At 73.5% G+C, this 115,343-nt stretch carries 104 protein-coding genes (2 of these 104 running past the window's edge); 47 read left to right on the top strand and 57 right to left on the bottom strand.

The window, feature by feature from the left end:
- The 5 genes from AB0K25_RS05770 to AB0K25_RS05750 all read right to left on the bottom strand — a co-directional run.
- Positions 1–873, bottom strand: the 5' portion of a protein-coding gene (locus AB0K25_RS05770) for an RICIN domain-containing protein (protein WP_363818685.1). The gene continues 2,037 nt to the left of window position 1, outside the view; the window shows 873 of its 2,910 coding nt (coding positions 1–873); it begins with the start codon at positions 871–873; its stop codon lies beyond the left edge, outside the window.
- Between the two features lie 547 nt (positions 874–1,420).
- Complete coding sequence (locus AB0K25_RS05765; RefSeq protein ID WP_363818682.1) at positions 1,421–2,026, bottom strand: hypothetical protein; 606 nt, start codon at positions 2,024–2,026, stop codon at positions 1,421–1,423.
- Positions 2,027–3,349: 1,323 nt separating this feature from the next.
- Positions 3,350–3,838: a roadblock/LC7 domain-containing protein gene (locus AB0K25_RS05760; RefSeq protein ID WP_363669295.1), complete on the bottom strand. Its 489-nt coding sequence runs from the start codon at positions 3,836–3,838 to the stop codon at positions 3,350–3,352.
- Positions 3,835–4,206 carry a hypothetical protein gene (locus AB0K25_RS05755; RefSeq protein ID WP_091238899.1) on the bottom strand — a complete coding sequence of 124 codons (372 nt, stop codon included), beginning with the start codon at positions 4,204–4,206 and terminating at the stop codon, positions 3,835–3,837. The genes AB0K25_RS05760 and AB0K25_RS05755 overlap by 4 nt, the downstream gene beginning before the upstream one ends.
- Positions 4,207–4,525: 319 nt before the next feature.
- Complete coding sequence (locus tag AB0K25_RS05750; protein ID WP_363818679.1) at positions 4,526–5,788, bottom strand: M48 family metalloprotease; 1,263 nt, start codon at positions 5,786–5,788, stop codon at positions 4,526–4,528.
- A 214-nt stretch (positions 5,789–6,002) separates the two neighbouring features.
- Here AB0K25_RS05750 and AB0K25_RS05745 point away from each other — a divergent pair, with 214 nt between their 5' ends.
- The 4 genes from AB0K25_RS05745 to npdG all read left to right on the top strand — a co-directional run bounded on the left by AB0K25_RS05745 (position 6,003) and on the right by npdG (position 9,686).
- Positions 6,003–6,275, top strand: a complete 273-nt coding sequence (locus AB0K25_RS05745; RefSeq protein ID WP_363792551.1) for a hypothetical protein — start codon at positions 6,003–6,005, stop codon at positions 6,273–6,275.
- Between the two features lie 82 nt (positions 6,276–6,357).
- Positions 6,358–7,338 (top strand): histone, encoded by a 981-nt coding sequence (locus AB0K25_RS05740; protein WP_363818676.1) that lies wholly within the window; start codon positions 6,358–6,360, stop codon positions 7,336–7,338.
- 65 nt (positions 7,339–7,403) lie between these two features.
- A complete protein-coding gene (locus tag AB0K25_RS05735; RefSeq protein WP_363818673.1) occupies positions 7,404–8,882 on the top strand; it encodes an RNB domain-containing ribonuclease in 1,479 nt (492 codons plus the stop codon).
- Positions 8,883–8,987: 105 nt separating this feature from the next.
- Positions 8,988–9,686, top strand: coding sequence for an NADPH-dependent F420 reductase (gene npdG, locus AB0K25_RS05730; RefSeq protein ID WP_219464080.1), 699 nt, complete (start codon positions 8,988–8,990; stop codon positions 9,684–9,686).
- A gap of 204 nt (positions 9,687–9,890) precedes the next feature.
- Here npdG and AB0K25_RS05725 read toward each other — a convergent pair whose 3' ends face one another.
- The 3 genes from AB0K25_RS05725 to AB0K25_RS05715 form a co-directional block, all read right to left on the bottom strand.
- A complete protein-coding gene (locus tag AB0K25_RS05725; protein WP_363818670.1) occupies positions 9,891–10,406 on the bottom strand; it encodes a hypothetical protein in 516 nt (171 codons plus the stop codon).
- 66 nt (positions 10,407–10,472) lie between these two features.
- Complete coding sequence (panB, locus tag AB0K25_RS05720) at positions 10,473–11,318, bottom strand: 3-methyl-2-oxobutanoate hydroxymethyltransferase (protein ID WP_357535437.1); 846 nt, start codon at positions 11,316–11,318, stop codon at positions 10,473–10,475.
- 308 nt (positions 11,319–11,626) lie between these two features.
- Positions 11,627–13,387, bottom strand: a complete 1,761-nt coding sequence (locus AB0K25_RS05715) for an NAD+ synthase (protein ID WP_363818667.1) — start codon at positions 13,385–13,387, stop codon at positions 11,627–11,629.
- Between the two features lie 245 nt (positions 13,388–13,632).
- On the opposite strand from AB0K25_RS05715, the gene glnA (AB0K25_RS05710) reads away from it, so the two are divergent.
- The 4 genes from glnA (AB0K25_RS05710) (at position 13,633) to AB0K25_RS05695 (ending at position 17,075) form a co-directional block, all read left to right on the top strand.
- A complete protein-coding gene (gene glnA / locus AB0K25_RS05710) occupies positions 13,633–14,982 on the top strand; it encodes a type I glutamate--ammonia ligase (RefSeq protein WP_208568774.1) in 1,350 nt (449 codons plus the stop codon).
- A 276-nt stretch (positions 14,983–15,258) separates the two neighbouring features.
- Positions 15,259–15,684 carry a DUF350 domain-containing protein gene (locus AB0K25_RS05705; protein WP_219464077.1) on the top strand — a complete coding sequence of 142 codons (426 nt, stop codon included), beginning with the start codon at positions 15,259–15,261 and terminating at the stop codon, positions 15,682–15,684.
- 103 nt (positions 15,685–15,787) lie between these two features.
- Complete coding sequence (locus tag AB0K25_RS05700) at positions 15,788–16,480, top strand: WYL domain-containing protein (protein ID WP_363818663.1); 693 nt, start codon at positions 15,788–15,790, stop codon at positions 16,478–16,480.
- Between the two features lie 220 nt (positions 16,481–16,700).
- The gene (locus tag AB0K25_RS05695; protein WP_208568771.1) at positions 16,701–17,075 is read left to right on the top strand and encodes a VOC family protein; all 375 of its coding nucleotides are present in this window, start codon (positions 16,701–16,703) and stop codon (positions 17,073–17,075) included.
- 145 nt (positions 17,076–17,220) lie between these two features.
- On the opposite strand, the gene AB0K25_RS05690 is transcribed toward AB0K25_RS05695, so the two are convergent.
- Positions 17,221–17,697, bottom strand: coding sequence for a hypothetical protein (locus tag AB0K25_RS05690; protein ID WP_219464075.1), 477 nt, complete (start codon positions 17,695–17,697; stop codon positions 17,221–17,223).
- 226 nt (positions 17,698–17,923) lie between these two features.
- Positions 17,924–18,859 (bottom strand): LD-carboxypeptidase, encoded by a 936-nt coding sequence (locus AB0K25_RS05685; protein ID WP_219464073.1) that lies wholly within the window; start codon positions 18,857–18,859, stop codon positions 17,924–17,926.
- Positions 18,860–18,938: 79 nt separating this feature from the next.
- Between AB0K25_RS05685 and AB0K25_RS05680 the strand changes: the two genes are divergently transcribed.
- Entirely contained in the window at positions 18,939–19,703 is a 765-nt protein-coding gene (locus AB0K25_RS05680; RefSeq protein WP_219464071.1) for a type 1 glutamine amidotransferase, read from the top strand.
- A 1-nt stretch (position 19,704) separates the two neighbouring features.
- Positions 19,705–22,719: a bifunctional [glutamine synthetase] adenylyltransferase/[glutamine synthetase]-adenylyl-L-tyrosine phosphorylase gene (locus tag AB0K25_RS05675; protein WP_219464070.1), complete on the top strand. Its 3,015-nt coding sequence runs from the start codon at positions 19,705–19,707 to the stop codon at positions 22,717–22,719.
- A gap of 188 nt (positions 22,720–22,907) precedes the next feature.
- Here AB0K25_RS05675 and AB0K25_RS05670 read toward each other — a convergent pair whose 3' ends face one another.
- Together AB0K25_RS05670 and AB0K25_RS05665 are read right to left on the bottom strand one after the other, a co-directional pair.
- Positions 22,908–23,642, bottom strand: a complete 735-nt coding sequence (locus AB0K25_RS05670) for a class I SAM-dependent methyltransferase (protein WP_357535429.1) — start codon at positions 23,640–23,642, stop codon at positions 22,908–22,910.
- Positions 23,635–24,702 (bottom strand): NAD(P)/FAD-dependent oxidoreductase, encoded by a 1,068-nt coding sequence (locus tag AB0K25_RS05665; RefSeq protein ID WP_363818657.1) that lies wholly within the window; start codon positions 24,700–24,702, stop codon positions 23,635–23,637. Before AB0K25_RS05665 ends, AB0K25_RS05670 begins: the two co-directional genes overlap by 8 nt.
- 101 nt (positions 24,703–24,803) lie before the next feature.
- On the opposite strand from AB0K25_RS05665, the gene AB0K25_RS05660 reads away from it, so the two are divergent.
- The 4 genes from AB0K25_RS05660 to mptB (AB0K25_RS05645) all read left to right on the top strand — a co-directional run bounded on the left by AB0K25_RS05660 (position 24,804) and on the right by mptB (AB0K25_RS05645) (position 30,308).
- Positions 24,804–25,418, top strand: coding sequence for an XRE family transcriptional regulator (locus AB0K25_RS05660; protein WP_308290865.1), 615 nt, complete (start codon positions 24,804–24,806; stop codon positions 25,416–25,418).
- Between the two features lie 144 nt (positions 25,419–25,562).
- A complete protein-coding gene (locus AB0K25_RS05655) occupies positions 25,563–27,176 on the top strand; it encodes a hypothetical protein (protein ID WP_363818654.1) in 1,614 nt (537 codons plus the stop codon).
- Between the two features lie 167 nt (positions 27,177–27,343).
- The gene (gene mptB, locus AB0K25_RS05650; protein WP_363818651.1) at positions 27,344–28,759 is read left to right on the top strand and encodes a polyprenol phosphomannose-dependent alpha 1,6 mannosyltransferase MptB; all 1,416 of its coding nucleotides are present in this window, start codon (positions 27,344–27,346) and stop codon (positions 28,757–28,759) included.
- 13 nt (positions 28,760–28,772) lie between these two features.
- A complete protein-coding gene (mptB, locus tag AB0K25_RS05645; RefSeq protein ID WP_363818648.1) occupies positions 28,773–30,308 on the top strand; it encodes a polyprenol phosphomannose-dependent alpha 1,6 mannosyltransferase MptB in 1,536 nt (511 codons plus the stop codon).
- A 15-nt stretch (positions 30,309–30,323) separates the two neighbouring features.
- On the opposite strand, the gene glnA (AB0K25_RS05640) is transcribed toward mptB (AB0K25_RS05645), so the two are convergent.
- The gene (glnA, locus tag AB0K25_RS05640) at positions 30,324–31,748 is read right to left on the bottom strand and encodes a type I glutamate--ammonia ligase (protein WP_208568762.1); all 1,425 of its coding nucleotides are present in this window, start codon (positions 31,746–31,748) and stop codon (positions 30,324–30,326) included.
- A gap of 416 nt (positions 31,749–32,164) precedes the next feature.
- Here glnA (AB0K25_RS05640) and AB0K25_RS05635 point away from each other — a divergent pair, with 416 nt between their 5' ends.
- A complete protein-coding gene (locus AB0K25_RS05635) occupies positions 32,165–32,548 on the top strand; it encodes an RDD family protein (RefSeq protein ID WP_363818852.1) in 384 nt (127 codons plus the stop codon).
- Positions 32,549–32,910: 362 nt separating this feature from the next.
- On the opposite strand, the gene AB0K25_RS05630 is transcribed toward AB0K25_RS05635, so the two are convergent.
- The 3 genes from AB0K25_RS05630 to lipA all read right to left on the bottom strand — a co-directional run bounded on the left by AB0K25_RS05630 (position 32,911) and on the right by lipA (position 36,552).
- Entirely contained in the window at positions 32,911–33,600 is a 690-nt protein-coding gene (locus tag AB0K25_RS05630) for a DUF4191 domain-containing protein (RefSeq protein WP_208568760.1), read from the bottom strand.
- Between the two features lie 161 nt (positions 33,601–33,761).
- Complete coding sequence (locus tag AB0K25_RS05625; protein ID WP_357535419.1) at positions 33,762–35,288, bottom strand: NAD(P)/FAD-dependent oxidoreductase; 1,527 nt, start codon at positions 35,286–35,288, stop codon at positions 33,762–33,764.
- A gap of 214 nt (positions 35,289–35,502) precedes the next feature.
- Positions 35,503–36,552 (bottom strand): lipoyl synthase, encoded by a 1,050-nt coding sequence (gene lipA, locus AB0K25_RS05620; protein ID WP_357535417.1) that lies wholly within the window; start codon positions 36,550–36,552, stop codon positions 35,503–35,505.
- 359 nt (positions 36,553–36,911) lie between these two features.
- Here lipA and aspS point away from each other — a divergent pair, with 359 nt between their 5' ends.
- The gene (gene aspS, locus AB0K25_RS05615) at positions 36,912–38,198 is read left to right on the top strand and encodes an aspartate--tRNA(Asn) ligase (RefSeq protein WP_363818849.1); all 1,287 of its coding nucleotides are present in this window, start codon (positions 36,912–36,914) and stop codon (positions 38,196–38,198) included.
- A gap of 534 nt (positions 38,199–38,732) precedes the next feature.
- Here the strand turns inward: aspS and AB0K25_RS05610 are convergent.
- The 8 genes from AB0K25_RS05610 to AB0K25_RS05575 all read right to left on the bottom strand — a co-directional run bounded on the left by AB0K25_RS05610 (position 38,733) and on the right by AB0K25_RS05575 (position 46,695).
- Positions 38,733–39,125 (bottom strand): VOC family protein, encoded by a 393-nt coding sequence (locus AB0K25_RS05610; RefSeq protein ID WP_357535415.1) that lies wholly within the window; start codon positions 39,123–39,125, stop codon positions 38,733–38,735.
- Between the two features lie 4 nt (positions 39,126–39,129).
- A complete protein-coding gene (gene lipB, locus AB0K25_RS05605) occupies positions 39,130–39,768 on the bottom strand; it encodes a lipoyl(octanoyl) transferase LipB (RefSeq protein WP_208568756.1) in 639 nt (212 codons plus the stop codon).
- A 139-nt stretch (positions 39,769–39,907) separates the two neighbouring features.
- Entirely contained in the window at positions 39,908–41,731 is a 1,824-nt protein-coding gene (locus AB0K25_RS05600; RefSeq protein ID WP_363818641.1) for a DUF2079 domain-containing protein, read from the bottom strand.
- Positions 41,732–41,794: 63 nt separating this feature from the next.
- Complete coding sequence (locus tag AB0K25_RS05595; RefSeq protein ID WP_357535410.1) at positions 41,795–42,694, bottom strand: TIGR01777 family oxidoreductase; 900 nt, start codon at positions 42,692–42,694, stop codon at positions 41,795–41,797.
- A 261-nt stretch (positions 42,695–42,955) separates the two neighbouring features.
- Entirely contained in the window at positions 42,956–43,969 is a 1,014-nt protein-coding gene (locus AB0K25_RS05590) for an aldo/keto reductase (RefSeq protein WP_363818636.1), read from the bottom strand.
- Positions 43,970–44,093: 124 nt separating this feature from the next.
- Positions 44,094–45,032: an LLM class flavin-dependent oxidoreductase gene (locus tag AB0K25_RS05585; protein ID WP_363818633.1), complete on the bottom strand. Its 939-nt coding sequence runs from the start codon at positions 45,030–45,032 to the stop codon at positions 44,094–44,096.
- A gap of 252 nt (positions 45,033–45,284) precedes the next feature.
- On the bottom strand, positions 45,285–45,803 hold the full coding sequence (locus tag AB0K25_RS05580) for a hemerythrin domain-containing protein (protein ID WP_219464058.1): 519 nt from the start codon (positions 45,801–45,803) through the stop codon (positions 45,285–45,287).
- Positions 45,804–46,098: 295 nt separating this feature from the next.
- The gene (locus AB0K25_RS05575) at positions 46,099–46,695 is read right to left on the bottom strand and encodes a TetR/AcrR family transcriptional regulator (RefSeq protein WP_307799482.1); all 597 of its coding nucleotides are present in this window, start codon (positions 46,693–46,695) and stop codon (positions 46,099–46,101) included.
- A gap of 298 nt (positions 46,696–46,993) precedes the next feature.
- Between AB0K25_RS05575 and AB0K25_RS05570 the strand changes: the two genes are divergently transcribed.
- Entirely contained in the window at positions 46,994–47,938 is a 945-nt protein-coding gene (locus AB0K25_RS05570) for an SDR family NAD(P)-dependent oxidoreductase (protein ID WP_219464057.1), read from the top strand.
- Positions 47,939–48,161: 223 nt separating this feature from the next.
- On the opposite strand, the gene sucB is transcribed toward AB0K25_RS05570, so the two are convergent.
- Together sucB and lpdA are read right to left on the bottom strand one after the other, a co-directional pair.
- Positions 48,162–49,988, bottom strand: coding sequence for a 2-oxoglutarate dehydrogenase, E2 component, dihydrolipoamide succinyltransferase (gene sucB, locus AB0K25_RS05565; RefSeq protein ID WP_219464056.1), 1,827 nt, complete (start codon positions 49,986–49,988; stop codon positions 48,162–48,164).
- A 71-nt stretch (positions 49,989–50,059) separates the two neighbouring features.
- Entirely contained in the window at positions 50,060–51,487 is a 1,428-nt protein-coding gene (gene lpdA / locus AB0K25_RS05560) for a dihydrolipoyl dehydrogenase (RefSeq protein ID WP_219464055.1), read from the bottom strand.
- A 142-nt stretch (positions 51,488–51,629) separates the two neighbouring features.
- Between lpdA and AB0K25_RS05555 the strand changes: the two genes are divergently transcribed.
- Complete coding sequence (locus tag AB0K25_RS05555) at positions 51,630–51,959, top strand: hypothetical protein (protein ID WP_219464054.1); 330 nt, start codon at positions 51,630–51,632, stop codon at positions 51,957–51,959.
- A 105-nt stretch (positions 51,960–52,064) separates the two neighbouring features.
- Here AB0K25_RS05555 and AB0K25_RS05550 read toward each other — a convergent pair whose 3' ends face one another.
- A complete protein-coding gene (locus tag AB0K25_RS05550; protein ID WP_219464053.1) occupies positions 52,065–53,636 on the bottom strand; it encodes a leucyl aminopeptidase in 1,572 nt (523 codons plus the stop codon).
- 160 nt (positions 53,637–53,796) lie between these two features.
- Between AB0K25_RS05550 and gcvT the strand changes: the two genes are divergently transcribed.
- On the top strand, positions 53,797–54,927 hold the full coding sequence (gcvT, locus tag AB0K25_RS05545; protein ID WP_219464052.1) for a glycine cleavage system aminomethyltransferase GcvT: 1,131 nt from the start codon (positions 53,797–53,799) through the stop codon (positions 54,925–54,927).
- Between the two features lie 383 nt (positions 54,928–55,310).
- On the opposite strand, the gene AB0K25_RS05540 is transcribed toward gcvT, so the two are convergent.
- The 3 genes from AB0K25_RS05540 to AB0K25_RS05530 form a co-directional block, all read right to left on the bottom strand.
- Positions 55,311–56,606, bottom strand: a complete 1,296-nt coding sequence (locus AB0K25_RS05540) for a DUF2314 domain-containing protein (protein ID WP_219464050.1) — start codon at positions 56,604–56,606, stop codon at positions 55,311–55,313.
- Between the two features lie 65 nt (positions 56,607–56,671).
- Positions 56,672–57,445, bottom strand: coding sequence for an adenosylcobinamide-GDP ribazoletransferase (gene cobS, locus AB0K25_RS05535; protein WP_363818627.1), 774 nt, complete (start codon positions 57,443–57,445; stop codon positions 56,672–56,674).
- On the bottom strand, positions 57,435–59,615 hold the full coding sequence (locus tag AB0K25_RS05530) for a bifunctional adenosylcobinamide kinase/adenosylcobinamide-phosphate guanylyltransferase (protein ID WP_363818625.1): 2,181 nt from the start codon (positions 59,613–59,615) through the stop codon (positions 57,435–57,437). Before AB0K25_RS05530 ends, cobS begins: the two co-directional genes overlap by 11 nt.
- A gap of 169 nt (positions 59,616–59,784) precedes the next feature.
- Between AB0K25_RS05530 and AB0K25_RS05525 the strand changes: the two genes are divergently transcribed.
- Both AB0K25_RS05525 and AB0K25_RS05520 read left to right on the top strand, forming a co-directional pair.
- Positions 59,785–59,985: a hypothetical protein gene (locus tag AB0K25_RS05525; protein ID WP_208568741.1), complete on the top strand. Its 201-nt coding sequence runs from the start codon at positions 59,785–59,787 to the stop codon at positions 59,983–59,985.
- Positions 59,985–60,782 (top strand): site-2 protease family protein, encoded by a 798-nt coding sequence (locus AB0K25_RS05520; RefSeq protein WP_208568740.1) that lies wholly within the window; start codon positions 59,985–59,987, stop codon positions 60,780–60,782. Before AB0K25_RS05525 ends, AB0K25_RS05520 begins: the two co-directional genes overlap by 1 nt.
- A 42-nt stretch (positions 60,783–60,824) precedes the next feature.
- On the opposite strand, the gene AB0K25_RS05515 is transcribed toward AB0K25_RS05520, so the two are convergent.
- Together AB0K25_RS05515 and AB0K25_RS05510 are read right to left on the bottom strand one after the other, a co-directional pair.
- Entirely contained in the window at positions 60,825–61,823 is a 999-nt protein-coding gene (locus AB0K25_RS05515) for an aldo/keto reductase family protein (protein WP_219464048.1), read from the bottom strand.
- A gap of 90 nt (positions 61,824–61,913) precedes the next feature.
- Positions 61,914–66,521, bottom strand: coding sequence for a WG repeat-containing protein (locus tag AB0K25_RS05510; RefSeq protein ID WP_363818621.1), 4,608 nt, complete (start codon positions 66,519–66,521; stop codon positions 61,914–61,916).
- A gap of 284 nt (positions 66,522–66,805) precedes the next feature.
- Here AB0K25_RS05510 and AB0K25_RS05505 point away from each other — a divergent pair, with 284 nt between their 5' ends.
- From AB0K25_RS05505 to AB0K25_RS05495, 3 genes are read left to right on the top strand one after another with little or no spacing between them, the layout of a single operon-like run.
- Complete coding sequence (locus tag AB0K25_RS05505; RefSeq protein WP_363818618.1) at positions 66,806–67,531, top strand: ABC-2 family transporter protein; 726 nt, start codon at positions 66,806–66,808, stop codon at positions 67,529–67,531.
- Entirely contained in the window at positions 67,524–68,366 is an 843-nt protein-coding gene (locus AB0K25_RS05500; protein ID WP_308290861.1) for an ABC-2 family transporter protein, read from the top strand. Before AB0K25_RS05505 ends, AB0K25_RS05500 begins: the two co-directional genes overlap by 8 nt.
- A complete protein-coding gene (locus AB0K25_RS05495) occupies positions 68,363–69,343 on the top strand; it encodes an ATP-binding cassette domain-containing protein (protein WP_219464046.1) in 981 nt (326 codons plus the stop codon). Before AB0K25_RS05500 ends, AB0K25_RS05495 begins: the two co-directional genes overlap by 4 nt.
- A 184-nt stretch (positions 69,344–69,527) precedes the next feature.
- On the opposite strand, the gene AB0K25_RS05490 is transcribed toward AB0K25_RS05495, so the two are convergent.
- The 3 genes from AB0K25_RS05490 to nadA form a co-directional block, all read right to left on the bottom strand.
- Entirely contained in the window at positions 69,528–70,172 is a 645-nt protein-coding gene (locus AB0K25_RS05490; protein ID WP_357014233.1) for a DUF3043 domain-containing protein, read from the bottom strand.
- Between the two features lie 89 nt (positions 70,173–70,261).
- The gene (murA, locus tag AB0K25_RS05485; protein WP_208568735.1) at positions 70,262–71,617 is read right to left on the bottom strand and encodes a UDP-N-acetylglucosamine 1-carboxyvinyltransferase; all 1,356 of its coding nucleotides are present in this window, start codon (positions 71,615–71,617) and stop codon (positions 70,262–70,264) included.
- A gap of 239 nt (positions 71,618–71,856) precedes the next feature.
- On the bottom strand, positions 71,857–73,056 hold the full coding sequence (nadA, locus tag AB0K25_RS05480; RefSeq protein ID WP_219464045.1) for a quinolinate synthase NadA: 1,200 nt from the start codon (positions 73,054–73,056) through the stop codon (positions 71,857–71,859).
- Positions 73,057–73,151: 95 nt separating this feature from the next.
- Between nadA and AB0K25_RS05475 the strand changes: the two genes are divergently transcribed.
- The 4 genes from AB0K25_RS05475 to AB0K25_RS05460 all read left to right on the top strand — a co-directional run bounded on the left by AB0K25_RS05475 (position 73,152) and on the right by AB0K25_RS05460 (position 76,630).
- Positions 73,152–74,288, top strand: a complete 1,137-nt coding sequence (locus tag AB0K25_RS05475; RefSeq protein ID WP_219464044.1) for a glycerate kinase — start codon at positions 73,152–73,154, stop codon at positions 74,286–74,288.
- A 243-nt stretch (positions 74,289–74,531) separates the two neighbouring features.
- A complete protein-coding gene (gene erpA / locus AB0K25_RS05470) occupies positions 74,532–74,900 on the top strand; it encodes an iron-sulfur cluster insertion protein ErpA (protein ID WP_091237771.1) in 369 nt (122 codons plus the stop codon).
- 255 nt (positions 74,901–75,155) lie between these two features.
- Positions 75,156–76,133 carry a carbohydrate kinase family protein gene (locus AB0K25_RS05465; RefSeq protein WP_208568732.1) on the top strand — a complete coding sequence of 326 codons (978 nt, stop codon included), beginning with the start codon at positions 75,156–75,158 and terminating at the stop codon, positions 76,131–76,133.
- A complete protein-coding gene (locus tag AB0K25_RS05460; protein ID WP_363818611.1) occupies positions 76,130–76,630 on the top strand; it encodes an ATP-binding protein in 501 nt (166 codons plus the stop codon). The genes AB0K25_RS05465 and AB0K25_RS05460 overlap by 4 nt, the downstream gene beginning before the upstream one ends.
- A gap of 129 nt (positions 76,631–76,759) precedes the next feature.
- Here AB0K25_RS05460 and AB0K25_RS05455 read toward each other — a convergent pair whose 3' ends face one another.
- Entirely contained in the window at positions 76,760–76,969 is a 210-nt protein-coding gene (locus AB0K25_RS05455; protein ID WP_219464041.1) for a DUF397 domain-containing protein, read from the bottom strand.
- 18 nt (positions 76,970–76,987) lie between these two features.
- Positions 76,988–77,836 (bottom strand): helix-turn-helix transcriptional regulator, encoded by an 849-nt coding sequence (locus tag AB0K25_RS05450; protein ID WP_363818608.1) that lies wholly within the window; start codon positions 77,834–77,836, stop codon positions 76,988–76,990.
- A gap of 104 nt (positions 77,837–77,940) precedes the next feature.
- Between AB0K25_RS05450 and AB0K25_RS05445 the strand changes: the two genes are divergently transcribed.
- A complete protein-coding gene (locus tag AB0K25_RS05445) occupies positions 77,941–78,258 on the top strand; it encodes a hypothetical protein (protein ID WP_363818605.1) in 318 nt (105 codons plus the stop codon).
- On the opposite strand, the gene AB0K25_RS05440 is transcribed toward AB0K25_RS05445, so the two are convergent.
- Both AB0K25_RS05440 and AB0K25_RS05435 read right to left on the bottom strand, forming a co-directional pair.
- Positions 78,234–78,443 carry a sulfurtransferase TusA family protein gene (locus AB0K25_RS05440; RefSeq protein WP_219470244.1) on the bottom strand — a complete coding sequence of 70 codons (210 nt, stop codon included), beginning with the start codon at positions 78,441–78,443 and terminating at the stop codon, positions 78,234–78,236. The two genes, AB0K25_RS05445 and AB0K25_RS05440, sit on opposite strands and share 25 nt — an antisense overlap.
- Before the next feature lie 149 nt (positions 78,444–78,592).
- Complete coding sequence (locus AB0K25_RS05435; protein ID WP_363818602.1) at positions 78,593–79,744, bottom strand: aminotransferase class V-fold PLP-dependent enzyme; 1,152 nt, start codon at positions 79,742–79,744, stop codon at positions 78,593–78,595.
- A gap of 171 nt (positions 79,745–79,915) precedes the next feature.
- Here AB0K25_RS05435 and coxB point away from each other — a divergent pair, with 171 nt between their 5' ends.
- Positions 79,916–80,887, top strand: coding sequence for a cytochrome c oxidase subunit II (gene coxB / locus AB0K25_RS05430; RefSeq protein WP_208568726.1), 972 nt, complete (start codon positions 79,916–79,918; stop codon positions 80,885–80,887).
- Positions 80,888–80,897: 10 nt separating this feature from the next.
- Entirely contained in the window at positions 80,898–81,326 is a 429-nt protein-coding gene (locus AB0K25_RS05425) for a cytochrome c oxidase subunit 4 (RefSeq protein ID WP_208568725.1), read from the top strand.
- A 203-nt stretch (positions 81,327–81,529) separates the two neighbouring features.
- Here AB0K25_RS05425 and AB0K25_RS05420 read toward each other — a convergent pair whose 3' ends face one another.
- The 5 genes from AB0K25_RS05420 to AB0K25_RS05400 all read right to left on the bottom strand — a co-directional run bounded on the left by AB0K25_RS05420 (position 81,530) and on the right by AB0K25_RS05400 (position 85,114).
- Positions 81,530–81,943 (bottom strand): VOC family protein, encoded by a 414-nt coding sequence (locus AB0K25_RS05420; RefSeq protein ID WP_363818599.1) that lies wholly within the window; start codon positions 81,941–81,943, stop codon positions 81,530–81,532.
- Between the two features lie 101 nt (positions 81,944–82,044).
- Positions 82,045–82,251: a hypothetical protein gene (locus AB0K25_RS05415; protein WP_357535382.1), complete on the bottom strand. Its 207-nt coding sequence runs from the start codon at positions 82,249–82,251 to the stop codon at positions 82,045–82,047.
- Positions 82,252–82,440: 189 nt separating this feature from the next.
- A complete protein-coding gene (gene trpD / locus AB0K25_RS05410) occupies positions 82,441–83,487 on the bottom strand; it encodes an anthranilate phosphoribosyltransferase (protein ID WP_357535380.1) in 1,047 nt (348 codons plus the stop codon).
- Positions 83,488–83,574: 87 nt separating this feature from the next.
- On the bottom strand, positions 83,575–83,970 hold the full coding sequence (locus AB0K25_RS05405) for a hypothetical protein (protein WP_208568721.1): 396 nt from the start codon (positions 83,968–83,970) through the stop codon (positions 83,575–83,577).
- A gap of 175 nt (positions 83,971–84,145) precedes the next feature.
- Positions 84,146–85,114, bottom strand: a complete 969-nt coding sequence (locus tag AB0K25_RS05400; protein WP_357535746.1) for a cytochrome c oxidase assembly protein — start codon at positions 85,112–85,114, stop codon at positions 84,146–84,148.
- 126 nt (positions 85,115–85,240) lie between these two features.
- On the opposite strand from AB0K25_RS05400, the gene AB0K25_RS05395 reads away from it, so the two are divergent.
- The 5 genes from AB0K25_RS05395 to AB0K25_RS05375 all read left to right on the top strand — a co-directional run bounded on the left by AB0K25_RS05395 (position 85,241) and on the right by AB0K25_RS05375 (position 90,433).
- The gene (locus AB0K25_RS05395) at positions 85,241–85,840 is read left to right on the top strand and encodes a heme-copper oxidase subunit III (RefSeq protein ID WP_067314692.1); all 600 of its coding nucleotides are present in this window, start codon (positions 85,241–85,243) and stop codon (positions 85,838–85,840) included.
- 72 nt (positions 85,841–85,912) lie between these two features.
- Positions 85,913–86,746: a cytochrome c gene (locus tag AB0K25_RS05390; RefSeq protein ID WP_208568719.1), complete on the top strand. Its 834-nt coding sequence runs from the start codon at positions 85,913–85,915 to the stop codon at positions 86,744–86,746.
- A gap of 67 nt (positions 86,747–86,813) precedes the next feature.
- Complete coding sequence (locus AB0K25_RS05385) at positions 86,814–87,899, top strand: Rieske 2Fe-2S domain-containing protein (RefSeq protein WP_208568718.1); 1,086 nt, start codon at positions 86,814–86,816, stop codon at positions 87,897–87,899.
- Positions 87,896–89,527, top strand: a complete 1,632-nt coding sequence (locus AB0K25_RS05380; protein ID WP_363818593.1) for a cytochrome bc complex cytochrome b subunit — start codon at positions 87,896–87,898, stop codon at positions 89,525–89,527. The genes AB0K25_RS05385 and AB0K25_RS05380 overlap by 4 nt, the downstream gene beginning before the upstream one ends.
- 228 nt (positions 89,528–89,755) lie before the next feature.
- Positions 89,756–90,433 carry a DUF4142 domain-containing protein gene (locus tag AB0K25_RS05375; RefSeq protein WP_208568716.1) on the top strand — a complete coding sequence of 226 codons (678 nt, stop codon included), beginning with the start codon at positions 89,756–89,758 and terminating at the stop codon, positions 90,431–90,433.
- Between the two features lie 66 nt (positions 90,434–90,499).
- On the opposite strand, the gene AB0K25_RS05370 is transcribed toward AB0K25_RS05375, so the two are convergent.
- From AB0K25_RS05370 to AB0K25_RS05345, 6 genes are all read right to left on the bottom strand, one after another.
- Positions 90,500–90,787 (bottom strand): Lrp/AsnC ligand binding domain-containing protein, encoded by a 288-nt coding sequence (locus AB0K25_RS05370; protein WP_208568715.1) that lies wholly within the window; start codon positions 90,785–90,787, stop codon positions 90,500–90,502.
- A gap of 111 nt (positions 90,788–90,898) precedes the next feature.
- Positions 90,899–91,501, bottom strand: a complete 603-nt coding sequence (locus tag AB0K25_RS05365; protein WP_363818590.1) for a hypothetical protein — start codon at positions 91,499–91,501, stop codon at positions 90,899–90,901.
- A 35-nt stretch (positions 91,502–91,536) separates the two neighbouring features.
- Complete coding sequence (locus AB0K25_RS05360) at positions 91,537–92,397, bottom strand: sugar phosphate nucleotidyltransferase (RefSeq protein ID WP_363818588.1); 861 nt, start codon at positions 92,395–92,397, stop codon at positions 91,537–91,539.
- Entirely contained in the window at positions 92,394–92,915 is a 522-nt protein-coding gene (locus AB0K25_RS05355) for an NUDIX domain-containing protein (RefSeq protein WP_363818585.1), read from the bottom strand. Before AB0K25_RS05355 ends, AB0K25_RS05360 begins: the two co-directional genes overlap by 4 nt.
- Positions 92,916–92,981: 66 nt before the next feature.
- A complete protein-coding gene (locus AB0K25_RS05350) occupies positions 92,982–94,769 on the bottom strand; it encodes an HD domain-containing protein (protein ID WP_208568810.1) in 1,788 nt (595 codons plus the stop codon).
- Positions 94,770–94,897: 128 nt separating this feature from the next.
- Positions 94,898–96,655: a DEDD exonuclease domain-containing protein gene (locus tag AB0K25_RS05345; RefSeq protein WP_357535372.1), complete on the bottom strand. Its 1,758-nt coding sequence runs from the start codon at positions 96,653–96,655 to the stop codon at positions 94,898–94,900.
- A gap of 127 nt (positions 96,656–96,782) precedes the next feature.
- Between AB0K25_RS05345 and AB0K25_RS05340 the strand changes: the two genes are divergently transcribed.
- Positions 96,783–98,300, top strand: a complete 1,518-nt coding sequence (locus tag AB0K25_RS05340) for an NYN domain-containing protein (protein ID WP_357535370.1) — start codon at positions 96,783–96,785, stop codon at positions 98,298–98,300.
- 43 nt (positions 98,301–98,343) lie between these two features.
- Here AB0K25_RS05340 and AB0K25_RS05335 read toward each other — a convergent pair whose 3' ends face one another.
- Positions 98,344–99,141 carry an FAD-binding oxidoreductase gene (locus AB0K25_RS05335; protein WP_363818581.1) on the bottom strand — a complete coding sequence of 266 codons (798 nt, stop codon included), beginning with the start codon at positions 99,139–99,141 and terminating at the stop codon, positions 98,344–98,346.
- A complete protein-coding gene (locus tag AB0K25_RS05330) occupies positions 99,138–99,491 on the bottom strand; it encodes a hypothetical protein (protein ID WP_363818578.1) in 354 nt (117 codons plus the stop codon). Before AB0K25_RS05330 ends, AB0K25_RS05335 begins: the two co-directional genes overlap by 4 nt.
- Positions 99,492–99,743: 252 nt before the next feature.
- Here AB0K25_RS05330 and AB0K25_RS05325 point away from each other — a divergent pair, with 252 nt between their 5' ends.
- The 5 genes from AB0K25_RS05325 (at position 99,744) to AB0K25_RS05305 (ending at position 104,686) form a co-directional block, all read left to right on the top strand.
- Positions 99,744–100,994, top strand: a complete 1,251-nt coding sequence (locus AB0K25_RS05325; protein ID WP_363818575.1) for a helix-turn-helix domain-containing protein — start codon at positions 99,744–99,746, stop codon at positions 100,992–100,994.
- On the top strand, positions 100,991–101,500 hold the full coding sequence (locus AB0K25_RS05320) for a flavoprotein (protein ID WP_363818572.1): 510 nt from the start codon (positions 100,991–100,993) through the stop codon (positions 101,498–101,500). Before AB0K25_RS05325 ends, AB0K25_RS05320 begins: the two co-directional genes overlap by 4 nt.
- Before the next feature lie 377 nt (positions 101,501–101,877).
- Positions 101,878–102,087, top strand: a complete 210-nt coding sequence (locus AB0K25_RS05315) for a hypothetical protein (RefSeq protein WP_091237684.1) — start codon at positions 101,878–101,880, stop codon at positions 102,085–102,087.
- 203 nt (positions 102,088–102,290) lie between these two features.
- Positions 102,291–103,550 carry a M48 family metallopeptidase gene (locus AB0K25_RS05310; protein ID WP_363818569.1) on the top strand — a complete coding sequence of 420 codons (1,260 nt, stop codon included), beginning with the start codon at positions 102,291–102,293 and terminating at the stop codon, positions 103,548–103,550.
- On the top strand, positions 103,547–104,686 hold the full coding sequence (locus AB0K25_RS05305; protein ID WP_363818566.1) for a glycosyltransferase family 4 protein: 1,140 nt from the start codon (positions 103,547–103,549) through the stop codon (positions 104,684–104,686). The genes AB0K25_RS05310 and AB0K25_RS05305 overlap by 4 nt, the downstream gene beginning before the upstream one ends.
- Positions 104,687–104,767: 81 nt before the next feature.
- Here AB0K25_RS05305 and AB0K25_RS05300 read toward each other — a convergent pair whose 3' ends face one another.
- From AB0K25_RS05300 to AB0K25_RS05280, 5 genes are all read right to left on the bottom strand, one after another.
- Entirely contained in the window at positions 104,768–106,528 is a 1,761-nt protein-coding gene (locus tag AB0K25_RS05300; protein WP_363818563.1) for a bifunctional diguanylate cyclase/phosphodiesterase, read from the bottom strand.
- Complete coding sequence (locus AB0K25_RS05295; RefSeq protein ID WP_357535352.1) at positions 106,521–107,330, bottom strand: SAM-dependent methyltransferase; 810 nt, start codon at positions 107,328–107,330, stop codon at positions 106,521–106,523. The genes AB0K25_RS05300 and AB0K25_RS05295 overlap by 8 nt, the downstream gene beginning before the upstream one ends.
- A 204-nt stretch (positions 107,331–107,534) precedes the next feature.
- Positions 107,535–108,203 (bottom strand): response regulator transcription factor, encoded by a 669-nt coding sequence (locus AB0K25_RS05290; RefSeq protein ID WP_007072219.1) that lies wholly within the window; start codon positions 108,201–108,203, stop codon positions 107,535–107,537.
- A gap of 7 nt (positions 108,204–108,210) precedes the next feature.
- Positions 108,211–109,902, bottom strand: coding sequence for a GAF domain-containing sensor histidine kinase (locus tag AB0K25_RS05285; protein ID WP_357535350.1), 1,692 nt, complete (start codon positions 109,900–109,902; stop codon positions 108,211–108,213).
- Between the two features lie 14 nt (positions 109,903–109,916).
- Positions 109,917–111,716 carry a long-chain fatty acid--CoA ligase gene (locus AB0K25_RS05280; RefSeq protein WP_357535348.1) on the bottom strand — a complete coding sequence of 600 codons (1,800 nt, stop codon included), beginning with the start codon at positions 111,714–111,716 and terminating at the stop codon, positions 109,917–109,919.
- A gap of 235 nt (positions 111,717–111,951) precedes the next feature.
- Between AB0K25_RS05280 and AB0K25_RS05275 the strand changes: the two genes are divergently transcribed.
- From AB0K25_RS05275 to AB0K25_RS05255, 5 genes are all read left to right on the top strand, one after another.
- The gene (locus tag AB0K25_RS05275) at positions 111,952–112,404 is read left to right on the top strand and encodes an SRPBCC family protein (protein WP_208568698.1); all 453 of its coding nucleotides are present in this window, start codon (positions 111,952–111,954) and stop codon (positions 112,402–112,404) included.
- Between the two features lie 37 nt (positions 112,405–112,441).
- Positions 112,442–113,125 carry a hypothetical protein gene (locus AB0K25_RS05270; protein ID WP_357535346.1) on the top strand — a complete coding sequence of 228 codons (684 nt, stop codon included), beginning with the start codon at positions 112,442–112,444 and terminating at the stop codon, positions 113,123–113,125.
- 73 nt (positions 113,126–113,198) lie between these two features.
- Positions 113,199–114,146 carry an ROK family glucokinase gene (locus tag AB0K25_RS05265; RefSeq protein WP_208568696.1) on the top strand — a complete coding sequence of 316 codons (948 nt, stop codon included), beginning with the start codon at positions 113,199–113,201 and terminating at the stop codon, positions 114,144–114,146.
- A 143-nt stretch (positions 114,147–114,289) separates the two neighbouring features.
- The gene (locus AB0K25_RS05260) at positions 114,290–114,976 is read left to right on the top strand and encodes an endonuclease/exonuclease/phosphatase family protein (RefSeq protein ID WP_208568809.1); all 687 of its coding nucleotides are present in this window, start codon (positions 114,290–114,292) and stop codon (positions 114,974–114,976) included.
- A gap of 156 nt (positions 114,977–115,132) precedes the next feature.
- Positions 115,133–115,343: the 5' portion of an NAD(P)-binding domain-containing protein gene (locus tag AB0K25_RS05255; protein ID WP_208568695.1), read on the top strand. 1,196 nt of this gene lie beyond the right edge of the window; 211 of the gene's 1,407 nt are visible here — the first part of the coding sequence; it begins with the start codon at positions 115,133–115,135; the stop codon falls past the right edge of the window.

The following is a 115,343-nucleotide window of genomic DNA, read 5'->3' as shown; positions in this document are numbered from 1 at the left end:
CTCGTACCGGTCGAGCTTCGTCAGCAGCAGGATCCTGGTGGCCCGAGACACCACGAGCGCCGAACCGCTCACCGTGACCGACGCCTGGCCGCCGCTGGCCACGACGCGGGTGACCCCTTCGAACCCGTACGCGCCGCCGGACGGATACGTACCGCGCACGTCCAGGTACCCGGAGCCGGCGGCCACCGTTGCGGAGACCGTGTAGCCCACGTTGCCCGGCGCGCCCGCCAACCCGGTGTTGACGCGCAGGGTCGCGTCCAGCGTCTGTCCGGCCGCCGGCAGCAGCTCGTGGACGACGACCCGGTCGGCGCGCGAGGCGAAGACGCGGCGCAGCCAGGTGCCCGAACCGTCGATCCAGCTGTGGCTGACCTCGCCGGTGCGGAAGTCGGTGATCCGGGCATAGTTGTTGACCGTCGTCATCGCCGGCGTGCTGATCTGCAACTCGTGGCCGGGGTGGTAGGTCTGCGTCCACCGCAGCGCCCAGCCGTTGACGAAGGTGGCCGTCGCCCCGCTGTAGTTTCCGGACATGGCCTGGTCCCGGGCCCGGGAGAGCTGCCCGGAGTTCACCGGCGGCAGCACGCCCCGGGAGCCGTTCGGCAACACGAACCGGTGATGGTTGAAGATCACCTTCTCCAGCGTCGGCGTTCCGTGGAGCACCGCGCCGTACTCACCGTTGCCGGTCAGGAAGCCATCGGTCCACGCGGTCGCCGCCGCCGTGTCGTAGATGCCCCGCTCGGGGAGCGTGACCTGCGCCGGGACGGCCGCCGCCGCCCATCCGGGCGTCAACCCGTCGGCCAACGCGACAGCACCGGCCGACAGCGCCGTGGTCGCGAGCAGCTGCCTGCGCCGGATGGGACGTTCGGAGAGGCTCACGCGCTGAACTCACTGTCTCTCACGAACGCGACCTCCCGTGGTGTCCCTGCGTCGCCGGTACGGCGCACATGGCGCGCCAGCGAATCGATTCGCGGCCATCCTAAAGATGGTCGTTGATAAGTGTCAATGTAAGAGGGGTCGGTGCGGGGTGGGGTCGTACCCCTTCAGCAGCGCGGTCTGGCCGCTCGGCCGCTGGCCACCGCCGCGGCGCGCCCAGTCACCTCCACCGCTTCCATTCCTGCGGCGGCTGCGCCACAGGATGGCTCCTGTTCGTGGTGGCGATCGGCGTCGATTGCCACAAATCCTGGTGGCCGGCTACCCGTCGCGTCCGCCGGCTGGGCCTTGCCGGGGCTGTTTCCTGGCCTGCCGAGGGGCGGCGGCCGGCGGGTTGGGTGGCGTCCGGTGCGGGACGTCCGAGAGGAGGGCTGTGGTCTGTGTGGCGTTAAGTCCGGCTCACCCGCTTCAGGCGCAGCCGGCTGGCGGTCCGGGGTGGTGCGGCGTGGGTCGCTCTGCTGACCTACGCGGCACCACCCCCATCCCGATCAGGTCAGACGGTGCACCCGCGCCCCCCGTCGGCCGTGAGGCTGGTCAGGGAACAGACCTTCGACAACGGGTAGTGCGGCCCCATGACGGTCGCGGCGGTCTCCGCCGTGCTGTCCACCGGCACGTTCTGGGTGGCGTGCGGAAAACCGGCGACCGGCAGCAGGTTGCGCAGCAGGACCATGTGCGGGGCCACCGGGTAGGAGACGGAGAACGGCAGGAAGGTGGCGTTGTCCACCGCCTCGATCGCCGTCCGCTGCTGCTCCCGGCCGAGCACGTAGGTGTAGTAGCCGTGCCGGTCGAGGCGGGTGTCGTCGTCGTAGCGGCAGCCGAGGCTCGGCGGCGCGTCGGTGAACCGGTTGATCACGACGGGCTTGACCTGGCCGCCGAGGTTGGTGCACATCGAGAAGTAGCGCAGGTCGGTGTGCCGGCGCGGCCAGACGCCCGGATGGTTGCCGGAGACCGCGCGGGGCGCCCGGCCCCGGATCACCACGACCTGGTCCGCCGCCGGCGGGGTGATCCAGGTGCCGAGATACGCGTTGTCCGGGTTCGGCGCGAGGTTCTCCACCTCGGACGTCCGGGTGAAGAGCTTCTGCCCGGTCTCCTCCGGCAACCCCGGCCCACCAGGATGCCCAGGCCCACCAGGCCCACCAGGCCCACCAGGCCCACCAGGCCCACCGGGACCACCCGGTCCGCCGGGTCCGCCGGGTCCGCCCGGTCCGCCAGGCCCACCCGGTCCACCCGGCCCACCCGGTCCGCCGGGCCCCGGCCCACCAGGATGCCCCGGCCCACCAGGTCCGCCGGGCCCAGGTCCGCCTGGATGTCCAGGGCCCCCGGGATGTCCGGGCCCGCCCGGCCCGCCAGGGTGATGTCCGGGTACGCCGGATCCGCCCCCGGGATGCCCGGGCCCGCCGGGCCCGCCAGGCCCGCCCGCGCCGGACCTTTCCGTGTCCGCCACTGCTGCGGTGGTGGGGGCGGTGCTTCCCGAGGTGCAGGGCGGCAGGGTCTGCGGCACCCCGTCGAGGGTGAGGGTGATGGTGGGCAGGACCACCGTCGCATCACCACCGGCCGGCAGATAGACCCGGAAGATCACCGACGCCTTCGCGCCGGGCAGGGCGTCCTCCCGGGCCAGGGGCATTCGGTTGGTCTGTCCGAAGGCCACCTCGGGGCTGATGGTGAGGGTGAACCGGCCGCCCGGTGACGCACTGGACTGCCACGGATTCAGGCTGCCCGTGTCCGGCATGATCAGGTAATCGGGCATGCTTGAGCTGACGCCATTACGCGTAAAGTAGGTGGGCTTGTCGTCGTACACGTTGAAAGACGCGTATCTGGCGTCGGGAAAGACCCCGGAGATGGTGATTTCCAGGCCCGGCGTCACCGGATAGACGGTCGACCAGTAGGTGGCGGCGGTGTCCGGCCAGTAGGCGTTCAGGCTTGTCGCCCCGTACTTCGACGACCAGGCGCAGGTCGGCATGGTGACGGCGGCGGCGGCGGAACGTTCCGCCTCGGCAGGGGTGGCTACCAGGGGAATGGTCAGTGCGATCAGCCCGGACAGCAACAGGAATGGCCGACGACGCGTACCCCGCGTCGTTGGTGTGAGTACGGAGAGTGGCATCCGTAGACTTGATCAGAAATATGTGTCGACACAGTTACTTTCGCGGTCAATTATCGTTGCTGTGGCGCGCGTTCCGACCATCTGCGATGACTATTTCCCAGCAGTGGCGACTATTTCGGAAAAGCCAGATCCGGGGTATCTGGTCGGGTGGTGCGGTGGAGTGTGGACAGAGGCCGGGATTCGCCCGTTAAAGAGTGTCTCCGACCTGGGTGGGCCGGCGCGGCCGGGTGGTCCGGGCCGGCCGGGGGACGGCGTGATCCGCCGCCGCCCCCGCCGTCCGGATCAGGCCCCCGCCGTCCGGATCAGGCCCCGCCGTCCGGATCAGGCATCCGTCGGTACGCGGGTCAGCAGCGCCGCGAGGCGGCCGGCCACTCCCGGGGCGTGCAGGTGCAGCCGGGCGACGTTGACGGCGTCCGTGCCGACCACGGCGAGCAGAGCCTGGTCGCTGACCGCGTAGACGCTCAGGTAACCGCTCTGGTTGCGTACGGTGGACTGCTGGAAGTCCCCCTGACCGAGCCGCATGCCGACCTGCCGGCCGAGGCCGAAGGTGGTCGCGGCGAGCGCGGCCAGGTCGTTCGGGTCCACCTCGGTCTGCAGGTTATGGGTGATGAGCAGGCCGTCGACGCCGCCCAGCACGCAGCCGTGCACCCCGGGGATCTGGTGCCGCAGCTCCGCCAGCTCGCGACCGATCGCCGGGTACGGCAACGAGCGGTCCCCGGCGAGCGACGGCGGGAGCAGCCGGGCGGCCGGCAGCTTGGTGGCGCGCGCGGAGCGGCGGGGCAGGGTCTTCTCGGTCTTGTCTGCGCTCACAGTTCCAGGCTCTCCTCGATGGTGCGCAGCTGGTGTCGGGCCATGGCCAGGTTGGCCCGGCTCTTGCTCACCATCAGATAAAGGAACAGGCCCTTGCCGGTGCGGCCGGTCAGCGGTCGGATCAGGTGGTACTGACCGCCGAGTGTGATCAGGATGTCCTCGATCTCGTCCTCGATCTTGAGCATTTCCAGGGTGCGCATCTTGGCGCGGACGACATCGGTGTTGCCGGCGGCGGCGACGGTCAGATCGATCTCGCCGGTGCCGCCGGCCACGCCGAGGGTCATCCCGCTGTTGTAGTCGACGAGTGCCACCCCGATCGCTCCATCGATGCTCATCGCGTTCTTCAGGGCGACGTCCAGGCTAGCCACGGTGGTGTTCTCCCGGTTCGACAGGGCGGCGCCGTTGACATCGTCGTCGTCCCGCCCAGTTGACGGGCGGTGGCAGCGCCGCAAGAGGTCTGACGACACTCGCACACACCTCGACCCGGTCGCACTCGGGGCTGCCGCATCGGGACTGTCCGGTCGACCCGGGCCGGCCGGACAGTCCCGTCAGGAGGACCACGCCGAAGGATGGTTCATCCCGGGGCGAGCTGCTACCAGGTACCTGCTCCGGATGGAAGGGGCGGAAGTCCCTGATCCGCTGGTTGCCGTGTCCCGCGTTCGGACCCCGAGCACCATGGACGAGGGCTCAGCCGGACCAGGCGACGATCCGGGCCGCCCGGTCGAAGTGCCGGCCCAACTCCGCGTCGAGGCGCGCCATCCGACTCTCGTCCAGCGTCACCGTCGGCTCGTGCGGGGCGCGGGCGGTGAGCATCCGGTGGCGCAGTCCGGCCGGCGGGTGCGAGGCGAAGAGCGACGCGTGTTCCCGGACCGACAACTGACGGACCAGCGGCATTCGCCCGGCCGCCGCCGTCCGGGCCCGCGCCACCTCGGACCGCCACTGTCGTGGTCCCTGCCCGCCCCGGGACGCCTGCCGCACCACCAGGGTGACCGAGTCCCCGCTGAGCAGGACGTCGAGCAGGTCGCGCGCGCCGGTGCTGCCCGCCGCCCGGGCGGCCAACTCGTCGGCCAGGTACTCGGCCCGCTGGCTGTCCCGCAACGCCGTCCAGACCAGCAGCAGGTGAACGCCGAAGAGCAGCCGGGACAGCATCCACGAGACCGCCCGGCCCAACGCCGCGCCGACCATCTCCAGCAACCCGCCGGGCCGGCCGGTGGGAGACGGCCGGAACAGGTCGGCGGCGTTGCCGAGCATCGTCAGCGCGGGCTGGGTGACCAGCAGCCGGCGGACGTCGCCGTTGACGAAGTGCGCCAACTCGTGGCCGATCAACGCGACCCGCTGCGCCCCGTCGAGGGCACCCCACAGTGGCAGTCCGAGACAGAGCACCCGCTGCCGCCGCAACCCCACCGAGGTCGAGTACGCGTTGAAGCTGCCGTCCACCCCGATCACCTGCGGCACGGGCGCGCCGACCGCTGCCGCCACCTCCGCGACCAGCGCGTGCAACTCCGGAGCCCGTCGAGGGTCGAGCACCTCCAGATCGGCATCGAGCCGCCCGACACGAGGTCGCAGCACCACCGCCAGCCCGACCAGCGCCACCCCGAAGACCACCGCGGCATTCGGGAACGGGTACGCGAAGAGCAGCGAGCAGCCGAGCCCGGCCAGCGCCAGCACCCCGACCACCAGCAGTAGCGCGGCGGTCGCCGTCACCATCCCGGCCAGCCCCGGTCCGGCCGGCTCCAACGGACGGCCGACGAGGATGGCGTACTGCCGACGGTTCAGCCGGGTCGCGATCCGGTGGGTGCGCCGATCGACCCACGCCCAGCCGAACTCGGGCGCCCGACGCCCGGGATCGTAGCCGTCCAGGTTCCACTCGCAGTCCGCGCACCAGGGCATCGCCGCCCGTATCGACACCGTCGCCGTGCCGCAGCGCGGACAGGTCCCCGTCGTGATCACGACGCCCGATTCTGCCGGTGCCCCGGGAGTCGTACCACCAGCTTTCCGGCTCACCCGATCCCGCGCGGAGCCGGCGGCCCGGGGGCGTGCCCGAGCCGTGTCTGCCCCCGAACCGGGTCTCCGGCGCGGTGTCGCCGGGCCGGTTTCGGGTGCTCCCGGGCAGGTCGGGGCCGATTTCGCGGTTTCGCCTCCGGGGCGTCCGAGCACGTCTACTGTGGATGTGGTCGCGACCAATTGCGGCGATCCGGTGGCGGTCGGGCTGCGCCCGGTGCACAGTGATCTCATGAACGACAGCGGAAGTGGTGGGCACTACTACTGGTGCACCCGACACCACCGGGTCGAGACCGATGCCGACGTGTGCCCTGCCAAGCACGTTCTCGGACCGTATCCCTCGGCTGCCGACGCGGAGAACGCCCTGCAGAAGGTGCAGGAGCGTAACGAGGCGTGGGAGGCCGAAGATGCCCGCTGGGCCGGGGAGGGCAACTGAACGGCGCGGGACGGCCCGCGTCGAGGACTCCGTGCCTCCGTGAGGAGGCACGCGGGAGCATGTCCCCAAGGAGGGAACCGAGATGGCCGAAGCAACAAAGGCCACCACCCGCCCGGCCGCGACGAAGACCGCCGCGGCGGCGCGGACCGCAGGCGCGACCCGAAGCACTGCGGCCCGCCGCTCCACCACCACCACCACCACGGCTGCGGCCCGCAAGACGTCGGCCGGCCGGGCGACGGCGAACGCGGCGGGTGCCGGCTCGGGCCGGACCCCGGCTGCCGGCACGGCCACGGCCCGGAAGACGGCGGCCGGCATGACCGGCACGGCGAAGAAGGCCCCGGCCGCCAGGAGCACCGCCAAGACGGCTCCCGCATCGAAGTCGACGGCGAAGAAGGCCCCGGCGGCCAGGAGCACCGCGTCGAAGTCGACCGCGCGGAAGGCCCCGGCGAAGAAGGCCGCCAGCAAGACCACCGCCGCCGCCCGGAAGACCGTCGGCGCAGCGAAGAAGACCACGGCCACCGCTCGGGCCACGGCGGCGAAGAAGACCACGGCGGCGAAGCGGACGACCGCGGCGGCGGCGGCGAAGACCACCGCGACCGCCCGGACCGCCGCCAGGAAGACCACTGCGGCGAAGAAGACGACGCCCGCGAAGAAGACAGCCGCCACGAAGTCCACGGCCGCGAAGAAAACGACGCCCGCGAAGAGCACGGCCGCCCGGAAGACCACGGCGACGAAGGCGACGATGCCCGCGAAGAGCACGGCGGTCCGCAAGAGCGCGGCGGCGAAGACGACGATGCCCGCCAAGAAGGCCGCCGCAGCCAAGAAGGCGCCGGCCAGGAAGTCGACCGCGAAGACGGCACCCGCGTCGAAGTCGACCGCGAAGAAGGCCCCGGCCCGGAAGGCGAGCGCGACGGCCACCCGTACGGCGGCGGCGAAGAAGGCGACCGCCACGAAGACGCCCGCCAAGAAGGTCACCGCCCGCAAGGCCCCCGGCCGTACGGCGCCGGCGCGCGCCACCGCGCCGGCCAGCGCCCGCTCCCGCGCCCGGAAGGCCACCGGCTGACCGTACGGAGACCGTCGCCCGCCTGCCGGAGAGCGGATCGCGCGGCACGCTGCCAGGATTGACCCGTGGTCATCCGACGTGTGCTCGCGCCCCGCATCGACTTCGGCGCGCTGCGCCGCGAGCTGGGACTGCCCGACAGCTTCCCGGCCGCAGCGCAGCGCGAGGCGGACGAGGCGGCCGACGCCCCGCCGCCCGCCGTGGCCGACGCCCCGCCGCCCGCCGTGGCCGACGCCCCGCCGCCCGCCGTGGCCGACCGTACCGACATCCCGTTCGTCACGGTCGACCCGGCCGCCTCCCGCGACCTGGACCAGGCGATGCACCTCAGCGCCCGCCCCGGCGGCTACCGGGTGCGGTACGCCATCGCCGACGTCGCTGCCCACGTGCGCCCCGGCGGGCCGTTGGAGGAGGAGACCTGGCGGCGCGGGCAGACCGTCTACCTGCCCGACGGCAACGTGCCGTTGCACCCGCACACCCTCAGCGAAGGGGCGGCCAGCCTGCTGCCCGACGTCGACCGGGCGGCGGTGCTCTGGACCATCGACCTCGACACCGACGGGGCCACCGTCGCCGTCGGGCTGGAGCGCGCCCTGGTCCGCAGCCGCGCCAAACTGGACTATTCGGGCGTGCAGGTGGCCGCCGACGCCGGTCGGCTCCCCGAACCGATCGCCCTGCTGCCCGAGATCGGCGCCCTGCTCACCGCCCGTGGCCTGCGCCGGGGTGCGGTCAACCTGCCCCTGCCCGAGCAGGACGTCGAGCCCGACGGGGACGGGTGGCGGCTGGTGCTGCGCGGCCCCGGTCCGATGGAGGACCACAACGCCCAGATCTCGCTGCTCACCGGGATGGCGGCGGCGGACATCATGCTCGCCGGTCGGATCGGGCTGCTGCGCACCATGCCGGCACCGAAGCCGGAGGCGGTGGCCCGGCTGCGCGCGGCGGCGGCCCCGCTGGGCGTGCACTGGCCGGACGGGGTACGGGTGGGGGAGGTGCTGGCCGGGTTGGACGCCTCGCAGCCCCGGGCCGCCGCCTTCGTCGACCAGGCGGCCGAACTGATGCGCGGTGCGGCGTACACGGCGTTCGACGGCGAGCTGCCCGAACAGCCGGAGCACGGTGGGGTGGCAGCCGCGTACGCCCATGTCACCGCCCCGCTGCGTCGACTGGCCGACCGGTACGCCACGGAGGTCTGCCTGGCCCTGCACGAGGGCCGTGAGGTGCCGGAGTGGGCCCGTACGGCGCTGCCCCGGCTGCCGGAGGCGATGGCCTCGACCGACCGGACGGCGGGCACCGCCACCCGGGGTGCGATCGAGCTGGCCGAGGCGGTGCTGCTGGAGCACCGGGTGGGGGAGACGTTCTCGGCGGCGGTGCTGGACGTGGACGCACCGCCGAACAGTCAGTCGAAGCCCGGTCGGGTGCCCGGCGGGACGGTGGCGTTGGACGATCCGCCGGTACGGGCCCGCTGCACCGGTGAGCTGCCACTGGGGGAGCGGGTCACCGTACGCCTGGTCACCGCCGACCCGGTCGGCCGCAAGGTCCTCTTCGCGCGGGCCTGAACCCGGCCCCGGCGGGTCCCGCCCTGTCCGGCGGCCCTGGCGGGGCGGGCAGCGTCACAGCGCCTTGTGCCGCTGACCGTGCGGGCGGTTTGCGAGGATGACGCCATGGCATACGACGCGAGCACCCTTCCCGACGTGTCCGGGCTGACCGTCGGCATCATCGGTGGCACCGGCGACCAGGGGCGGGGGCTGGCCTACCGGTTCGCCCGCGCCGGTCAGCAGGTGCTGATCGGGTCCCGCTCCGCCGACCGGGCGGCCGAGGCGGCGGCGGAGATCGCCGTGCTGCCCCGGCTGCCCGCCGGGGTCGACGTGACCGGCGCGGACAACGACGAGGTGGCCCGCCGCAGCGACGTGGTGGTGATCGCGGTGCCGTGGGACGGGCACGCGGCCACCGTCGGCGCGCTGGCCGGGCCACTGGCCGGCAAGATCGTCGTGGACTGTGTCAACCCGCTCGGCTTCGACAAGCAGGGCCCGTACGCGCTGCCGGTCGCCGAGGGCAGCGCGGTGCAGCAGGCGGCGGCACTGCTGCCCGACTCGCGGGTCTGCGCGGCATTCAACCATGTCAGCGCGCCGTTGCTGGCCGACCCGGAGATCGACCGGATCGACCTCGACGTGCTGATCTGCACCGAGGAGCGGGAACTGGTCGACATCGTCGGCGCGTTGGCCGCCCGGATCCCCGGGATGCGCGGCATCTACGCCGGCCGGCTGCGCAACGCCCACCAGATCGAGGCGTTCACCGCCAACCTGATCGCCATCAACAAGCGTTACAAGGCGCACGCCGGCATCCGGGTCACCGACCTCTGACGGTGGGAATGTGGGAGCAGATCACCCCGGCTGCCCCGACTCGGTTGCTGACCGTGCGGATGCGGGAGCGGGCCACCCGGCTGTGCCGAGGTGTGCTGCCCCGTCGCGGTCACGGGTGACCTCCGGGACCCCGGCCGGCCCCCGGTGCGGGCGGTCGGGCGGTGGGTCGGACGGCCCGGGTGACCCGCTCCCCTCTCGTCACCGTCAGAAGTTGATGTCGACGCCGGCCTTCTTGCAGGCGGCGTTCGCCATGGCGCTGGTCTTCTGGAACTCGGGGCCGTCGGCGGCGGCGTCCATGTCCGGGGCGGTGGCCACCCTGCCGGCGGCGACGCCGAACGCCGCCAGCGCGGTGGCCGCCTCGCTGCCGGGGGTGCCGGCCGTGGCCTTCGCCAGGCCCGACGCCATCTCGTTGTAGGCCTTCTTGATGGCCGGGTTCGGGTCACCACCCGCCATCGCGGCCTTCACGACGTCGACCTTCGTCGTCTCGGCGATCTTCTTGGCCGCCGTGCAGAGCTTCTTGTCGGCTGCCGGGTCGGCGGCTGCGGTCGGGGCGTCGGTGGTCGGCGCGGCCGTGGCGGAGGGGGAGGTGGCCGGCGCGGCCGCGCTGGTGGCGGAGGACGACGGCGCGGTCGTCGTCGACGGCTTCGCCTCGCTGCACGCCGCGAGTGCCAGGACGGAGAGACAGGTCAGGGCGACAGTCGAGAAGCGAGCATGATTCACGAGCGGAACCCTAGCGGAGCCTGGTGGGGCGGTGGGGGCAGCGCCCCACCAGGCTCCGGCGCGACCTCAGAAGGTGTGTTCGGTGGCGGGGAAGTCGCCGCCGCGTACCTCGTCGGCGAACCGGCGGGTCGCCTCGGTCAGCGCCCCGGCCAGGTCGGCGTAACGCTTGACGAACCGGGGGGCCTTCCCGGTGCGCAGCCCCGCCATGTCCTGCCAGACCAGCACCTGGGCGTCGGTGTCGGGGCCGGCGCCGATGCCGACGGTGGGAATCGCCAGTTCGGCGGTGACCCGCTTGGCGACCTCACCCGGCACCATCTCCAGCACCACCGCGAACGCCCCCGCCCCGGCCACCGCCCGCGCGTCGGCGAGCACCTCGTCGGCGGTGTCGCCGCGACCCTGCACCCGGTAGCCGCCCAGGGTGTGTTCGCTCTGCGGGGTGAAGCCGATGTGCGCCATCACCGGGATGCCCGCCCCGGTGATCGCCGCGATCTGGTCGGCGCAGCGTCGGCCGCCCTCCAGCTTCACCGCGTGGCAGCCACCCTCCTTCATGAACCGCACCGCCGTGCGCAACGCCTGCGTCGGCCCCTCCTCGTATGAGCCGAACGGCAGGTCACCGACGACCAGGGTGTGCCGAGTCGCCCGGACCACGGCCCTGACCAGCGGCAACAACTCGTCGACGGTCACCGGCAGGGTGGTCTCGTAACCGAACACGTTGTTCGCCGCCGAGTCGCCGACCAGCAGCACCGGAATCCCCGCCTGGTCGAAGATTCCGGCGGTGTACTGGTCGTACGAGGTGAGCATCGCCCACCGGTCGCCGCGCTCCTTGGCGGCGATCAGGTCGCGGGTGCGGACCCGTCGGGTGGCCGGCCCGCCGTACAGGGCGGTCACCTCGGTCGGGGTGGACTCCACCATGACTGTCTCCTTTCCTCGAGGCCGCTGTCGCGGTCCCCGGGTTCCGTCGCGATCGTCGCACCACGCGACCGGTCGACGGCAGGGAACAGTGCAGGATTTCACTCCGCCGGGGCGACGCCGACCGACCGTGGCCGGCCGGCGTCGGGGTGCCCGACCGACCCGGGTCGGTCGGGCTGTGCTGCTCAGCCGACCGGGTCGGTCGGTCCCGGATGCTCAGCCGACCGGGTCGGTCGGTCCCGGATGCTCAGCCGACCCGGGTCGGTCGGTCCCGGACGCTCAGCCGGCCGCAGGTCGGCCGGCCCGGATGCTCAGCCGTCCTCGCGCCAGCGGTTGGTGATCGGCAGCCGACGGTCGCGGCCGAACGCCTTCATCGAGATCTTCGTGCCCGGGGCGGACTGCCGACGCTTGTACTCGGCGGTGTCCACCAGCCGCAGCACCCGGTCGACCACCGCCGGGTCGTGGCCGGACTCGACCAGGCCGGCCCGGCCCAGGTCACCGTCGACGTAACCGATCAGGATCGGGTCCAGCACGTCGTAGTCGGGCAGGCTGTCACTGTCGAGCTGGCCGGGGCTCAGCTCGGCCGACGGGGGCTTGCCGATGGAGTTCTCCGGGATCGGCGGGGTCTCGCCCCGGCGGGCCGCGTCGGCGTTGCGCCACTTCGCCAGCCGCCAGATCAGCGTCTTCCAGACGTCCTTGACCGGGTTGAACCCGCCGACCGAGTCGCCGTAGAGGGTCGAGTAGCCGACCGCCAGCTCACTCTTGTTGCCGGTGGTGAGGACCAGGTGCCCCTCCTGGTTCGACAGTGCCATCAGGATCACCCCGCGCACCCGGGCCTGGAGGTTCTCCACCGCCACCCCGGACAGCGAGATGTTCGCCAGGAAGGTGTCCACCATCGGCTGGATCGGCTCGACGCGGTAGTCCAGGCCGGTGCGCTTGGCCAGGTCCTCCGCGTCGGTCCGGGAATGCTCCGAGGAGTGCTGGCTGGGCAGTGACACGCCGACCACCCGCCGTGGGCCGAGCGCGTCGACGGCCAGCGCGGCCACCACCGCCGAGTCGATCCCGCCGGACAGGCCCAGCACCACCGAGGGGAAGCGGTTCTTGTTGACGTAGTCGCGCAGGCCCAGCACCAGCGCCTGCCACACCTCGGCCTCGTCGGCCACCGGCGCCAGCAGGCCGCCGTCGGCCGCCGGCCCGGTCGGGGCCGCCGGCACCACCTCGACGGTACGACGCAGCACCCGCATCCCGTCGGCGAGGTCCTCGGTGTCGGCGGGGTGCGGTCCCGCCCCGGCCAGCTCCACGTCGTGCACGAGCAGGTGCTCGACGAACTGCGGCGCGCGGGTGAGCAGTTCCCCGTCGGCGTCCACGATCATCGAGTCGCCCTCGAAGACCAGTTCGTCCTGACCACCGACCATGTTGACGTACGCGATCGGGGCCCCGGCCTCGGCGGCCCGGCGACGCACCAGCGGCAGCCGGACGTCGTCCTTGTTCAACTCGTACGGCGAGCCGTTGATGTTGACCACCAGGCCGACGCCGGCCTGCCGGGCCACCGCGAACGGGCCCCCGGCCTGCCACAGGTCCTCGCAGATGGTCAACGCCACGTCCACCCCGCCCACCCGGACCACGGTCAGGGTGTCGCCGGGCACGAAGTAGCGGTCCTCGTCGAAGACGCCGTAGTTGGGCAGGTGGTGCTTGAAGTAGGTCGCGACCACCTCACCCCGGTGCAGCAGCGCGGCGGCGTTGCGGGCCCCCCGGCCCGGCTGGGCGTCCCCGCTGACCTGGGGTGGACCGTCGGCGTCCAGGTAGCCGACCACGACCGGCAGGTCGCCGAGGCCGTCGGCGGCCAGATCGGCGGCGAGCTGCCGCACCGCGGCCTGTGAGGCGGCGACGAAGGAACGGCGGAAGACCAGATCCTCGACGGGGTAGCCGGTGAGTGTCATCTCCGGGAAGGCGACGAGCTGGGCGCCGGCGTCGGCGGCCCGACGGGTCCAGGCGCGGATCAGCTCGGCGTTGCCGACGGTGTCGCCGACGGTCGGGTTGACCTGGCACAGGGCCAGACGCAGGGTGGGCATGACCTCATCTTGCCCCAGCCGCAGGCGGTCGACCCGGCGGCTGCGACGAGACGACGGCCACCCTCTCGCCGCGCCCGGCCGGCCCGCCGCTGGTGGCGGGGCCGCCCGTCGATCCGGCCGTCGGGACACCGCAGGACGAGCGGCGGCAGGTCGCGTAACGTCTGCTTAACCAGGCCGGTGAAGACTGGGCGGTCAGGACGGACCGGCCGACCGGTGCCGGACGTACGTCGCGAGGGGTTGGGGAAGTGGACCGTCAGCAGGAGTTCGTCCTCCGTACGCTGGAAGAGCGGGACATCCGGTTCGTCCGGCTGTGGTTCACCGACGTGCTGGGGACGCTCAAGAGCGTCTCAGTCGCCCCGGCGGAGCTGGAGGCAGCCTTCGAGGAGGGCATCGGGTTCGACGGCTCGGCCATCGAGGGCTTCGCCCGGGTCTTCGAGTCCGACATGGTCGCCATGCCGGACCCGACGACCTTCCAGGTGTTCCCGTTCGAGGGCGGGGTCAGCGGTGAGAGCGCCCGGATGTTCTGCGACATCCTGCTGCCCGACGGCGGCCCGTCCTGGGCCGACCCACGGCACGTGCTGCGCCGGATGCTGTCCAAGGCGGCCGAGAAGGGCTTCACCTTCTACACCCACCCGGAGATCGAGTTCTTCCTGCTGGAGAACGGCCCGCAGGACGGCTCGGTGCCCACCGCCGTGGACACCGGCGGCTACTTCGAGCACACCACGCACGCCGTCGCGCGGGACTTCCGCCGCCAGGCCGTGCTCGCGCTGGAGCGGATCGGCATCTCGGTGGAGTTCAGCCACCACGAGGTCGCCCCCGGCCAGCAGGAGATCGACCTGCGCTACGCCGACGCGCTGACCACCGCCGACAACATCATGACCTTCCGGCACGTGGTCAAGGAGGTGGCGCTGTCCACCGGCGTACAGGCCAGCTTCATGCCGAAGCCGTTCACCGACCAGCCGGGCAGCGGCATGCACACCCACCTGTCGCTGTTCGAGGGGGAGCGCAACGCGTTCCACGACTCCGGTGACCCGATGAAACTGTCGAAGGTGGCGAAGTCGTTCATCGCCGGCCTGCTGATGCACGCCCGGGAGTACACCGCCGTCACCAACCAGTGGGTCAACTCGTACAAGCGGTTGTTCCCGCAGGCGTTGCCGGACCGGATCACCGAGAGCCCGGCGTACGTCTGCTGGGGGCACCTGAACCGGTCCGCGCTGGTCCGCGTCCCCGCGTACGGCAAGCCGAACTCGGCCCGGGTGGAGGTCCGGTCGCTGGACTCGGCGACCAACCCCTACCTGGCGTTCGCGGTGATGCTCGGCGCCGGCCTGAAGGGCATCGAGGAGGGCTACGAGCTGCCACCCGGCGCGGAGGACGACGTCTGGTCGCTGACCAGCGCCGAGCGCCGCGCGATGGGCTACGAGGCACTGCCGGAGAACCTGTCCGAGGCGATCGACGTGATGGCCGGCTCCGAGCTGGTCGCCGAGGTGCTCGGCGAGCATGTGTTCGACTTCTTCCTGCGCAACAAGCGGGCCGAGTGGGAGCAGTACCGCCGCGAGGTCACCCCGTACGAGCGGCAGCGCTACCTGTCGTTGTGACCCGTTGACGTCGAGGACCCGGGGCCCGCGCGGCCCCGGGTCCTCGACGTCCCGGGTCCGCCGGGGCCCAGGGCGTTCGGCGGTGCCGGGCCGGCTGACGGTCCGGGCGTTCGGCGGTGCCGGGTCGGCTGACGGCCCGGGCGTTCGGCGGTGCCGGGTCTGCCGACGGTCCGGGCGTTCGACGGTCCGGGGGGTGTCGGGGGTGGCGCGGTGCCGCTATCGTCTCGATCACCGTGCCGGCACCCGCGCCGGGCGCAGGAGGTCGGGAGGCCGTCGGTGCTGGATGATCTGCTCACCGGAGCATGGCAGAGCGTCGTGTTCGGGATCGTCGGGGTGGCGCTGATGGCGGCCGGCTTCGTGCTGGTCGACGTGCTCACCCCGGGCAAGCTGCGCGAGCTGATCTGGGTGCAGCGCAACGGCAACGCCGGGCTGCTGCTGGCCGCCAATCAGCTGGGTGTCGCCGGCATCGTCTTCACCGCGATCGTGACCAGCTACGACGACTTCGCCAAAGGGCTCGCCTCCACGGTGCTCTTCGGGCTGATCGGGCTGGCTGTCATGGCGCTCGCCTTCGGCGTGCTGGACCTGCTCACCCCGGGCAAGCTCGGTGAGGTCATCTGCTCGGACCAGCCGCACCCGGCGGCCCGGGTCAGCGCCGCCACCCACTTCGGTGCGGCTCTGATCGTCTGCGCCTGCATCGCCTGAACCGGGGGCCCTGCCGCCCGTACCGTCCGAGCCGACCCCCGTCCGCCCTCCCCGCCGGGGCGGACAGGGGCGGTGCGTCGTACCCCCGTCGTAGCGTGCGGGGGTGAACCGGACGGATCGTCTCTACGCCCTGGTGGAGGAGCTGCGGGCGGTGTCGCCCCGGCCGCGCAGCGCCCGTTGGCTGGCCACCCGTTTCGAGGTCAGCACCCGCACCGTCGAACGCGACATCGTCGCCCTCCAGGGTTCCGGCGTGCCGATCTGGGCCGAGCCCGGCCGCACCGGCGGTTACGTGGTCGACCGGTCGCACACCCTGCCGCCGGTCAACCTGACCGCCACCGAGGCGGTGGCGATGGCGGTGGCCCTGCACCGGCTCGCCGGCACCCCGTTCGCCGTGGCCGGCAGCACCGCACTGCGCAAGCTGCTCGCGGTGCTGCCGGCCGCCGACGCCGATGCCGCGCGCCTGCTCGCCGGCCGGGTGCTGCTGGTCGGCACCGGGCCGGGCACGTCCGTCCCGGCCGTCGTCGCCGACGCGGTCTCCGCCCGTCGGATGCTCCGCCTGCGGTACGCCGACCGCTGCGGGGTGCCCTCGTCGCGCGAGGTCGAGCCGCTGGGTTACCTGGGCAACGACCGGCACTGGTACCTGCTCGCCTGGTGCCGGCTCCGCGACGGGCTGCGCTGCTTCCGTACCGACCGGATCGTCGGGGTCGAGGCGTTGTCGCAGCGGGTGACCCGGGAGTTCTCCCCGGCCGACCTGGACGTCCCGGCCGAGCGGGTGCGCCGGCTGACCCTGGTCTGACTCGGCGTGGGCCGGCCGCACAGTCCGGTCGGCGCGGGCTGTCCGGACGGGTCGGCGTGCGGGCCGTGCAGGCCGGTTGGCGTGCGGGCTGTCCGGACGGGTCGGCGTGCGGGCCGTGTGGACCGGGCGGTAAACACCGACAGGACGGTGTCGCGGACACCCGGGAGGCTGACTGCCGAGCCCGCCGGCCGCCCGGTCGGCGGGGAACAGGAGGCAACGCGTGACCAGTACACCCGTCACCTGGTTCGAGATCGGCACCGACCGGCCGGACGAGGCGCAGAGCTTCTATGCGGAGTTGTTCGGCTGGACCTTCACCGAGGAGGGCACGGCCGAGGGCGGTTCCTACCGGACGACCACGGCGGGGGAGCCGACCGGCATCGGCGGCGGCATCCGGGCTCTCGCCGAGGACGCGCCCGGCTACGCGATCCTCTACGCCGAGGTGGCCGACGTGGCGCAGACCTGCGGGCGGGCCGAGGCGGCGGGCGGCACGGTGCTGACCCCGCCCCGGACCACGCCGAGCGGCCTGACCCTCGCCCTGGTGCGCGACCCGGTGGGCACCCACCTCGGTCTCTTCTCCTCGGGTGGCAGCGCCTGACGCCAGCGGGTCGGTGTTGCGCTTCCTCGGGTGGCAGCGCTTTACGCCAGGGCCGACGTTGCGGTGTCCCAGTGCGTCGGACACCGCAACGTCGGCCCTGGCGGGTCGATTGTCGGCCCGCCGGGTCGGGCGGGCCGGAGGTGGGTCACTCGCCGGGCGTACCCGCCGGGCCGCGGTGGTGACCGGGGCCACCCGGCCCCGGGAAGACCCCGGCCTCGACGGCCTTGGTGATCGCGTCGGCCTGGTCCTGGGTGAGCTTGCCGTCCTTGACCGCCTGGGCCAGCCGCTCGGCCAGCTTCTCCTGCCGGTCCTGCGGCGACGGACGCTCCGGCCGGTCACCCGTGGCGCGGTCCTTGTGCTGCTCGCGCACCTTTTCCAGGGCGGCGGTCACTTTGTCGGTGTCCACGCCCAACTCCTTGGCGAGCGCCTCGACGAACTCGTTCTGCCGGTCGGCGCGCTGCTGCTGCCGGTCGGTGCCCTGAGCGGCCTCGCTGCTGGCGCTCGGCGTCGGGGTGGCCCCGTTCTCGGCGAAGGCAACCGTGGGAGCGGCGATCCCCACCCCGAGCACACCAGCGGCGGCGAAACCGACCAGCAGGCGCTTCTTCGACATCATGCGGGACATCGGTCCTCCAGTACGTCGGTGGTGATGCGTTGACGTCACCGACAGTGACCACCGAACCTGGGAATCCCCCTTCCCGACCCTGTCCCCCAGCTGAAAATCCCGCCCACCGCCCCGGTGATCAAGAGGTTTCGGTCAGGAACGGGCTTTCCGGTGACGCGAACCTCTTGATCACCGGAACGGTCGGGGCCGGAGCGGGTGGGGTGGGGGTGGGGGTGGGGCGTGGGGGTTACTGGACGGCGGGGGTGGTGGTGAGGGTGCCGGTTTCGGTGTCGAGGGTGGCGGGGGTGCCCACCGGGACGGTGAGTTGGCCGGGGCCGTGGCCGATCGGCAGGCCGCCGAGGACCGGCACGCCGAGGTCGCCCAGCCGGTCGGTGAGCACGTCCACGACGGTGGTGTCCCAGCCGTCGGCGCAGTCGGTGAACTGGCCCACCGCCACCCCGGCCAGGCCGTCCAGCACGCCCGCGCGGCGCAGGTGGGTGAGCATCCGGTCGACCTTGTACGGCGGCTCCTGCACCTCCTCGACGAGCAGCACCGCCCCGGTCAGGTCCGGCATGTCCGGGGTGCCCAGGGTGGCGGTGATCAGGCAGAGGTTCCCGCCGAGCAGCCGACCCACCGCCCGACCGGGGACCCGCACCGGGTAGGTCTCCTCCGTGGGCACCGCCGCCACGGTCACCGGCGCGGTGGTCATCAGCGCGGCGTGCAGCGACTCCGCCGAGCGCAGCGGGGTCCGCTCGTCGACCCAGGCCGCCCCGGGGCCGTGCACGCCGGTCAGCCGGGCCCCCCGCCAGAGGGCGAACTGCAGGGCGGTGATGTCGGAGAACCCGGCCACCACCTTCGGGTCCCGCCGCACGGCGGCCATGTCGATCAGGTCGACCACCCGCTGCGCGCCGTACCCGCCCCGGGTGCAGATCACCCCGCGCACCTGCGGGTCGGCGAAGGCGGCGTTCAGGTCCGCGGCGCGCAGCGCGTCGTCACCGGCGAGGTAACCCCGTCGGGCGTACGCGTTCGGTGCCACCACCGGGCGCAGCCCCCAGCCGGTCAGTAACTCGACACCCCGGGCCACCCGCTCCGGCCGGGTCGGCCCGGACGGCGAGACCAGCATCACCGTGTCGCCCTCGCGCAGCACGGGCGGGCGCAGGACGGACGGGTCGTCGGCGATCACAGCGGCCGAGCATAGTCGCCCCGCCGCGCGGTCCGAGGCGTTCCGGGTGTCCGTCGACGAACCCGATAGCCTCGACGGCGTGGGAACCGCACTGGTGATCGAGAACGACCCGACCGACGACCCCCGACGGCTGGGGGAGTGGCTGGTGGAGGGGGGCCTGGAGCTGCGGCTGCTGCGCCCGTACGCCGGCGACGAACTCCCCGACGACCTCGCCGGCCACGTGGCGCTGGTGGTGCTCGGCGGTGACCAGCACGCCTACCCGGCCCCCGACGGCACCCCCGGCGCACCCTGGTTCCCGAAGCTCGAAGGGTTGCTGCGCAAGGCCGTGCGGCACCGGGTGCCGACCCTCGGCGTCTGCCTCGGCGCGCAACTGCTCGCCACCGCGCACGCCGGCCTGGTCGAGCGCAGCCCGTCCGGCCCCGAGGTGGGCCCGGGCGTGGTCGGCCGGCGCGACGCCGCCGAAAGTGACCTGCTGTTCCGGTACGTGCCGCTGATCCCGGACGTGCTCCAGTGGCACACCGACGAGATCACCGAGCTGCCCCGGGCCGCCACCCTGCTGGCCGCCTCGACCCGCTACCCGCACCAGGCGTTCCGGCTCGGCGACCGGGCCTGGGGCCTGCAGTTCCACATCGAGTGCGACACCGCGATGATCGCCGGGTGGGCGCGCGGCTCCGAACTGCTCGCCGAGCTGGGTTACGACGAGGACCTGGTGGTGGCCGCCTGCGACCGGGTGATGGCCGACGTCGAGGAGGTGTGGCAGCCGTTCGCCGTCCGGTTCGCCGCCCTCGCCCTCGGCGAGCTGGACGACGACACCCGCCGCAGCCTGCCCCTGCTCGGGCACTGAGATGAGCAGATCGACCAGGGGACGGCTGGCCCGCTACGGCTTCGCCGAGGGCGACGGCGGGGTCCGCGCCGCCGACCTGCTCGGCGCGGACGGGCTCGGGCTGTGGCAGGCCGACGAGCAGGAGCCCACCGACCGCGCGGCGGCCGACCTGCTGGCCGCGCTCTCCCGGGCCGCCGACCCGGATCTGGCGCTGCGTCAACTGCACCGGATGGTGGAGACCGAACGCCGCACCGCCGCCGACGCCACCGGGTCGGCCCTGCTGGCCGGGCTCGCCGCCGATCCGGGTCTGCGGCGTCGGCTGGTCGCCGTCCTCGGGGCCTCCTCCGCACTGGGTGACCACCTGGTCGCCAACCCGGGGCAGTGGACGGTGCTCGGCACCGCCCCGGACGGGCTGGCCCCCACCGCCGACGGTCGACTCGACCTGGCCCTCGCCGGCCGGTTGACCGTCGCCACCGCGCCGGTGGCGGTGCTGCGGCAGGCGTACCGGCTGGCGTTGCTGCGGATCTCGGCGGCCGACCTGACCGGCGGACGCGGCCTGGAGCAGGTGATGTCGGCGCTGTCCGCGCTGGCCGACGCGACCCTCGCGGCGGCGTACGAGATCGCGGTGGGTGAGCTGCCGGCGGGCACGCCCCGGCCCCGGCTGGCCGTGGTGGCGATGGGCAAGTGCGGTGGCGACGAGCTGAACTACGTCTCCGACGTCGACGTGATCTTCGTGGCCGCGACCGACGAGGACCTGCCCGCCGCGACCACCGTCGCCGCCCGGCTGATCCACATCTGCGGGCTGGTCGCCTGGCCGGTGGACGCCGCGCTGCGCCCCGAGGGCAACCGGGGGCCGCTGGTGCGTACCCTGGCCAGCCACCTCGCCTACTACCAGCGGTGGGCTCGCACCTGGGAGTTCCAGGCGCTGCTCAAGGCCCGCCCGGCCGCCGGTGACCTGGCGTTGGCCGGCGAGTGGGTCGACGCCCTCGCCCCGCTGGTCTGGCGGGCCTCCGAGCGTCCCGAGGCGGTCTCCGACGTACGCGCCATGCGCCGCCGGATCATCGACAACATCCCGCCGAAGGAGCTGGACCGCGAGATCAAGCGCGGTCCGGGCGGGCTGCGGGACATCGAGTTCGCCGTCCAACTGCTGCAACTGGTGCACGGCCGGGGCGACGAGTCGCTGCGGGTGCCGGGCACCGTGCCGGCGCTGCGCGCGCTGGTGGCCGGCGGTTACGTCGGGCGGGCCGACGGTGAGGCGCTGCTGCGCGGATACCGCTTCCTGCGCGGGGTCGAACACCGGCTCCAGCTCCAGGCGCTGCGGCGCACCCACACCGTGCCGACCGAGCCGGCCGCGCTGCGCTGGCTGGCCGCCGCGCTCGGCTACGCCGCCATCCCGGGCCGCAGCGCCGTGGAGAGCTTCCGCGCCGACTGGGTCGCGCACGCCACCGAGGTACGCCGGCTGCACGCCAAACTGCTCTACCGGCCGTTGCTGGAGTCGGTGGCCCGGGTGCCCGCCGACGGCCTGCGGCTCACCCCGGAGGCGGCCCGGCACCGGCTGGAGATCCTCGGTTTCGCCGACCCGGCCGGGGCGCTGCGCCACCTCGAAGCCCTCACCGGCGGGGTGAGCCGGACCGCCGCCATTCAGCGGACCCTGCTGCCGGTGCTGCTCAGCGAGTTCGCCGACGCGCCCGAACCGGACCGGGGGCTGCTCAACTACCGGCAGGTCTCCGACTCCCTCGGCAGCACCCCGTGGTACCTACGGCTGCTGCGCGACTCCGGGCCGGTGGCCCGCCGGCTGGCCCGGGTGCTGTCGTCGTCCCGCTACGCGGCCGACCTGCTGGCCCGGGAACCGGAGGCGCTGCGGCTGCTGGCCGAGGAGAACGAGTTGACGCCCCGACCCCGGGAGGTGCTCTGCGACGGGTTCGCCGCCGCGGCGGCCCGGCACGCCGACCCGGTCGAGGCGACCCGGGCGGTACGCGCGCTGCGCCGCCGGGAACTCGTCCGGATCGCCTGCGCCGACGTGCTCAGCCGGGCCGGCGGGCTGGCCCCGCGACCCGAGCGTGGTGTGCCGGTCGGCCCGCTGGCCGACGTCACCCGGGTCGGCACCGGCCTGTCGTACGTCACCGACGCCACCCTGTCCGCCGCGCTGCGCGCCGTCCGGGCCGCCCAGCCGGAGCTGCCCGGCCTGCGGTTCGCGGTGATCGGCCTCGGTCGCCTCGGCGGGTACGAGTCGAACTACCTCTCCGACGCCGACGTGCTGTTCGTCTACGACCCGCCGGCCGGGACGGCGGAGAGCACCGCCAGCGCCGCCGCGCACGCGATCGCCGAGGAACTGCGCCGGCTGCTCGCCGCCCCCGCCCCCGACCCGGCGCTCGGCGTCGACGCCGACCTGCGCCCCGAGGGACGGCAGGGCCCGCTGGTCCGCAGCCTCGCCGCCTACGCCCAGTACTACGCCCGCTGGTCGCGGGTGTGGGAGGCGCAGGCGCTGCTGCGGGCCCGCTTCGTCTGCGGCGACGCCGACCTGGGCACCGAGTTCGAGACGATGGTCGATCCGGTCCGCTACCCGGCCGACGGGTTGACCCGGGAGCAGGTCGTCGAGATCCGCCGGATCAAGGCCCGGGTGGAGAACGAACGGCTGCCCCGGGGCGCCGACCCGGCCACCCACACCAAGCTCGGTCGGGGTGGCCTGGCCGACGTCGAGTGGGCGGTGCAGCTGCTCCAGCTGCGCAACGCCGGGGCGTACCCGCAGCTGCGCGGCACGCGTACCCTCGATGCCCTCGCGGCGGCCCGGGAGGCGGGGCTGGTCGACCCGGCGGACGCCGCCGCGATGGTCGCCGGGTGGACCCTCGCCGCGCAGGTCCGCAACGCGCTGATGCTGGTCCGGGGTCGGGCCGGCGACCAGCTTCCCCGGCACGGGGTGGAGCTGGCCGGTGTGGCGCGGTTGCTCGGTGCGGACGACCCGGGGGAGTTCCTCGACGACTACCTGCGCACCGCCCGGCGGTCCCGGGCCGCCATGCAGCGGGTCCTGGAGAGCTGAGCCCCCGCCGCCGGCACCGAAGCCGTTGGCATAGTCGGGCCGGGCGGCCGTGCCGGGCAGCCGGGCCGGGCGGCCGTGCCGTGCCGGGCCGGGCGGCCATGCCGGGCCGGGCGGCCGTGCCGGGCCGGGTAGCCGGGCGACGACGGCGGCCCGGTCACCAGGGCGGCCCGGTCACCGGCGTCGCCTGGTCACCGGCGGCGGACCAGCACCAGATGGTCGATCAGGGTGCCGGCCTCGCCGTTGGGGCCGGTGGCCTGCCGCTGCGGCGCGTCGAGGCGCTCGACGTGCCATCCGTCCGGGTCGAGGTCGAGCTCGGCCAGGGTCTCCTGCGGGGTGGGGAACCGCACGTGGCGATGTTCGGCGGCACCCCACGGGGGCACCGCGCCGTGCTCGACCACCAGCAGCCGTCCGCCCGGGGCGACCGCCCGGACCGCCGCCCGCAGCACCTGCGCCCGGGGGAAGTCCAGCGGCGACTGGAGGAACTGCGCCGAGACCAGGTCGAACCTGCCCGCCGGGAAGGTCCGGGCCAGGTCGTGCCGCTGGAAGTCGACCAGGGACGCCACCCCGGCGGCCGTCACGGCGGCGGCCGACCGCTCCAACGCGGTGGTGGAGACGTCGACCGCCGTCACCCGCCAGCCCTGCCGGGCCAGCCACACCGCGTCGCCGCCCTCGCCGCAACCGAGGTCGAGGGCGCTGCCCGGCGGCAGCGCCCCGACGACGTCGACCAGGTGCGGATTGGGTCGGCCGCTCCACTGCCGCTCCCGGGCCCGGTACATCTCGTCCCAGTGCCGGGCGGTCTGCTCGTCCACGGCCGCGTCGACAACGGTTCCGTGCGTCCCGCCGCCCTGCCCGTCCTCGTTGCCGGTCCCGTGGGTACTGCGGCCCTGCCCGCCGTCCTCGTTGCCGGTCCCGTGGTCACTCACTGGCCTGTCCGCCGTCCTCGTCGCCGGTGCGGGCGGCGGTGGCCCGGTGCGCGGCCACCGCCCGGTCGGTGTCCTCGGCGATCAGGTCGGCGTTGAGCGCGGCGGCGGCCTTCAGCCCCGCCGCGGCGGCGGCGATCACGGTGGCCTGCGGGTCGGTGACGTTGCCGGCCACCCAGACGCCGGGCACCCCGGTCGCGCCGGAGGCGTCGGCGGCCACCCGGTCACCGAAGGTGTGCCCACCGACGACGAATTCCTCGGTGGGCAACCCGAGCCCGGCGAGGAAAGCGGCCCGCGCGCCGAACCGGGGGGCCACCACCAGCGCCTCCCGGGGGACCACCCGGCCGGACCGCAGCCGTACGCCGGTGAGCCGGTCGCCGGTGACCTCCAGCTCCGCCACCTCCCCGTCGACCACGGTGACGCCCCGGGCGGCCAGCTTCTCCGCCTCGTCGGCGGGCAACGGCCCGGCGGTGTGCGTGAAGACCACCACGTCGTCGGTGAGCTGACGGAACAGCAGCGCCTGGTGGGCGGCCATCGGGCCGGTGGCGAGCACCCCGACGGCCTGGTCGCGTACCTCCCACCCGTGGCAGTAGGGGCAGTGCAGCACGTCGCGGCCCCAGCGGTCGGCCAGGCCCGACACGTCGGGCAACTCGTCGACCAGGCCGGTGGTGACCAGCAACCGGCGGGTGTGCAGGGTACGGCCGTCGGCCAGGGTCACCGCGAACCGCCCCGGACCGACGTCGCCCGCCGGTGCCGTGGCGTCGTGCGGGTGGGCCGGGTCGATCGGGTGGGCCGGGTCGATCGGGTGGGTGGCGGTGACGGTGCCGTCGAGGACGGTCACGCCGTACCGGGCCACCTCGGACCGGCCCGTCGCGTACAGGTCGGCGGGTGGGACACCCTCGTTGGTCAGGAAGTTGTGCACGTGGTCGGCCGGGGCGTTGCGCGGGGCACCACCGTCGACCACCACCACGTCGCGGCGGAACCGGCCCAGGGCGAGCGCACCGCTGAGCCCGGCCGCACCGCCACCGACCACCACCACGTCGTGCACCACCGGGTACGTCATGACTGTCTCCTCACGGGCGGGTCCGTCCCGCCGATGCCCCGGATCGTGCGCCCGGATCACCGTACTGCCAAATCTGGTTGCCGAAATGGCAAACTGGTGCGGTGACCGACGACCACAGCGACATCCCCCCGGACGAGGTGCTCACCGCCGTCGGACCCCGGCTGCGGGCGCTGCGGCAGCAGCGCGGCGTGACCCTGGGTCAGCTCGGCGCGGCGACCGGCATCTCGGTCAGCACGCTGTCCCGGCTGGAGTCCGGTGGCCGGCGGCCCACCCTGGAACTCCTGCTCGCCCTGGCCCGCTTCCACCGGGTGCCGCTGGACGATCTGGTCGGCACGCCGCAGACCCGCGACCCCCGGGTCCACCGCCGGCCCGTCGTCCGTCACGGCGTCACCATCGTGCCGTTGACCCGTCGCCCGGGTGGCGTCCAGGCGTACAAGATGATCTATCCACCGCAGGTGCCGGTGGGGGAGCCGACCCAGCAGGCGCACGAGGGGTACGAGTGGCTCTACGTGCTCTCCGGCCGGGTCCGGCTGCTGCTCGGCAGCCACGATCTCACCCTCGACGCCGGTGAGGTCGCCGAGTTCGACACCCGCACCCCGCACTGGTTCGGCAACCCCTACGACGAGCCGGCGGAGATCCTCAGCCTCTTCGGCCCCCAGGGTGAGCGCCTGCACGTCCGCGCCCGCCCGTCCCCGGTCCGCCCCACCCGCCCCTGACCGGCAGCCCGGGTGCCGGCGCGCTGGCGGTGCACTGGCGGCGTGCGCTGCCGGTGCACTGGCGGCGTGCGCTGCCGGTGCACTGGCGGCGTGCGCGACGACCCCGGGCGGGTGTCACCGCGCCTACCGTGGTAGGACTGCTCGGTGCCGACGACCCGCCGTGAGCAGTCCGCGCGTCCCGTCCTCGCGGCGCTGGCGGTGTCGCTGCTGCTCGCCGTCGCATTCCTGCTCGCCCCGCCGATGGGCACCGACCTGTCGGCCCAGGTCGCCCGCGCGGGCTTCGCCGACCGCAACGGCCTGGCCCCCATCGACTTCGCCTGGTACGGCGGAGTCCACCAGGGCGGTTACAGCCTCTACACCCAACTGCTCGGCGCGCTGGTCGGCGTACGGCCGCTCGGCGCGTCGGCAGCGGTCGTCTCGTCGGCGGCACTGGCCTGGCTGTTCGTCCGCTCCGGTGCCCGTCGTTGCCTGCTGGGCGCGGTCCTGGGCGCGGTGGTCCTGGTCGGGAACCTGGCGAGCGGCCGGATCACCTTCGCCGTCGGGCTCGCGTTCGGGCTGCTCGCCCTCTGCGCGGTGGCGGCGCAACGACCCGGCCGGCCACTGCGGCTGGTGGCAGCCGCCCTGCTCGCCGCCCTCGCCACCTGGGCCAGCCCGGTTGCCGGTCTGTTCACCGGACTGGCCGGTGCCGCAGTGCTGCTGGCCGCCCTGCGACGAGGCGACGGCCCGGGCAGAGCACTGCCCGGCGGCTGGCGGGCCACCAGCCCGGTGGCCGACGGACTCGTCCTCAGCCTCACCCCCGCGCTCGCCCTCGCGCCGATGGCGGTGCTGTTCGGCAACGGCGGCACCCAGCCGTACTCGGCCGAGTCGATGCGGATCAACGTGGCGCTGGCCGTGCTGGGGTACGCCGTCCTCGGCCGGCAACACCGGGTGCTGCGCATCGGTGCGCTGCTGACCGTGGTGTTGCTGGTCGCCGCCTTCTACCTGCCCAGCCCGATCGGCTCCAACGCCCTGCGGCTGCCGATGCTCTTCGGCCTGCCGCTGCTCGCCGCGTTCGCTGCGGTGCGCGGACCGTGGCTGGCCGGTCTGCTCGTCGCCGCTGTCTGGTGGCAGAACCCGGTGATGGTCAGCGACGTGACGCGCGCCGGTTCGGTGCAGAGCGGCGCCGCCTTCTACCGTCCGCTCGTCGACGAACTGGCCCGACGGCAACCGGTGGGCCGGGCCGAGGTGGTGCCGCTGCGCGACCACTGGGAGTCGGCGTACCTCTCACCGACCGTCCCGCTGGCCCGGGGGTGGGAACGGCAGGTCGACGCCGACCGCAACGCGATCTTCTACACCGGCCGGCTGACCGCCGAGTCGTACGCCCGATGGCTGCGCGCCAACGCCGTCCGCTACGTCGCCGTCGCGCCCGACGCGCCACCCGACCGGTGGGCGCGCGACGAAGCCAACCTGGTGCTGGGCGGCCAGCCCTACCTGCGCGAGGTGTGGCGCAACGCCGACTGGCGGCTGTACGCCGTCGCCGACCCCGCGCCGATGGTGAGCGCTCCCGGACGGCTGGTCTCCGCGGATCAGAGCGGGGTCCGGTTCACGGCCGACCGGACCGGGAACGTGCAGGTGCGCGTACGGTGGTCGCGCTGGCTCTCGCTGTCGGGGGCAGCCGGCTGTCTGCGGCCGGGACCCGACGGGTGGACCGAGATCAGGGTGGACGGCCCGGGTGAGTTCTGGATGTCGAGCGACCTCCTGCCCGCGCGTCACTGCTGACCGGGTCGACCGGCCGCCGCGACGTGGCCGGCCCGCGCCCACCCGCCGAGCGGCCCCGGTGCCGACACCAGGGCGCTCCCGCCCACCGCCGCCGTAGCCCAACGCCGTAGCCCACTGCTATAGCCCACCCCCGTGGCGTCACCGTGGTACTGGCAGCATGTTCTCCCATGCCCCTCCCCTTGGCGCGCTGGACCGGCCTGGCCGGCTCGACGATGCTCGCCGTCGCAGCGTTCCTGGGCGGCGCGCTGCCTTCCTCGCCGCACGGAAACACCCCGGTCGGCATCTGGCAGGGCCCGAACGGGCCCCTGCTCGTCGCGCTGTGGGTGGTCGGGCTGGGGCTGATGGCCGCAGTGTGGTGGACGCTGCGCGATCGCGTCCCGTCGACCCGGTGGGCGCTGGTGACCATCGGGCTCTGGCTCGTCCCACTGCTCGTCGCCCCCCCACTGGCCAGTCGGGACGTGTACGCGTACGCCTGCCAGGGTGCCACCTACGCCGCCGGGTTCAACCCGTACGAGCAGGGGGTGTCGGCGCTGCCGTGCCCGTGGTTGGACACGGTCTCGCCGATCTGGCGGGACACCCCGGCCCCGTACGGGCCGCTGTTCGCCCTGCTCTCCGGCGCGGCGGTGGCGGCGACGGACTCACTGGTCGGCAGCATCGTGCTGTTCCGGTTGCTGGCGGTGGCCGGGGTCGCCCTGCTCGCGGCGGTGCTGCCGGTACTGGCCCGCCGATGCGGGGTGGCACCGGAACGGGCGCTGTGGCTGACACTCGGGTCGCCGCTGGTCGGGGTGCACCTGGTCGCCGGCGCGCACAACGACGCGCTGATGGTCGGACTGCTCGTCGCCGGGCTGGCGGTGGTGGCGTCACATCCCGGCCGCCCCGGCCCGCTGCTGGCCGGCGGTGTGCTGCTCGGCCTGGCTGCCGGGATCAAGGTGACCGCGTTGGTCGTCGTGCCCTTCGCCGCGTTGGCCGCGCTGGCCGGAACGTACTCCATCCGCAGGCTCTGCCGGGACGGCGGCTGGGTGGTCGGTGGCGCGGTGGGGACGGTGGTCGGGGCGACGTTGGCGGCCGGACTGAACTTCGGCTGGATCTCCGGCCTGCAGCAGGGTGGCCTGGCGATCGCCTGGACGTCGCCGCCGACCGCCGTCGGGCAGACCGCCGGCTACGTCGCGGCCCTGTTCGGCGCGGACATCGACGCGCTACCGGTGACCCGGACGATCGGCATGCTGGTGCTGGCGGTGCTGCTGGTCTGGTTGTGGTGGCGGGCCCGCACCCGCGACCCGCTCTGGCACGCCGGCCTGGCACTCGCCGCGACGGTGGCCCTCGCGCCGCTGTTCCACCCCTGGTACTGGTTGTGGCCGCTGGCCGTGCTCGCCGCGACCACCCACCGGCCGACCCGGTGGTTCGCGTTGGTGGCGTTGCTCTCGTCGTTCCTGGTGCTGCCCGACGGCACCGGGCTGCCCCGGTACACCAAGATGCCCGGTGCCCCGCTGATGACGCTGTTGGTGATCGTGGTGGCCGTCCGGTTGGTACGGTCGGCTCGGGCGGGCCGGCGGCCCGCCCCCGTGGACGCGCCCGCCGACTGAGGAGAGGTGGCCGGTGACCGAGCCCGGCGTGCCGACCAGGAGGCGGGCCCGTGCGGCGCGTCACCTCGGGTTGACCGGAGCGGTGCTGCTCGCCGTGGCCGGCTGGCTGGGCGGGGTGCTGCCCGAGGTGCCGCCGACCGGGCCGTGGCGCGCGCCACACGGGCCGGCAGCGGTCCTCTGCTGGCTGGTCGGGACGGCGCTGATGGTGGGTGCCTGGTGGGCGTTGCGCGCCGGTGCACCGTCCACCCGGTGGGCGTACGTCACCGCCGGGCTGTGGACCCTGCCGCTGCTGCTCACCCCACCGCTGGCCAGCCGGGACGTCTACTCGTACGCCTGCCAGGGGTGGTCGTACGCGGCCGGGCACGACCCGTACCGGGTGGGGGTGGCGGCGGCCGGCTGCCCGTGGGTCGACGCGGTCGCGCCGATCTGGCGGGACACCCCGGCCCCGTACGGCCCCGCCTTCGTGCTGCTGGCCGCGCTCGCCGCGGTGCTCGGCGGGACCCTGGTCGGCACCCTGATGGTGCTGCGGCTGTACGCGGTGGCCGGGGTGCTGCTGGTGGCGTTCTGCCTGCCCGGCCTGGCCCGCGCCGCCGGGGTACCCACCCGCCGGGCGGCCTGGCTGGGGTTGGCCTCCCCCCTGGTCGGGGTGCACCTGGTGGCCGGCGCGCACAACGACGTGGTGATGCTCGGTCTGCTCCTGCTGGGCCTGCTGGTGCTGGTGCGCGCGCCCGGCCGGACCCGGGGGCTGCTCGTCGCCGGGGTGCTGCTCGGGCTGGCGGTGGCGGTGAAGGCGACAGCGGTGGTGGTGCTGCCGTTCGCGGCGTTGGCGGCGGTGCACGGCCGCTACACCCTCCGGGCCCTGCTGTGCGACGGCGGCCGGCTCGCCGGGGTGGTCCTGGCCACCCTGGCGGCGGTCTCGGCGCTGTCCGGCCTGGGGCTGGGCTGGGTCGCCGGGTTGGCCCGCAGCGGTGACTCACAGCAGTGGACGTCGGCGCCGACGGCGGTCGGTTTCGTGGTCGACTACGTCGGCGAGTTGGCCGGTCGGCGGCCGGACGCGGTGCCGGTGACCCGGGCGGTGGGCCTGCTGCTCCTGGCGGGGCTGCTGGTGCTGCTCTGGTGGCGGGCGTGGACGGCGCTGCGCCGGCTCAACGACGTCCGGCAGCGGGTGCACCGGCTGGCGGCGGCCCGGCCCCGGGTCACCCTGGGCGCGGCGGGCGCGGCGCTGGCCGCGACGGTGCTGCTCGCCCCGGTCCTGCACCCGTGGTACGTGACCTGGCCGTTGCTGCTGCTCGCGGTGTCGGCGACCCGGACGACCTGGTTCGTGGTGCCGGCGGCGGTGGCGGCCTTCCTCACCCTGCCCGACGGCACGTCGGTCGCCCGGTACACCAAGGCACCCGGCGCGATCGTGATGACCGCGCTGCTGCTGGTGCTGCTGGTCGGCGCGGCACGGGGCCGGTGGCATCCAACGGGCGGGCGTGACGGTGCGGGTCCGCGTGACGGAACGGGCCGGCTCCGCGGAAGCGGAGCCGGCCCGGCCGGTGGAACGTGACAGTCGAGGCGGACCTCAGCAGTCGAAGTACATCGCGAACTCGTGCGGGGTCGGGCGCAGACGCACCGGGTCGACCTCGTTGGCCCGCTTCCAGCCGACCCAGGTGGAGATCAGGTCGGGGGTGAAGACGCCACCGTCGAGCAGGTAGTCGTGGTCGGCCTCCAGCGCGTCGAGCACCTCCGGCAGCGAGCCCGGCACCTGCTTGACGTCGCCCCACTCCTCCGGCGGGAGGTCGTAGAGGTCCTTGTCGATCGGAGCCGGCGGCTCCATCTTGCTCTTGATGCCGTCCAGGCCGGCCATCATCATGGCCGAGAAGGCGAGGTACGGGTTGCTGGACGGGTCCGGCACCCGGAACTCGACCCGCTTGGCCTTGGCGTTGCTGCCGGTGACCGGGATGCGGGTGCAGGCGGAGCGGTTGCGCTGCGAGTAGACCAGGTTGACCGGGGCCTCGTAGCCGGGCACCAGGCGACGGTACGAGTTGACCGTCGGGTTGGTGAACGCCAGCAGCGACGGGGCGTGGTGCAGCAGGCCACCGATGTACCAGCGGGCGGTGTCCGACAGGCCGGCGTAACCGGTCTCGTCGTAGAACAGCGGCTCTCCGTTGAGCCAGAGGCTCTGGTGGGTGTGCATGCCGGAGCCGTTGTCGCCGAAGAGCGGCTTGGGCATGAAGGTGGCCGTCTTGCCGTTGGCCCAGGCCTCGTTCTTCACGATGTACTTGAAGAGCTGGAGCTGGTCACCGGCGTGCAGCAGGGTGGAGAACTTGTAGTTGATCTCCGACTGGCCGGCGGTGCCGACCTCGTGGTGCGAACGCTCCACGGTGAACCCGCCGTCGACCAGCCGACGCACGATCGAGTCGCGCAGGTCGGCGTAGTGGTCCACCGGCGGCACCGGGAAGTAACCACCCTTGTACGCGGTCTTGTAGCCGCGGTTGCCGCCGGCCTCCTCACGACCGGTGTTCCACGCGCCCTCGATCGAGTCGATGTAGTAGAACGACTGGTGCGCCGAGGTCTCGTGGCGGATCGAGTCGAAGATGTAGAACTCGGCCTCGGCACCGAAGTACGCGGTGTCGGCGATGCCGCTGGCGGCGAGGTAGGCCTCGGCCTTCTTGGCCACGTTGCGCGGGTCCCGCGAGTACGCCTCACGGGTGAACGGGTCGTGGATGAAGAAGTTGAGCGCGAGGGTCTTCTGCGCGCGGAACGGGTCGATGAAGGCGGTCGCGACGTCCGGGAGCAGGAGCATGTCCGACTCGTGGATCGCCTGGAAACCGCGGATCGACGAACCGTCGAACGCGAGACCGTCGGTGAAGACGCTGTCGTCGAAGGACTCCACCGGCAGATTGAAGTGCTGCATCACGCCGGGCAGGTCACAAAAACGTACGTCGACGAACTTTACGTCCTCGTTCTTGAGGTATCGCAGGAGTTCCTCGGGATTGGCAAACACACGTCCTCCTGGCACGTCCACTCCGGTCGCTGGGCTCTGGCGACGCTATGACCGTGGGGTTGCTCGCCCGTGTCTCCAATGTTTCTGCCGTGTTACGCCGCTAGCGGAGCGTCATCTGCGCCGCTCAGTACCCGCCGGGTTGTCCGTTCGGACGATACCGGCTGAAGTGCTGTGCTGCCATTCGTAGTGATTAGACCGAATGTGCACAGATTGCCGGAACACCCTGCCTGTCCACCTGGTGACCGGCCGCCGACCGACCCGGGGCCCGGGTGACCACCCCCGGCCGGCCGCCGTCCCTGAGCGGTAGCGGGTGCCGGTGCCGCCCTGAGTGGTGGCGGGTGCCGGTGCCGCCCCGGCCGGTGGCAGGGCGGTGCTGACTACCCTTGAGCACCGTGACGAGTTCGCCTGCGGCGCCGGTGCCGCCCGCCACCGATCCCGCCTTCACCCCGCCGACCCTCAGCCGACGGTTCGGGGCCCTGGTGATCGACTGGGTGCTCTGCCTGCTGGTGGCGAACTTCTTCGCCGACCCGGTCCGCGACGGCTGGGCCCCGGTGGCGGTGCTCATCGCCGAGTACGGCCTCTTCCTCGGCCTCTTCGCCCAGACCCCCGGGATGAGGATCACCCGGCTGCGCTGCCTCGACTGGTCCGACGGCGGGCGGATCGGCGTCCCCCGGGCGCTCCTGCGCGGCCTGCTCCTGGCCCTGGTCGTACCGCCGCTGATCATGGACGAGCAGCGCCGGGGCCTGCACGACCGCCTCACCGGCGCGGTCATCGCCGACGCCCCCCGCCCCACCACCTGATCGCCCCGCCCGCCGGGTGCCCGCCCCGCCCGCCGGGTGCCCGCCCCGCCCGCCGGGTGCCCGCCCCGCCCGGCGGGTGCTCGCGGCGCTGCCCGGCGAGTGCTCGCGCTGCCCGCCAGGTGCTCGCCGCCCGGGCGCTCGCGGCCGACCCCCGCTGCGGAGAGGACCACGCCGGGTCGCGTGCAGGCGCGGCACGGGTGGGCGCGGGGCGGGCAGGCGTTGTCCCCCGCGCAGAGGTGGACACACGGGCACGAGGCAGAGCCGGGTGGCACGGGCAGAGCCGGGTGGGCACGGAGCCGGCCGGTGGCAGGTGGCAGCCGGCGGGTGGCCGGTGGCCGGTGGCCGGGCGTACGACGGGGGTGTCAGCGGCCCCGGGTCTGGCGGAACGCGCGGCCCGGGGGCCGCATGTTCTTCGGGATCGCGCCCTTGGGCATCTGCGGGCGGGCGGTCAGCGCCTTGAGCCGCTTGTCGAGCGAGTTGACGTCCTTGCCGTTGAGGGTGCGCGGCAGCCGCATCAGGGTCATCCGCAGCTTGCGGATCGGCAGCTCACCCTCGCCCTGGCCGATCACGTAGTCGTGCAGCGGCGCGGAGCCGATCACCTTGGCCAGCCGGCGCTTCTCCTGGCCCAGCAGGCCACGGACCCGCTGCGGGTTGCCCTCGGCGAGCAGGATCACGCCGGGCCGACCGATCACCAGGTGCACCATGTCCATCTGGGTGGTGGAGCTGACCGCCGGGGTGACCCGCCAGTCGCCACGCATGCTCTCCATGATCTGCGCCGCCGCGCCGGGCTGCCCCTCGGCGGCGTTCATCATCGCCTTGTTGGACCGCAGGTTGAGCACGACGAGTAGGGCGAGCAGGGCGAACAGGATGCCGATCGGCAGCCACAGCCAGCCCCAGAGGATCACCGCGACCACGGTGAGCGCGAGCGGGATCAGCACCGCCCCGGCGGCCAGTGGCGCGAACCACCGGTCCTGCTTGGCGGTGAACTTGAACACCATCCCGATCTGCTTCAGCCGCTGGCCGAACGAGACCTTCTCCTGGGGCTTTGCCATGCCGCCGAGTCTAGTGGTCGCCGCCAGGACGGATGATCCCCGGCCGGTGGTCGGCGGTGGGCCGCGGTGTTCTCGGGTGGCGGGACCACCGCGAGCGGGGTCGATCCCCGGCCGACGGGGTCGGTCGGGCCGTGATCGACCGGGGCTGTTCCCGACGGTGGTCAGCCGGTGGGGGAGCGGTCCCCGGCCGGCGGCGCGGTGCGGGGGCGCGGGATGACCGGGGCGGCGCGGCCGGTGCCGCTCTGACCTGTGCCGGCGTGGCCGGCACCGTCGCTGCCGCCCTCCTCGTGGTAGTCCTCCTCCACGTTGACGGCCCAGACGTCGTGGTCGGTGCCGTCGAGGATGTTCTCCGCCGTCAGCATCGCGGTGAGCATCGAGTGGTCCTGGTTGTTGTACCGGTGCATGCCGTTGCGACCCACCGGGTGCACGTTCGGTACGGCCTCGGCCAGCCAGCGGCGGATCACCTCGACGGCCTCGCCGTAGCCCTCGTCGTAGACCGGGTAGGCCTTCGGCATCCGCACCACGTATCCGGTGGTGACCGAGCCGGGGCTGACCAGGCCGAGCCGCTCCAGCTCGGCGGTGCCGAAGGCGACCAGCTCCGGGTCGGGGGTCGACCACAGCTCGTCACCCTCGTTGACGAAATACTCCAGGCCGAGGCAGGTGCCGCCGTCACGGACCATCTCCGGCGACCAGGCGCCGAAGTTCTGGATCCGGCCGACCTTCACCCCCGGGGTGTGTACGTAGATCCAGTTGTCGGGGAAGCTGGCCTCGGCGGGCACCACCAGCGCCACGGTCAGGAAGTCCCGGTACCGCAGCAGGTCGGCGGCGTCGCGCACCGCCGCCGGGGCGGGTGGGTCCATCGCCCGGACCAGGGCCGAGATCGGCATGCTGGACACCACGTGGTCGGCGGAGATCCGTCGCTCACCGGCCGGGCCGTCGACGGTCACCGCGACCGCCCGGCCGTCCTCACGGTGCACGGTGCGTACCGCAGTCTCCAGCTCGACCGTCCCGCCGGCCTTGACCACCAGTTCGGCGCAGCGCTCCCACATCATCCCCGGGCCGAGCCGGGGGTAACGGAACTCCTCGATCAGGCTGGTCACGTCGTTGCCGCCCCGCTTGGGCAGCAGCGCCCCGCGGATCGCCGCACCGAGGGAGAGGTTGCGGATCCGCTGGGCCGCCCAGTCCGCCTGCAGCTCCGTCGCGGGAATGCCCCACACCTTCTCGGTGTACGTCTTGAACAACATCCGGTACAGCCGGGCCCCGAACCGGGCCGACACCCAACCCTCGAAGTGGGTCTGGTCGGCTGGCGGACGCACCCGCGCCCACAGGTACGACCCGACACACCGGGACGCCTCCAGCACCCCCAGGTTCTTCAGGGCGTTGCCGGCCCGCAGCGGATAGTCGAACAGCCGTCCCCGGTAGTGGATCCGGCTCATCCGGGGGCGCAGCAGGAAGTCGTCGTCGGAGAGCAACTCGTGCCAGAACGCCTCGACCCGGGACACCTTCGTGAAGAACCGGTGCCCGCCGATGTCGAACCGCCAGCCCTCCCGCTCCACGGTGCGGCTGATCCCGCCGACCACGTCGTCGGCCTCGACGACCTCCACCGGGGCGTGTCTACGGGTCAACTCGTACGCGGCGGTCAGGCCGGCCGGGCCGGCGCCGATAACAACCGTGTGCGGCTGCGCCATTAAAGACACCACCATCGATGATTTGAGGGTCGGGGCTGGCGGAATCTAACACGATCTCGCCCTGCTCGGGGAGTGCCCACGGGTCGACCCGGATCATCGGTTGGCTGCCCCTTGCGGGCGTCGCCGACGTCTGGGAAGATCGACACACTCGAATGCCCGGCGGTCGCCGCCGTGGCCGGTGGAATCCTGGGGCGTGGCCCGGTGGCGTCCCGGGTCAGCCGACCGTGACCGTGGCGTCCTGACGGGCCGTCAGGGCCTGCTGGTAGAGCCGCCCCGCCCGGTACGACGAGCGCACCAGCGGCCCGCTCATCACCCCGGCGAAGCCGATCTCCTCGGCCTCCTCGCGCAGCTCGACGAACTCCTCCGGCTTGACCCAACGGGTCACCGGGTGGTGCCGGGGGGTGGGGCGCAGGTACTGGGTGATGGTGATCAGCTCGCAGCCGGCCTCGTGCAGGTCGCGCAGCGCCTGGGAGACCTCGGCCCGCTCCTCGCCCATGCCCAGGATCAGGTTGCTCTTGGTGACCAGACCGGCGGCGCGGGCCTGCCGGATCACGTCGAGCGAACGCTCGTAGCGGAACGCCGGACGGATCCGCTTGAAGATCCGGGGCACCGTCTCGACGTTGTGCGCCAGCACCTCCGGCCGGGCACCGAACACCTCGGCGAGCTGCTCGGGGACCGCGTTGAAGTCGGGGATCAGCAGCTCGACGCCGCAGCCGGACCGCAACGCGTGGATCTGCCGGACGGTCTCGGCGTACAACCACGCGCCGCCGTCGGGCAGGTCGTCCCGGGCCACACCGGTGATGGTGGCGTAGCGCAGCCCCATCGTGGCGACCGACTCGGCGACCCGGCGGGGCTCGTCGGCGTCGAACTCGGCCGGCTTGCCCGTGTCGATCTGGCAGAAGTCGCAGCGCCGGGTGCACTGGTCGCCGCCGATGAGGAAGGTGGCCTCCCGGTCCTCCCAGCACTCGTAGATGTTGGGACAGCCGGCCTCCTGGCAGACGGTGTGCAGTCCCTCGCGGGAGACCAGTCCGCGTAGCTCGGTGTACTCCGGCCCCATCTTGGCCTTGACTTTGATCCACGGCGGTTTGCGCTCGATCGGCGTCTCGGCGTTGCGCGCCTCGATCCGCAGCATCCGTCGCCCCTCGGGGGCGACCGTCGCGGAGCGCGCTGCCTGCTGGGTCGTCGGCGCGGAGTGCTCGATCGTCACAAAACCGAGCCTACGCCCGACGGCGGCGATCGATGCACGTCGGGCGACCGGCGTCACGTCACCGGTCTTGTGACACCGGACACCGGCGGGCCGAAAAAGCCCGTTACAGCCGGGGGGAACGGGTGTTAGCGTGCCGGCAGAGCTGTGACGGAGCCGAGTACCGCCCCGATCCGCCAGTGCAGAGAGCCGCCGGTTTGCTGGAAGGCGGTCTGACGCCGGGGTGCGAAGACCCTCCCGAGCCGCGGGAAGAACGGCGCGTCCGCGCGCCCAGTAGACCCCGCCCGGCTGGCCCCGGTGAAAAGGCGACGAATGAGGCCCCCGCCACGGCGGGGGCGAAGGTGTGGTGGCACCGCGAGGTTCCCGCTCGCCCACACCTCCCGGGGATCGCGTTGCGATTGATCGAGGAGGTAACCGCCGTGCAACGCATCCTGTCCTCCCACCTGCCCACCTGCGTCGGCGAGACCGTGCGGGTCGCCGGGTGGGTGCACCGCCGCCGACTGTTGAAGTCGGTGGCCTTCCTGATCGTCCGGGACGCCGCCGGCCTGACCCAGGTGGTGGTCACCGACCCGGCCGTCCGGGCCGCCGTGACGGCACTGCCCGAGGAGACCGTGGTCGAGGTGGTCGGCACGGTCACCGCGAACGGCACCGCGCCCGCCGGGGTCGAGGTGACCCATCCGACGGTACGACCACTCGGCCCAGCCGCCGTGCCGCCGCCGTTCGACCTGTACCGGCCGGCGCTCACCGCGACCCTGCCCACCCAGCTCGACCACGCCCCGGTGGCGCTGCGGCACCCGACCCGCTCGGCGGCCCTGCGGATCTCGGCGGCGGCGGTGGCCGGCTTCCGGGCCACCCTGGACGCCCGTGACTTCGTGGAGGTGCACACCCCGAAGGTGGTCGCCACGTCCACCGAGAGCGGGGCGAACGTCTTCGCCCTCGACTGGTTCGGCCGGCCCGCCTACCTGGCCCAGTCGCCGCAGTTCTACAAGCAGCTCATGGTGGGCGTCTTCGAGCGGGTCTACGAGGTGGGGCCGGTGTTCCGGGCCGAACCGCACGACACCGTCCGGCACCTGGCCCAGTACACCTCGCTCGACGTCGAGTTGGGCTTCGTCGACGACCACCGGGACGTGATGGCGGTGCTGCGGGACACCCTCGCGGGGATGCTCGCCGAGGTGGCCCGGCGGGCCGGCGGCGCGGTGGCGACCCTGGGGCTGACCCTGCCCGACGTGCCGGTCGAGATCCCGGCCGTGCACTTCACCGAGGCGCTGCGGATCGCCGGCGCACCCGCCGACGAACCCGACCTGGCCCCCGCCCACGAGCGGACACTGAGCGCGTGGGCCCGTGCCACCCACGGCTCGGACTTCCTCTTCGTCACCGGGTACCCGATGGCGAAGCGGCCGTTCTACACCCACCCCGACCCGACCCGGCCCGCGTACTCGAACGGCTTCGACCTGCTCTTTCGCGGGTTGGAGCTGGTCACCGGCGGGCAGCGGCTGCACCGCCACGCCGACTACCTGGCGGCGCTGGCGGTGCGCGGCGAGCCGGTCGAGCCGTACGCCGGGTACGTGGACGCGTTCCGGCACGGGATGCCGCCGCACGGCGGCTTCGCGATCGGCCTGGAACGCTTCGTGGCCCGGCTGGTCGGTGCGACGAACGTCCGGGAGGTCACCGCCTTTCCCCGCGACCTGCACCGGCTGGCCCCCTGAGCCGCCGGGTGTCCGCGCGACCGGCCTGCCGTGGGCCCTCACCGGGCGTCTGGGTACGCACTCTGGGTAGTGGTCTTGCTGAACTCGCTGTTGGTTGCTCTCCGTGATCGATGCGAGGTGTGGGCGGAGCTGATTTTTGCCGGGCAACAGCCCGCACCTCGCTGAACAGGAGCTTTGCTGCCACCTCTTCCTGTCCCACTTACCCGCTCATCCGCACTTTGCTCTGCTGCCATCGACGCGACGGTCACTCTCCGCATGTGGTGCATCCAGGGCAGCAGAGCAAAGTGTGCGAGTGAGGTAAGTGACGCCCGGCGGGGTCTTTACGCTGCGTAGCGGACGGAGAGGTGCTGTGGCGGCTGGAGCGGGACCCGGGACCGGAGCCCGGGACCGGAGCCCGGGAGCGGGGCCGGGCCGGGATCGGAACAGGTGGGGAATGCGGGGGCGGGACCGGGAGGTAGGACCTGGGCCCCGGCCCGGCGGATACCGGGCCCGGTGGAGCTGCGGCGGCTCGACGGAGGCAGCGGGGCAGCGGTGTCAGGCCGGGCCGAGCAGGTCCCAGCGGTTGCCGGCGATGTCCCGGAACACCGCCACCCGACCGTACGGTTCGGTGCGCGGCTGCTTCACGAACTCCACGCCGGCGTCGACCATTCGCCGGTGGACGGCGTCGAAGTCGTCGACCTGGAGGAAGAACCCGACCCGGCCGGCCACCTGGTCACCGACCACCGCCTCCTGCCGTTCCCCGTCGGCGCGGGCCAGCAGGATGCCGGTCTGCGCGCCGGGCGGGCGGACCACCACCCACCGCTTCGGGCGGCCGTCGTTGGTCAGCGACGGCTCGTCCTCGACCAGTTCGAAACCGAGGATCCCGGTGAAGAACGCGATGGCCGGGTCGTAGTCGGCGACGACGACGGTGACGAGGTCGATCCGCACCCGCTCAGCCGAGCAGGGTGGGCAGGTGCCGCTCCACCACGGGCAGCACCTCGGCCACCGTCACGGGGCGGCCCAGCTCGGCGGTGAGCGAGGTGGTGCCGGCGTCGGCGATGCCGCAGGGCACGATCCGGTCGTAGTACGACAGGTCGCAGTCGCAGTTGATCGCGAAGCCGTGCTGGGTGACGCCCCGGGCGACCCGGATGCCGATGGCGGCCACCTTGCGGGCCGGGCCCCGGTCGTCGTCGGGCACCCAGACGCCACTGCGCCCCTCGACCCGGCCGGCGGTCAGCCCGAACTCGGCGCAGACGTCGATCAGCAACTGCTCGGTGCGGCGGACGTAGGCGACCACGTCGACCGGGTCGGGCAGCCGGACGATGGGATAGCCGACGAGCTGCCCCGGACCGTGCCAGGTGATCTTGCCGCCCCGGTCGACGTCGACCACCGGGGTGCCGTCCATGGGCCGGTCCCAGGGCTCGGTGCGCTTGCCGGCGGTGTAGACGCTCGGGTGTTCCAGCAGCAGCACGGTGTCGCCACGCTCACCGGCCACCACCTCGGCGTGCAGCCGCCGCTGCTCGTCCCACGCGGTCGGGTAGTCGACCACACCGGCCCGGACGGCGGTCACCCCGGAAGTCGTCACGCTCACCCCGCCACCCTAGCCCCGCCCGCCCGCGCTCCGCCCCGTGAGCCTCGTCGCCCCACCCCGCGTGACCCCAGGCGCTGGGCGTGACCCCGCGCGTCCGGGCGTGGACCTGTGCCGTGGGCGTGACCGGTCAGGGGGACCGTCAGGCGGCGGGGACCGTCCAGAGCCACACGTCGTCCACCCGGCGGGGCTCGCCGAGCAGGGCGGTGGCGGTGCGGCGCAGGGCGTCCTCGTCGAGGTCGTACTTGGCCCCGTGCACCTCGTCGGGCAGGACGACCGCCTCGACCCCCCAGTACCGCAGGTCCGCCCGGGACAGGCGGATGCTGCCCTCGGTGACGATCGGCACCAGCCCGGTCCGGCCGGCCTGGTCCATCAGCGTGTCGAAGGTGCGCGGCGGCGGCCCGATCCGCCCCCGCCCGTCGGGGCCGCCCGGGCCGAGGAAGAAGCCGGCGGGCAGCCGGAACTCACCCTGCCGGTGGGACAGGGCGTACGCCTGCCAGCGCTGCCCGTCGGGGGTCACGTCCAGGGTCAGCGGGATCGGGGTGAGCACCCCGCCCGGTGAGACGTACTCCCGCCAGGTGCCGGCGGTGACGAACTCCGGCACCGGCGGGCGGACGCTGGTCAGCAGCGGGGTCGGCAGCAGCGGCAGCAGCGCCGCCGCGAAACCCACCCCCCACAACCAGGCCGCCGTGCGACCCGGTGGCGTCGCCCGCAGCCGGTCGACGGTGTACGCCAGCAGCACCCCGATGACCGGGGCGACCACCAGGGCCAGCCGGGACGGCAGGGCGGCGTTGACCACCGGCAGGTCGTCCAGCACCCCGAAAGGCAGCAGTTGGCCGGTACGGCTCCCGTTCCACTTCGCCACCGGCCCCCAGGACAGCACCGCGAACACCACGGCGGTCACCCCGAGCGCGGTCAGCGTGGCCTGCCGGCCGGGGCTGGCCCGACGCCACAGCCACCCGAAGCAGACCACGGTGAGCAGCAGCAGCGGCACCCCGAAGAAGCTGTTCTCCTCGGTCGGGTTGGGCGCCAGCGTGGTGTCCCAGCCCAGCGCCCCGGCCACCGACCGGCTCGGGTACGCCCCGAACGCGGCGATGTCCTCGGCGTGGATGACCGGGTCGAAGCCGGTGCCGTGGAACCGTTGCGGCCCGGCGAAGTGCAACCACAGCGGGTACGCCAGCAGCACCCCGGCGACCAGCGCGGTCACCGCCAACCCGCGCAGGAGGTCCGGCAACGCGGCGCGGGCCTGCGCCCGGCGGGCCGGGTGCAGCGCCCAGACGGCGAGGAAGACGGCGACTGCCAGCGCGGTGAAGAACAACCCCTCGGCGGCGATCGAGAAGGCCACCGCGACCAGCACCCCTAGCACCAGCCCGCCCCGCAACCAACGGCCCGGCCGGCGCAGCGCGAACACCCCGGCCACCAGCAGCGGCACCAACCAGCCGGCGGTCCAGTTCAGGTGGGCGTTGGCGTGCGCGACCATGCCGGGGGAGTAGGCGACGAACAGCGCCCCGACGCCCGCCGCGAGCCGACTGGCGACCAGGTGCCGGGAGAGCAACCAGTACCAGGCCAGCGCGGTGGCGGCGAGGTTGAGGGTGAGGATCACCAGGAACGTCGCCGGCGGCCCGATCAGGTACGTCAGCGGTGCGAAGACCACCGCGTACACGGTGATCGAGGTGTTGACGGCGAGGTTCACCCCGTCCGGCACGTTGAGCAGATGGGTGAAGAGCGGGTTCTCCCCGTGCGTGACCGCGTGCCCGCCGAAGGCGAGCAACCACTCGAAGAGTGCCTGGTCGCTGGAGTTCACGGTGATCGCCCGCTGGTTCGGGTCGCGCCACAGGCCGCTGGTCACCCAGACCGCCAGCGCCACCGCGACGACCAGCATGATCAGGTCGGCCCGCCGACCCCGGGCGGTGTCCGGGGCGGCGGTGGGTGGCTGGTCGGCGGCCAGGGTCGGGGAAGTCGGCACGGAGCGGACGTTACCAACCGGAACTGGACCGACCGGTCGGACCCGCGACCCCGACCCGGCGGGTCAGTCGTGCAGGGCGGCGTGCAGCGCGGCGGGCAGCTCGGGGTGGGTCCAGGGGAAACCGGCCCGGGTGAGCACGGCGGGCAGGACCCGGGTGCTGGTCAGCGCCTCCTGGGCGAAGCCGCCCAGGGCGACCTTCAGGGCGAGCGCCGGAATCGGGACGATCGCCGGCCGGTGCAGTTGGCGGGCGAACTCCCGGGTGAACTCGGCGTTGGTGACCGGGTGCGGGCCGACCACGTTGACCGCGCCGGCGACCTCCCCGGCGGTCAGCAGGTACACCGTGGCGTCCAGCCAGTCCAACAGTGAGATCCACGGCAGCCACTGCCGCCCACTGCCGAGCCGGCCGGCGATGCCCAGTTTGAACGGCAGCAGTTGCGGCTTGAGCAGCCCTCCGTCGCGGTGCAGCGGCAGGCCCGTCCGCAGCCGCACCACCCGTACCCCGGCGTCCTCGGCGGGCCGGGTCGCCGCCTCCCAGACCCGGCACACGTCGGCGAGGAACCCCTCACCTGCGGGGGCGTCCTCCTCGACCACCCGGTCGCCGGTGTTGCCGTACCAGCCGACCGCCGAGGAGTTGAGCAGCACCCGGGGCCGGTCCGCCGCCGGTAGCCCGGCGATCGTCACGGCCAGCGTGGTGGTGCTGTCCACCCGGCTGGACCGGATCACCCGGCGGTAGTCGTCGGTCCACCGCTTGTCGCCGACCCCGGCCCCGGCCAGGTTGACCACCGCGTCGGCCGCGGCCACCACGGCCGGGTCGAGCTGCCCGGCGGCCGGGTCCCACCGCTGTTCGTCGGGGGTACGCGGCGAGCGCCGGACCAGCCGGGTGACCTGGTGCCCGTCGCCGGTGAGCCGGTCGACCAGCCGGGTGCCGAGGAAGCCGGACACGCCGGCCATCAGGATCCGCATACCCCCATCTTCGGGCACGCGCCCCCGACCGGATGCGCCGACCACCAACCCCCCAACCCCCGCCCCCGCCCGCCTCGTCCCGGTGATCAAGAGGTTTGCGTCAAGATTGATCTTCAATTTGACCTGAACCTCTTGATCAACTGACCTGAACCTCTTGATCACCGGGGCCGGCCGGCGACCCGCCGAGGTGGGGTGGGGAAGTCGGGGCGGGCGGGCGGGTGGCGGGTGGCGGGTGGCGGGTGGGGTGCGCGGTGGCGGGACCTACCGGGTGGCGGGGGCGCCGGCGGGGGTCGGGCGCAGGTCGGCCAGGAGGCGCTCCACCTCGGCGAACGCGTCCGCCGGGAGGGGGCCGAGGGTGAGGGCGGCGAAGTTCTCCCGGGCCTGCGCCACCGTCCGGCACCCGGGGATCGGCAGCGTACGGGGGCTGCGGGCCAGCAGCCAGCCCAGCGCCCCCTGGGCGAGGGTACGGCCGTCCGAGGTCAACGCCGCCCGGATCGCCGCCACCCGGGCCGACCACTCGGGGGTGGGCCGGCCGTCGCGGAACCAGACCAGCCACTGCGGCGCCCGGCCCCGCACGTCGTCCGCGCCCAGCGTGCGGGTGGCCCCGGTGAGCAGGCCCATCGCCAGCGGTCCCCGGTTGAGGCTGGCCAGGTCGAAGGCGTCGCAGACGGCGAGCACCTCCGGGTTGTCGTTCAGCACCGACTCGTCGTGTTCGACGGCGACGCAGTGCGGCCCCGCCCCGGCGAACGCCCGCGCCGACCCCGGGTCGTCGGTGCTCCAGCCGTACCCGCGGATCTTGCCCTGGGTGACCAGGCCCTCCAGGGTGTCGACCAGGTCGAGCGCGGTGGACGCCGGCAGGTCGTTGAGGTGCAGCAGGTAGAGGTCCACGTGGTCGGTGCCGAGCCGACGCAGCGACCCCTCCAGGCTGGCCACCGCGTACGCCGGGCTGGCGTCCACGCCCAGTGCCCGCCGGGTCGCCTCGTCGCTGCGGTTGCCGAACTTGGTGACGATCACCGCCCGGTCCCGCAGGCCGGCGAGCGCCCGGCCGAGCACCCGCTCGCTGTGCCCGGCCCCGTAGTTGCTGGCTGTGTCGAAGAGGGTGACACCCAGGTCGAGGGCCTGGTGGATGGTGGCGACCGACTCGTCGTCGTCCACCTCACCCCAGCCGTACGGCTGACCGTCGTCGCCCCAGAGCGGGCCACCGATCGCCCAGCACCCCATGCCGATCGCGCCGACCTCGATTCCACTGCGGCCCAGAGTCCGTGTCGTCGTCATGCCGACCAGTGTTCAACCTGGAGCGCGCTCCAGGTCAAGCGATGGCCTCCGCCCCTCGGCGGACGCCCGGCGCCCGTGGGTGTTCCAGCCCCGGCATTCTCCGCTGTGCCCGCGGACCGGGACCTCACCCGTCCCGCGTCGGTGCGACGCCGGGCAGCCGGGACAGGACCGGGACGAGCGGTTCGAGGGCGTCCCGGCGTACCACGAAGCGGGTGACGCCCCAGCGACGCCGGTGGGCCGCGACCGCCGCGACGATCTCGTCCACCGTGCCGATCAACACGAACGGGGTGGCCAGCAGCTCGGCGACGGTCAGCCCGATCCGGCCGGCCTGTTCGGCGGCGGCGGCCTCGGCGTCGTCGGTGACCACCACCGTCTGCACCAGCGCCTCCACCGCGGGCGGGGTGTCCCGGCCGGCCGCGCCGGCGGCCACCTGGGCGAGCTGCGCCTCGATCTGGTCGGTCCGCCAACGCGCCTCGTGCCGGTGACCGTCGGCGAGGGTACGCCCGAAACCCGTCAACCCGACCACGTCGGCGTGCGCCCCGGCCCAGCGCAGCAGCGTCGAGTTGGCGGTGCCCATGGTCAGCGGGATGCGCTCCTGCACCGGCCGGGGCGAGGTCAGCCGGGCCTCCCGCGCCACCAGGTCGGGGGAGTCGACAGTCACCGGGGAACCGTCGAGCAGGGCACGCACCGCCTCGGCGACGGCCACACAGCGGCGTACCCGGCCGGCCACGTCGGGGCGTACCCGGCCGACGGCGGCCCACTCGGCGGGGGTGTGGCCGGCCCCGACACCGAGCCGGGCCCGCCCGCCGGAGACCAGGTCGAGGGTGGCCACGTCGCCGGCGAGCAGGATCGGCTCCCGCACCCCCAGATTCGACACGTACGAGCCGAGCCCGATCGTGGTGGTCACCGACGCGGCGGCGGCGAGCGCGACGAACGGGGACGTCACGTCGCCCGGGTGGTCGGCGGCGAGCAGGGCGTCGAAGCCGACCGTCTCGGCCCGGCGGGCGAGGTCGACCCAGCCCGCCGCGTCGGTCGGGGTGGCCTGGAGCGAGAAGACGGTCACCGGCCCAGCTTTGCCGTCGCGTGCCGTTCCGGCCAGCCCGCGACCCCGGATTCTGCCAACCGGAGAATCACCGCCCACGCTCCCGACGGTCCTACCGCGCGCCCCGGCCGGGTCTGCTGCGCGCCGGCCGGGTCTGTTGCGCCCTGGCCGGGTCTGTTGCGCCCTGGCCGGGTCTGTTGCGGCCTGGCCGGGTCTGTTGCGGCCTGGCCGGGTCTGATGCGGCCTGGCCGGGTCTGCTGTGCCCCGGTGGGGTCACCAGTCCGGCGGTGGGGTCACCCCGAGCAGTTCGGTGGTGCCGCCGGCCCGGTCGCCGAGCGCGTCGAGGGCGGCGGTGAGGGTGCGTTCCTCGTAGCGGAAGTGCGATTCGAGGATGGCGGACAGCCCGTCCAGCTCGACGCGTACCCGGTCGAGGGCCGCCGGGTCGTCGGGCGGTGGGTCGGTGAACAGCGCCTCGATCCGGTGGACGATCCAGTCGACCATGCGGTGGTCCCGGCTGAGCTTGTCGAGCACGGGCCGCAGCTCGGGTGCCTCGTCGGCGAGCACCAGGAACGCCCCGGCGTCCTCGCCGGTGTGGTGCCGGGTGAGCGCCGCGCAGAAGCTGAGGCAGTGGGTACGCAGGCCGCGCAGCCGGCCTGCCCCGGGTGATCCGTCGGGACCGGCGTCGAGGCCGGCCCGGAGCTGGTCGAGTTCGTCGAGCAACCAGAGGTGGATCTCTACCAGTTGGTGGCCGAGCGCGGTCAACCGGTCGGCCGGGGTGGAATCGGGGTGCACGTGTGTCCCATGCTGTCCCGCGCCTCCATGCCCTCGGCGGTCTCCTTGCCGGGTGCACTGCGACGCTGGCGACGATCCTACGACCCACCCGCCGCGCTGTCCGCCCTCCCACCGCCACGGATGCCGACCCACCGCCGGTTGTCGACCCGGCCCACCGTCACGGGTGCCGGCCCATCGCCGTGGGTGTCGACCCGACCTGTCGTCACGGGTGCCGGTCCATCGCCGTTGGTGCCGACCCGGCCCACCGTCACGGGTGTCGGCCCTGGCCTGCCGACGGGCGTCGGCACCCGGGCCGTCAGTGTCGGCGTAGGCCGGCCAGGAGGAGATCGAGCAGGCGGCCGGCGAGGTCTCGCTGCTCGGGTCCCTGCGCCGCCAGCGACATCCCGCCCAGCCCGGCCAGCACGTCGCCGGGGTCGACGTCCGGACGGATCGTGCCGTCGGCGACGCCGGCCGCCAGCAGCCGGGTCAGCGCGGCGACCAGCAGGTCCCGGCTCTGCGCGTACGGGTTGGTGCCGGCGGCGATCACCAGGCGCAGGGCGTCGGCCATGCCCCGTTTGGTGGCCAGGTAGTCGACGAAGCGGTCCATCCAGGCCCGGGTCGCCTCGGCGGGCGGCAGTCGGGTCAGCAGGTCGTCGGCGGCGGCACAGAGCTTGGCCAGTTCGCTGCGGTAGGCGGCCTCGACCAACGCCTCCCGGGTGGGGAAGTGCCGGTAGAGGGTGCCGATGCCCACCCCGGCGTCCCGGGCGATCGACTCCAGGGTCACCTCCGGCCCCTGTCGGGAGAACGCCTTCACGGCGGTGTCGAGCAGCCGCTGCCGGTTGCGCAGCGCGTCGGCGCGCAGCGGCCGGGAACCGCGCTCCGGCACGTCGCCTCCTGAGCGGTTCTGCGACACGTCGCCTCCTGGATCTGGTGCAGTGGTGCTGACGGGTGGTGTCTCCGGCGGTCGGGTCCGCTCAGGCCCCGGTCCGGGTCTGCTCAGGTCCGGGTCTGCTCAGGTCCGGGTCCGGGTCCGGGTCCGGTCAGGGTCGGGTCTGCTCAGGGGCGGGTCTGCGCGGGGATCAGGTCCGCTCGGGGGTCGGGTGGCAAACGGAGGATCCTCCGGTTAGGCTCGGAGTTGTAACGGAGGGCCCTCCACTTCTCATCGTAGCGGTCGGGTCGTCCGGCCCGTACCGCACCGACAAGGACGGATCATGACCACCGACTCGCCAGTCCACACCCCCTTCGACGCCCGTACCACCGCCCTGGAGGTGGTCCGCGACGTCGACCTCACCGGCCGCCGTGCCGTGGTGACCGGCGGTGCCTCCGGCATCGGCGTGGAGACCGCCCGCGCCCTCGCCGCCGCCGGAGCCGACGTCACCCTGGCCGTCCGGGACCTCGACGCCGGCCAGCGGGCCGCCGGGGACATCACCGCCAGCACCGGCAACGACCGGCTGCTGGTCGCCCCGCTCGACCTCGCCGACCAGGCGTCGGTGGCCGCCTTCGTGGCCACCTGGGACGGGCCGCTGCACCTGCTGGTCGACAACGCCGGCATCATGGCCTCGCCCGAGCGGCGTACCCCCGAGGGCTGGGAGTTGCAGTTCGCCACCAACCACCTCGGGCACTTCGCCCTCGCCACCGGGCTGCACCGCGCCCTCGCCGCCGCCGACGGTGCCCGCATCGTCTCGGTCAGCTCCGCGGCGCACCTGCGGTCCCCGGTGGTCTTCGACGACATCCACTTCCGGCAGCGCCCCTACGACCCGTGGGCGGCGTACGGGCAGTCGAAGACCGCGAACGTGCTGTTCGCCGTCGAGGCGACCCGGCGCTGGGCCGACGACGGCATCCTCAGCAACGCGCTGATGCCCGGCGCGATCCACACCAACCTCCAGCGGTACGTCAGCGCCGAGGAACTGGAGCGGATGCGGGCCGCCAGCGGTGGCGGCGCGGCCACCTGGAAGACCGTCGAGCAGGGTGCCGCCACCTCCGTCCTGGTCGCCACCTCGCCGCTGCTCGACGGGATCGGTGGCCGGTACTTCGAGGACTGCCAGCAGGCCGCCCCGCACCAGCCCGGCACCCGCACCGGCGTCGCCGCGTACGCCCTCGACCCGGCCGCCGCCGAGCGGCTCTGGACGGTCTCCGAGCAGACCCTGCGCGGCTGACCCGCCGATCCGCCGGGTGCCGTGCCCCGGCCCGCCCTGCTCGGATCGAGGGGCCCGACGTGCGGTAGCCGGTCGGTGCGCCCGCCATGCCCCTCCCCGCCCCGCGCGGCCCGGCACGGCCCGGCGGGTGGTGGCCGGTCGGTCCGCCCGTGCCGGCACCTGGCGTGCTGACGACGCAGGCGCCCCGGTCGACCGACCGGGGCGCCTCCGTCGAACGCGGGTGTTACAGGCCCAACTCGGCCTCGAAGTTGCCGCCCTCCAGCCGCTCCTTGACCGCGACCAGGAAACGGGCCGCGTCGGCGCCGTCGATCAGCCGGTGGTCGTAGGACAGGGCCAGGTAGACCATCGACCGGACCGCGACGACCTCGCCGAGGTCCGGGTCGTTCACCACGACCGGACGCTTCACCACGGCACCGGTGCCGAGCATCGCCGACTGCGGCGACGGCACGATCGGGGTGTCGAAGAGCGCCCCCCGGCTGCCGGTGTTGGTCAGCGTGAAGGTCGCCCCGGCGATCTCGTCCGGGCTGATCTTGTTGGTCCGGGTGCGCTCGGCCAGGTCGGCGATCCGCTTGGCGATGCCGCCCAGGTTGAGGTCGCCCGCGCCGTGGATGACCGGCACCATCAGGCCGCGCTCGGTGTCCACCGCGATGCCCAGGTGCTCGGCGTCGGGGTAGGTGATCGTGCCCGCGTCGAGGTCCATGCTCGCGTTGACGATCGGGTACGTCTGCAACGCCTCGATGGTCGCCAGGGCGAAGAACGGCAGGAACGACAGCTTCACGCCGTGCCGCTGCTGGAACGCCTCCTTGGCCTGGGCGCGCAGCTTGGCGATCCGGGTGACGTCCACCTCGATCACCGTGGTCAGCTGCGCCATCTCGTGCAGCGACTGCTGCATCCGCTTGGCGATGGTCGCCCGGATCCGGGGCAGCTTCTCGGTGCTGCCGCGCTTGGCGCTCGGCTGCGCCTTGGCCGCCGGCTTCGCCGGAGCCTTCGCAGCCGGCTGCGCGGGGGCCGCCGGAGCGGCCTTGGCCGCCTTCGCCTTCTCCGCCGCCTCCAGCACGTCCTGCTTGCGGATCCGGCCACCGACGCCGGTGCCGGTGACCGAGGCCAGGTCGACGCCGTGCTGGCCGGCCAGCTTGCGCACCAGCGGGGTCACGTAACCGGCGGCCTCCTCGCCGCCGCCCTGGACGGGGGCGGACGGCCGGGCCGGCGTGGCGGTCGGGGCGGCCGGCTGGGCGGCCTGCTCCGCCTTCGCCGGCTGGGCCGCCGACTCGGTCTCGGCGGCCGGCTCGTTGTATCCCGCGCCCTGGGTCGGCTCGGTGACCTCGGGCTCCGGCTTCGGCTCGGCCTTCGGCGCGGGCTTGGCCTGCGCCTTCGGGGCGGGCTCCGGCTCCGGCGTCGACTCGGCCGGGGCGGCGTCCGCCGTACCGATGATCGCCAGGTCCGCGCCGACGGCGGCGGTCTCGTCCTCCGCGACCTTGATCTCCAAGACGGTGCCGGCGACCGGCGACGGGATCTCGGTGTCGACCTTGTCGGTGGAGACCTCCAGCAGCGCCTCGTCGACCTCGACGGTCTCGCCGACCTGCTTGAGCCACCGGGTGACGGTGCCCTCGGTGACGCTCTCGCCCAGCGCCGGCATCTTCACCGCGGTGCCCTCGCCCGAGGACGCCGGGGCGGCCTGCGCCGCCGGCTGCTCCTGCTCCGGCTGCTCCGGCTCCGGGCCGGTGCCCTCGGCGGCGGCCGTCGGCTCGGTGGCCGGCTCGGCCTGCTCCGGCTCGGCGGCCCCGCCGTCGTCCTGCGAGCCGGCCGACTCGCCCTCGCCGGAGATGACGGCCAGTTCGCTGCCCACCTCGGCGGTCTCGTCCTCACCGACCACGATCCGGCTCAGCACCCCCGCGGCGGGGGAGGGGATCTCGGTGTCGACCTTGTCGGTGGAGACCTCCAGCAGCGGCTCGTCGACCTCGACGGTCTCGCCCTCCTGCTTGAGCCAGCGGGTGACGGTGCCCTCGGTGACGCTCTCGCCGAGCCGAGGCATGGTGACCGATACCGGCATGTTCTGAAACTCCTTCGTGGCCTGGTGCGATCCTCGCCCGCTTGCCGCCGGCGTCGCGGAATGAGTGTGGGTCAGGCGTGCGCGTGCAGCGGCTTGCCGGCCAGGGCCAGGTGCGCCTCGCCCAGCGCCTCGTTCTGGGTCGGGTGGGCGTGCACGAGCTGCGCCACCTCCGCCGGGTAGGCCTCCCAGTTGTAGATGAGCTGCGCCTCGCCGATCAGCTCGCCGACCCGGGCACCGACCATGTGTACGCCGACCACCGGCCCGTCCTCGACGCGTACCAGCTTCACGAAACCGGCGGTCTTGAGGATCTGGCTCTTGCCGTTGCCGCCGAGGTTGTAGTTGTAGACCTTGACCTTGTCGCCGTACTGCTCCTTGGCCTTGGCCTCGCTCAGCCCCACCGACGCCAGCTCCGGGTCGGAGTAGGTGACGCGCGGGATGCCGGCCTCGTCGATCACGGCCGGGTTCAGGCCGGCGATCTCCTCGGCGACGAAGATGCCCTGGGCGAAACCCCGGTGGGCGAGCTGGAGGCCGGGCACGATGTCGCCGACCGCGTAGACGTTCGGCACGCCGGTGCGCAGCCGCTCGTCGGTCAGCACGTACCCCCGGTCGAGCTTGACGCCCTGCTCGGCGTAGCCGAGGTCGGCGGTGTTCGGGCCCCGGCCGACGGCGACCAGCAGCAGCTCGGCCTCGACGGTCTCGCCGCCGGCGATGGTCAGCTTGACGCCCTTCTCGGTCTTCTCGACCTTCTCGAAGGGCTTGCCGACCTTGAAGTTGATCTTCCGCTTGCGGAACGCCCGCTCCAGCGCCTTGGACGACTCCTCGTCCTCGGCGGCCACCAGCCGGGGCAGCGCCTCGACGATGGTGACGTCCACCCCGAAGGACTTCCACACGCTGGCGAACTCGACGCCGATCACGCCGCCGCCCAGCACGATCACCGACGCGGGCACCCGGTCCAGGGTCAGCGCGTGGTCACTGGTGATGATCCGCTCGCCGTCGACCTCCAGGCCGGGCAGGCTCTTGGCGTACGAACCGGAGGCCAGGATCACGTTGCGGCCGGTGTAGCGCTTGCCGTCCACCTCGACGACGTTCTTGCCGACCAGCTTGCCGGCACCCGCCACGAAGGTGATGTTCTTGCTGCCGCCGACCAGCCCCTGCAGGCCCTTGTAGAGGCGGGAGATCACCCCGTCCTTGTACGCGTTGACCCCGGCCATGTCGATGCCGACCAGCTCGGCCTGGACGCCGAACTGCGCCGACTCCCGGGTCTGGTCGGCGATCTCCGCCGCGTGCAGCAGCGCCTTGGTCGGGATGCAGCCGTTGTGCAGGCAGGTGCCGCCGAGCTTGCCCTTCTCGATCAGCGCGACGGAGAGGTCAAGCTGGGCGGCACGCAGCGCCGCCGCGTAGCCGCCGCTGCCACCTCCGAGAATGACGATGTCGAAGGTTGCGTCGTTCGGCTCGCTCACGTCCAACTCCCTGGTCGCTTCGCTGCATCGGGGGGTCACGGCGGGGCGGCACGGGCAGACCCCACCTCGGTCATCTTGTCACTTGCCCGTCCGGGGCGCGTACCGAGGTGCCCAACGACACGTCCCCGACACGTACTCTTGGCACCGTCCTCGACGACGGACGGGGGAGAGGAGTAGCCCGGTGGCGCTGTTCCGGCGACGCAAACCGCCGACCCCGGCCAACCGTGACCGGCCGGCCGAACGGGCTGACCTGGATCACCTGGCCAACTTCGCCCGCACCCGCCGGGGGGTCGAGGCGTTCGTCGAACCCCGGACCACGATGACCGAGACCACCGTCATCATGATCGCCGACGACGGCGAGTGGACCCGGCGGCGCATCGACGGCCCGGAGGGCGCCCGCCGCTTCGCGCACGCCCTGGGCATCCCGATCTACGACGTCCGGCTGATGGGCTACCCGCAGCGGATGCGCGACTACAACGAACGCCGCAAACGCCGACCCGAGCTGTTCTGAGTCCCGCCCGGCGCCGGCGACGTCACGCCCGACCGGCGACGCGCCCGGCCCGGGAAAACGCGGACGGGACGCCCGTGGGCGTCCCGTCGTCGTGTCGCGAATCCGTCAGCCGTTGGCGGCGACGTCCTCGACCAGCTGCACCAGGGTACGCACCGGCACACCGGTGCCGCCCTTGGTCCAGTAGCCGGTCGGCTCACCCGAGTGGTAGCCGGGGCCGGCGATGTCGATGTGCGCCCAGGCGACGTCGTCGGTGACGAACTCGCGCAGGAACACCCCGCCCTGGAGCATGTGACCGGCCCGGTCCATGCCCGCGTTGACCTGCGAGATGTCCGCCACGTCCGAGTCCATGCCCTTGCGGACGTCGTCCGGCAGCGGCATCGGCCAGGCCGGCTCGCCGACCGTGTCACCGGCCACCTTCACCCGCTCGCACAACTCGGGGGTACCCATCACCCCGGCGATCCGCTTGCCCAACGAGATCACCTGACCACCGGTGAGGGTGGACGTCTCGAACAGGTAGTCGGTGCCGTCGGCGCAGGCCCGGGCCATCGCGTCGCCGAGGATCATCCGGCCCTCGGCGTCGGTGTTGAGCACCTCGACCCGCTTGCCGTTGAACATGGTGACCACGTCACCCGGCCGGTAGCTGGTACCCGACGGCATGTTCTCCGCCATCGGCAGGTAACCGGTCACCGTCACGGACGGCTTGAGCGCGGCGATCGCCAGCATCGCCGCCCCGACGGCCGCCGCGCCGGCCATGTCGGACTTCATCTCCCACATGCCCTGCGCCGGCTTGATCGAGATACCGCCGGTGTCGAAGGTGATGCCCTTGCCGACCAGCGCGACCCGCTTGCCGTTCGTCTCACCCTGCGGGGTCCAGGTGAGCTTGACCAGGCGCGGCGGGGCCTCGGAGCCCTGCCCGACGGCGGTGATGCCACCGTACCCGCCGGCCCTCAGCTCCTGCTCGTCGAGCACTTCGACGTCGAGGCCGGCAGCGCGGGCGGCGGTGGCGACGGCGTCGGCGAAGGCCGGCGGACGCAGCTCGTTCGGCGCGGTGTTGACCCAGTCCCGGCTGGTGCGCACCGCACCGGCCACCGCGGTGGCCCGGTCGATCTCGGCCTTGGCGGTCGCGTCGGCGGCGTCCGGCACGGCGATCAGCACCTCGGCCACCGGCTCCCGCCGGGACGGCTGCGGCTTGGTCTTGTAACCGGCGAACCGGTAGCCGCCGAGCAGCGCGCCCTCGGCGACCGCGCGCAGCACGGCCGGGGCGTCGGCGTTGTCGGGCAGCGGCAGGCTCAGCGCCACCCGGGGTGCCCCGGCCAGCGCCCGGACCGCCGCGCCGGCGGCCCGGCGCAGGGTCTCCGGGGCGGGGGCGGCACCGGTCGGCTCCGGACCCAGCCCGACCGCCACGACCAGCGGTGCGGTGACGGTGCCCAGCGTGGCCAGCTTGATCACCTCGCCGGGGCCGCCGGTCGCGCCGAGCAGGGCCAGCGTCGCGGTCAGCTTGCCGTCGAAGGCGGCGGCGATACTCTCCGCGCCGTCGGCCAGCAGCAGGGTGCCGGCGGGACCGCTCGTGGCGTCCGGGCCGGTGGTCTGACTGTGTACGCCGATCACGATCGCGTCGACCGTGAGCTCGGCGGGGTCGGTGTCGACCAGGCTGAGGGTGGTGCTGGACGATGTCACTGAGCTACTCCGGGCGGGCCGGGCCGGCCGCGTCGTCGCGTACCGGCGGTGATGGTCTCCGGCGGCAACCTATCCGCCGGAGCGCGGGTGCGTCCCGCCGAACTGCCGACGGGTCCCGCCGATGCTAACCAGCGGCGCACCCACCGGTAAGTTGCCACCCATGACGGACGTGACCTCCGACGCCGCCGCGACCCGGCTGCGCCGTTCCCCGCTGCACGCGCGGCACACCGCGCTCGGTGCCAAGTTCGCCCCCTTCGGGGGTTGGGAGATGCCCCTGGAGTACGCCGGTGGCGGCGTACTCAGGGAACACGCGGCGGTCCGGACGGCGGTCGGCGTCTTCGACGTCTCGCACCTGGGCAAGGCGCGGGTCACCGGCCCCGGCGCGACGCGGTTCGTCAACTCCTGCCTGACCAACGACCTGGACCGGATCGGGGCGGGCAAGGCGCAGTACACGCTCTGCTGCGACGACGCCACCGGCGGGGTGGTCGACGACATCATCGCCTACCGGTACGCCGACGACCACGTCTTCCTCATCCCCAACGCGGCGAACACCGCCGAGGTGGTACGCCGGCTGCGCGCCGCCGCCCCGGCCGACGTCGAGGTCACCGACGAACACGACCGGTACGCCGTGCTGGCCGTACAGGGCCCCCGCTCGGCCGAGCTGCTCGACGCGCTGGGCCTGCCCACCGGGCACGACTACATGAGCTTCTCCCCGGCGACACTGGCCGGTGCCGAACTGACCGTCTGCCGTACCGGCTACACCGGTGAGCTGGGCTACGAGCTGGTGGTGCCGGCCGAACACGCCGTCGCCGTCTGGGACGCGCTCTTCGCCGCCGGGGAGCAGGTCGAGCTGCGCGCCTGCGGGCTGGGCGCCCGGGACACCCTGCGTACCGAGATGGGCTACCCGCTGCACGGGCAGGACCTCTCCCTGGACGTCACCCCCGTGCAGGGGCGCTCCGGCTGGGCCGTCGGCTGGGACAAGCCGGCCTTCTGGGGCCGCGACGCGCTGCGCGCCGAGAAGACCGCCGGCCCCCGCCGTACGCTGCGCGGCCTGGAGGCCGTCGACCGGGCCATCCCCCGCGCCGGGATGACCGTCTACGCCGGTGACGCCCCGGTCGGCACGGTCACCAGCGGCACCTTCAGCCCCACCCGCAAGCAGGGCATCGCCCTCGCCCTGCTGGACACCGCCCCGAAACTCGCCGACGGCGACCTCGTCGAGGTCGACATCCGGGGCCGCCGCGCCCAGATGCGCATCACCCGCCCCCCCTTCGTCACCCCCTCCGTCCGCTGACCCCACCCCACCGATCCTGGCGTCGCCCCCCGGTTGGCCTCCGCCCCCGGGCTGGCCTCCGCCCCCGGGTCGGCCTCCGCCCCCGGGTTGGCCTCCGCCCCCGGGTTGGCCTCCGCCCCCGGGTTGGCCTCCGCCCCCGGGGGGCTGGCCTCGGGTGATCAAGAGGTTTACGTCACGTCGGGCCGAAATCCTGACCTAAACCTCTTGATCACCCGAGGCTGGCCTCCGCGCCTCCGACCGGCCTCGGTGATCAAGAGGTTTACGTCATGTCAGGCCGAGATTTTGACCTAAACCTCTTGATCACCGGGCCGAGCCGGGGCGGGCCGAGCCGGGCCGGGGCGGGCCGAGCCGGGCCGGGGCGGGCCGGGGCGGGCCGGGTGGGGTCAGTGGGTGGGGTGGGGGCGTTCGCCGGCGTCGAGGACGGCCTGGGTCCAGCCGCCCTCGATGACCCCGGTGCCGTCGAGGACCGCCCAGTCGACGACCTCGGTGACGGCCACCTCGACCGGGGAGCCGATCCGGACGGTGGGGTCGGTGTTGGCGTCGCTGGCGCTCGCGCCGACGATCCGCTCCGGGGCGTCCCACGAGTTGACCCCGGCCCAGACGTACTCGGGGCCGTCGTCGCCGGGTAGGCCGTACTTGATCACCAGTTGGGCCTCCGGTGGCAGCCCGTCGGCGAGGAACCGGGCCCGGATGTCGTCCAACCCGGCGCGGGCGGTGGCGACGGCCCGGCTCATCGCGTCGCCCGAGCGGGCGTACCGGACGTCCGGCTCGATGCCGGAGAAGAGGGTCGCGCAGGCCGCCGCGAAGTAGCGACCGTCCGGCCCGGGGTGGCCGGGCGGCGGGCGCAGGCTGAGGAACGAGTCGGCCTCCGGGTCGGTCGCCGGGTCCAGCTCCAGGCGCAGCAGCACCGGGGCCGTCGCGCCGTGCTGCTCCGGGTTGCCGTACGCCACCGCGATGTCGTGGCCGGTCACCGTGGCCAGCACCGGCAGCTGCACGAACGCCGGCACCTCCTCGCCGGCGAGCCCGTCGGTCCAGTCCCGCAGCAGCCGGCGGGCGGCACCGGTCAGCACCGCGCCCCAGGCCCGGGTGAGGTGGTCGGGCACCCCCTGGGTCTGCAACTCCAGCAGCCCGAAGCGGCGCAACCCCTTGGTGGTGAACCACAGCCCCTCGGTGTCCGAGGAGTACGGGACCAGCACCCAGTCGACCAGCCGGATGCGGCCCTGTGCGTCCGGCAGCGACTTCAGCGCCGTCGCCGGGTCGAGGAACTGCAACCCGAACACGTCCACCACGTCACCGTCGACGGATTCGGCGACGGCGGCGGCCACCGCGCGGGCCGCCCACTCGTGCGCCGGTGGCCAACCCGGCCGGTACTCGGCCTGCACCACCACCAGGTGGCTGGCGGCGGCGAGCCGGCCCAACTGGGCCTCGGTCGCGCCGAAGGCGGTGAGCAGGTCCGGCGGCAGCTGCGGGAACTCGTCGATCGAGCGGGTGTCCACCGACATCAGCGGGCTGTCCAGCATCTGCGTGGCCAGTCCGTAGACCGGGTCGGCGAGCCGGCCCGCCAACGCCCGTACCGCGGTCTTCGGGCTCACCGGTGGCAACCCCGCCATCGGTACCAGGTAGGTCGCGCTGAGCGACTCCGGGACCGGTACGGGCAGGAAGTCGTCCGTGATGAGCAAGTCGTCCCCCGGAAGGCCGTGCCGGTGTTGTCGGGGCAAACGCTACCCGGCACGCCGCGTCGTCCTCAGCCGGACAGCACCAAGCCCAGGTAGACCAGCGTGGTCACCACCTCCACGAGGGCCCCGAGCACGTCGCCGGTGATCCCGCCGAGGCGGCGTACCAGATGGCGGAGCAGGCCGGTGGCGACGGCGAGGGCGGCCAGCACGGCCAGCGGCCCCTGCCACGGGCGGCCCGGCACGGCCGGCACCGCCGCCAGCGCGACGACGAGGGTGCCGACGACCGGTGCGACCGGCCCGACCGTCCCGGCGACCAGCGCGCCCATCCCGTCGGGGCGGGCCGCCGGTACGCCCCGGCGGCAGGCCAGGGTGATCCCGAGCCGACCGGCGGCGGTGCCGGCGACCACCGCGGCGAGCGCCGTCGGCCAGGAGCGTCCGGCCAGCTCGGCGAGGGTCGCCGTCTGGAGCAGCAGGACGACCACCAGCGCGACCACGCCGAACGGGCCCACGTCCGGATATTTCATGATCTCCAGCGCCGCCGCCCCGCGCCGGTACGACCCCAGCGCGTCCACGGTGTCGGCCAACCCGTCCAGGTGCAGCCCCCGGGTCAGCAGGGCCGCCACTCCGACGGTCAGCCCGGCGGCGACCAGGGGTGGGGCGAGCGCGGCCAGGACCAGCAGCACCGCCCCGAGCAGCACGCCGAGCAGCACCCCGACCAGTGGGGCGAGCGCCATCGCGGTGCCCGCCGTGGCCCGGTCGATCCGGCCGGCGCGGACCGGCACGGTGGTGAGGGTGGTCAGCGCCAGTCGGAACCCGTCGCCGCGCCCCGACTCAGCCGGCACGCCGGCCGGACGGGTCGCGTTCCGGCCCGGCGTCGGTGGCGGTGGTGGTCGGGCCCGGGCCGGCCGGCACCGGCTCCGCGAACTCCGGGGTGGCGTCCGGCCCGGCGGGCCCGGCATCGGGACCGGCCACCTCGGCCCCGGCCGGCCCGGCGTCGGGGTCCGCCACCTCGGCCCCGGCCGGCCCGGCGTCGAGGTCCGCCGCCTCGCCCACGGCCGGCCCGGCGTCGGGGTCCGCCGCCCCGGTCGCGGCGTCGCCGGCCGGGAGGCCGGTGGCCCGGTCGGCGGTGGCCGGAGCGGTGGTGGCCCCGACGTCACCGGTCGGCGTGGCCCCGACCTCACCGGTCGGCGTGGTCGTGGCGGCGGTCGGCGTGGTCGGGGCGGCGTCGCCGGTCGGCGTGGTGCCGGTGGGCTCGTCGTCGGGGCCACCGTGGTGCGGGTGCGCGGGCAGCGACCCGGCCAGCGCCAGCACCGAGCGCAGCAGCGGCAGGGCGGCCAGCGCGTTGGCCCCCTCGCCGAGGTCGAGCCGCAGGTCCAGCAGCGGGGTCAGGCCGAGCACGTCGGCGGCGAGCCGGACCGCCGGGTGGCCGCCGTGGTCGACCAGCAGGCACCAGTGCCGGGCCTGGCCGGCCAGGTCCCGGGCGACCATGCCGGCGGCCAGCCCGACCGGCCCGTCCAGCAGCACCGGCACCCGGCGGGCGGTCGCACCGAGCAGCACACCGGCCGCCACCGCCACGTCGCCGCCGCCCAGCTCGGCCAGGATGTCCTTGGCGTCGCGGGGGGAGCGACGGGTGCGGTGCAGGGCGTCCCGTACGGTCGCGCACCGCACCATCCAGGCGGCGTCGTCGATCTCGCCGTCGGCGGTGTGCACCCGACCCAGCACGGTCGGGGCCTCCGCGCCGGCCGTCGCGACGAGCACCGCCGCCGCAGCGGCCTCCGCGCCCGCGCCGCAGGCCCCCAGCACCAGCAGTCGTACGCCCGCCTCGGCGGCCTCCTCGGCCAACCGCCAGCCGTAGCGCAGCGCCGCCTCGACGGCGTCGGCGTCCAGCGCCGGCCCGTGTTCGATCGGCGCGGACGGCGGGGCGTCCACCACCTGGAGGCTGGCACCGCTCTCGGCGGCCAGCCGGGCCAACGCACCCCGGCCGGCGCGGGCCTGCCGGGCCAGTCGGGCCGACTCCCCGACCGGTGCCCCGGCCGCCGCGCCACCGGCGTGGTCGCCGTGCAGTAGCAGCACCCGGACACCGGTCCACGGCGTAGGCGTCGGCGTGCCCTGGGTGGCGGCGGCGAACTCGACCACCCGCTCCAGCACGCCCAGCCCTGCCCCCGGCAGGTCCAGGGTGCCGAGCCGCTGCACCGCCTGCGGTCCGGAGTACTCGTCGGGCATCGGCAGTTCCATGCCGGGCTGGATGACGAGCCCGGTGGCGACCACCGGCAGCGCCATGGTCGGTGCCGCCCAGCCGGTGCCGTCGGCGGTCGGTGCGGCCGGGGCCGCCGGCACGGTGGGGGTCAGCACGTCCGGCAGCGGCGGCTGCGCGCCGCCGGTCGGGTCCGCCACACCGCCGGTCGGCGCGGCCGCACCGGTGGTCGGGGTGGCCTGGGTGGGTACGTCGACCGGTCGGGCCGGGGTGGCCGGCTTGAGCCAGACCGGCTGGCCGGCGACCACCAGCGCGACGGCGTCGCAGGCGTCCGCGACGGCCCGGTTGGCGGCGCCCAGCGCATCGGTGAACGCCCGCCCCAACGGGGTGGTCGGCACCAGCGACAGCCCCACCTCCGGGCTGACCAGCACGATCCGCGCCTCGCTGGCGCGTACCGCGTCGGCCAGCTCGGTGATCGTGGCGACGTCGTCGGCCGGCTGGTGGGTCGGGTCGAGCAGCACGGTCACCCAGCCGCCCAGGTCGTCGACGAGCAGCGTCTCGTTCGGCCCGGCCGAGGCGAGCACGTCGGCGAGCCGGCGCGGGTCCTCGGCGGTCTCCTCGGTGGTCCAGCTGCCCGGCCGGCGGGCCCGGTGGGCGGCCAGTCGGGTGGCCCACTCGGTGTCGTCCGGGTCGGCGGCGGCCGACGTCGCCACATACCGCACCGTGGGGGCTTCGGCCACCAGGGACTCGGCGAACTCCGACTTGCCCGAACGGATACCGCCGAGCACCAGGACCGTGTTCCACCCGTCAACGGACATGCCCGTACCTTAAGGCCGCCCGACCCGGCCCCGCCCGCCGGCCCGGGCCCGTCACGCTGCGCGGAACCCGGCAGCCAGGGGGCGTGCGTCCGGTGCGCTCCGCACCGGCCGACTACGCTTGCGGGGGTCCGTCCCCCGGGGACGGTTGAGCGGCGAGGGGAGACGCGGCATGGCGTGGAGCTGGCGGTACGAGGGCACGGACGGCGCACCGGTCGACGGGCCGGCGGAGACGTTCAGCAGCCAGGCGGACGCCGAGTCCTGGATCGGTCAGACCTGGCGGGAGCTCGCGACGTCCGGCGTCACCTCGGTCACGCTCGTCGAGGACGATCGGGTGGACTACCGGATGAGCCTGCTGCCGACGGCGGAGTGATGGGGTACGACCGCCCGGGGGGCGAGCCGCTGGTGCTCGGTGTGCCCCGGGCGGCGTTCCGGCCCAGCCCGATCTTCCTGGCCCTGGTGGCGCTCTTCGTCACCAGTGGCGTGTTGGTCTGGAACGGGGTGGGCAACGTCCGGTTCGACGTGTTCCTCTTCGTCGTCTCCGGCTGGCTGGTCTCGCTGTGCCTGCACGAGTACGCGCACGCGGTGGTCGCCTACCGGGCCGGTGACCGGGACATCGCCCACCGGGGCTACCTGACGTTGAACCCGCTCAAGTACACCCACCCGCTGCTGTCGATCGTGCTGCCGGTGGTGGTGGTGCTGCTCGGCGGCATCGGCCTGCCCGGTGGGGCGGTGTGGGTCGACCGGCACGCCATCCCGGGTCGGCTGCGGCACACCCTGGTCAGCCTCGCCGGCCCGGCCACCAACGTGCTGTTCACCCTGCTGCTGGTGGTGGTGCTGCGGGTGGGCATCGACGCGGGCGGCCCGATCGAGTTCTGGGCCGGGGTGGCGCTGCTGGCGTTCCTCCAGCTCACCGCGAGCGTGCTGAACCTGCTCCCGGTGCCCGGCCTGGACGGCGGCAACATGATCCAGCCGTGGCTCAACCCGCAGTGGCGCCGGATGTACGACATGTTCGCGCCGTTCGGCTTCATCCTGCTCTTCGCCCTGCTCTGGAACCCGCGCATCGGCAACTGGTTCTTCACCGCAGTCTTCTGGCTGAGCGACCTGCTGGGCCTGCCGCCGTGGCTCTACAGCACCGCGCTGTCCCTGATCCGCTTCTGGCAGACCTGATCCCATCCCACCCCGGACGGGGTGGGATGGGACCGGCGCCGGTCAGGGGCGCTGGGCCGGGCTCTCGGTCTTGGCCGGGTCCCGCTCGGTGACCGGGGCGACGATCTCGTCGATGGCCTTGAGCAGGTCGGCCTCCAGGGTCACCCCGGCCGCCTTGACGTTGTCGTGCACCTGGTCGGGGCGGGACGCGCCGATGATCGCCGAGGCGACGTTGCGGTTCTGGAGCACCCAGGCGACGGCGAGCTGCGGCATGGTCAGCCCGGCCTGCTCGGCGAGCGGCTTGAGCTGCTGCACCCGGGTCAGCACCTCGTCGCCCAGCCACTGCGCGATGAAGTTGGCACCGGACTTCTCGTCGGTGGCCCGGGAACCGGCCGGCGGCGGCTGGCCCGGCAGGTACTTGCCGGACAGCACCCCCTGGGCCATCGGCGACCAGACGATCTGGGAGATGCCCAGCTCCTCGCTGGCGGGCACCACCTCGGCCTCGATGACCCGCCACAGCATCGAGTACTGCGGCTGGTTGGACACCAGCGGGATGCGCAGTTCCCGGGCGAGGGCGTGCGCCTCGCGCAGCTGTGACGCCTTCCACTCCGACACACCGATGTAGTGCGCCTTGCCGGCACGTACGACGTCGGCGAACGCCTCCATCGTCTCCTCCAGCGGCGTGCTGTAGTCGTACCGGTGGGCCTGGTAGAGGTCCACGTGGTCGGTCTGGAGGCGGCGTAGCGAACCGTTGATCGACTCCATGATGTGCTTGCGGGACAGGCCACGGTCGTTGCGGCCGGGGCCGGTCGGCCAGTAGACCTTGGTGAAGATCTCCAACCCCTCCCGGCGCTCCCCGGCGAGGGCCTTGCCGAGCACCGTCTCGGCGCGCGTGCCGGCGTAGACGTCGGCGGTGTCGAAGGTGGTGATGCCGTTGTCCAGGGCGGCCCGGACACACGCCAGCGCCGCCTCCTCCTCGACCTGGGAACCGTGGGTGATCCAGTTGCCGTACGAGATCTCACTGACCATGAGGCCCGAACGGCCAAGGTGTCGGAATTCCATCCTGCGACCCTAGCCCCGACCGGCCCCGGGCACCCGCCGACGCGGTCGGGCATCAGAGCACCCGGTGGGCGTCGGTGCACCGGATGGGCGTCAGAGCACCGGGTGGGTGTCGGCGAGCAGCCTGTCGATCTCCGCCACCACCGTGTCCCAGTCGGGGTGCACCGGGGGGATCAGCGGTTCGCCCCGCCGGTCCAACGCCCCCCAGTGGCTCATCCCGTCGCCGACCAGGAACGCCACCGGATGGATCACCAACGCCGGGTGCACCGGCCGGACCAGCACCGCGCCGGTGCGGTCGAGCACGCCCCGGCGGCCGGCCAGCTCCACCACGGCCAGCCCCTCGTCGGTGAAGCCGTCGAGCCGGCGACCGTCGGACAGCATCGTGTCGAGCCCGTGGTAGCGCGGGGGGACGACCAGTCGACCGTGCCGGTCCACCGCCCCCCAGCCGCCCCGCCGTACGGCCGCCACCCCGGCCCGGAACGGTCGTACCTCCTCGAAACCCGCCGGCACCACCACCGTGCCGTCGGGCTCGATCGCCGACCAGTCCGCGTCGCCGCCCTGCGACACCCAGGCCAGGCCGTCGGAGAAGGCCAGCACCCGGGCGTACGCGGTGTCGAGCCGGGTGACGCCCGACTCGTCGATCAGCTCCCAGCCGGCCTGGTCGGGGCGGCGTACCCAGGCCAGCCGCTCGTGGAACGGCTGCGCCTCGGCGTAGCGGTAGTCGACGACGAGGTCACCGTCGGTGTCCGCGTACCCCCAGCGGCCCCGGCCGTCCTGGGTGGGCCGCGGGGACCGGCGGCCGTGCCGCACCTCGTCACGGCTGCGTGGGTACGGCCCGAACCCCTCCCGGGCCACCGCCCGCGCGTACACCGCGTCCAGCGCCACCCCGATCCGCTCGGTCAGCTCCGGATCGTCGGCCCGGTGCAGGTCGAGGGCCCGCTCGAAGTGCCCGCACGCCTCGATCAACCGGCCCTGGTCATAGCAGCACCGGCCGGCGTGCTCGTGCAGGGCCGACCGCAGCCGGTCCGGCAGCTCCGTCGAGTTGGCCTCGGCGAAGAGCCGGTCGGCCTCGGCGAACTCACCCTTCCAGCGCAGCGCCTCGGCCAGCCGCGCCCGGGCCAGCGCGGTACGCCGCAGTTCACCGGTCGCCTCGGCGTAGGTCAGCGCGAGCCGGCCGTCGGCCACCGCGTCGGCGAGGTCGCCGACCAGCCGGGAGAGCACCGCCCGGAGACTGAGCAGCCGGGCCCGGGCCCGGTTGTCCAGGGCCGAGGCGAGCTTCTCGGTCAACCGGCGGCGGATGAGTCGTAGTTCGGTCGGGTCGTCGACCACCTCGCGCAGGGTCTGCGGGTCCAGCTGCCACCGGTAGCCGGCCAGCGCCTGCTCCGGATCGCCCTGGGGCAGGTGCGTCGACGCGGCCTGCCGGGCAGCAGCGGCACCGCCCGTGGCCGGGACCAGCTCGGGTGTCGCAGCCTGTTCGGCAGTGCCGGACCGGTCCGTGGTCGAGGTCTGCCCGGTGGTCGTGGCCCCTTCGGGAGCCGTGTTCCGTTCCGTGCTGGTGGTCGGGTCCGTGGTCGTGGCTCGCCCCGGAGCCGGGGGCCGGTCCGGAGATGACGTCCGGTCCAGGCCGCCGACCACCGTCGCCGCCAGGCTGGTGGTCTCCGGCTGGACCCCGGTAGCGGTCTGCTGGACCCCGGTAGCGGTCTGCTGGACCCCGGTGGTGTCCTGCTGGACCCCGGTGGTGTCCGGTCGGGTCCCGGTGGTGGCCGGCTCCGGTGTGCCACCGGCCGGCCCGACGGCGTCGGCCACTGCGTCGGTGGCGGGCGCGGCGGTTGCCCGTGCGAGGTCGCCCGGCGGAACTCCGGCGGCGGTCGGCGCTGCCGTGGCGTTCGACACCCCCGCGCTGGTCAGTGCCGGGGTGTCGACCGGTGCTGTGGTGCCGGCGCGTGGCGTGGTGCCGGTCCGTGCCGGGGTACCGGGCGGTGGCGTGGTGCCCGGCGGTGCTGTGGTGTCGCGCGATGGCGGGGTATCGGTCGGCGCTGTCGGGCGGGGCGGTGTTGCGGTGCCCGGCGGTGGCGTGGTGCCCGGCGGCGTTGCGGTGTCGGGCACCGTTGAGGCGTCGGGCACCGTTGCGGTGTCGGGCGGCGTGGGAGCGGCGGTCGCCGCCGCGGCGGCACTCACGCCCGTGGCGGTACCGGTGGCCGGATCGTCGTCGGCCGGTCCGGTTTCGTCCGTGCCGGTGCCGTCCGTGACAGGGGCGGTCGGGCGGGAGCCGGCAACCGTGCCGGGGCCGGCCGTGCCGGGGTCAGTTGACGGAGGCAGCCCGGTTCCACCCGGGGGGCCGGCGACGGGGGACGGGGCGTCCCGACCGGCGGTCGGCAGGGGACCACGGTCGGGACTGGGTCGGGTGCCGGAGGCGCCGGAACTGGTCGCCAGGTCCACCGACCCCGTTTCGCGCTCGGCGAGCCCGTGGGCGGCCGACCCCGTTTCTCGGTCGACGACGGTCGGCCGCCCACGGGTGTCGGCGGCGTCGGCTACCGGGGTCTCCGGCCGGTCCTCGGCGGGAGGGGGAGCGATGGGCGGGGTCGGCCGGGGAGCGGCGTCGGGGGCCGGCGACCGGGGGGCCCGGACCTCCGTGCCCTCCGCCCGTGACACGTCCGAGGGGGGTGGGGTGGAGGCCGGTCGACCGGTGCGCGGTGCCGGCGGCTCGACCGTGGCGGGCGCAGCGCCGGCCGACGCGGTCGGCCTGTGCGACACGGTCGGGCCGGGCGGCGTGGGCGTCGGGCCGGGCGGTGTTGTGGTTGGGCCGGGCGGTGTGGTCGGGCTGGACGGTGCGGCGGGCGTGGTTGGTGCGGAGGCCGAGCGGCCGGGTTGGAACCAGGCTGCGGGACCCCCGGACGTGGTACGGGCAGCGGTGTCCCGGTGGTCGGTCGGGTCGGGTTCCGGCGTCGGTGGGACGTACCGGCGTGGTCGGTCCGGGGTGATCTCCAGAGCGGTCCGGTCGGTTGCGGAGCCAGCCGTGGCCGCCGCCGGGGTCCGCCCGGGAACGGCCCGGTCGGTGCCGGACCCCGTGGTGGGCCGGTCGGCCGGCGGGGTGGCCGGCGTGGGCTGGCGGAACTCGAGGTGCAACCGGGCGGCCGGCGGCGCCGAGACCGGGGCGGTCTCGTCCGGGTCGGGCGTGGGCGACCACCGGTCGGTGCGGCGCTGCCGGGTCGGCAGGTCGGCCGGCGGTACGGGCGTGCCCGGCGGCACCGGGTCGGGCCGCCCGACGCCCGGGTTGGTGGCGTCGCCCGGGCGGGCAGTGGCGGGGTGCTCGCCGGGCTGCGCCGGGGGCGGGCCGGGACGGGGACCCCACGGGCCGGACGGGGCAGGCGGGGCGGGGGGCCGGGTCGCCTCCGCCGGGTGGCGTTCCGGCCGGGAGTACGGCTGCCGGACGTCGCGACCGTGCTCCGCTTCCCGGGCGGGGCGCAGCGGCTCCGCCCGGTCGGTGCCGGGGGTGTTCCACGGCTCGCGGGGTGGTGTGACCACCTCGCGGGAGCGTAGGTCGGGGTACGACTCGCTGCGCACGGCCGCCTCGCGTGGGTCCGGCGACCGGCGCTCGTCGGGCCCGCGCGGGTGCTGCCAACGCTCCTCGGGAATGGCGGCCATCGCCCCTCGGCCGCCGTCGGGCGGGCGGTGCCGTGGGGCGTCCCCGGGCAGGCGGTACCGCTGGTCGTCGTGGCTGTGCGCGGCGGGTCGTCCGTCGTCGTCCCGGCGGGGGGACCGCAGCGGGTCGTCGTCGCGGAACCGGGGTGGCAGGTCCCGTCCGGTCGGTGCCGGCCGGGCCGGGCGAGGTTCGTACCCACCGGTGGTGCGGTGCTGCGCGCCGTTGCCGGCCCGCTGGTCGGGCTCGGCGAAGTCCTCGGCGGTCAGCCGGTCGTAGTCGTGTGTGTCGTCGGTGGTGCGACGGTCGGCGCTGGGGCGTTCCCCGGTGACCCGGCGGCGGGGTGGGTTCTGCGTCGGGGCGGCCCCCCAGCCCGGTTCGGTGGACCGGTCGGGCCGGGCACCGTGGGGCGGCTCGTGGCGGGGGGCGGGGGATACCGGAGGGCGGCCGGGGGAGACCGGCGTGACACCGGGGGCGGTGCGGTCCTGGCGGGGCGGGGCGTCGTGCCGGCCGGTGTCGTCGTGCCGCCCGGTGTCGTCGTGCCGGCCAGCGTCGTGCCGGTCGCCGCCGGCCTGGTCGCGGTGCCACCCGGTCGGGGCCGGCTCGGCGGTGCCGCGCCGCCGGTCGGACCAGTTGGTCCGGCCGGTCTGCCCGTCCAGGGCCGACAGTGCGTCGTACCGGTCGGGTACGTGCCGGTCCGCTGCGGGCTGACGGCGTTCCCGCTGCCAGATCGGCTCGTCCGGGAGCCGCCGGTACGCGTCGTCGGTCGGTCGCCGGTACGCGTCGTGGTCGGTGTGCGGTTCGCCCCTGAGGTTCGTCTGGTCGTCCTGCTGGTCGGCCCAGGACCGGCCGAGGTAGGTGCCGTCGGGGCGGGTCGGGGCGAGTGGGGGCACCTCGGCACGACCGGAGGCGGCGACCCGCCCCCGGGGGTCGGCGTACTGGCTGCCGATGTCGCCGGGGTAGCGCTGGCCGGGGAACTGGGGATGCCATTCGCCGGTCGGCTCGATCACCCAGGCGGGTTCCGGCGGGGCGTCCCAACGGTCGGGCCAACCGCCCGTCATCGGGGGGCTCCGTGGCCACGCGTGCGGCGCGGTCCGATGCCCGGCTCGCGTCGCTCGCTCACGGCGGTGTCACCTCGTTGCAAATTGTCGTGCGGGGCGCTCCGGGATGCCGGTAGAGTCCCCCGTCCGGCACGGCGGGGCTGCGGAAGGAGGGTAACGGCGTGGGCTCGGTCACCGCCACTGTGGCACCGGCCACGAGCGCAAACGTTACCCGATGGTTCCGGACATTCGGGGCTTTATCCCGGGCCGGCTTCCGTCGTTACTCCACCTACCGGCAGGCGGCCGTGGCCGGTGCCGTGACCAACACCGTGTTCGGCTTCCTGCGCTGCGCGGTGCTGCTGGCCGCGGCCGGTTCCGGGACCGTCGGTGGGTACGACCGGCCACAGCTCGCGACCTTCGTCTGGGTGGGGCAGGGGCTGCTCGCCGTGGTGCTGCTCTGGGGCTGGAGCGACCTGGCCGACCGGATCCGCACCGGTGACGTGGCCGCCGACCTGCTCCGCCCGGTGCACGCGGTGACCAGCTACCTCGCCACCGACCTGGGTCGGGCAGGCTACGCGGCGCTGGCCCGGCTGCTGCCGCCGGTCCTGGTGGGGCCGTTGTTCTTCGACGTCTACCTGCCGTCGCGGTGGCCCACCGTCGGGCTCTTCGTGGTCTCCGTGGTGACCGCCGTGGTGCTCTGCTTCGGTTGCCGGTTCCTGGTCAACGCCACCGCGTACTGGTGGCAGGACGCGCGGGGTCCGTTGCTGCTGTGGACCCTCGGCTCGGGGGTGCTGGCCGGGCTCTACTTCCCGTTGCGGTTTCTGCCGGAGTGGCTGCAACTGGTGCTGTGGTGTGGCACCCCGTTCCCGAGCCTGCTGCAGACCCCGCTGGACGTGCTGGTGGAGCGGGATCCGCCGGCCGTCCAGGTCGGCCTGGTCGCGCTCCAGCTCGGCTGGGCGGTGCTGGTGCTGGCCGCCTGCCGGCTGGTGCAGCGGCGGGCCGAACGTCGGCTGGTGGTGCAGGGTGGTTGAGCAGGGGGTGTGCACCGGCGAGGCGGTCCGGTCGGGTGGGACGTTGCGGGCGTACCGGGCGCTGCTCGGGGCGCAGGCCCGGTCGCAGACGGCGTACCGGGCATCGTTCCTGCTGGACCTGCTGGGCAACGTGGGGGCCACCGTGTTCGACGTGGTCACCGTCCTGGTGATCTACGGGGTGACCCGGGAGCTGGGCGGGTTCACGCTGCGCGAGACGCTGGTGATGGTGGGGCTGTCGGCCAGCGCCTTCGCGGTGGCGGACCTGCTGGTCGGCAACATCGAGCGGCTGCCCACCCACGTGCGGACCGGCCTGTTCGACGCGGTGCTGCTGCGCCCGCTCGGCGCGCTGCCCCAACTGCTGCTGATGAACCTGCCGCTGCGCAAGGTGTCCCGGGGCGTGTTCGGGGTGGGCGTGCTGGTGGTGGCGCTGACCTCGGCCGGGATCGACTGGACGCCGGCCCGGGTGGCGTTGGCGGTGGTCGCCCCGCTGGCCGGGGTGGTGTTCTTCGGGTCGCTCTTCGTGGCGACCGCCACCGTGTCGTTCTGGTGGGTGGACTCCGGTGAGCTGGCCAACTCGGTCACCTACGGCGGGCGGGACTTCACCACGTACCCGGTGACCATCTTCGACGGGTGGTTCCGGGCCGCCTTCGCGTACGGCCTGGGGTTCGCCTTCGTCAGTTACCAGCCGGCGCTGGCGCTGCTGGGCCGCGCCGACCCGCTCGGCCTGCCGTCGTGGGCCGGCTGGGCGGCGCCGGCGGTGGCCCTGGTCGCCGCCGCGCTCGCGGCGACGGCCTGGCGCACCGGCATCCGCCACTACCGGAGTACGGGGTCATGAGCGTCATCGAACTGGACGGGCTACGCAAGGAGTTCACGGTACGGGTGAAGGCGGGCCGGCTACGCCGGGAGAAGCGGACGGTCACCGCCGTGGACGGCATCGACCTGCGGGTGGAGCAGGGCGAGATGCTCGGCTACATCGGCCCGAACGGGGCGGGCAAGTCGACCACCCTGAAGATGCTCACCGGGGTGCTGAGCCCGTCGGCGGGTCAGGCCCGGGTCTGCGGCCTGCGCCCGGTCGCCGACCGGACCCGGCTGGCGCTGCGCATCGGGGTGGTCTTCGGCCAGCGGTCCCAGTTGTGGTGGGACCTGCCGCTGGGCGACTCGTTCGACCTGCTGCGCCACCTCTACCGGGTGCCTGCCGCCGACCACGCCGCCCGGCTGCGCCGCTGTCGTGACCTGCTCGACCTGGACGCCTTCCTGGACACCCCGGTGCGGCAGTTGTCGCTGGGGCAGCGGATGCGCGGCGAGTTGACCGCGGCGCTGCTGCACGGCCCGCAGGTGCTCTTCCTCGACGAGCCGACCATCGGGCTGGACGTGGTGAGCAAGCAGGCGGTCCGGGGGTTCCTCGCCGAGTTGGGCCGGGCCGGTGACACCACGCTGGTGCTGACCACCCACGACCTGGCCGACATCGAGCGGCTCTGCGCCCGGCTGGTGGTGGTCGACCACGGCCGGGTGGTGCACGACGGTTCGATCGCCGCCCTGCACGCCCGCTACGGTTCCCGCCGGCTGGTCGTCGCCGAGTTGGACGCCCCGTTGTCGACGCCGCCGCAGCCGGTGGGGGCGCCGCTGCACCGGGTCGAGGCCGACGGCCGCCGGTTGGTCTACGCGCTGGAGTCGGCGGGGGTGGCGGAGGTGGTCTCCGCGCTGGCCGGGCTGGCCGCGCTGCGTGACGTCTCGATCGTCGAACCGGACATCGAGGACGTGGTGGCCCGGCTCTACCGCAGCCCGGCCCCCGACCCGCGCCGCCCGTCCTGACCGGTCCCGGACCGGTCCCGCCCGCCGTTCCGAGCCGCCGGACGCGACGACGGCTTCCGGACGCGGCGACGGCTTCCGGACGCGGCGACGGCTTCCGGACGCGGCGACGGCTTCCGGACGCGGCGACGGCTTCCGGACACGACGACGGCCCCGCCACCGGGGCGGGGCCGTCGGGAGACGTCGGTCAGATCGGGTCGCCGATGTTCACCCGGGGTGCCGGGGCGCGCATCCGGCGGAAGGTGATCGACCGCATGATCGCGTAGAGGTAGAGCGAACCCATCCGCTCGCCGCTGTTGGGGTGGCGCTCCCGCACCAGCTTCTTGATCCGGCGGGAGATCAGCACCGAGTCGATCACCACGCCGAGCGCGAGCGCCCCCCACACGACGTTGGAGGCGAGCCGGATCGCCTGCGGCATCGCGGCGTTCGACCCGATCAGCACGATCAACGCGCCACCGAAGAACCAGGTGCCGATCGTCCGCCGCGAGTCGACGACGTTGCGGGCCAGCAGCCGCTCCGGCCCCCGGTCCCGGGGGCCGCCCTCGCGGCGGAACTCGGCGGCGGCCTCGGTGCGCGCCTTGCGGCGCTGCTCCCGGGCTTCCTCCTTGGTCAGCGGCCGGGTCGGACCGGCCGGCCGGCGGCCGGCGACCGGCCGTTTCGGGGTCTCGACGCCCAGTTCCTTCTTGCTCGGGGTGTAGCCCCGGGGGCGCGCGGCGGATGGCTCCTCGGTCACCACCGTGGCGGTGGCGGAGGAGTCGGAGTCGGCGGACTTGCGGCGAAACAGCGACGGCACGAGGTGAAGGGTAGCCACCCGACGGCGCCCGGTGCACATCACGGGTGCACCGGGCGCTCGGTGGAGCGGGTCGAACGGGCCCACGGGGGCCGTCGGGTGGCGGTCGGGGCCGCCGGGGGGACGGTCGGTTACGGCCGTTCTACGTGCGCGCCGAGGCTGGCCAGCTTGGCCTCGAAGTCCTCGTAGCCCCGGTTGATCAGGTCGACGCCGTACACCCGGGAGGTGCCCTCGGCGGCGAGTGCCGCGATCAGGTGGCTGAACCCGGCCCGCAGGTCCGGGATGACCAGGTCGGCGGCGTGCAGCTTGCTCGGGCCGGCGATCACCGCGGAGTGCTTGAAGTTGCGCCGGCCGAACCGGCACGGGGTGCCGCCGAGGCAGTCCCGGTAGACCTGGATGTTGGCGCCCATCGTGTTCAGCGCCTCGGTGTAGCCCAGCCGCTGCTCGTAGACCGTCTCGTGGACGATCGACAGGCCCCGGGCCTGGGTCAGCGCCACGACGAGGGGCTGCTGCCAGTCGGTCATGAAGCCGGGGTGCACGTCGGTCTCCAACGCCACCGCGTTCAGCTCACCGCCGGGGTGCCAGAACCGGATGCCGCCCTCCTGGCCCGGGTCGCTGAGCTTCGGCGGCCGGGCGTCGGTGACCTCGTACTCGCCGCCGACGGAGCGGAAGATGTTGAGGAAGGTCATCATGTCGGCCTGCTGCGCGCCGAGCACCTCGACGTGACCCCGGGTGGCCAGCGCCGCCGCCGCCCAGCTCGCCGCCTCGATCCGGTCCGGGATCGGCCGGTGGCTGTAGCCGTGCAGCCGCTTGACGCCCTGGATCTCGATCACCCGGTCGGTGTGCACCTTGATGATCGCGCCCATCTTCTGCAGGATGCAGATCAGGTCGATGATCTCGGGCTCGACGGCGGCGTTGCGCAGCTCGGTGACGCCCTCGGCCATCACCGCGGTCAGTAGCACCTGCTCGGTCGCGCCGACGCTCGGGTACGGCAGGGCGAACTTCGTGCCGTGCAGCCCGTTGGGTGCGGACAGGTGCAGACCCTCGGGGGTCTTCTCCACCGTCGCGCCGAACTCGCGCAGCGCCTGGAGGTGGAAGTCGATCGGGCGGGGGCCGATGTGGCAGCCGCCCAGGTCGGGGATGAACGCGTGGCCGAGCCGGTGCAGCAGCGGGCCGCAGAACAGGATCGGGATCCGGCTGGACCCGGCGTGCACGTTGATCTGGTCGGTGCTGGCGCTCTCGACGTTGGACGGGTCGAAGACCAGCTCGCCGTCCTCGGTGCCGTCGGTCACCTTCACCCCGTGCAGGCCGAGCAGCCCGCGGACCACCTCGACGTCACGGATCTTGGGGACGTCGAACAGCCGGCTGGGCGAGTCGCCCAGCAGGGCCGCGACCATCGCCTTGGAGACCAGGTTCTTCGCGCCGCGCACGCGGATCCGCCCTTCGAGCGGGGTACCTCCGTGTACGACCAGGACGTCGTCCGTCAACGCAAACCTCCAGCGCGTGTCGGGTGGTGCGGGGTGAGTCGATGATGGGGCATGCTGTCCAGCTGTCCGATACGAGCTGTCCAGCTACCCGGGACGGGGCCGGCTCAAAACGGTCCCCGTGGTACGTCGCCCCGGCAGCATAGCCCTCCGTGACGAAATAGGAATCGGTCACCGCACGGGTTACGGAACGAACCGGTGAATCCGGTACGTTCCCGTACCTCGGCGGTGACCGTAGGTGGTCAGGTTGCGGCGGGCGGCGGGGTGTCGGCACCCGGCAGCGCGAGCATCTGGTCCAGCGCCACCCGGGCGTGGTGCGCGGTGTCCGCGTCGACGGTGATCTGGTTGACCACCCGGCCGGCGACCAGCTCCTCCAACGCCCAGACCAGGTGCGGCAGGTCGATCCGGTTCATCGTGGAGCAGTAGCAGACCGCCTTGTCCAGGAACATGATCTGCTTGTCGGGGTGGGCCAGCGCCAGCCGGCGGACCAGGTTCAGCTCGGTGCCGACCGCCCACGCCGAGCCGGCCGGTGCCGCCTCGATCGCCTTGATGATGTACTCCGTCGAACCGACCTGGTCGGCGGCGGTGACCACCTCGTGCCGGCACTCCGGGTGCACCAGCACGTTGACCCCGGGCACCCGGGCCCGGACGTCGGCGACGCTGTCCAGGGTGAACCGGCCGTGCACCGAGCAGTGCCCGCGCCACAGGATCATCTTGGCGTCGCGCAGCTCCTCGGCGGTGAGCCCACCGTTCGGCTTGTGCGGGTCGTAGAGCACGCAGTCGTCGAGCGAGTAGCCCATCTCCAGCACCGCCGTGTTGCGGCCCAGGTGCTGGTCGGGCAGGAACAGCACCTTCGAACCCTGCGCGTAGGCCCAGTCCAGCGCCCGCTTGGCGTTCGACGAGGTGCAGACCACACCGCCGTTGCGGCCGACGAAGCCCTTGATGTCCGCCGAGGAGTTCATGTACGTCACCGGCACGGTGTCCGCCGCGACGCCCAGGTCGGTCAGCACCTCCCAGGCCCGCTCGACCTGCGACAGCACCGCCATGTCGGCCATCGAGCAACCGGCCGCCAGGTCGGGCAGGATCACCCGCTGCGCGTCGGTGGTGAGGATGTCCGCGCTCTCGGCCATGAAGTGCACGCCGCAGAAGACGATGTACTCCGCGTCGGGGCGGGCCGCCGCCTCCCGGGCCAGCTTGAACGAGTCGCCGGTGACGTCGGCGAACTGGATCACCTCGTCGCGCTGGTAGTGGTGGCCGAGAACGAACACCTTCGTGCCCAGCGCGGCCTTCGCCGCCGCCGCCCGGGCCACCAGGTCCGGGTCGCTCGGCGCCGGCAGGTCTCCCGGACACTCCACGCCACGCTCGGTGGCGGGGTCGCTGCCGCGGCCGAGGAGCAGCAGCGCGGTCGCCGTGTTGGAGGGTTCCACCCAGGTCGAAGTCACGTCCTCATGGTCCCACAACGGGGCGTTCGCACGACCGCTGCCGGTGTGGGCTGCCACACTGCCCCCGCGCCGATGTGGCCTGCCACACTCTGGGCATGCGCGTGCTGCTCTGTCCCGACAAGTTCGCCGGCACCCTGGAAGCGCCCGAGGTGGCGGCCGCCGTCGCCGCCGGCTGGCGCGAGGTGGACGACGCCGGCGAGCTGCTCATCCGTCCCCTCGCCGACGGCGGGCCGGGCTTCGTCACGGTGCTCGCCGACGCTCTCGACGGGCGGCGGGTGCCGGTCTCCACCCTCGACCCGCTGGGCCGGCCCGTCACCGGTGAGATCCTGCTCACCGCCGACGGCGTCGGCTACCTGGAGAGCGCCCAGGCCTGCGGGCTGCACCTGCTGGCCGCCGCCGAGCGGGACCCGAAGGCCGCCACCTCGTACGGCCTCGGCGCGCTGGTCGCCGCCGCCGTGGAGCACGGGGCCCGGACGGTGGTGATCGGGCTGGGCGGCTCCGGCACCAACGACGGCGGGGCCGGCCTGTTCACCGCGCTCGGTGCGACCCCGCTCGACGACGCCGGCCGGGCCCTGCCGTACGGCGGTGCGGCGCTGACCGCCGTCGCCGCCCTCGACGGTGTCCCCCGACTGCGCGGGGTGACCCTGGTCGCCGCCACCGACGTGGACAACCCGCTGCTCGGCCTGCACGGCGCGAGCAACGTCTACGGTCCGCAGAAGGGCGCCGACCGGGCCGACGTGCTGCTGCTCGACGCCGCACTGCAGCGGTGGGCGGCGGTGCTGGAACGGGACCTGCCCGGCTGCCCGCCCGGCCTGGGCACGCTGCCCGGTGGCGGCGCGGCCGGCGGCCTCGGCGCGGCGATCCTGGCCCTCGGCGGGCGCTGCGAATCCGGCATCGACCTGGTCAGCCGGGCGATCGGGCTGGAGGCCGCGCTCGACGACTGCGATCTGGTGATCACCGGGGAGGGATCGTTCGACCACCAGTCGCTGCGCGGCAAGGTGGTCGCCGGGGTGGCCGGGGCGGCCCGCGACCGGGGGGTGCCCTGCGTGGTGCTGGCGGGTCGGGTGAGCACCGGCCGGCGGGAGGCCGCCTCTGCCGGGGTGACCGAGGCGTACAGCCTGGTGGAGCACTTCGGTGGTGAGGAACGCGGCGGGGTGGCGGCGGCGATGGGCCGGCCCGTCGAGGGGCTGCGGGCGCTCGGTGCCCGACTGGCCCGCCAGTGGAGCCGCTGACCGGACCACCGGGGTGGGCCGGACCACCGGGGTGCGACCGGCTCGCACGTGCGCCGGGTGGGCGCGGGCGGGTGGGTGTGGTGCGGGTGGGGTGGTGCGGGTGGCCTGGAGCGGCGATCACGCCGGCCGGGTGGGGTCGGCCGGGGCGGCGTACCATCGAAGCTGGACCAAACCGGGAATCACTGGGCGACGCGTGCTGTTGACCAGGGTGTCCGGACCCATACCGCGCAGGGAGATTTCCACGTGACCACGCCAGCGCAGACCGACTCGACCGAGGCCCAGGCCCCTACTTCCGTCGTCCTCACCGACGTCGCGGCGCAGAAGGTCAAGGCCCTGATCGAGCAGGAAGGCCGCGACGACCTGCGGCTCAGGGTCGCGGTGCAGCCGGGTGGCTGCTCCGGCCTGCGGTACCAGCTCTTCTTCGACGAGCGTTCGCTCGACGGTGACGTCGTCACCGACTTCGACGGCGTCGGCGTCGTCGTCGACCGGATGAGCGCCCCCTACCTCTCCGGGGCGACCATCGACTTCGCCGACCGGATCGACGCCCAGGGCTTCACCATCGACAACCCCAACGCGGGCAGCTCCTGCGCCTGCGGCGACTCGTTCAGCTGAGTCGCGACCGTCGCCGTCGCCGGGGCCGCCCCACCACGGGGCGGCCCCGGCGCGCGTCCGGCAACCCTGTCCGGGCCGAGGCGGTGCCGGTCGCGGTGGCCGGGCTGCTCGTGCCGATGTGCCCGGTGGCACGGGGTTGCCGGTGTGTGGCGGGCGGATGAGCAGGTGGTGGCCGGTGCCCGTCCGACCGTCGACCGTCGTTCGCGCGCGACCGGTAGGCTGACCCGCGCCGTGCTCCCGACCCCGAGGGTTGACATGAAGATCGCCGTGACCGGCTCGATCGCGACCGACCACCTGATGAGCTTCCCGGGTCGCTTCGCCGACCAGCTCATCGCCGACCAGTTGCACAAGGTGTCGCTCTCCTTCCTGGTGGACGACCTGGTGTTGCGCCGGGGCGGGGTGGCCGCCAACATCGCCTTCGGCATGGGGCAGCTCGGGCTGAGCCCGATCCTGCTCGGCGCGGTGGGTGCCGACTTCGCCGACTACCGTTCCTGGCTGGAGCGGCACGGCGTGGACTGCGACTCGGTGCACGTCAGCGAGGTGGCGCACACCGCCCGTTTCGTCTGCACCACCGACACCGACATGTGCCAGATCGCCTCGTTCTATGCCGGTGCGATGAGCGAGGCCCGCAACATCGAGCTGGGCCCCGTCGCGGACCGGCTCGGCGGCCTCGACCTGGTCCTGGTCAGCGCGAACGACCCGGAGGCGATGATCCGGCACTCGGCCGAGTGCCGGGACCGCGGCTACGCCTTCGTCGCCGACCCGTCGCAGCAGCTCGCCCGGATGGACGGCGACGACGTGGTCGCGCTGATCGACGGCGCCGAGTACCTGATGACCAACGAGTACGAGAAGTCGCTGCTGCAGAGCAAGGCCGGCCTCACCGACGCCCAGCTCCTGGAACGGGTGAAGGTCCGGGTCACCACCCTCGGCAAGGACGGCGTGGAGATCGCCACCCGGGACGGGGAGTCGTTGCGGGTGCCGATCGTCCGGGACGCGCGGGCCGTCGACCCCACCGGGGTCGGTGACGGCTTCCGGGCCGGTTTCTTTGCCGCCCTGTCCTGGGGCCTCGGCCTGGAACGTGCCGCCCAGGTCGGTTCGCTGCTGGCCGCCCTGGTCCTGGAGACCGTTGGCACCCAGGAGTACGACGTGCGCCGCGACGTGTTCGTCAAGCGGCTGGCCGAGTCGTACGGGGACGCCGCCGCCCAGGACGTCCGGCCACACCTGGTGCCGTGACGCAGCTCCTGGTCGTCTTCGCCGGTCTGCCGGGGGTGGGTAAGAGCACCATCGCCCGGCAGGTCGGCGTGGCCCTGGGTGCCCCGGTGCTGCCTGTCGACCCGATCGAGCGGGCACTGGCCCGGCACGGGCTGACCGGCCCCGGCACGGGCCTGGCCGGCTACGACGCGTTGGCCGGGCTGGCCGAGGTGCAGCTCGGGCTGGGCACCAGCGTGGTGGTCGACGCGGCGAACCCGGTGGCCGGCGCGCGAGGGCTCTGGCTCGACCTGGCCGTGCGGTCCGGGGTGCCGCTGCGGCTGATCGAGGTGCACTGCGGTGACGAGGCGGAGCTGCGTCGCCGGGTCGAGGCCCGGCACGCCGCCGACCCGCACGCTCCGACCTGGGAGCAGACCCGGCAGCGTGGCGCGGAGTACGAACCGTTGATCGGCCCCCGGCTGGTGGTCGACACCGCCATCGCGATCGACCCGCTCCCGGCGCTCCTGCGTTACCTCACCTGATCCCGACCCGACTGGCTGTCCCGATCCCGGTCTGGGTACCTGGCTGTCCCGGTCCGGGGCACCTGGCGTGCGGCTGGTGGGGCTGGCGGCCGATTTCGGGGAAGGCCGTCCGCCTTGCGCCGGGCGAGGTCAGCCGGCCTGACCGGGGGAGCGGGCCGGGGTGGCGGCGACGAACGCGGACCACTGGCGGGCGGGGAAGAACAGCACCGGGCCGGAGGGGTCCTTGCTGTCCCGCACCGCCATCCGGTCGGGCAGGACGGCGCACTCGACGCAGTCGCCGTTGTTGGTGCTGCGGCTGCTGGTGAACCAGCGGGCGGTGGTGGGGTCGGGGGTGCGCACGGTGGCCTCCGAGGGGCGTTAGGCCGCGCCGGCCAACTCCCTGATCAACGCGCGCGACTCGGCGGGCGAGAGGGCGACCTGGCGCAGGTTGTCTGCCACCATGCTATAGGTGCGGACACCGTCCGGGTCCTGCACGTACACCGCCCCGTCCAGCACCTCGGTGTAGGCGATCGGGCGCACGTTGGCGAAGTCCAGCAGGACGAATTTGCCGATCGCACCGGCGGCGTGCGGGCCGTCCTCGGGGCGGAGCACCTGCACGGTGACGTTCGGCAGCTCGGACATGGTGGCCAGGTGGGCGAGCTGGGCCCGCCGGGTCTCGTCGCCGTTGACCCGTAGCCGCAGCGCCGCCTCGCCGATCACCGCGTGCAGGGTGAGCGGGTCGTCGTCGGTGAGCCGCCGGGCCCGGGTCTGCCGGAAGGACACGAAACGTTCGGCGTGGTCGGGGCGGACGAATCCGGTGCCCAGGGTCAGCGCCTGGGCGTACTCCTCGGTCTGGAGCAGGCCGGGGATGACCATCGACTCGAACACGAACGCCCCGTCGGCCAGCCCTTCCAGCCCGACGTACGTCTTGAACCAGTCAGGCATCACCGCGGCCCAGGGTGCCCACCAGGTCCTGGCGTCGGAGCGGCCGGCCAGCGTGGTCAGCCGGTCGATCGCCGGCTGGTCGGCCCCGCAGGCGCGGAGCACGGCCGCGATGTCCTCGGGAAACTGCTGGTAACGGCCGGTCTCCATGTGGCCGAGCTTCGGCTTGCCGATGCCGGTGCGGGCCGACAGCTCGGTCAGCGTCATCGGTGCCTCGCGGCGATACCGACCCAGCTCGGCACCGATCAGCCAGCGCAGCGCCGAAGGATCTGTCCGCCTGCCCATGTATCGCCTCCACCACTGTGTACCGACGAGAACATCATGCCGTCGAGTCTTCCAAAGAGCAAGGATGGGGGCTATACGTATAGCAACGACTCTTGGAGGTGGTCATGCCCGACCCCGCGCCGCTCGGCACGCCCGAGGAGTTCCACCTGATGCTCGTCGACCTGGCGAACGAGTTCGCCCCACGCCGGTTCGCGCTCTGCGAGGAGTACGGCGACCGCCTCGACGGCGGGGTCTTCGCCTGGGGCGTGGCGTTCCCGGACAGCGCGCTGCTGCGCCACGACGGGAGAACGTCGACCGGGCACTTCGCCGACGCCGAGAGCGCGTTGCGGCTCTTCACCCGCACCGGTCGCCGCCTCCGCCTGATCTGGATCGACGGAGCGGGGCGGGGCGGGGTGGGTCAGTGGGTGCGGCGTACCTCGTAGCCCGGGCCGTCGGGGATGGCGGTGACGAACTGCTGGGCGCGCATCCGGCACCAGGCGGGGATGTCCACGGCGGCGGCCGGGTCGTCGGCGAGGACCCGCAGCACCGCGCCGACGGGCAGCTCAGGCAGCCGGCGGGCCAGCGCGATCACCGGTAGCGGGCAGCGCTGCCCCCGACAGTCCAGCACCTCGACCGGCCCCGCCCCGTCGCCGCCCGGTCCGGCCTCGCCGCCGCCCGGCCCGGTCGGGAGGCCGTCCGCGCCGGTCGGGAGGCTGTCCGCGCCGGTCGGGGGGCTGTCCGCGCTGGTCGGGGGGCTGTCCGGGCTGGGCGGGGTGGTCACAGGCCCACCACGCCGGCGTCGGCGCGCAGGTCGGCGACGATCCCGGGCAGTTCGGCGAGGAACCGCTCGACGTCCGCCGTGGTGGTCTCCCGGTGCAGCGAGACCCGGACGTTGCCGTGCGACAGCACCCCCATCGCCTCCAGCACGTGCGACGGGCGCAGCGTCGAGGAGGTGCAGGAGGAGCCGGAGGAGACGGCGAAGCCGCGCCGGTCCAACGCGTGCAGCAGCACCTCGCCGTCGACGTACAGGCAGGAGAAGGTGACCAGGTGGGGGAGCCGGTCGACGGGGTCGCCGACGACCTCCACGTCCGGCACCTCGGCGGCGACCCGGGCCCGGATCAGGTCCACCAGCGGGGTCAGCCGGGCCGCCTCGGCCGCCGCGTCGGCCGCCGCCGCGCGCAGGCTCGCCGCCGCCGCCACCACCGCCGGCAGGTTCACCACCCCGGGGGTACGTCCGAACTCCCGCTCGTCGGCCGGCCACGGCGACTCCCAGCGGGTGCCCTTGCGGACCACGAGCAGCCCGACGCCGGGTGGGCCGCCCCACTTGTGCGCGCTGGCGGTCAGCACCGACCACCCGTCCGGCACCGGCACCCGGCCGACGAGCTGGGCCGCGTCGACGTGCAGCGGCACCCCGACGGTGGCGCAGGCGTCGGCCGCCCCGGTGACCGGCTGCACGGTGCCCACCTCGTGACTGGCCCCGATCAGCGTCGCCAGCGCCACCCCGGGGGAGCGCACCGCCGCCGCCCAGGCGGTCAGGTCGAGCCGGCCGAGCCGGTCCACCGCTACGGAGGTCGCGGTGCCACCGGCCGCCACGTGCCGCTGCGCGGCGTGCAGCACCGCCGAGTGTTCGATCGCCGAGTGCACAAGCGTGTCGCCGGTGCGCTGCCGACCGGCCAGGCCGCCGAGCACGGCGGAGTGCGCGGCGTGCGTACCGCTGGGGGTGAAGGAGACCTCGTCGGGGCGGACGCCGAGGGTGCCGGCGGTGGCCTCGCGGGCGGCGTCGAGGAGTTGGGCGGCCCGACGGGCCCGGCTGTAGAGGCGGGCGGGGTCGGCCCAGCCGTCGTCGAGGGCCGCCAGCAACGCCTGCCGGGCGACCGGGTGCAGCGGCGCGGCAGTGGCCGCGTCCAGGTAGACCGGGTGGGCACTCACGGCTGACGACGCTATCGCGTCGGGATGGCCACGATCCCCCCGATGGGGTCGGACAGCGACCCCAAGACGGTCGAGCCCGCCATGGTCGAGTAATCTGCGACCGTCGGTGACGCCTTTGCCGTCGGTGCTGATGGAAAGCCCCACCGCGGCGCGCTAGGGAGGCAGGACCAGGTGGTCGCAAGGAGTTCGGAGGTACGGCCGTCGGCCGTACGGCACAGCGCTTCCCCCGGAGCCGGTGAGCGTCGGCGGCGTGGTGCTGGCCGGCTCGCCGGGCTCGGTCTCGGCGGAGCTGCGCTGCTGGTTCTGCTCACCGGGTGTGACGTCGGCCGCTCGGTCGACGGCTTCGGCTGGCCGCAGGGCGGCATCACCCCCGAATCGCACCGGATGTACGACCTGTGGATCGCCTCCTGCATCGCCGCCCTGGCGGTCGGTGTCTTCGTCTGGGGCCTGATCTTCTGGTGTGTGGTGCGTTACCGCAAGCGCGGCAACGAGCTGCCGGTGCAGACCCGCTACAACCTGCCGATGGAGTTCCTCTACACCATCGCGCCGATCCTGATCGTCTCGGTGCTCTTCTACTACACGGCCGTGGTCCAGACCGACGTGGTGCGGACGACCAAGAACCCCGACGTCACCGTCGAGGTCGTCGCCTTCAAGTGGAACTGGCAGTTCAACTACCGCGACGGCCAGGGCACCGAGGCCAACACCGTGGCGTCGGTGCTGGGCACCAGCGAGGTCATCCCGGTGCTGGTGCTGCCGACCAACCGGTCCATCCGGTTCGAGGAGACCAGCCGCGACGTCATCCACTCCTTCTGGGTGCCGGAGCTGCTGTTCAAGCGCGACGTGATGCCCGGCAAGATCCGTAACGTGTTCGAGGTCTCCAAGCTGGAGTCCGAGGGGGCGTACGTGGGCCGCTGCGCCGAGCTGTGCGGCAGCTACCACGCCTTCATGAACTTCGAGCTGCGGGTGGTCTCCCCGGAGGCGTACGACCAGTTCCTGGCGGCCAAGCGGGACGGCAAGTCGACGCAGGAGGCTCTCACCGCCATCGGCCAGGACCCGTACGCGAAGACCACCCAGCCGTTCGACACCCGGCGGACCAAGGACAACTTCAACCCGGACGGCGCGTCCGCGGGCGCGGGAAACTGAGGTATCCGGCATGAAGACCGAGTGGCGCATCTTCCTCATCATCGCCGGGTTCCTCCTCGGCGCGACGATCCTCTACGGCGCCTGGACGTACGGCGACTCCGGTGGCCAGGTCGAGTGGGTCGGCACGGTGGCCCTGCTGCTGTCCTTCCTGCTCTGCGCGATGTGCGGCGGCTTCTTCTGGTTCGTCTCCCGCCGTATCGACCTGCGCCCGGAGGACCGGCCGGACGGCGAGATCGCCGACGGCGCGGGCGAGATCGGCTTCTTCAGCCCCGGCAGCTACTGGCCGTTCGGCCTCGCGCTGGCCGCCGCGGTCGCCGGCCTGGGCCTGGTGTTCTGGCAGTTCTGGCTGCTGGGCCTCGGTCTGGTGCTGGTCATCGTCACCGCCTGTGGCCTGCTCTTCGAGTACTACTCCGGCACCCGCCGCACCGCCGAGCACTGACCCACCGGCCTGCTCGCGGCGAGCCCCGTTCGCCGCGTCAGCGCCCGGAGAACCACCCGACGGGCCCGCCCCCCCCACCCGGGGAGGCGGGCCTGTCGTCGTTGGGCGGGTGATCGACTCCAGGGGGCCGAAGTCGCGGTGTCCCCGGCGGGCTGATGCCGCTGTTTCGGCTCGGCCTGGGTGGATCAGGCAGGCTGAGTGGATCAGGCCGGCTCGGGCCAGACGGGTCCCTGGTCGGTCCAGGTGACACCCCTGTTGCGGCAGAGGCAGAAGGGGTGACCGACCGGGTCGGTGTAGACCCGCCATCCGTAGCCTTCGGGGCCGAGGAAATCCTGCGCCAGGGTCGCGCCGAGGGCCAGGACGCGGGCCTGCTCGGCCTCGATGTCATCGACCTCGAAGTCGAGGTGGAACTGTTTGGGGTGCTCGCCGTCGGGCCACTGCGGGGCGCGGTAATCCGTCACCCTGATGAAGGCCAGCTCGATCTCGCCGAACCGGATGCCGGCCCAGTCCCCGTCACTGCCCTCCCTGACCGGGCGACCCGCCGTCACCGCGGCGTAGAAGGCCGCCAGCCTCATGGTGTCCGGGCAGTCGATGATGAAATCCGTGAGTCGGAGCATCCGGTGATCCTGCCACGCAACTGAGCAGGCCGGATCTCCCGACAGGACCAGGGAGCCGGCGGTGCCCGGCAGGGGTCAGGCCGCGTGACGACCGGCAGGGGTCAGGCCGCGTGACGACCGGCTGACGGGCGGCGGCGACGGTCGGCCAGGCGGGTGGGCTGGAAGGCGAAGGTGGCGATCAGCACCGCCGTGCCGCAGCCGGTGCAGGCCAGCTCGGGGCAGTCGGCACCGTGGCCGTCGGCGCACGGCGGCACCTCGAACGGCTGAACGCCCTCGCAGGTGTCGCAGTAGAGCTCGCGGTCCGACACGGGCGTCTCCTCTCGTTCCGGAACCCGCCGATGGACATCGCCGCCATCACCGGAAACGGAAAATTACTCCCATGTAGTTTCCCACGCCCCTCCGACACTTCCCCGCCAGCCCCGCCCGGCACACCGCTCGGCCCGGGGGAGCGGGCCGCGCTGAACGGCGGGTCAGAGCGGGCCGCGCTGAACGGCGGGTCAGAGGGAACGGGCGACGTCGACCCAGCGGTCCAGGACGGCCGCCGCCGCCCCCGAGTCGACGGACTCGGCGGCCCGGGCCATGCCGGCGCGTACCGCCTCGGTGAGGTCACCGTCCAGCGGGGTCTGGGTGGCCAGCGCGACGGCCGCGTTGACCAGGACGGCGTCGCGTACCGGACCGGTCTCGCCGGCGAGCAGCCGGCGGGCCACGGCGGCGTTGTGCGCGGCGTCACCGCCCCGTAGGTCGGCCAGGGTGGCCCGGGGCACCCCGAGGTCGGCCGCGTCCAACACGGCCTCCCGGACGGCGCCCTGCTGGGCCACCCAGACCCGGGTCGGCGCGGCGGTGGTGAACTCGTCCAGGCCGTCCTCGCCGCGCATCACGATCACCGAGTCGCCCCGACCGGCGAAGACCTCGGCCATCACGGAGGCCATCCGGGCGTCGAAGCAGCCGACCGCGCCTGCGTGCGGCCGGGCCGGGTTGGTCAGCGGGCCGAGGAAGTTGAACGCGGTCGGCACGCCGATCTCCCGGCGGACCGGGCCGGCGTGCCGGTACCCGGGGTGGAACCGGGGCGCGAAGCAGAAGCCGATGCCGGCCTCGGTCACGCACCTGGCCACCTGCTCGGGGCCCAGATCCAGCGGTAGGCCGAAGAACTCCAGCAGGTCGGCGGTGCCGCACAGGGACGAGGCGGCCCGGTTGCCGTGCTTGACCACCGGGACGCCGGCACCGGCCACCACCAGTGCGGTCATGGTCGAGATGTTGACCGTGTGGGCGAGGTCACCCCCGGTGCCCACCACGTCGACCGAGGTGCGCCGCAGCTCCTCCGGCAGGGTCACCGGCACCGAGTTGTCGAGCATCGCCTCGACCAGACCGGCCAGTTCGGCAGGGGTCTCACCCTTGGCGCGCAGCGCGACCGCGAAGCCGGCGATCTGCGCCGGGCCGGCGGCACCGGCCATGATCTCGTTCATCGCCCAGGCGGTGTCGGCGGTGGACAGCTCGTCGCCGCGCAGCAGCGCGTTGAGCAGGTGCGGCCAGGTCCGTTCGCCCATGGTGGGCCTCCCGAGCGGGCGTGGGATGCGGGTGGAGGGGCGCGCCCGTCACCCCGGGCGCCAGGGACGCCGCCGAGTGCGTCCGACTCAGGCGGCGGCGTGCGTACGCAGCAGCTCGGCGACCGTGGTGCCGGTGGTCACCGGGTCGAGCGGGTGCATCAGCACGCCGTCGACCTGCGCGTACGAGGCGAGCCATCGGTCGGCGGCGCGGGCGATGACCACGCAGGTGGGCGGGGCGTCTTCCCGGTCGTCCTTGATCTGGCGGGCGATGCCGATGCCGCCGCCGGGGCTGGCCTCGCCGTCGAGCAGCATCAGGTCGATCTCGTAGTCGTCGACCAGCCGGACGCAGCCGAAGTAGTCGGACGCCTCGACGAACTCGATCGTGATCCCGGGGGCGGGACGGGTGCCGACGGCCAGCCGCATCCGGTCCCGGACCTGCGCGTCGTCGCTGTAGAGCAGGACGGTGCAGAGACGCTCGCTCATGCCGACACTCCGCTTCGCTCCGTGCCGTGATGAGGCACCGTCGCACTGAGCCTGACTCGCTCGCTGCGCTCACTCATGGGCTGTACTCCTCGTTGCTGCCGTTGATCGTACCGGGCGGTGTGGCGTACCCGACATCCCGCCTGCCGGCCCCGGGTCGACCGGGTGTCGCGGCAGCTCAGGACGGGGTTCCGGGGGCCGCGGCCGGGGTGGCGGCGGCCTCGGCGGCGCGGTCGCGGGCCTCCTGCCGGTCCAGCTCGCGGTCCACCCGGCGGGCCTCCCGCTCGGACTGCTTCACCCACTGCACCACCAGCACCGCGAGCATCGTCACGCTGACGAACTCCCCGCCGGCCCACAGGACGCCGCCGGCGACCACCTGGTCGTTCCACGGGTCGGACCAGGCCAGGTTGAGCGACGGGTACCAGTCGCCGCCGAACAGCGTGGTGCTCTGCATGATGGTGAGCCCGAGCACGGTGTGGAACGGCACCGACAGCAGCATCAGCAGCGCCCGCGCCGGGTACGGCCAGCGGCCGGGCAACGGGTCCAGCCCGAGCAGCGGCCAGAAGAACACGCAGCCGGTCATGATGAAGTGCGCGTGCACCAGCTCGTGCGCCCAGGCGTGTTCGAGGGTGTAGCGGTACAGGTCGGTGAAGTAGAGCGCGAACGGGTTGACCACGAAGATGGTGAACGCCACCAGCGGGAAGCTGTAGATCCGGGCGATCCGGCTGTGCACCACCGCCAGCAGCCGTTTGCGCGGGCCGACCGGCAGGGTGCGCAGCGCCAGGGTGATCGGTGCGCCCAGGGCCAGGAAGATCGGGGAGACCATCGACAGCACCATGTGCTGCACCATGTGCACCGAGAGCAGGGCGGTGTCGTAGGCGTGCAGGCCGCTGACCGTGACCGCGGCGATGCCGCCCAGGCCCGGCCCGAGGAAGCAGACGGTACGGACCACCGGCCAGTGGTCGCCGCGCAGCCGGAGCCGGTGGACCCCGTAGAGGTAGAGGCCGGCGGCGAGGACCAGGCCCAGGGCGAGCCAGCTGTCCAGCCGGGTCTCGGTGAAGACCCGGGTGATGTCGAACGGCGGCGGTACCTCGACGCCGCCCGCCGCGAGGCCGGTGGACGGGGCCGTCGAGGTGGCGGCGAAGATCGAATCGACGTGCAGCACGCTTTTCAGGCTAGGCCAGGCGAACCGGACCGCCACGATCGGGCCATCCCTCACCCGGGTTTGGCCCCCCGCTGATGGCCCGCCCCGGTCAAGGGCAATAATGACCGCGTGACTGCGGCCCCAGCCATTGACAAGAGCCGGATCCACTCTCTGACGCGGCCCAACATGGTCAGCGTCGGGACGATCGTGTGGCTCTCCAGCGAACTCATGTTCTTCGCGGCGCTGTTCGCGATGTACTTCTCGATCCGTGCGGCGGCGCCGGAGCAGTGGGAGAAGCACACCGAGGTACTCAACATCCCCTATGCGACCACCTTCACGGTGATCCTGGTGCTGTCCTCGGTGACCTGCCAGCTCGGTGTCTTCGCGGCCGAGAAGGGCGACGTCCACGCCCTGCGGCGCTGGTTCACGCTCACCTTCGTGATGGGTCTGATCTTCGTGCTCGGCCAGGCGAACGAGTACCTGACCCTGGTGCACGAGGGCGTGAAGATCAACGAAGACGGGTACGGGTCGATGTTCTACCTGACCACCGGCTTCCACGGCCTGCACGTGACCGGCGGTCTCATCGCCTTCATCATCTTCATGATCCGCACGACCATGGGCCGGTTCACCCCGGCCCAGGCCACGTCGGCGATCGTCGTGTCGTACTACTGGCACTTCGTCGACGTCGTGTGGATCGGGCTCTACGCCATGATCTACTGGCTTCAGTGATCTTGGCGTGTCACGTTCCGCGCCGCTGCTCCGTCCCCTGAGACAAGGTCCAACCGGTTAAGGACACAGGTCATGACTTCTGACAACGACCGCCGACGCGGTCTGCTCGCGCGCCTGCGCGGGCGGCCCGCGGCGCGCAGCAGGGGCCGCCGCCGGCTGGGCGCGGCGTTCCGGCTGATCGCCGCGTTGACGCTGGCCGGCGGCGCCTACACCGTCTTCGCCCCCGGCGTGCAGGCGCAGGAAAACCCGCCGCTGACCGGTGCCGCAGCCGAGGGTCGGGCGCTGTTCGACGTGAGCTGCGTGACCTGCCACGGCCGCAACGCCCAGGGCGTCGAGGGTCGTGGCCCGAGCCTGATCGGTGTCGGCTCCGCCTCGGTGGAGTTCCAGGTCAGCAGCGGTCGGATGCCGATGGCCCGGCAGGAGGCGCAGGCCATGCGCAAGCCGCCGGTCTTCACCGACGAGCAGGTCCGCCAGCTCGGCCAGTACATCCAGGAGCTCGGCGGCGGCCCGCAGGTCCCGCAGGGCAACCTCCGCGAGGGCGCCAACCTCGCCACCGGCGGCGAGCTGTTCCGGATCAACTGCTCGCAGTGCCACGCCTTCGGCGGCGGCGGCGGCGCGCTCTCCTCGGGCAAGTACGCCCCGAGCCTCGCACCGGCCAGCGACGCGCAGATCTACGCCGCGATGCTCAGCGGCCCGCAGAACATGCCGGTGTTCGGCGACAACCAGATCACCCCGGAGCAGAAGGCGGACATCATCGCCTACATCCAGGAGTCCCTGAAGGCCGACCAGGACCAGGGTGGCTTCAACCTCGGCCGGTACGGCCCGTCCACCGAGGGTCTGGCGATCTTCCTGGTGGGCATCGTCGCGCTGGTCTTCGCGAGCCTGTGGATTGCGGGCAAGTCGTGACCGAGCGGATCGTCAACAGCATTGCCGTGGTGCCGTGCGCCGGCACCGCCCGTAGCGAGGTGACGGCATGAGCACCCAGACCGAGCAGCACGCCCCGCAGGGTCGGGAGCCGCTCGACGTCCACGACCCCCGGCTCTCCCGGTTCGACATCGTCACCGAGGGCGCCCGCCGGGACGACATCGAGATCGTCCACTACGAGGAGCAGGTCGTCCCGGGTAGCAAGGCCGAGCGCCGGCTGACCCGTACGGTCGCGGCGATGTTCCTGCTCACCGGCCTGGCCGCCACCGCGTTCCTGGTCGTCTACATCTGGTGGCCCTGGGAGTACGAGCCGGGTCGCGGCGGTGACAAGTGGTACACCCCGCTGCTCGGCCTCACCCTGGGTGTCGCCCTGCTCGGCATCGGCTTCGGCATCCTCACCTGGGGCAAGAAGCTGCTGCCCAAGGAGGTCTCGATCCAGGACCGGCACGACGGTCCCGGGTCGGCGGAGGACCGGAAGATCACCGGCGAGACGATGCTCTACCTCGCCGACGAGATGGGGGTACGGCGTCGTCCGCTGCTCGGTGTCTCGCTGGTCGCCGGCCTGCTGCCGGTCGGTGCGGTCGCGGCGGCCCCGCTGGTCGGTGGCCTGATCTCCAACCCGCACAAGAACAACCAGATGTTCACCACCGGGTTCGCGCCGGCCGACGGCAAGAAGATCCGGCTGGTCCGCGAGGACGGCCGGCCGATCCGGCCCGCCGACGTCAGCACCGGTGGTCAGCTGACCGTCTTCCCCGGCATCGAGCACGGCGTGAGCAACAAGCACGCCGACTCGCCGACGCTGCTGATCCACCTGCGGGAGTCCGACGCGGAGAAGTCCCGGCAGGCCAACTCGCGGGTCGGTCACGGTGACTACATGTGGGGCAACTACGCGGCGTACTCCAAGATCTGCACGCACGCCGGCTGCCCGGCGAGCCTGTACGAGCAGCAGACCAACCGGCTGCTCTGCCCGTGTCACCAGAGCCAGTTCCTGATCACCGACAACGCCCGTCCGGTCTTCGGCCCGGCGAGCCGGCGGCTGCCCCAGCTGCCGATCGAGGTGGACGAGGAAGGCTTCTTCGTGGCGAAGTCCGACTACACCGAAACCGTCGGCCCCGACTTCTGGGAGCGGCCATGAAGCGCCGAAAGTTTGACGTAGCAGCGGTGCCGGGCAAGGCCGCCGGGGGAGTGGACGACCGCTTCCAGGTCGCCACCCCGTTGCGCAAGCTGCTCAACAAGGTCTTCCCGGACCACTGGTCGTTCCTGCTCGGCGAGATCGCGCTCTTCTCGTTCGTCGTGCTGCTGCTGACCGGCGTCTTCCTGACCTTCTTCTACGAGCCGGCGATGACCGAGGTGGTCTACAACGGCAGTTACGCCCCGCTGCGGGGCACCCCGATGTCCGCCGCGTACGCCTCCAGCCTGGACATCTCGTTCGATGTCCGGGGTGGCCTGATCATGCGGCAGATGCACCACTGGTCCGCGCTGCTGTTCATGGCCGCGATCGTGGTGCACATGATGCGGGTCTTCTTCACCGGCGCGTTCCGCAAGCCGCGGGAGACCAACTGGATCATCGGGTCGCTGCTGTTCTGGGTCGGCTTCCTCGCCGGTTTCTCCGGCTACTCGCTGCCGGACGACGGCCTGTCCGGCACCGGCCTGCGGATCGCCTCCGGCATCATGCTGTCGATCCCGGTGATCGGCTCCTGGGTCACCTCGTCGATCTTCGGCGGCGAGTTCCCCGGTGAGATCATCATCAGCCGGTTCTTCATCGCCCACGTGCTGCTCATCCCGGGTCTGCTGGTCGCGTTGATCAGCGCCCACCTGGGCCTGGTGTTCAAGCAGAAGCACACCCAGTGGCCCGGCCCCGGCCGGACCAACGACAACGTGGTCGGCGAGCGGATGTTCCCCCGCTACGCGCTCAAGCAGGGCGGCTTCTTCATGGTCGTCTTCGGCGTGATCGCGCTGATGGGCGGCCTGTTCCAGATCAACCCGATCTGGTACTTCGGCCCGTACGAGGCGTGGGTGGTCTCGGCCGCCAGCCAGCCCGACTGGTACGTCATGTTCCTCGACGGCTCGACCCGACTGATGCCGGCCTGGGAGATCAACATCCCGATCGGCAACGGGTACGTCATCCCGCCGCTGTTCTGGCCGACGGTCGTCCTGCCCGGCATCCTGGTCGGCCTCTCCACGCTCTATCCGTTCGTGGAGGCCCGGCAGCTCAAGGACTACCGGCACCACAACCTGCTCCAGCGGCCCCGGGACGTCCCGGCCCGGACCGCGGTGGGCGCGATGGCCGTCGCCTTCTACATCGTGCTGACCCTCTCCGGCGCGAACGACGTGATCGCCGACAAGTTCCACATCAGCCTGAACGCGATGACCTGGGCGGGCCGGATCGGCCTGCTGATCGTCCCGCCGGTGGCGTACTACGTCACCTACCGGATCTGCCTCGGGCTCCAGCAGCACGACCGGGAGGTGCTGGCCCACGGCGTGGAGACCGGCATCATCCGCCGCCTGCCCGACGGCCGGTTCGAGGAGGTCCACCAGCCGCTCAGCGCCGGTGACGGCCACGGGCACGGGCACGGCGAGTTGGACTACGTCGGCTGGGTGGTGCCGAAGAAGATGAACCGGCTCGGGGCGCTCGGCCCGGCGATCCGGGGCTTCTTCTACCCGATCGAGAAGCCGGTCGAGGCACCGGTCTCGCCGGGGCACCCGCCGGTGGAACCCCGCCCGGAGCGGGAGGAGATCGGCAGCGGAGATTCCCGCCGCTGACCTGCCCGTACCACTCGACCGAGGCGCCCGCCGGAGGATTCCGGCGGGCGCCTCGTCCGTATCCCCGGCCCGCCTCGTCCGTATCCGCTCCGGTGCGGTGGGGGCGTGCGGTGCGGCGTCCGTTTTCCGGCCGGCGGGCCGGCGCGGCCGGACCCCAACGGGTGGAAAGCCAGGATTAACCCTCGCCAGTCGGGTATCCGTGCGGTCCACCGAAAACGGGGAGGAAACATGTTGGGTATCAAACGCCTGGGACTGCTGGCCACGCTGGCGGTGGTCGGCCTGGCACCCGCGGCTGCCGCGCAGGCCGCCGCGCAACCGTCGGCGCAGGACACCCAGTACCTGCAGGCGGTGCACCAGGTCAACCTGGCGGAGATCGTCACCGGGAACCTGGCCCAGAAGAAGGGGCAGAACGAGCAGGTCAAGCAGTTGGGGCAGCAGTTCGTCACGGATCACACCCAGCTCGACCAGACGGTGCAGAGCACCGCGCAGCAGCTGAACGTGACCCTGCCGAACGCGCCGACAGCCGATCAGCAGAAGGTGATCGACAAGCTCAACGGCCTCAAGGGCGCCGCGTTCGACAAGGCCTGGGTGACCGCTGAGCTGGCCGGTCACGTGCAGGCCATCCAGGCCACCCAGACCGAGATCTCGCAGGGCTCCGAGCAGTCGGTGGTCCAGTTGGCGCAGGACGCCCTGCCGGTGTTGCAGGCGCACTACGACGCGCTGGTGGCCCTGGCCCAGGAGTTGGGCATCCCGGTCCCGCAGACCAGCGCCAGCGGCACCGCGAGCCCGGGTGGCAGCGGTACGCCGGCACCGGGTGGCACGACCGGGTCCCCGACCCCGGGCGGCGGCACGGAGTCGCCGGAACCGGGCGGCACCACCGAGACGCCCGTTCCGGGCAACAGCTGACCTCTCGTACCACCTGATGGTGGCCGGTCCCCAGGGGCCGGCCACCGTCGCCTGTCCGGGCGTCGGTCAGTCGGCGCTGGCCAGGCCGATCGCGAACGCCTCCTCCAGGTCGTGCTGGGAGTACGCGCGGAAGGCGATGTGCGACTCGGTGTTGAGCACCCCCGGCACCTTGGAGATGCTGCCGGCGATGACCTGGGCGATCTGCTCGAACTCCCGGACCCGGACGATGGCGATCAGGTCGACGTGTCCGGCCACCGAGTAGACCTCGCTGACACCGGGCAGGTTGGCCAGGTTCTCGGCCACCTCGGGGATCGAGTCGGTGGCGCAGTCGATCAGGACGATCGCGGTGATCACTGGACGATTCTCCGTTCGTCGTGCCCGGCGCGACGCCGGCCTGGTGTCGTCGACCATGCTAGTGCCGCCCTCGCCGCCCGCGGGCGGCCCTCCGGTGGACCCGGCTGCCGGTCAGAGCAGCATGGTGCGCGGGTCGGCGGCCATGGCGCGCAGCCAGGCGGCCGCCTCCGCCGCCCCGGGGCAGCGGGCGGTGTCCAGCGCGGCGGCCAGGGCGTACATCTCGGGCGGCGGGATGAGCAGGCTCTCCCTGCTGCGCAGCCCCAGCTTGACGGTGCCGGAGTCGGCGGTGACGGTGAGCACCGGGGTCCGGGTGACCGCGCCGGTGGCGACCAGCGAACCGTCACTGGAGACGCCGGTCTGCGCGACGGCCGCCGCGTGCAGCGACACCGACCGGGCGGCCCGCAGGTCGACGCTCTTCGTGGTGAGCCCGACCACGGTGAGCCGGCTGCCCTCCAACCAGGCGCCGCTGCGCACGATGCTGGTCACCAGCAGGCCGATGAGGAGCAGGACCAGCCCGGCCGACACCAGCGCGGCGATCGCCGGCACCGCCGCGCTGCCCGAGGTGTCGTTGCCGCCGGCCGCGTTGATGCCGGTGCCGATGAAGGCGCCGACACAACCGCAACCGACAGTCAGGATGACACCCAGCACCAGCAACGAGACGACCCGACCGGTACGGCTCGACCGGTAGCCGACCGACAGGGGGATCCGAGGCATGGAGGGCTGCATGCTGGTGATTCTGACACCGGTGATCAACGTCCGCCTGGTGGGGCGGCGACGGTGAGCCCGTCGTCGGCCCGGATCGCGTCGCGGAGCCGTTCGTCCGGGCCGACCGTCGCGCCGGGCCAGACCACCACGCGCTCCACGTCGCCGCGTACCACCGCGCAAGCGCCGACCACCGCGTGCCGGACCCGACCGGTCACGATGGCGTCCGGGGCGACCAGGGCGCCGTCGCCGGCGGCGTGCAGGTTGGCCGCCAGGTAGTCGGCGGGCGTGCCGGTGTCGAAGAACGTGCCCGGGTACGGCACCACGGTCAGCTCGCCGGCCGCCTCCGCCGGCCGCCACACCGCGCGGACCAGGTCACCGAAGCTGGCCGGCAGCTCGCGCACCCGGTGCCAGGGCAGCAGGGAGAAGCCGGTGAAGACGTGCCCGTCGAAGGTGCCGGGCGCGCGCGGGTCGGGCGCCGGCCGACCCAGCAGCCGTACGGAGTGGAAGTCCCACCCGGCCAGCAGCGCCGCGATGTCGGGGCCGGGGGCGGCCCCCGGATCGGCCAGGTAGGCGTCGGCGTTGCCGACCAGCACCCCCCGACCGGCGATCCAGTCCCGCAGGTTGCCCAGGCCACCGGCGGTGCCCAACGGGTCACCCGGCTCCACCGACAGGTGCGCCCGGTCGCTGACGTGCGCCACCACCTGGTCGGCCAGGTAACAGGCGTTCACCGCCACCCGCCGGGGCCCGGTCAGGCCCAGCCCGGCGAGCCGGTGCAGGGCCCGGTCCAGCAGCGGCACGTTGCCGACCGGGCAGAGCGCCTTGGGCACCCGGGCGGTGAGCGGGCGCAGCCGGGTGCCCTCACCGGCGGCGAGCACCACCGCGCACAGGCCGTCCGGGGCGGTCACGTCGTCGGCTGGCCGGCCTGCGGCCCGATGCCGTAGTGGCCGAGCAGGTTGGCGGTGGCCCGGCTCAGCCGGGGCAGGTCGTCCAGCGGGTGCCAGGCGGCCTCGAAGACCTCCGCGCCGTCGACGGCCAGGGTGGTGGTGGCGGCGGGCACCTCCGCCTCGAAGACCATGTCCACCCAACCCCGGGTGTGCACCACGGCGTTCGGCACGGCCGGGCGGAGCTGCTCCGGGGCGAGCCGGACCCCGGACTCCTCGTGCAGTTCGCGGGCCGCGCCGACGACCGGGGTCTCACCGCGTTGGAGCAGGCCGGCGGGCAGCGTCCAACTGTGCCCGGGGGGTTGGCGCAGCAGCAGCAGGCGGCCGGCGCCGTCGGCCTCGCTGTCCCGGACCAGGGTCACCGCGCCGACGACGTACTTCGGCCCGGCGAGCCGGACCAGGCGACGCCGCACCGAGACCGGCAGCCGGTAGAAGACCTTGTACGCCACGGCCCGGCCGGTGGCGCGGGAACGGAGGATCATCGCTCCAGGCTAGGCCGTCGGCGTGCTGCCGTGGGGTGCGGGGCGACCGGTCACCCGGCCAGGGACTCACTGTCGATGGTCGACCAGGTCGATGAGCTGACGGACCACGGTGTCCGGTTCGACCGCCCGGTCGAAGACCGCGACCAACAGGGTCTCCAGGTCGGGGTAGCCGAGCTCCTCCGACAGCCGCAGCAACGGCAGGTCGCTGGCCAGCCCCCGGTTGTGCGTACGCAGCGCCAGGCCGATGGTGGCCCGGCCGAGGCGGACCTTGTCGGCGATGGAGATGCCCGGCTCGACGTGCTCGGTGAACCAGCGGCTGATCTGCATCTGCGCGTGCGGCGACTTGACGAAGTCGAGCCACTCGCGGCGGGGGCCCCGGGGGGCGACGTCCGCCTCGAAGCCGCTCGCGACGCTGCTCTCCGAGTAGATCTCCACCACGTCGCCCTCGTCCAGTTCGGACGCCAGTGGGGCGAGCCGGCCGTTGATCCGCGCGGCGAGGCAGTGGTCGCCCCGCTCGGTGCCCAGCTCGTAGGCCAGGTCGATCGGGGTGGCCCCGGCCGGGAGCACCACCTGCCGGCCGTCGGCGACCACCTGGATCTGCGCCTCGGCCAGGTCGCACCGCAGCGACTGGAGGAACTGGGCCGGGTCGGGGGCCTCCTGCTCCCAGTCGAGCACCCGGCGCAGCCAGGAGAGCTGGTCGGTGTTGCTGGCCCCGGTGGCGGCGCGGGGGAAGCGGAAGTCGGCGGCCACGCCGTACTCGGCGCAACGGTGCATCTCCCGGGTGCGGATCAGCACCTCGACGGTGCGGTTCTGCGGGCCGCAGACGCTGGTGTGCAGGGAGCGGTAGAGGTTGTTCTTGGGGGAGGCGATGAAGTCCTTGAACCGGCCGGAGACCGGCCGCCAGCGGCCGTGCACCGCGCCGAGGGCGGCGTAACAGTCGGTGGCCGGGCCGTCGACCACGATCACGATCCGGGGCAGGTCGTACGGCTGGGCGTGCCCGCCGGCCACGGTGTCCTTCCAGATCGAGTAGAGGTGCCGGGGGCGAACGCTCACCTCGGCGTCCACCCGGCTGCGGCGCAGCGCCACCTTGGCCTGGGCCACCACGTCGTCGAGGTAGGCGTCCCAGCCGGGCCGGTCGTGCACGTGCCGGGCCAGCCGGGCGTGCTCGTCGGGCTCCAGGTGCAGCAGCACCACGTCGTCCAGGTCACGCTTGAGGGTCTGGATGCCGAGCCGGTCGCAGAGCGGGACCAGGACCTCCTGGGTCTTGCGGGCGATCCGCTCCCGGGAGGCGGCCGAGCGGACCCCGAGGGTACGCATGTTGTGCAGCCGGTCGGCCAGCTTGATGATCAGCACCCGGACGTCCTTGCCGGCCGCGATGATCATCTTGCGGATCGTCTCCGCCTCGGCGGCCTTGCCGTAGAACGCCTTGTCGAACTTGGTCACCCCGTCGACCAGGTGCGCCACCTCGTGGCCGAAGTCCTCGCTGAGCGCCTGGAGGGTGTAGCGGGTGTCCTCCACCGTGTCGTGCAGCAGCGCCGCGACCAGGGTGGTGGTGTCCATCCCGAGGTCGGCACAGATCTGGGCGACCGCCAGCGGGTGGGTGATGTAGGGCTCGCCGCTCTTGCGGAACTGACCGCGGTGCATGTTCTCGGCGATCGTGTACGCCCGGCGCAGCACCGAGGCGTCCGCGCTGGAGTGGATGCCGCGGTGGGTACGGACGAGCTGGGTCACCGGGTCGGCGTCGTTGGCCGGCCAACTCAACAGGGACCGGAGCCGCCGGGCCAGGGGCAACTCACCCGGCTGGGCCGGGAGCGCACCCCCCAGGGCGGCGCCGTGTCCGGCGTCGACGTCCACGTGGGACACCTCCTCACCCCGGCTCCACGGTCACCGTCACCGGCAACCGGAAGCAGGCCCACGAAACGGGCAGGACTGCACTCCCTTAACAGACTAAGCGAGGCGAGGTCGTCCGATCGGTCACTTGCTCATGGGCGTTCGGTCGAGAGTTGGTGGGACCCGCCGCCCTCAGCCTTGACCAGCAGGTCACGGAACCGCCCCGCGCCGGCCACCGGGGACGACCAAACGGACGTCATCTCCACCAGCCGGGTCTCCGGTCGCTCCAACCAGGACAGGATCCGCTCGGTCTCCTCGGCGGTGGCCCGGGGCACCGGCCCGTGCCCACCCGGTTCCACCGTCTCGGCGGTGGCCCGGATCGCGGTGATCGTCGGTCGCGGATGGACACCCGGCGGGGAAACCCCGGCACCGGCGAGCCGCCCGTACCGGACCAGCGCCAGCTCCCAGCCACCCCCGGCGGCGGGTCGGGCGGCGGCCACCTCGGCGATCCGGGTCAACGCGGCCAGCCGCTGCATCCGGACGGCGGCCCGCAGCACCGCCGCCAACCGGGACCGCACCACCGCCGCCTCCTCGTAGCGCTGCGCCGTCGACAGCGCCTCGATCCGGGCCAGCAGGGCGTCCACCACCACCTGCGGGTCACTGGTGGTGGCGGCGCGGAACGGCGCGACGGCGCGGTCGTCGTACTCCTGCGGGGTGATCCGGTGCTCGCAGGGTGCCGGGCAGCGGCCCAGCTCGGCCAGCGCGCAGGCCGGTGTGATCGTGCGCAGTGAGAGCCGGTGGGTGCACTGGCGCAGCGGCACCGCGTCGTGGAACCCGGCGGCGGCCAGCTCGGCGGCCCGGGTGGAGCGGAACGGACCCAGGTAGGCGGTGTCACCGGGGGCCAGGCCGCGCACCACCGACAACCGGGGGTACGGCCCGCCGGTGAGCTTGAGCCACACCATCCGTTCCGGATACTTCGACCGCCGGTTGTACGGCGGCGCGTGCGCGGCGATCAGGCGCAGCTCGCGCACCTCCGCCTCCAGCGGGTGGGCGCACTCGACCGCCTCCACCCGCTCGGCGGCGGCCAGCATCTCCGACATCCGGGCCCGCTTCTCGGCGGCGGTGAAGTAGCTGCGCACCCGGGTGGCGATGTCCCCGGAGGTGCCGACGTAGAGCGGCCGGTCGTCGGCGGCCCGGAAGATGTAGACCCCGGGCGCCTTGGGTAGCCCGTCGGCGAGGTGCCGCTTGCGCCGCTGGGTGGGGGTGACCGCGCGGGCGAACTCGATCGCGTCGCCGACCGTGTCGACCCGGTGCCCGCCGAGCCGGGCGATCAGCCCGTGCAGTACGTCCACCGTCGCCTTGGCGTCGTCGAGCGCCCGGTGGGTGGGCTGGGTGGCGGTGCGGAAGTAGGCGGCCAGGGTGCCCAGCTTGCGGTTGGGCACCTCGTCGCGGCTGAGCACCCGGCGGGCCAGGGCCGCCGTGTCCAGCACCCGGGGGTTGGGCCAGCGGTAGCCGTGCTTCGCGCAGGCGGCCTTGAGGAAGCCCACGTCGTACGGCGCGTTGTGGGCCACCAGCACCGCGTCGGCGACGAACTCCAGGAAGCTCGGCAGGACCTCCTCGATCGGCGGGGCGGGGACCAGCATGGCCTGGGTGATGCCGGTCAGCACGGTGATGAACGGCGGGATCGGCACCCCCGGGTTGACCAGGGTGGCGAGCACCCCCAGCTCCTCGCCGCCCCGCACCTTGACCGCGCCGATCTCGGTGATGCCCCCGCCGTCGGGTGAGCCGCCGGTGGTCTCCAGGTCGACCACCACGAACGTCGTCGCGTACAGCGGCAGGGCCGGATCGACGCCGCCGGCCGACTGGTCCAGACCGGCCAGGGTCTGCTGGACGTACTCCCCAGGTGCCACGGGCGGCAGGCTAACCGTTCGGTGCGACACTCGCGTCACCGCAGCCCCAGGGGCCCCGGCCGGCATAGGATGAGAGATCGGCTCACTCAACCGGCGGTGGGCCCGGTCGCGGTGGGAGACTTGCCCCATGCCCCTCACCGAGCCGCACGACGACCGCCTCCCGGAGGAGGGGTCGTCCGCCGCCGTGCCCGAGGCCGGCGGGGACCTGGGTGCGGGGGCACCCGAGCCCGGACCCACCCTGCCCGAGCCGGAGTCCGCGCCCGGCCTGCCCGAGCCGGAGCCAGCCCTGCCCACGCCCGACGAATCCGACGACGGTGAGCCCGGGGCCGGGCTGCCGGAGCCGGAGCCCGTCCTGCCCGAGCCGGTCCGGCAGCGGATCGTGGCCCTCACCGCCGCCGTCCTGCCCGGTCTGCCCGCCGACGAGGTGCCGGTGCCGCTGCGCCGGGTGGCGAAGTTCGCCCCGAACCGCCGGGCCCGGCTCGGTGGCTCGGTGATCGCCGCCCAGCTCACCGCCGACCCGCTGTTCCGGCAGCGGGTCACCGCCCGGGTGCTGACCGACGCCGGTGACCTCGGCGCGGCCGTCGTCGAGGGCACCGCGCCGGCCGCCGCCGACCCGGTCGAGGTGGCCGCCCTGGCCTACCTGGTCCGTCCCCGGGGTTGGCGGGAGCTGATCGACACCAGCGGCGCGGTGGTCCGCGCCGAGGCGGACAGTGCCGTCGTCGCCGAGCTGGTCCGGGAGGCCGAGCAGCGGGCCACCCGCGCCGAGCACGACCGGGCGGTGGCCCGGGTGGAGGCGGACAAGCTCCGCGACGAGCTGGCCCGGGTCCGCGAGGAGCTGGGCCAGCTCCGGGAGGAAAGCCGCCAGCTCCAGCGCAGCCTGCGGGAGACCCAGGCCCGGGAACGCCGGGCCAACGAGCTGCTCGCCACCGAACGTGGCCGGGCCACCCGGGCCGCCGCCGACACCGACGCCGAACTGCGCCGCGCGCGGGCCCGGCTGGCCGAGGCCGAGGCGGCGGCGGGGGTGGCCAAAGCCAGCGCCAAGGAAGCCCGCTCGGTCGACGACGCCCGGCTGTGGCTGCTGCTGGAGACGATCGGTCAGGCCGCCGTGGGGCTACGCCGGGAGCTGGCCCTGGACCCGGTGGACAAGCTCCCCGCCGACTTCGTGGCCGACGCCTTCACCGACGCCCCGGTCACCACCCAGGGCGGGCCGGCCGCCCGCGCCCGGGACACCGACGACCCGGCCCGACTGGACCAACTCCTCGCCCTGCCCCGCGCCCACCTGGTCGTCGACGGCTACAACGTCACCAAGCGCGGATTCGGCGAGATGTCCCTGGAACAGCAGCGCAAACGGCTGATCACCGGGCTGGGCGGGATCGCCGCGCAGACCGGTGACGAGGTGACCGTGGTCTTCGACGGGGCGGAACGGATGCACGGGCTGCCGCCCACCCCGCGCGGGGTGCGGGTGCTCTTCTCCCGCAAGGGCGAGACCGCCGACGAGCTGATCCGCCGGCTGGTCCGGGCCGAACCGCCCGGCCGTCCGGTGGTGGTGGTCTCCTCCGACCGGGAGGTCGCCGACGGGGTACGCCGGCACGGGGCGTACCCGCTGGGCGCGGACTCGCTGCTGCGCCGGCTCGCCCGCTCCTGAGCCGGTGCAGCAGGGCACCCACATCGTCGGTGGTGGTCGCGCGTCAGCGGTGCGTCTTCGTGCGGCGTGGTGGTTCGGGCAGGTGGAGGCGGTCTACGGGTACCCCGGCGAGGGGTAGCTGGCGGCGGGCGTCGTCGAGAAGCGCTGGTGGGCCGCAGACGTACACCTGGTGGTGGGGTCGGTGGTGGCGCAGGGCGAGGGTGAGCGCGTCGCCCTGCTCGGCCGGCGCGGCGTGCGGGTCGTGGGAGAAGGCGGGCACGATGGTCAGCCAGTCGTGGGCCTGCTGGAGTGTGTCGAGGGTGATCGCGTCGTACAGGTCGGCGAAGGTGCGGGTGGCGGCGATCAGGGTGACCCGGCGGCCGTCGGGGGCGGCGGCGACCTGTTCGACCAGGGCGCGCAGTGGGGCCAGGCCGGTGCCGCCCGCGACCAGCAGCAGGTCACCGTCGCGCAGGTGCAGGCCGGTGTCGCGAGGTGGGCCGAGGTGCAGCAGGTCGCCGGGGCGTACCTCGTTGACGAGGCTGGCCGAGACGGCGCCGGCGGGCACCGCGCGGACATGTAGCTCGATGGTGCCGTCGGGGCGTGGGGCGTTGGCGGGGGAGTACCAGCGCCACCGGCCGGGGTGGTGTGGGGTGTGCACGGGGACGGCCTGGCCGGGGCGGTACGGCAGCCGCGACCAGGGGCGGACGGTCAGGATGGCGGTGCCGGGGCAGGGCCGGTCGTGATCGATCACCCGGGCCGGCACGCTGTCGCCGGCCCACCCCGCCGGCTCGGCGGTGTCGGCCCGCGTCACCTGCGGCAGCGCGGCGGACCGCTCCGGCGGCGGGTGGTGGGCGGCGCTCATCGGGCCACCGCCCGGCGCACCTGGGCGATCCGTTCGTCGGGCAGGTCCGCCGCCCAGCACACTCCGACCAGGTAGTCACCGATGCGCCGGTGCTGCTCCTCGGACAGGCCGAGCCCACCCCAGCCGTCCGCCGGCTCCCCGGCGAGCGCGACGGTCACGCCCGCCGTCAGGTGCCCGGCAAGCCGGACCCGATCCACCCCGATGAGGTACGGCGACAGCTCCGCGTCCGCCGTCACCAGCCGCAACCAGCGGCGGACGATCTCGGCCGGTGTCATGCCGCAGGCGTCCCGCCCCGGCTTGTCGTCGCCGGGTGGCCGGTCCCCGTCGGGGATGTCTGCCCTGGTGGTCATCGTGTCTGCGCCCCTGTGCGTCGCGGAAGGTGGACGGACGCCGGGGCGGGCGGGGACGAGGTCGTGTCGTTCGGGTCGACACCACCCCGGAGCCCGGCACCCGCCCCGGGCCATGCATCCCAGCGTCGAGGGGCGCCGGGCCAGCAACCACAGCACCCAAGGAGCCGAATTGACGCATCAATGTGGCATCTGCGTACCCGCGACATCGACGGATGGTTACTACAGTGACGGCAGGCGAAGGGAGTTCGTGGGGTGGCTCTGAAGCGACATCGGCTCTGCCAACGGCGTAGGGCGCTTGGCCTCAGTCAGGAGCGGTTGGCCGAGTTGCTGGGCGTGGAGCGGTCCACCGTGGTCCGTTGGGAGAGCGCTGAGACGGACCCGCAGCCTTGGCATCGAAGTCGGATCGCTGCGGCAATGCGGGTTACGCTCGAACAGCTCGACGAGATGCTCGTCGACGTCTCGGTAGCGCCCCCGCGAGGTCAGATCATGGGTAACGGAAGCCCGGCTCCATCCCCCGAAACGGCCCGAACGGAACTCCTGACCGGCCTACGGGCGTTTCTCGGCAACTACGTTCCGGTACACCAGACAGAGCAGGTGCGTGCCGTCGCCGAGGTACGGCGGGACGTCGGCAGAGTCCACCATCTTTACCAGCGCGCAAGCTACAGCTCGGCGGCTCGGCTCCTGCCGGAGCTGCTCGGCCAGGCCACCGAGCTGGCGATTCACGCGCCCGGGGGTGATCGCGCCCAGGCGCTCCGATTGCTCGCGGCTGCCTACCTCGCTGCCTCGAAGCTTGCCGTCAAGGTCGGAGATGGCCATGCTGCCCTGCTGGCCGCCGATCGCGCCTCCACCGCTGCCGGCCTCGGGGGTGATCGTCCATTGGCAGCAGTCGCCGCCTATCAGGCAGCGTGCGCACTTCTTCGTCTGCCCGGACGGACGGGTGATGCGGAGCAGGTTGTGCAGACCACCGTTGACAATCTCTGCACCCAACAGAAGAACGTCAGTCCGGACCTCCTTTCCGCGCATGGCGCGCTGCTCCTCCTGGCCGCCGTGATGGCTGCCGGCCGCCGGGACACGAAGGCGGCCGGGTGCCATCTCAGCGAGGCGGCAGAGCTTGCGACGCAACTCGGGTCAGACGGCAACCGTCTCTGGACCGGGTTCGGGCCGACGAATGTCACCATTCACGCAGTCTCGGCTGCGGTCCGCGCAGAATTGCCGGAGCGGGCTGTGGAAATCGGAACCCGACTGGAGACCTCCCGCCTTCCTGTGGTGCTGGTCGGCCGGCGAGCCCAGGTGCATGTCGACCTTGCTGCCGCTGCCACGATGGGCACGGCAGACAGGTCGGCCGCGACACTCCACCTCCTCGAAGCAGAACGGGTCGCCCCCGAGACCGTTCACACCAACTTCCAGGCGCGCATGCTGTTGGTCGACCTGCTGTCGAAGGAGCGGAAAGCTGCGACACCAGGGCTTCGACCGCTGGCGGAACGGGCGGGAGTGCTGGTGTGAGTGACAAGCCAGTCTTGGCCCTCATCGTCGCTGCGGCACCACCCGCCCTGCGGATCGCTGAACTCATCGACCTACTGATCAGTGGCGGGTGGACGGTGTGTGTCACCGCCACGCCCACCGCCGCAACCTGGATCGACCGGGAGGCCCTGGCGCGACAGACCGGGTACCCAGTCCGGGTCGAGTGGCGGCAGCCCGGTGACCCGGAGCCTCACCCGGCGGCCGACGTGGTCGTGGTCGCGCCAGCCACTTTCAATCTGATGAACAAGTGGGCACTCGGGCTCAACGACAATGTTGCCCTTGGCATCCTCAATCAGGCGCTCGGTGCAGGGCTGCCGATCTATGCCTTTCCGAATGTCAAACCCGAACTTGCCGCTCATCCGGCCTACGCTGCGAGCCTCCAAAAACTCGCGGATGCTGGCACGCACATCACGGCTCTCACTCAAGATGCAACCTGGTCGTCCTCTGCCACCCACATCAAGAAGCCAGGCGACGCCACTTTGTCCTAGAGCGAGGTACCTGCCGCCTGGCGGCGGCAGGGTGTCGCGCGAGCACTGCATGACTATCTCGTCGGAACCCGGCCCGGGGACGGAGAGTCCCGCGGCGCGGCCCGGCAGGCGTGGAAGGGCCGGCACCCTTCGGGCCTCCGGTATCAGGGCCGCAGATTCACTTTCACCGACCAAGGAACCGCATGACTATGCCGTCGGGGTGGGCGCCGCCGCCGAGAACTAGTCCCGACACTGGCTTTCTTTCCACCGGCTCGGCCCTGGTTGATCACCGGTTGTCCGATTGTGTCGTACCCGATGGCTAGTGTCCGACCTGACCGACGGTGCTCGGGTGGTGACGATGGTCCTCCGCCCGACGCCGCACTGCGTCAGGAGGCACGATGCTCATCGACTGCGACGGTTGCCGGGTCCGGGGCGCGGGCTGCGCCGGCTGCCTGGTGACGGCCCTGCTCGACACCGACTCGCCGGCCGCCGGCCTGGGTGCCGCCGAGCACCGGGCGATCGAGGTGCTCACCCGCTCCGGCTTCGAGGTGGAGGTGCTGGCCCACGAGACCCGCCGGGCCCGGTCCACCCGCCGCCGGGTCGCCTGACCGCCGCCGCCCCGCCGGAGCAGGCCCGCCGGGCCAGCGATGTCCGTGGCTGACGGTTGCTCCGCGCGGGCCGGGTGGGGCCGGGGCACACACCGCGCCGGGGCCGCCCCGGTGGGCCATAGGATGGGCGCTCACGGCGGGAGGAGCGGCGGCATGACACGGGTACGACGCCACACCCGCAGGCCCGTCCACGGGGTGCCGAGGTGACCCCGCGCGGCTGGGCGGTGCTCACCCTGGCGGCGCTGGCGCTGGCCCTGCTCGTCGTCGCGGCCCTGCTGGTCCCGTGGAGCCGACCCCCGGCCCCCCGGTCCGATCAGCTCGCCGCGTTGCGTGACCTGCCCGCCGATCAGGTGGCCCGGGGGCGGGCGCTGCAGGCGGCCCTGCGCCCCGGCCGCTACACCGGGCTGGCCGTCGGGCTTGTCGCGGCGCTGCTGCTCGGGCTGACCCCGCTCGGTGCCCGGCTGGTCGAGTTGGCCGGGCGGCCCTTCGGTGACCACTGGATCGCCCGCGCCGTGCTCGGTGGGATCGCCGTGGTGCTCGTCGCCGACCTGCTCACCCTGCCCTTCGCCGCCTGGCGGCAGTCGGTGCTGACCCGCTACGGGCTGAGCACCCAGGGCTGGGGCGGCTGGACGGTCGACCTGCTCAAGTCGTACGCCCTCAGCGCGGTGCTCGCCGCGACCGTGCTGCTCGGCTTCTACACCGTCACCCGGCTGGCCCCGCGCTGGTGGTGGGCGTTCGGGGCGGCCGGCGCGGCCGGGCTGGTGGTGCTGCTCTCCTTCGTGCTGCCGGTGCTGGTGGAGCCGGTGTTCAACCGGTTCACCCCGATGGAGCAGGGGCCGCTGCGCACCGAGCTGACCGCGCTGGCCGCCCGCGACGGCGTACCCGTGCGGGACGTGCTGGTCGCCGACGCCTCCCGGCGGACCACGGCGGTCAACGCGTACGTGTCCGGGCTGGGGCCGACCCGGCGGGTGGTGGTCTACGACACCCTGCTGCGCGAGGCCACCCCGGCCGAGGTGACCAGCGTCGTCGCGCACGAGCTGGGCCACGCCAAGGACCGGGACGTGTGGACCGGCACGGTGACCGGCGCGCTCGGTGCCGCCGCCGCGGTGGTCGCGCTCTACCTGCTCGGCTCCTGGACGCCACTGCTGCGCCGGGCCGGCGTCGACTCGATCGCCGAGCCCCGGGCATTCGCGCTGCTGATCGCCCTGGTGACGGTCGTCGGGCTGGTCGCCGGCCCGGTGCAGGCGCTGATGTCGCGTCGGGTCGAGGCGCGGGCCGACGCGCACGCCCTGGCGCTCACCGGTGACCCGGCCACCTTCGAGGCGATGCAACGCCGGCTCGCCGGGGTCAACCGGGCCGACCCGGACCCGCCCCGCTGGGAGTACCTCTGGGCGGCGTCGCATCCGTCGACGGTGGAGCGGATGGCCGCCGCCCGTGCCTACGCCCGGGAGGTCGGTCGATGAGCCGTATCCTGCTGATCACCAACGACTTCCCGCCCCGACCCGGCGGCATCCAGTCGTTCGTGCACCACTTGGCGGTCCGTCAGCCGCCCGGGTCGGTGGTGGTCTACGCCTCCAGTTGGCGCGACACCGCCGAGTTCGACGCCGCGCAACCCTTCCCGGTGATCCGGGACGCCACCCGGGTGCTGCTGCCCACCCCACGGGTCGCCCGCCGGGCCGCCGGGCTGGCCCGCGAGCACGGCTGCGACACCGTCTGGTTCGGTGCCGCCGCCCCGCTGGGCCTGCTCGCCGGAGGGCTGCGGCGACGCGCCGGCATCCGTCGGGCGGTCGCGTTGACCCACGGCCACGAGGCCGGCTGGGCGACCCTGCCCGGGGCCCGCGCCGCGCTGCGCCGGATCGGCCGGCACACCGACGTGGTCACCTACCTCGGCGACTACACCCGGGTACGCCTGGAGCGCGCCCTGCACGGCGTCACCGAGCTGCACCGGCTCGCCCCCGGGGTCGACGTGGACACCTACCACCCGGCGGTGGACGGCGCACCGGTGCGGGCCCGGCTCGGGCTGACCGACCGGCCGGTGGTGGTCTGCGTCTCCCGGCTGGTCGCCCGCAAGGGCCAGGACACGCTGATCCGGGCCCTGCCGGCGATCCGCCGCCGGGTGCCCGACGCGGCGCTGCTGGTGGTCGGGGGCGGGCCCTACCGGGCGACGCTGGAGAAGCTGGCCCGGTCCACCGGTGTCGAACGGGACGTGGTGTTCACCGGCTCGGTGCCGTGGGAGGCGCTACCCGCCCACTACGCCGCCGGTGACGTCTACGCGATGCCCTGCCGCACCCGCAACCGGGGCCTGGACGTCGAGGGGCTGGGCATCGTCTACCTGGAGGCGTCGGCGACCGGGCTGCCGGTGGTGGCCGGTGACTCCGGCGGCGCACCGGACGCGGTCCGCGAGGGCGAGACCGGATACGTGGTCCCGGGCCGCGACGTCGCCCAACTCGCCGACCGGGTGGCCACCCTGCTCGCCGACCGGGACCTGGCCCGCCAGCTCGGCGCGGCCGGCCGGGCCTGGGTGGAGAAGGAGTGGCGCTGGGAGACCCAGGCCCGACGACTCACCGACCTGCTCACCGGCACCACCGCATCCGGCTGAGCCGGCACTGACCGCCCACCGGTGTGGCCCGGCCGGCGTCGCCGCAGCGGCAGGTGCCGGGCCGGTAACCCGGCCGACCGGTCAGCGGATCTGTTCGAGGATGCGGGCTGCGGGTGCGGGCCGGCCGAAGTGCCAGCCCTGGCCGGCGTCGCAGCCGATGGCGCGCAGCAGGTCGGCCTGGTCGGCGGTCTCCACCCCCTCGGCGGTGACGGTCAGGTCCAACGCGTGGGCCAACGACACCAGCGAGGCCAGGATCCGTTCGTCGGTACGGCTCGCCGGGTCGACCTGCGGGGCACGCAGCCCGGTCACGAACTCGCCGGCCATCTTCAGCTCGGTCACCGGCAGGTCCCGCAGGTAGGCCAGGTTGCTGTAACCGGTGCCGAAGTCGTCGATGGCGATCCGCACGCCCAGGTCGTTGAGCGCCCGCAGGGCCCGGACCGGGTCCTCCGCGCCGGCGCTCATCATCGTGCTCTCGGTGATCTCCAGCTGGAGCCGTTGCGGTGGCAGGCCGGTCTGGGCCAGCAGCCCGCGTACCTCCTGCACCAGGTCGGGGCGGTTCACCTGCCGGACGGCGAGGTTGACGCTGACGAACGGCGCCGGCCCACCGTCGGCACCCCAGCTCTCCGCCTCCCGGCACGCCTCGGCGAGCACCCAGCCGCCGAGCCGGACGATCAGCCCGGTCTCCTCGGCCAGCCCGATGAAGCTGTCCGGGCGCAGCACCCCCAGCTCGGGGTGCCGCCAGCGGACCAGCGCCTCCACCCCGAGCAGGGTGCCGTCGCGCAGCGACGTCAGCGGCTGGTAGTCCAGGAAGAACTCACCCCGGTCCAGGGCGGCGGGGATCGCCGCCGACAGGGCGTACCGGGCCAGCTCGGTGCGGTGCCGGGCCGGGTCGAACAGCGCCCACCGGGCACCGCCGGCCGCCTTGGCCCAGTGCAGGGTGCTGTCGGCGGCCCGCATCAACTCGCCGGGCGTGGTGCCGGCGACCGGTCGTTCCACGATGCCGACGCTGGCCGTGACGCTCAGCTCGTGCCCGTCGACCAGGGCCGGTTCGCTGACCGCCGCCAGCGCCGCCTCGGCCGCCTTGACCACGTCGTCGGTGCCGCCCGTCCGCTCGACCAGGATCACGAACTCGTCGCCGCCCAGCCGGGCCACCAGGTGCTCGCCGAGCGCCCGACGCAGCCGTTGCGCCATCTGCACCAGCAGCGCGTCGCCGAGCTGGTGCCCGAGCGAGTCGTTGACCACCTTGAACCGGTCGAGGTCGAGGAAACAGACCCCGACCCGGTCGGCACCCCGCCCCGGCGCGTTGATGGCGGCGGCGAGCCGTTCGGTGAACAGGGTGCGGTTGGGCAGGTCGGTGAGGGGGTCATGGGTGGCCTGGTGGCGGAACCGGGACTCGCTGTCGCGCAGCGCCCGTTCGGCCTGCGCGCGGGCCACCATCGCGGCCCGCCGGATCGACTCCTGCTCGTCGAGCGTCCGGTCGCGCAGCGCGCGGGCGTACCCGGTGGTGATGGTGGCGAGCAGCCGGGCCAGCCGGTCGGAGATGTCGTCGCCGACGAGGCCGAGGTCACGCAGCAGACGGAGCTGGATGACCTCGACGGTACGCCCCAACCCCTCGGCCGAGGCGATGTGCGCGGCCACCAGTTCGGCACCCACCTGGTGGCCGACACGCGGGTCGAACGGCTCGGCCCGCAGCGCGGCGGCCAACCGGTGGGTGAGCCGTTGCAGCAGCTCCTCGAGTTGGGCCTGGGTCATCGGCAGGTAGCTGGTGCCGGAGACCGCCTTGGCCCAGGCGCGGGCGAAGGTGCCCGGGCAGGACGCCCCAGGGGTCACCGGCTCACCCATCGAGACGCCCGACGCCGCCCAGGAAGCCGGCCCGTTCGGCGTCCTCGGCGCTCTCCGGTGTCTCGGGTCGCCACTGCGGCACCCAGACCACCCCGGGGTCGACGAGCGTGAAACCGTCGAAGAACGCGGTCAGCTCGGCCCGGCTGCGGATGCACAGCGGATTGTCGGTACGCCGGTAGACCCGTTCCGCCTCGACCCGCTCCGCCCTGCGGCGACCGTCCTCGCCGGCCTGGGAGAGGACCAGGTGACTGCCGGGGGCCAGCGCCGCGCGCAACGTCCGCAGGGTTTCCTCCGGATGGTCCGCGTGCGGGATGAAGTGCAGCACCGCCACGACCAGCACCGCCACCGGCTGGGAGAAGTCGATCAGGCGGGTCACCTCCGGGTGCCGCAGGATCGCCTCCGGCCGGCGCAGGTCCTCCCGGACGACGGTGGCGTTGCGGTTGCCGGCGAGGATCTCCTGGCTGTGCGCCACGGCGACCGGATCGACGTCGACGTAGACCACCCGGGCGTCCGGGGCGGCCCGCTGGGCGATCTCGTGCACGTTGCCGACGGTGGGGATGCCGGAGCCGATGTCGAGGAACTGCCGGATGCCGGCGTCGATGAGATGTTGCACCACCCGGCGCAGGAACGCCCGGTTGGCCTGGGCCATCAGCGGCGCGTCGGGGACCGCGTCGACCATCGCCCGGGCGGCGACCCGGTCGGCGGCGAAGTTGTGCGAGCCGCCGAGATAGTAGTCGTACATGCGGGCGACGCTGGGGCGTTCGACGTCGATGTCGTCGGGTGCCCAGTCCGGTCGCTGCATCCCCAACCCCTTTGTCGAGTATCACCACGTGGGTCGTAGCCTGCGCGGTTCACCCGGGTATTGTGCCCGCCCGTTGCCCAGGTGCAAAGACCGCGATCTGTGCGCGATCATCCCCTCACCGGGTGCAATCGAAACCTGTGGATCGCCCGGCAGGCCCGGTCCGACGAGGGATCCGGGCCTGCCGGCCTGCGGGTGGGGACCCGCTCAGAACTTCGGGGCGTCCGGCGCCTCGAGCAGACCCAACCGCAGGGCGGTCATCAACGCCTGCGCCCGGTTGGCCGCACCCAGCTTCTCGTAGAGCTTGGAGATGTGGGTCTTGGCGGTGGACTCGCTGACGAAGAGCTGCTTGGCGATGCCGGCCACGCTCATGCCGTCGGCGAGCAGCCGCAGCACCTGCCCCTCGCGGGGGGAGAGCTGCGGGCCGGACGGGGCCAGCCGGCGCTTCATCGCCTCGGCCAGGTCGGCCGCGGTGAACGCGCTGGGCGAGGAGGCGGCGTGCCGGGCGGCGGCGACCACCTCGTCGGCCGGCGCGGTCTTCGGCACGAACGCGCTCGCCCCGGCCTCCAACGCGCCGAAGAGCTGGTCGTCGCCGGCGTACATGGTGAGCACCACGATGCCCATCGACGCGCTGGACTTGCGCAGCGCCCGGGTGGCCTCCAGGCCGCTGCCGTCGGGAAGCCGCAGATCCATGATCACGACGTCCGGTTGCAGCGCGCCGGCCTGGCGCACGCCCTCCGCCGCCGTGGCGGCCTCGCCGACGACCTCGAACTGACGGTCGCGCTCGAAGGCGTGCCGCAGCCCCTTGCGGATCAGGTCGTGATCGTCGACAAGGAGGACCTTGGTACGGGTGGCCGGTGTCGGGCTTGTGGTCATCCTCGAATTACTCCACTTCTGCTGCTGCGCTGCCACGCACGTTATCGCGCCGGGGCGACGAACCCACCACCACCGCCACGGTCGTACCACTGGGTTGCCGGGGACTGATCTCCAACCGGCCCCGGATACGTTCCGCCCTCTCCGCCATGATCGCAAGGCCGTAGTGACCGTCGGTGCGCTGGTCACCGATGCCGTGACCGTCATCCGACACTTCAATTTGCGCGTACGGGGGGTCCACTTCACAGGTGACCCAGAGATTCGACGCCCCGGCGTGCTTGCGGGCGTTGGTCACCGCCTCCTGCGCGATGCGCAGCAACTCGGCCTCGGTGGCGGCCGGCAGCCGGGCGGTCGACTCGTCCAGCGACAGGTGCACCCGCAGCCCGCCGGCCGAACCCACGGTCCGGGCGTACTCGGCGATCGCCGCCGCCAGGCCGCCGTGCCGGTCCACCTCGCTGCGCAGCTCGAACAGGCTCAACCGCAGCTCGGTGATCACCCGGGTCACCTCGCCGCGCAGGGTGCGCAGCGCCTCGGCGGTCTCCTTCGGGTCCTCGTCGACGTAGGCCAGCGCGTTGTCGATGCCGTAACCGACCATCACCAGCTCCTGCGCCACCCCGTCGTGGATCTCCCGGGCCAGCCGCTGCCGCTCCTCGTTGGTGGCCAGCGACCGCACGTCGTCGAAGAGCAGCGCCGCCTCCAGCCGCAGCGCCGCCGGGCCGGTCAGCGCGGTCACCCGGGACACCACCGGCGGCGGGTACGCGTGTGCCGCGTCCGCCTCCAGCACCACCAGGCCGACCGTGCGGACCCCGGCGACCAGCGGAACGATCAGCGACGAGACGTCCCCGCCGGTGTGCGAGCGGGCCTGCGACCGGGCCGCGGTCTGGGGCTGCTGACTGGCCCAGGCGTCGGCGATCGCCGAGTCGGAGTCCAGCGTCGTCTCCCAGTCGACCCGGTCCACGCCGATCTGGGCGAGCACCACCAGCCGCCCGCCGCCGCTGGCCGACAGCACCGCGCCCCGGTTGACGGGGGCGACGGTCCGCAGCTCCTCCAGCAGGTGCTCGGAGATACCGCCCGGATCGAGGGTGGCCCCGGGCAGCTGCCGGGCGACCGTGCGCAGCTGGGTCAGCAGCCGGGTCGCCTCGGCGTACGGCTGGGGCTTGCCCTCGGCCCGGACCCGCATCACCTGGTGCAGCGTGCCGGCGGCGTAGAGGCCGAGCCCGGCGAGGATCAACCACTGCGCGCAGACCGCCAGGTAGCCCGGCTGGCCCAACTGCCGCCCGCCGTCGACCTCGGTGAAACCACCGGCGACCACCAGGGTGGCGGCGGTGACCCCGAGCAGCACCGCCCCCTCACGGAACTGCCGGCGCAGCGCGGTGACCGTCACCGGCACCGCCAGATAGGGCAGTACGGCCGAGGCGCCCAGCCCGCCGACCGACGAGCCGAGGGTGGAGGAGACGGCGACCTGGCTGGCGGCCAGCCCGATCACCACCGCCTCGGCGAGCCGGCTCAACGGACCGATCAACCGGTGCTCGGGGGCCAGCAGGGCGGGTGCCCCGGCGACCGCCAACAGGGCGATCCACCAGAGCTGGGCGGGATCGCCGGTGGCGATCAGGGTCAGTGTGCCGACCAGCGCGAGCATCACCGCACGCGCGGCGGCGGCGACGGGTCGCGTCTGGGGGCGGACAGCTGTGGAGGCGGACACGTGACGGATCGTAGTCAGCCTTGGTAGATCTCCGCGATCTCGGCCGCGTACGACTTGTGCACGACCTGCCGCTTGACCTTGAGTGAGGGGGTCAGCTCGCCGGTCGCCTCGGTGAAGTCGCGGGGCAGGATGCGGAACACCTTGATCGATTCGGCCTTGGAGACGGCCAGGTTGGCGGTGTCCACCGCCCCCTGGATCTCGGCCCGCAGCCCGTCGTGCGTCACGAGCTGTTCGACCGGGGTGTCCTCGGGCAGTCCGTGCCCGGCCAGCCACTTCGGCAGGGCCTCCTCGTCGACGGTGACCAGGGCGGCGATGAACGGCTGCCGGTCACCGACCACCACGCACTGGCTGACCAGCGGATGCGCCCGGACCTGGTCCTCCAGCACGGCCGGGGCGACGTTCTTGCCGGCGGCCGTCACGATGATCTCCTTCTTGCGGCCGGTGATGCGCAGGAAGCCGTCGTCGTCGAGGTGCCCCAGGTCGCCGGTGCGGAACCAGCCGTCGACGAGCGCCTCGGCGGTGGCCGACTCGTTCTTCCAGTAGCCCTGGAAGATCAGGTCACCGGCGATCAGGATCTCGCCGTCGTCGGCGATCCGGATGGTCACGCCGGGCAGCGGCCGGCCGACGGTGCCGATCTTCGTGCCGGTGGGCAGGTTGGCCGCGGCGGCTGGGGAGGTCTCGGTGAGGCCGTACCCCTCGCAGATGGTCACCCCGATGCCCCGGAAGAAGTGCCCGAGCCGGGCGCCGAGCGGGGCACCGCCGGAGATCGCGTCCCGGCACCGGCCACCGAGGGCGGCCCGCAGCTTCCGGTAGACCAGCCGGTCGAAGACCGCGTGCTGGGCGCGCAGCGCGAACCCGGGACCCCCCGGGGTCTCCTGCGCCTCGCTCCAGGCGATGGCGACCTTCTCCGCCCGGTCGAAGATCGCGCCCTTGCCGTCGGCCTGGGCCTTCTGCCGGGCGCCGTTGTAGACCTTCTCGAAGACCCGTGGCACCGAGAGCACGAACGTCGGCCGGAACTCCTGGAGCTGGGCGACCAGGTCCCGGGTGTCGGCGCAGTGCGCCATCGTGGCCCGGGCCTGCACCACCCCGATCTGGATGAGCCGGGCGAAGGCGTGTGCCAGGGGGAGGAACAACAGGGTCGAGGCCCCCGGCCGGAACAGGTTCGGCAGCACCGGCACCGCATTGGCGATGTCGGCGTACATGTTGCGGTGGGTCAGCACGCAGCCCTTGGGGCGGCCGGTGGTGCCGCTGGTGTAGATGATCGTGGCGACGTCGTCGGCGCGGACCGAGGTGCGGCGGCGCTCGATCTCGGCGGGGTCGACCGACGCTCCGGCGGCGACGATCTCGTCCACCCCACCCAGCTCGATCTGCCAGACGTCGCGCAGCTCGGGCAGCCGGTCGCGGACCCCGGCGACCAGGGTGGCGTGGCTGTTGGTCTCCACCACCACGGCGACCGCGCCGGAGTCGGCGAGGATCCAGGCGGCCTGCTCGGCGCTGGACGTCTCGTAGATCGGGACGGTGACCGCGCCGGCCACCCAGATGGCGTAATCGAGCAGGGTCCACTCGTAGCGGGTGCGGCTCATCAGGGCGACCCGGTCACCGGGGGCCACCCCCGCGCCGGCCAGGCCCCGGGCGACCGCCACGACCTCGTCGCGGAACTGCCGGCAGGTGACGTCGATCCCGGCGCTGCCGTCGGCGGCGGGCCGGACGAACTGCACCGCGTCCGGGGCCGCCTCGGCGTTGTCCCAGACCGGGTCGGTCAGGTTTGCCGCGTCGCCGATGCTGACGATCGGCGGAACGGAGAACTCGCGCACCTGCACTCCCTCGTGCTCGCACTGGCCGGGCCGACCTTGGCCGGCATGGTCGAAACCTACCCGGCCGGCCCCCCGAACGCCCCAGGCAGGTTGCCCGCCCCACCGGCCCGGACCCCGTCGGGGACGGCCCGGGAGCCCGCGGCGGGCCACCCCCGGCCCCGCTGCGGGGTGGCCCGGGACCCGGCTTCGGGGGTGGAGCGGGGCGGCCGGCGGAGGCGGCGGGTAGCCTCCCCCCATGGCGGACTCCTCCACCCAGTCGATCATCATCGGCGCGTCACCGGACCGGGTGGCGGCCGTCATCTGTGACTTCGCGAGTTACCCCCGGTGGACCGAGGCGGTGCGTCGGGCCGAGGTCGTCGAGGAGTACGAGGACGGCTACGCCAGCCAGGTCCGGTTCACCATCGACGCCGGGGTGATGGCCGACGAGTACGTGCTGGCCTACGAGTACGCCGAGGACCTCTCCCGCGTCGAGTGGCACCTGGTGGCACCCTCGAAGATGCAGAAGACCCAGCGTGGCTCGTACGACCTGGTCGGCAACCCGGACGGCACCTGCACGGTGACCTACACGCTTGAGGTCGAGCTGTCGGTGGGCATGCTCGGCATGTTTCGCCGCAAAGCCGAGAAAATGATCATGGATACGGCGTTGAAGCAGCTCAAGCGCCGGGTAGAAGCACCCGGTGCGGCGTAGCGACACAACGGCCGGCGACACGACGGAGGAGCCGACCATGGGCGCAACGGAACCGGGCTCGGCCCGGGAGGAAGCGGAACGGCTGGTCGCCACGCTGCTCGCGACGGCCCGGCTGGCCTCCGCCGGCACCGGGTCGGGGGCGGGACCGTGGGGTCCGCTCGGTGGGATCGTCTCGGGTGTCCTCGGTCACAGTGCCGGCGCGGCCCGGCCGACCGCCGGCACCCACCGGGCGGAGGGTTTCGCCACCGGATCACCCGAGTGCTGCATCTGTCCGATCTGCCGGGCTGTCACCGCCTTGCGCGATCCCAGTCCCGAGTTCGCCGAGCGGCTCGCCACCGGCGCGGGGGACCTGGCCGCCGGAATCGCCAGCATGATGCGTGCGTTCGCCCCGCCCGCAGGCGGGGAAGCATCCCACGGGACGCCCGGTGACGCCAGCGCGACGACAGGTCGGGGCGGCCCTTCCGATTCCGAGGCCGATCATGTGTGGCGCGAGGCCACCCGTACCGGGCATGATTCTGCGTCGGCGCCGGAGCGGGACGTCTGGTCCGCCGCCACCCGGGCGGAGGACGCGGTCGCACCGGCCGTCGCCGCACCGCCCGTCGACGACGCCGGGCCGGCCGCGCCGGCCCAGCAGGTCCGGCCCACGGCCGACGGTCACGTGGTGCCCGCCTCGCGCGCGCCGGCCGGCGCGGACGGGGACGCACCAGGCGACGGGGCCTGACCACCGGACATCCCGGCAGCGTACGGCCTGTTTCGGTCGATGCCGGGCAGCACAGCAGAGGGGAGTGGCCGCGGTGACGCTGACCATCGGAGTCGACGTCGGTGGCACGAAGGTGGCCGGCGGTGTCGTGGACGACACCGGCCGGGTTCTCGTGCAGGCCCGGCGGGACACCCCCGCGGACGACGTCGGCAAGACCCGCGACGTCATCATCGAGCTGGTCACCGAGCTGTCCACCGGCCACCAGGTGGACGCGGTGGGGATCGGCGCGGCCGGCTGGATCGACGCCTCCCGCTCCACCGTCCTCTTCGCCCCCAACCTGGCCTGGCGCGACGAACCGCTGCGCGACTACGTCAGCACCGCCACCGGGCTGCCGGTGATCGTCGAGAACGACGGCAACGTGGCGGCCTGGGCCGAGTTCCGGCACGGCGCGGCCCGCGACGCCGACGACTCCATGGTCATGTTCACCATCGGCACCGGTGTCGGCGGCGGCATCGTGCTCGGCGGTGAGCTGGTCCGTGGCGCCAACGGCATCGCCGCCGAGCTGGGCCACATGCTCACCGTCCCCGACGGCCACCAGTGCGGCTGCGGCCGGCTCGGCTGCATCGAGCAGTACGCCAGCGGCAGCGCCCTGGTCCGGTTCGCCCGGGCCGGCGCCCGACAGGAGCCGCAGCGGGCCACCGCCCTGCTGGAGCTGGCCGGTGGTGAGGCCGAGGCGATCACCGGGCCGATGGTCACCACCGCCGCGCAGGCCGGCGACCCGATCTCGGCCGAGGCGTTCGCCCAGATCGGCCGCTGGCTCGGCACCAGCCTCGCCGACATGGCCCAGATCCTCGACCCGCAGGTGCTGGTGGTCGGCGGCGGCGTGGTGGACGCCGGTGACCTGCTGCTCGGCCCGACCCGGCGGTCCTTCGCCGACGCGCTGGCCCAGCGCAGCCGACTCCCGGTGGCGCAGGTGCGCCCCGCCGAGCTGGGCAACACCGCCGGCGTCATCGGCGCCGCCGACCTGGCCCGCCGCCGGTGACCGCCGCACCGCAGGACCCGGCCGCCACCGGCCCCACCGCCGCCAGCCCTACCGCCGCCAGCCCCACCGCCGACAGGCTCGCCGCCGCCGGGGCCTCCGGGTCGGGTGCCCCCGCCGGGGCCGCCCCGACCGGTGCCGGGCAGGTGCCGCTGCGGGTGGTGTCGTACAACATCCACAGCCAGCGCGACGACACCGCGGCGCTGGCCAGCGTGGTCCGCGAGGCCGCCCCGGACGTGGTGATCGTGCAGGAGGCACCGCGCCGGTTCCGGTGGCGGCAGAAGTCCGCCACCCTCGCCGACTCGTTCGGCCTGGTGGTGGCCGCCGGTGGCCTGCCCTCGCTGGGCAACCTGCTGCTGACCAGCCTGCGGGTCCGGGTGACCGGGACGCACTGCCAACGGTTCCCGCTCACCCCCGGCCGGCACCTGCGCGGCGCGGCGTACGCCCGCTGCCAGGTCGGCGGGGCCCGGTTCCTGCTGGCCGGCTCGCACCTGGCCACCGACCCGGCCGAACGCCCCGGCCAGGCCGCGCTGCTCAAGCGGGAACTGGCCGCGAGCGACCTGCCGGTGGTCTTCGGGGCCGACCTCAACGAGGGCCCGGACGGCCCGGCCTGGGGCACCGTCGCGAGCGGACTCGTCGACGCCGCGGTCGCCGCCGACGCGGCCGACCGGCACACCTACTCGTGCACCAACCCGCGCCGGCGCATCGACGCCCTCTTCGTCGACCCACGCGTCGAGGTCGTCGGCTACGACGTGGTGGACACCCCGACGACCCGCCGGGCCAGCGACCACTTCCCGGTCCTGGTCGACCTGCTGCTGCCCGCCGCCGGCTGACCGGCCGGCAGGCGTCCCCGGCGGGCCGACACCGCCGACCGGGGAGCAGCCGTCGCCGGGTCCGGGCCCCCGCGAGCCGGGCTGGACAACGGGATGCGGGTACGGGGAGGATGCCCGTCGAACCGGCGTACCTGGCCGCATCAAAGGAGATTTCCGGTGCCCTCCTCCACCGAGCACGGCCGGCCCGATCCGGAGACCACGACGCCCGCCCCGAGCCGGGACGGCCGGCCGGTCTCCGACCGGGGCGACACGGTCTGCGTGATCGGGGCCGGGGCCAGCGGCCTCACCGCCGTCAAGAACCTCACCGAACACGGCTTCGGTGTCGACTGCTACGAACGGGAAACCGGCGTCGGCGGTGCCTGGAACT

The sequence above is a fragment of the Micromonospora sp. NPDC049257 genome, from assembly GCF_040678915.1.
In the GTDB taxonomy this organism is placed as follows: Bacteria; Actinomycetota; Actinomycetes; order Mycobacteriales; family Micromonosporaceae; genus Micromonospora; species Micromonospora antibiotica.
This window is presented reverse-complemented; position numbering and strand designations above follow the sequence as displayed.

Coding starts and splice junctions, on each gene's coding strand:
- AB0K25_RS05740 (WP_363818676.1), top strand. CDS start 6,358: ATGGCCGAAGCAACAAAGGCCACCACCCGCCCGGCCGCGACGAAGACC.
- npdG (WP_219464080.1), top strand. CDS start 8,988: ATGGCATACGACGCGAGCACCCTTCCCGACGTGTCCGGGCTGACCGTC.
- panB (WP_357535437.1), bottom strand. CDS start 11,318: ATGGTGGAGTCCACCCCGACCGAGGTGACCGCCCTGTACGGCGGGCCG.
- AB0K25_RS05715 (WP_363818667.1), bottom strand. CDS start 13,387: ATGCCCACCCTGCGTCTGGCCCTGTGCCAGGTCAACCCGACCGTCGGC.
- AB0K25_RS05690 (WP_219464075.1), bottom strand. CDS start 17,697: ATGTCCCGCATGATGTCGAAGAAGCGCCTGCTGGTCGGTTTCGCCGCC.
- AB0K25_RS05675 (WP_219464070.1), top strand. CDS start 19,705: ATGAGCAGATCGACCAGGGGACGGCTGGCCCGCTACGGCTTCGCCGAG.
- AB0K25_RS05665 (WP_363818657.1), bottom strand. CDS start 24,702: ATGACGTACCCGGTGGTGCACGACGTGGTGGTGGTCGGTGGCGGTGCG.
- mptB (WP_363818651.1), top strand. CDS start 27,344: ATGCCCCTCCCCTTGGCGCGCTGGACCGGCCTGGCCGGCTCGACGATG.
- AB0K25_RS05630 (WP_208568760.1), bottom strand. CDS start 33,600: ATGGCAAAGCCCCAGGAGAAGGTCTCGTTCGGCCAGCGGCTGAAGCAG.
- AB0K25_RS05625 (WP_357535419.1), bottom strand. CDS start 35,288: ATGGCGCAGCCGCACACGGTTGTTATCGGCGCCGGCCCGGCCGGCCTG.
- AB0K25_RS05595 (WP_357535410.1), bottom strand. CDS start 42,694: ATGCGGATCCTGATGGCCGGCGTGTCCGGCTTCCTCGGCACCCGGCTG.
- AB0K25_RS05590 (WP_363818636.1), bottom strand. CDS start 43,969: ATGACGACGACACGGACTCTGGGCCGCAGTGGAATCGAGGTCGGCGCG.
- AB0K25_RS05570 (WP_219464057.1), top strand. CDS start 46,994: ATGACCACCGACTCGCCAGTCCACACCCCCTTCGACGCCCGTACCACC.
- sucB (WP_219464056.1), bottom strand. CDS start 49,988: ATGCCGGTATCGGTCACCATGCCTCGGCTCGGCGAGAGCGTCACCGAG.
- gcvT (WP_219464052.1), top strand. CDS start 53,797: ATGACGGACGTGACCTCCGACGCCGCCGCGACCCGGCTGCGCCGTTCC.
- AB0K25_RS05530 (WP_363818625.1), bottom strand. CDS start 59,615: ATGTCCGTTGACGGGTGGAACACGGTCCTGGTGCTCGGCGGTATCCGT.
- AB0K25_RS05525 (WP_208568741.1), top strand. CDS start 59,785: ATGGCGTGGAGCTGGCGGTACGAGGGCACGGACGGCGCACCGGTCGAC.
- AB0K25_RS05520 (WP_208568740.1), top strand. CDS start 59,985: ATGGGGTACGACCGCCCGGGGGGCGAGCCGCTGGTGCTCGGTGTGCCC.
- AB0K25_RS05515 (WP_219464048.1), bottom strand. CDS start 61,823: ATGGAATTCCGACACCTTGGCCGTTCGGGCCTCATGGTCAGTGAGATC.
- AB0K25_RS05510 (WP_363818621.1), bottom strand. CDS start 66,521: ATGACGGGCGGTTGGCCCGACCGTTGGGACGCCCCGCCGGAACCCGCC.
- AB0K25_RS05495 (WP_219464046.1), top strand. CDS start 68,363: ATGAGCGTCATCGAACTGGACGGGCTACGCAAGGAGTTCACGGTACGG.
- AB0K25_RS05490 (WP_357014233.1), bottom strand. CDS start 70,172: ATGTGCACCGGGCGCCGTCGGGTGGCTACCCTTCACCTCGTGCCGTCG.
- AB0K25_RS05475 (WP_219464044.1), top strand. CDS start 73,152: ATGCGCGTGCTGCTCTGTCCCGACAAGTTCGCCGGCACCCTGGAAGCG.
- AB0K25_RS05465 (WP_208568732.1), top strand. CDS start 75,156: ATGAAGATCGCCGTGACCGGCTCGATCGCGACCGACCACCTGATGAGC.
- AB0K25_RS05450 (WP_363818608.1), bottom strand. CDS start 77,836: ATGGGCAGGCGGACAGATCCTTCGGCGCTGCGCTGGCTGATCGGTGCC.
- AB0K25_RS05445 (WP_363818605.1), top strand. CDS start 77,941: ATGCCCGACCCCGCGCCGCTCGGCACGCCCGAGGAGTTCCACCTGATG.
- AB0K25_RS05425 (WP_208568725.1), top strand. CDS start 80,898: ATGAAGACCGAGTGGCGCATCTTCCTCATCATCGCCGGGTTCCTCCTC.
- AB0K25_RS05420 (WP_363818599.1), bottom strand. CDS start 81,943: ATGCTCCGACTCACGGATTTCATCATCGACTGCCCGGACACCATGAGG.
- trpD (WP_357535380.1), bottom strand. CDS start 83,487: ATGGGCGAACGGACCTGGCCGCACCTGCTCAACGCGCTGCTGCGCGGC.
- AB0K25_RS05405 (WP_208568721.1), bottom strand. CDS start 83,970: ATGAGCGAGCGTCTCTGCACCGTCCTGCTCTACAGCGACGACGCGCAG.
- AB0K25_RS05390 (WP_208568719.1), top strand. CDS start 85,913: ATGACTTCTGACAACGACCGCCGACGCGGTCTGCTCGCGCGCCTGCGC.
- AB0K25_RS05385 (WP_208568718.1), top strand. CDS start 86,814: ATGAGCACCCAGACCGAGCAGCACGCCCCGCAGGGTCGGGAGCCGCTC.
- AB0K25_RS05380 (WP_363818593.1), top strand. CDS start 87,896: ATGAAGCGCCGAAAGTTTGACGTAGCAGCGGTGCCGGGCAAGGCCGCC.
- AB0K25_RS05375 (WP_208568716.1), top strand. CDS start 89,756: ATGTTGGGTATCAAACGCCTGGGACTGCTGGCCACGCTGGCGGTGGTC.
- AB0K25_RS05365 (WP_363818590.1), bottom strand. CDS start 91,501: ATGCCTCGGATCCCCCTGTCGGTCGGCTACCGGTCGAGCCGTACCGGT.
- AB0K25_RS05355 (WP_363818585.1), bottom strand. CDS start 92,915: ATGATCCTCCGTTCCCGCGCCACCGGCCGGGCCGTGGCGTACAAGGTC.
- AB0K25_RS05340 (WP_357535370.1), top strand. CDS start 96,783: ATGCCCCTCACCGAGCCGCACGACGACCGCCTCCCGGAGGAGGGGTCG.
- AB0K25_RS05335 (WP_363818581.1), bottom strand. CDS start 99,141: ATGAGCGCCGCCCACCACCCGCCGCCGGAGCGGTCCGCCGCGCTGCCG.
- AB0K25_RS05330 (WP_363818578.1), bottom strand. CDS start 99,491: ATGACCACCAGGGCAGACATCCCCGACGGGGACCGGCCACCCGGCGAC.
- AB0K25_RS05315 (WP_091237684.1), top strand. CDS start 101,878: ATGCTCATCGACTGCGACGGTTGCCGGGTCCGGGGCGCGGGCTGCGCC.
- AB0K25_RS05305 (WP_363818566.1), top strand. CDS start 103,547: ATGAGCCGTATCCTGCTGATCACCAACGACTTCCCGCCCCGACCCGGC.
- AB0K25_RS05300 (WP_363818563.1), bottom strand. CDS start 106,528: ATGGGTGAGCCGGTGACCCCTGGGGCGTCCTGCCCGGGCACCTTCGCC.
- AB0K25_RS05295 (WP_357535352.1), bottom strand. CDS start 107,330: ATGCAGCGACCGGACTGGGCACCCGACGACATCGACGTCGAACGCCCC.
- AB0K25_RS05290 (WP_007072219.1), bottom strand. CDS start 108,203: ATGACCACAAGCCCGACACCGGCCACCCGTACCAAGGTCCTCCTTGTC.
- AB0K25_RS05275 (WP_208568698.1), top strand. CDS start 111,952: ATGGCGGACTCCTCCACCCAGTCGATCATCATCGGCGCGTCACCGGAC.
- AB0K25_RS05270 (WP_357535346.1), top strand. CDS start 112,442: ATGGGCGCAACGGAACCGGGCTCGGCCCGGGAGGAAGCGGAACGGCTG.